97 protein-coding genes (1 of these 97 running past the window's edge) are annotated in these 114,419 nt (G+C 68.8%); 36 read left to right on the top strand and 61 right to left on the bottom strand.

The window, feature by feature from the left end:
- Positions 1–59: 59 nt before the first annotated feature.
- The 3 genes from LQ772_RS08325 to LQ772_RS08335 form a co-directional block, all read right to left on the bottom strand.
- Positions 60–1,253: an alginate export family protein gene (locus LQ772_RS08325; RefSeq protein ID WP_231325685.1), complete on the bottom strand. Its 1,194-nt coding sequence runs from the start codon at positions 1,251–1,253 to the stop codon at positions 60–62.
- Between the two features lie 218 nt (positions 1,254–1,471).
- The gene (nirK, locus tag LQ772_RS08330) at positions 1,472–3,007 is read right to left on the bottom strand and encodes a copper-containing nitrite reductase (RefSeq protein WP_231325686.1); all 1,536 of its coding nucleotides are present in this window, start codon (positions 3,005–3,007) and stop codon (positions 1,472–1,474) included.
- A 160-nt stretch (positions 3,008–3,167) separates the two neighbouring features.
- Positions 3,168–4,466, bottom strand: coding sequence for a tyrosinase family protein (locus tag LQ772_RS08335; protein WP_231325687.1), 1,299 nt, complete (start codon positions 4,464–4,466; stop codon positions 3,168–3,170).
- 730 nt (positions 4,467–5,196) lie between these two features.
- Here LQ772_RS08335 and LQ772_RS08340 point away from each other — a divergent pair.
- From LQ772_RS08340 to LQ772_RS08350, 3 genes are read left to right on the top strand one after another with little or no spacing between them, the layout of a single operon-like run.
- Positions 5,197–6,138, top strand: a complete 942-nt coding sequence (locus LQ772_RS08340; protein ID WP_231325688.1) for an efflux RND transporter periplasmic adaptor subunit — start codon at positions 5,197–5,199, stop codon at positions 6,136–6,138.
- Positions 6,135–7,382 carry an ABC transporter permease gene (locus LQ772_RS08345; protein ID WP_231325689.1) on the top strand — a complete coding sequence of 416 codons (1,248 nt, stop codon included), beginning with the start codon at positions 6,135–6,137 and terminating at the stop codon, positions 7,380–7,382. Before LQ772_RS08340 ends, LQ772_RS08345 begins: the two co-directional genes overlap by 4 nt.
- Complete coding sequence (locus tag LQ772_RS08350) at positions 7,382–8,056, top strand: ABC transporter ATP-binding protein (RefSeq protein ID WP_231325690.1); 675 nt, start codon at positions 7,382–7,384, stop codon at positions 8,054–8,056. The genes LQ772_RS08345 and LQ772_RS08350 overlap by 1 nt, the downstream gene beginning before the upstream one ends.
- 112 nt (positions 8,057–8,168) lie before the next feature.
- On the opposite strand, the gene LQ772_RS08355 is transcribed toward LQ772_RS08350, so the two are convergent.
- From LQ772_RS08355 to LQ772_RS08390, 8 genes are all read right to left on the bottom strand, one after another.
- Positions 8,169–9,536, bottom strand: coding sequence for a phosphoribosyltransferase family protein (locus LQ772_RS08355; RefSeq protein ID WP_231325691.1), 1,368 nt, complete (start codon positions 9,534–9,536; stop codon positions 8,169–8,171).
- A gap of 53 nt (positions 9,537–9,589) precedes the next feature.
- On the bottom strand, positions 9,590–9,793 hold the full coding sequence (locus tag LQ772_RS08360) for a dodecin family protein (RefSeq protein ID WP_231325692.1): 204 nt from the start codon (positions 9,791–9,793) through the stop codon (positions 9,590–9,592).
- Between the two features lie 93 nt (positions 9,794–9,886).
- Positions 9,887–10,366, bottom strand: coding sequence for an OsmC family protein (locus LQ772_RS08365; protein ID WP_231325693.1), 480 nt, complete (start codon positions 10,364–10,366; stop codon positions 9,887–9,889).
- Positions 10,363–13,593: an efflux RND transporter permease subunit gene (locus tag LQ772_RS08370; protein WP_231325695.1), complete on the bottom strand. Its 3,231-nt coding sequence runs from the start codon at positions 13,591–13,593 to the stop codon at positions 10,363–10,365. Before LQ772_RS08370 ends, LQ772_RS08365 begins: the two co-directional genes overlap by 4 nt.
- Entirely contained in the window at positions 13,590–14,666 is a 1,077-nt protein-coding gene (locus LQ772_RS08375) for an efflux RND transporter periplasmic adaptor subunit (protein WP_231325697.1), read from the bottom strand. Before LQ772_RS08375 ends, LQ772_RS08370 begins: the two co-directional genes overlap by 4 nt.
- The gene (locus tag LQ772_RS08380) at positions 14,666–15,049 is read right to left on the bottom strand and encodes a DUF302 domain-containing protein (RefSeq protein WP_231325698.1); all 384 of its coding nucleotides are present in this window, start codon (positions 15,047–15,049) and stop codon (positions 14,666–14,668) included. The genes LQ772_RS08375 and LQ772_RS08380 overlap by 1 nt, the downstream gene beginning before the upstream one ends.
- Positions 15,050–15,069: 20 nt before the next feature.
- Entirely contained in the window at positions 15,070–15,276 is a 207-nt protein-coding gene (locus LQ772_RS08385; protein ID WP_231325700.1) for a YgaP family membrane protein, read from the bottom strand.
- Complete coding sequence (locus LQ772_RS08390) at positions 15,273–16,574, bottom strand: NAD(P)/FAD-dependent oxidoreductase (RefSeq protein WP_231325701.1); 1,302 nt, start codon at positions 16,572–16,574, stop codon at positions 15,273–15,275. The genes LQ772_RS08385 and LQ772_RS08390 overlap by 4 nt, the downstream gene beginning before the upstream one ends.
- 140 nt (positions 16,575–16,714) lie before the next feature.
- On the opposite strand from LQ772_RS08390, the gene LQ772_RS08395 reads away from it, so the two are divergent.
- The gene (locus LQ772_RS08395; protein ID WP_231325703.1) at positions 16,715–17,059 is read left to right on the top strand and encodes an ArsR/SmtB family transcription factor; all 345 of its coding nucleotides are present in this window, start codon (positions 16,715–16,717) and stop codon (positions 17,057–17,059) included.
- A gap of 105 nt (positions 17,060–17,164) precedes the next feature.
- On the top strand, positions 17,165–17,956 hold the full coding sequence (locus tag LQ772_RS08400; protein ID WP_231325704.1) for a universal stress protein: 792 nt from the start codon (positions 17,165–17,167) through the stop codon (positions 17,954–17,956).
- A gap of 32 nt (positions 17,957–17,988) precedes the next feature.
- On the opposite strand, the gene LQ772_RS08405 is transcribed toward LQ772_RS08400, so the two are convergent.
- Genes LQ772_RS08405 through LQ772_RS08415 form a run of 3 tightly spaced genes read right to left on the bottom strand, consistent with a single transcriptional unit; the run spans position 17,989 to position 20,870 of the window.
- Positions 17,989–18,882 carry a ribose-phosphate diphosphokinase gene (locus LQ772_RS08405; RefSeq protein ID WP_231325706.1) on the bottom strand — a complete coding sequence of 298 codons (894 nt, stop codon included), beginning with the start codon at positions 18,880–18,882 and terminating at the stop codon, positions 17,989–17,991.
- Positions 18,879–20,414, bottom strand: coding sequence for a thymidine phosphorylase family protein (locus tag LQ772_RS08410; RefSeq protein WP_231325708.1), 1,536 nt, complete (start codon positions 20,412–20,414; stop codon positions 18,879–18,881). Before LQ772_RS08410 ends, LQ772_RS08405 begins: the two co-directional genes overlap by 4 nt.
- A gap of 9 nt (positions 20,415–20,423) precedes the next feature.
- A complete protein-coding gene (locus LQ772_RS08415) occupies positions 20,424–20,870 on the bottom strand; it encodes a CBS domain-containing protein (RefSeq protein WP_231325710.1) in 447 nt (148 codons plus the stop codon).
- 168 nt (positions 20,871–21,038) lie between these two features.
- Here LQ772_RS08415 and LQ772_RS08420 point away from each other — a divergent pair, with 168 nt between their 5' ends.
- Positions 21,039–21,461: a host attachment protein gene (locus LQ772_RS08420; RefSeq protein ID WP_231325711.1), complete on the top strand. Its 423-nt coding sequence runs from the start codon at positions 21,039–21,041 to the stop codon at positions 21,459–21,461.
- Between the two features lie 100 nt (positions 21,462–21,561).
- On the opposite strand, the gene LQ772_RS08425 is transcribed toward LQ772_RS08420, so the two are convergent.
- Positions 21,562–22,353: a universal stress protein gene (locus tag LQ772_RS08425; RefSeq protein ID WP_231325713.1), complete on the bottom strand. Its 792-nt coding sequence runs from the start codon at positions 22,351–22,353 to the stop codon at positions 21,562–21,564.
- A gap of 224 nt (positions 22,354–22,577) precedes the next feature.
- Between LQ772_RS08425 and LQ772_RS08430 the strand changes: the two genes are divergently transcribed.
- Entirely contained in the window at positions 22,578–23,324 is a 747-nt protein-coding gene (locus LQ772_RS08430) for a response regulator (protein WP_231325715.1), read from the top strand.
- Positions 23,325–23,328: 4 nt separating this feature from the next.
- Positions 23,329–25,359: an ATP-binding protein gene (locus LQ772_RS08435; protein ID WP_231325717.1), complete on the top strand. Its 2,031-nt coding sequence runs from the start codon at positions 23,329–23,331 to the stop codon at positions 25,357–25,359.
- A 5-nt stretch (positions 25,360–25,364) separates the two neighbouring features.
- Here LQ772_RS08435 and LQ772_RS08440 read toward each other — a convergent pair whose 3' ends face one another.
- From LQ772_RS08440 to LQ772_RS08450, 3 genes are all read right to left on the bottom strand, one after another.
- Positions 25,365–26,087, bottom strand: a complete 723-nt coding sequence (locus tag LQ772_RS08440; RefSeq protein ID WP_231325718.1) for a Crp/Fnr family transcriptional regulator — start codon at positions 26,085–26,087, stop codon at positions 25,365–25,367.
- A gap of 110 nt (positions 26,088–26,197) precedes the next feature.
- Positions 26,198–27,181, bottom strand: coding sequence for a zinc-dependent alcohol dehydrogenase family protein (locus LQ772_RS08445; protein ID WP_231325719.1), 984 nt, complete (start codon positions 27,179–27,181; stop codon positions 26,198–26,200).
- 9 nt (positions 27,182–27,190) lie between these two features.
- Positions 27,191–28,018 (bottom strand): universal stress protein, encoded by an 828-nt coding sequence (locus tag LQ772_RS08450; RefSeq protein ID WP_231325720.1) that lies wholly within the window; start codon positions 28,016–28,018, stop codon positions 27,191–27,193.
- Positions 28,019–28,217: 199 nt separating this feature from the next.
- Between LQ772_RS08450 and LQ772_RS08455 the strand changes: the two genes are divergently transcribed.
- Complete coding sequence (locus LQ772_RS08455) at positions 28,218–29,021, top strand: universal stress protein (protein WP_231325721.1); 804 nt, start codon at positions 28,218–28,220, stop codon at positions 29,019–29,021.
- A 108-nt stretch (positions 29,022–29,129) separates the two neighbouring features.
- On the opposite strand, the gene LQ772_RS08460 is transcribed toward LQ772_RS08455, so the two are convergent.
- The 4 genes from LQ772_RS08460 to LQ772_RS08475 all read right to left on the bottom strand — a co-directional run bounded on the left by LQ772_RS08460 (position 29,130) and on the right by LQ772_RS08475 (position 31,810).
- Positions 29,130–29,690 (bottom strand): cytochrome b, encoded by a 561-nt coding sequence (locus LQ772_RS08460; protein WP_231325722.1) that lies wholly within the window; start codon positions 29,688–29,690, stop codon positions 29,130–29,132.
- A 76-nt stretch (positions 29,691–29,766) separates the two neighbouring features.
- A complete protein-coding gene (locus tag LQ772_RS08465; RefSeq protein ID WP_231325723.1) occupies positions 29,767–30,657 on the bottom strand; it encodes a universal stress protein in 891 nt (296 codons plus the stop codon).
- A gap of 10 nt (positions 30,658–30,667) precedes the next feature.
- Positions 30,668–31,240 (bottom strand): GNAT family N-acetyltransferase, encoded by a 573-nt coding sequence (locus LQ772_RS08470; protein WP_231325724.1) that lies wholly within the window; start codon positions 31,238–31,240, stop codon positions 30,668–30,670.
- Positions 31,241–31,372: 132 nt separating this feature from the next.
- A complete protein-coding gene (locus LQ772_RS08475) occupies positions 31,373–31,810 on the bottom strand; it encodes a universal stress protein (RefSeq protein ID WP_231325725.1) in 438 nt (145 codons plus the stop codon).
- 283 nt (positions 31,811–32,093) lie between these two features.
- Here LQ772_RS08475 and LQ772_RS08480 point away from each other — a divergent pair, with 283 nt between their 5' ends.
- The 3 genes from LQ772_RS08480 (at position 32,094) to LQ772_RS08490 (ending at position 36,615) form a co-directional block, all read left to right on the top strand.
- Positions 32,094–32,897 (top strand): universal stress protein, encoded by an 804-nt coding sequence (locus tag LQ772_RS08480; RefSeq protein WP_231325726.1) that lies wholly within the window; start codon positions 32,094–32,096, stop codon positions 32,895–32,897.
- 77 nt (positions 32,898–32,974) lie between these two features.
- A complete protein-coding gene (locus LQ772_RS08485) occupies positions 32,975–35,356 on the top strand; it encodes a phosphoketolase family protein (protein ID WP_231325728.1) in 2,382 nt (793 codons plus the stop codon).
- Entirely contained in the window at positions 35,329–36,615 is a 1,287-nt protein-coding gene (locus tag LQ772_RS08490; protein ID WP_231325977.1) for an acetate/propionate family kinase, read from the top strand. The genes LQ772_RS08485 and LQ772_RS08490 overlap by 28 nt, the downstream gene beginning before the upstream one ends.
- Here the strand turns inward: LQ772_RS08490 and LQ772_RS08495 are convergent.
- From LQ772_RS08495 to LQ772_RS08505, 3 genes are all read right to left on the bottom strand, one after another.
- On the bottom strand, positions 36,534–37,229 hold the full coding sequence (locus tag LQ772_RS08495) for a murein L,D-transpeptidase catalytic domain family protein (RefSeq protein WP_231325729.1): 696 nt from the start codon (positions 37,227–37,229) through the stop codon (positions 36,534–36,536). The two genes, LQ772_RS08490 and LQ772_RS08495, sit on opposite strands and share 82 nt — an antisense overlap.
- 53 nt (positions 37,230–37,282) lie before the next feature.
- Positions 37,283–38,233, bottom strand: a complete 951-nt coding sequence (locus LQ772_RS08500; protein WP_231325731.1) for a L,D-transpeptidase family protein — start codon at positions 38,231–38,233, stop codon at positions 37,283–37,285.
- 189 nt (positions 38,234–38,422) lie between these two features.
- Positions 38,423–39,073, bottom strand: coding sequence for a trimeric intracellular cation channel family protein (locus LQ772_RS08505; protein WP_231325732.1), 651 nt, complete (start codon positions 39,071–39,073; stop codon positions 38,423–38,425).
- 147 nt (positions 39,074–39,220) lie between these two features.
- On the opposite strand from LQ772_RS08505, the gene LQ772_RS08510 reads away from it, so the two are divergent.
- From LQ772_RS08510 to LQ772_RS08560, 11 genes are all read left to right on the top strand, one after another.
- Positions 39,221–39,550, top strand: coding sequence for a four-helix bundle copper-binding protein (locus tag LQ772_RS08510; protein WP_231325733.1), 330 nt, complete (start codon positions 39,221–39,223; stop codon positions 39,548–39,550).
- A gap of 97 nt (positions 39,551–39,647) precedes the next feature.
- Positions 39,648–39,998 carry a hypothetical protein gene (locus tag LQ772_RS08515; protein WP_231325734.1) on the top strand — a complete coding sequence of 117 codons (351 nt, stop codon included), beginning with the start codon at positions 39,648–39,650 and terminating at the stop codon, positions 39,996–39,998.
- Positions 39,999–40,057: 59 nt separating this feature from the next.
- On the top strand, positions 40,058–40,462 hold the full coding sequence (locus tag LQ772_RS08520; RefSeq protein WP_231325735.1) for a hypothetical protein: 405 nt from the start codon (positions 40,058–40,060) through the stop codon (positions 40,460–40,462).
- A gap of 98 nt (positions 40,463–40,560) precedes the next feature.
- Positions 40,561–42,294, top strand: coding sequence for a copper resistance system multicopper oxidase (locus LQ772_RS08525; protein WP_231325736.1), 1,734 nt, complete (start codon positions 40,561–40,563; stop codon positions 42,292–42,294).
- The gene (locus LQ772_RS08530; protein ID WP_231325738.1) at positions 42,291–43,493 is read left to right on the top strand and encodes a copper resistance protein B; all 1,203 of its coding nucleotides are present in this window, start codon (positions 42,291–42,293) and stop codon (positions 43,491–43,493) included. The genes LQ772_RS08525 and LQ772_RS08530 overlap by 4 nt, the downstream gene beginning before the upstream one ends.
- A 9-nt stretch (positions 43,494–43,502) precedes the next feature.
- Positions 43,503–44,564 (top strand): c-type cytochrome, encoded by a 1,062-nt coding sequence (locus tag LQ772_RS08535; protein WP_231325740.1) that lies wholly within the window; start codon positions 43,503–43,505, stop codon positions 44,562–44,564.
- The gene (locus LQ772_RS08540) at positions 44,561–45,016 is read left to right on the top strand and encodes a DUF411 domain-containing protein (RefSeq protein ID WP_231325742.1); all 456 of its coding nucleotides are present in this window, start codon (positions 44,561–44,563) and stop codon (positions 45,014–45,016) included. The genes LQ772_RS08535 and LQ772_RS08540 overlap by 4 nt, the downstream gene beginning before the upstream one ends.
- Before the next feature lie 201 nt (positions 45,017–45,217).
- On the top strand, positions 45,218–46,057 hold the full coding sequence (locus LQ772_RS08545) for a class I SAM-dependent methyltransferase (RefSeq protein ID WP_231325744.1): 840 nt from the start codon (positions 45,218–45,220) through the stop codon (positions 46,055–46,057).
- Between the two features lie 92 nt (positions 46,058–46,149).
- A complete protein-coding gene (gene dapB / locus LQ772_RS08550; protein ID WP_231325745.1) occupies positions 46,150–46,950 on the top strand; it encodes a 4-hydroxy-tetrahydrodipicolinate reductase in 801 nt (266 codons plus the stop codon).
- Between the two features lie 128 nt (positions 46,951–47,078).
- Positions 47,079–47,351: a hypothetical protein gene (locus LQ772_RS08555; RefSeq protein ID WP_231325746.1), complete on the top strand. Its 273-nt coding sequence runs from the start codon at positions 47,079–47,081 to the stop codon at positions 47,349–47,351.
- Positions 47,352–47,616: 265 nt separating this feature from the next.
- Positions 47,617–49,032 carry a cryptochrome/photolyase family protein gene (locus LQ772_RS08560; RefSeq protein WP_231325747.1) on the top strand — a complete coding sequence of 472 codons (1,416 nt, stop codon included), beginning with the start codon at positions 47,617–47,619 and terminating at the stop codon, positions 49,030–49,032.
- Between the two features lie 10 nt (positions 49,033–49,042).
- Here LQ772_RS08560 and LQ772_RS08565 read toward each other — a convergent pair whose 3' ends face one another.
- Positions 49,043–49,540, bottom strand: a complete 498-nt coding sequence (locus LQ772_RS08565) for a TspO/MBR family protein (protein WP_231325748.1) — start codon at positions 49,538–49,540, stop codon at positions 49,043–49,045.
- A gap of 233 nt (positions 49,541–49,773) precedes the next feature.
- Here LQ772_RS08565 and LQ772_RS08570 point away from each other — a divergent pair, with 233 nt between their 5' ends.
- Complete coding sequence (locus LQ772_RS08570) at positions 49,774–50,352, top strand: lipocalin family protein (RefSeq protein WP_231325749.1); 579 nt, start codon at positions 49,774–49,776, stop codon at positions 50,350–50,352.
- 106 nt (positions 50,353–50,458) lie between these two features.
- On the opposite strand, the gene LQ772_RS08575 is transcribed toward LQ772_RS08570, so the two are convergent.
- From LQ772_RS08575 to LQ772_RS08620, 10 genes are all read right to left on the bottom strand, one after another.
- Positions 50,459–51,118 (bottom strand): ChrR family anti-sigma-E factor, encoded by a 660-nt coding sequence (locus tag LQ772_RS08575; RefSeq protein ID WP_231325751.1) that lies wholly within the window; start codon positions 51,116–51,118, stop codon positions 50,459–50,461.
- Between the two features lie 5 nt (positions 51,119–51,123).
- Positions 51,124–51,750: a sigma-70 family RNA polymerase sigma factor gene (locus tag LQ772_RS08580; protein ID WP_425600842.1), complete on the bottom strand. Its 627-nt coding sequence runs from the start codon at positions 51,748–51,750 to the stop codon at positions 51,124–51,126.
- Positions 51,751–51,843: 93 nt separating this feature from the next.
- On the bottom strand, positions 51,844–54,525 hold the full coding sequence (gene treY / locus LQ772_RS08585; protein ID WP_231325754.1) for a malto-oligosyltrehalose synthase: 2,682 nt from the start codon (positions 54,523–54,525) through the stop codon (positions 51,844–51,846).
- A gap of 181 nt (positions 54,526–54,706) precedes the next feature.
- On the bottom strand, positions 54,707–56,803 hold the full coding sequence (malQ, locus tag LQ772_RS08590; RefSeq protein WP_231325755.1) for a 4-alpha-glucanotransferase: 2,097 nt from the start codon (positions 56,801–56,803) through the stop codon (positions 54,707–54,709).
- 148 nt (positions 56,804–56,951) lie between these two features.
- On the bottom strand, positions 56,952–58,721 hold the full coding sequence (gene treZ, locus LQ772_RS08595; RefSeq protein ID WP_231325756.1) for a malto-oligosyltrehalose trehalohydrolase: 1,770 nt from the start codon (positions 58,719–58,721) through the stop codon (positions 56,952–56,954).
- Positions 58,718–60,901 carry a glycogen debranching protein GlgX gene (gene glgX / locus LQ772_RS08600; protein WP_231325757.1) on the bottom strand — a complete coding sequence of 728 codons (2,184 nt, stop codon included), beginning with the start codon at positions 60,899–60,901 and terminating at the stop codon, positions 58,718–58,720. The genes treZ and glgX overlap by 4 nt, the downstream gene beginning before the upstream one ends.
- Positions 60,902–61,034: 133 nt before the next feature.
- On the bottom strand, positions 61,035–63,212 hold the full coding sequence (glgB, locus tag LQ772_RS08605) for a 1,4-alpha-glucan branching protein GlgB (RefSeq protein WP_231325758.1): 2,178 nt from the start codon (positions 63,210–63,212) through the stop codon (positions 61,035–61,037).
- Positions 63,209–66,511, bottom strand: a complete 3,303-nt coding sequence (gene treS, locus LQ772_RS08610; protein WP_231325759.1) for a maltose alpha-D-glucosyltransferase — start codon at positions 66,509–66,511, stop codon at positions 63,209–63,211. The genes glgB and treS overlap by 4 nt, the downstream gene beginning before the upstream one ends.
- A gap of 169 nt (positions 66,512–66,680) precedes the next feature.
- Complete coding sequence (locus tag LQ772_RS08615; RefSeq protein WP_231325760.1) at positions 66,681–69,809, bottom strand: maltotransferase domain-containing protein; 3,129 nt, start codon at positions 69,807–69,809, stop codon at positions 66,681–66,683.
- A gap of 113 nt (positions 69,810–69,922) precedes the next feature.
- Complete coding sequence (locus LQ772_RS08620) at positions 69,923–70,138, bottom strand: DUF3606 domain-containing protein (protein ID WP_209618091.1); 216 nt, start codon at positions 70,136–70,138, stop codon at positions 69,923–69,925.
- 212 nt (positions 70,139–70,350) lie between these two features.
- Between LQ772_RS08620 and LQ772_RS08625 the strand changes: the two genes are divergently transcribed.
- Positions 70,351–71,160, top strand: a complete 810-nt coding sequence (locus LQ772_RS08625) for an NAD-dependent protein deacetylase (protein ID WP_231325761.1) — start codon at positions 70,351–70,353, stop codon at positions 71,158–71,160.
- Between the two features lie 86 nt (positions 71,161–71,246).
- On the opposite strand, the gene tadA is transcribed toward LQ772_RS08625, so the two are convergent.
- The 4 genes from tadA to folD form a co-directional block, all read right to left on the bottom strand.
- Positions 71,247–71,729 carry a tRNA adenosine(34) deaminase TadA gene (tadA, locus tag LQ772_RS08630; protein WP_231325762.1) on the bottom strand — a complete coding sequence of 161 codons (483 nt, stop codon included), beginning with the start codon at positions 71,727–71,729 and terminating at the stop codon, positions 71,247–71,249.
- Positions 71,730–71,751: 22 nt separating this feature from the next.
- Positions 71,752–73,332, bottom strand: a complete 1,581-nt coding sequence (gene guaA, locus LQ772_RS08635; RefSeq protein WP_231325763.1) for a glutamine-hydrolyzing GMP synthase — start codon at positions 73,330–73,332, stop codon at positions 71,752–71,754.
- A 147-nt stretch (positions 73,333–73,479) separates the two neighbouring features.
- Positions 73,480–74,937, bottom strand: a complete 1,458-nt coding sequence (guaB, locus tag LQ772_RS08640; RefSeq protein ID WP_231325764.1) for an IMP dehydrogenase — start codon at positions 74,935–74,937, stop codon at positions 73,480–73,482.
- 160 nt (positions 74,938–75,097) lie between these two features.
- Complete coding sequence (gene folD, locus LQ772_RS08645) at positions 75,098–75,949, bottom strand: bifunctional methylenetetrahydrofolate dehydrogenase/methenyltetrahydrofolate cyclohydrolase FolD (RefSeq protein ID WP_231325765.1); 852 nt, start codon at positions 75,947–75,949, stop codon at positions 75,098–75,100.
- A gap of 159 nt (positions 75,950–76,108) precedes the next feature.
- On the opposite strand from folD, the gene LQ772_RS08650 reads away from it, so the two are divergent.
- The gene (locus LQ772_RS08650; protein WP_231325766.1) at positions 76,109–76,684 is read left to right on the top strand and encodes a GNAT family N-acetyltransferase; all 576 of its coding nucleotides are present in this window, start codon (positions 76,109–76,111) and stop codon (positions 76,682–76,684) included.
- A gap of 33 nt (positions 76,685–76,717) precedes the next feature.
- On the opposite strand, the gene der is transcribed toward LQ772_RS08650, so the two are convergent.
- The 7 genes from der to ndk form a co-directional block, all read right to left on the bottom strand.
- Entirely contained in the window at positions 76,718–78,118 is a 1,401-nt protein-coding gene (der, locus tag LQ772_RS08655) for a ribosome biogenesis GTPase Der (RefSeq protein ID WP_231325767.1), read from the bottom strand.
- Between the two features lie 25 nt (positions 78,119–78,143).
- Entirely contained in the window at positions 78,144–79,343 is a 1,200-nt protein-coding gene (bamB, locus tag LQ772_RS08660) for an outer membrane protein assembly factor BamB (RefSeq protein WP_425600831.1), read from the bottom strand.
- Positions 79,344–79,354: 11 nt separating this feature from the next.
- Positions 79,355–80,005: a YfgM family protein gene (locus LQ772_RS08665; RefSeq protein ID WP_231325769.1), complete on the bottom strand. Its 651-nt coding sequence runs from the start codon at positions 80,003–80,005 to the stop codon at positions 79,355–79,357.
- Between the two features lie 223 nt (positions 80,006–80,228).
- Positions 80,229–81,209, bottom strand: coding sequence for a helix-turn-helix domain-containing protein (locus LQ772_RS08670; RefSeq protein ID WP_231325770.1), 981 nt, complete (start codon positions 81,207–81,209; stop codon positions 80,229–80,231).
- Positions 81,206–81,991, bottom strand: coding sequence for a type IV pilus biogenesis/stability protein PilW (pilW, locus tag LQ772_RS08675; protein ID WP_231325771.1), 786 nt, complete (start codon positions 81,989–81,991; stop codon positions 81,206–81,208). Before pilW ends, LQ772_RS08670 begins: the two co-directional genes overlap by 4 nt.
- Positions 81,981–83,147 carry a dual-specificity RNA methyltransferase RlmN gene (gene rlmN, locus LQ772_RS08680; protein ID WP_231325772.1) on the bottom strand — a complete coding sequence of 389 codons (1,167 nt, stop codon included), beginning with the start codon at positions 83,145–83,147 and terminating at the stop codon, positions 81,981–81,983. Before rlmN ends, pilW begins: the two co-directional genes overlap by 11 nt.
- 8 nt (positions 83,148–83,155) lie before the next feature.
- A complete protein-coding gene (ndk, locus tag LQ772_RS08685; RefSeq protein WP_231325773.1) occupies positions 83,156–83,581 on the bottom strand; it encodes a nucleoside-diphosphate kinase in 426 nt (141 codons plus the stop codon).
- 227 nt (positions 83,582–83,808) lie between these two features.
- Between ndk and LQ772_RS08690 the strand changes: the two genes are divergently transcribed.
- From LQ772_RS08690 to LQ772_RS08700, 3 genes are all read left to right on the top strand, one after another.
- The gene (locus LQ772_RS08690) at positions 83,809–84,423 is read left to right on the top strand and encodes a TetR/AcrR family transcriptional regulator (RefSeq protein WP_231325774.1); all 615 of its coding nucleotides are present in this window, start codon (positions 83,809–83,811) and stop codon (positions 84,421–84,423) included.
- Positions 84,424–84,504: 81 nt separating this feature from the next.
- Entirely contained in the window at positions 84,505–86,874 is a 2,370-nt protein-coding gene (locus LQ772_RS08695) for a 3-hydroxyacyl-CoA dehydrogenase/enoyl-CoA hydratase family protein (RefSeq protein ID WP_231325775.1), read from the top strand.
- 76 nt (positions 86,875–86,950) lie between these two features.
- Positions 86,951–88,156, top strand: a complete 1,206-nt coding sequence (locus tag LQ772_RS08700) for an acetyl-CoA C-acyltransferase (protein ID WP_231325776.1) — start codon at positions 86,951–86,953, stop codon at positions 88,154–88,156.
- A gap of 182 nt (positions 88,157–88,338) precedes the next feature.
- Here the strand turns inward: LQ772_RS08700 and LQ772_RS08705 are convergent, their stop codons facing one another.
- From LQ772_RS08705 to LQ772_RS08715, 3 genes are all read right to left on the bottom strand, one after another.
- Positions 88,339–88,707 carry a carboxypeptidase-like regulatory domain-containing protein gene (locus LQ772_RS08705; RefSeq protein WP_231325777.1) on the bottom strand — a complete coding sequence of 123 codons (369 nt, stop codon included), beginning with the start codon at positions 88,705–88,707 and terminating at the stop codon, positions 88,339–88,341.
- Between the two features lie 400 nt (positions 88,708–89,107).
- Positions 89,108–89,491 carry a carboxypeptidase-like regulatory domain-containing protein gene (locus LQ772_RS08710; protein ID WP_231325778.1) on the bottom strand — a complete coding sequence of 128 codons (384 nt, stop codon included), beginning with the start codon at positions 89,489–89,491 and terminating at the stop codon, positions 89,108–89,110.
- 346 nt (positions 89,492–89,837) lie between these two features.
- A complete protein-coding gene (locus tag LQ772_RS08715; RefSeq protein ID WP_231325779.1) occupies positions 89,838–92,483 on the bottom strand; it encodes a M1 family metallopeptidase in 2,646 nt (881 codons plus the stop codon).
- A gap of 210 nt (positions 92,484–92,693) precedes the next feature.
- Between LQ772_RS08715 and LQ772_RS08720 the strand changes: the two genes are divergently transcribed.
- Positions 92,694–93,122 carry an Sbal_3080 family lipoprotein gene (locus LQ772_RS08720; RefSeq protein WP_231325780.1) on the top strand — a complete coding sequence of 143 codons (429 nt, stop codon included), beginning with the start codon at positions 92,694–92,696 and terminating at the stop codon, positions 93,120–93,122.
- Between the two features lie 183 nt (positions 93,123–93,305).
- Positions 93,306–93,728: a hypothetical protein gene (locus tag LQ772_RS08725; protein ID WP_231325781.1), complete on the top strand. Its 423-nt coding sequence runs from the start codon at positions 93,306–93,308 to the stop codon at positions 93,726–93,728.
- Between the two features lie 194 nt (positions 93,729–93,922).
- Here the strand turns inward: LQ772_RS08725 and LQ772_RS08730 are convergent, their stop codons facing one another.
- On the bottom strand, positions 93,923–94,924 hold the full coding sequence (locus LQ772_RS08730) for a sensor histidine kinase (protein WP_231325782.1): 1,002 nt from the start codon (positions 94,922–94,924) through the stop codon (positions 93,923–93,925).
- A gap of 344 nt (positions 94,925–95,268) precedes the next feature.
- Here LQ772_RS08730 and scpC point away from each other — a divergent pair, with 344 nt between their 5' ends.
- A complete protein-coding gene (gene scpC, locus LQ772_RS08735; RefSeq protein WP_231325979.1) occupies positions 95,269–96,738 on the top strand; it encodes a succinyl-CoA:acetate CoA-transferase ScpC in 1,470 nt (489 codons plus the stop codon).
- A 106-nt stretch (positions 96,739–96,844) separates the two neighbouring features.
- On the opposite strand, the gene LQ772_RS08740 is transcribed toward scpC, so the two are convergent.
- Together LQ772_RS08740 and LQ772_RS08745 are read right to left on the bottom strand one after the other, a co-directional pair.
- Positions 96,845–98,878 (bottom strand): hybrid sensor histidine kinase/response regulator, encoded by a 2,034-nt coding sequence (locus LQ772_RS08740; protein WP_231325783.1) that lies wholly within the window; start codon positions 98,876–98,878, stop codon positions 96,845–96,847.
- Complete coding sequence (locus LQ772_RS08745; protein WP_231325981.1) at positions 98,875–100,365, bottom strand: ATPase domain-containing protein; 1,491 nt, start codon at positions 100,363–100,365, stop codon at positions 98,875–98,877. The genes LQ772_RS08740 and LQ772_RS08745 overlap by 4 nt, the downstream gene beginning before the upstream one ends.
- Before the next feature lie 219 nt (positions 100,366–100,584).
- On the opposite strand from LQ772_RS08745, the gene LQ772_RS08750 reads away from it, so the two are divergent.
- Positions 100,585–101,619, top strand: coding sequence for an NADP-dependent oxidoreductase (locus LQ772_RS08750; RefSeq protein WP_231325785.1), 1,035 nt, complete (start codon positions 100,585–100,587; stop codon positions 101,617–101,619).
- A gap of 10 nt (positions 101,620–101,629) precedes the next feature.
- Here the strand turns inward: LQ772_RS08750 and LQ772_RS08755 are convergent, their stop codons facing one another.
- Complete coding sequence (locus tag LQ772_RS08755; RefSeq protein ID WP_231325787.1) at positions 101,630–102,403, bottom strand: CPBP family intramembrane glutamic endopeptidase; 774 nt, start codon at positions 102,401–102,403, stop codon at positions 101,630–101,632.
- A 136-nt stretch (positions 102,404–102,539) separates the two neighbouring features.
- Between LQ772_RS08755 and LQ772_RS08760 the strand changes: the two genes are divergently transcribed.
- On the top strand, positions 102,540–103,340 hold the full coding sequence (locus LQ772_RS08760) for a glucose 1-dehydrogenase (protein ID WP_231325789.1): 801 nt from the start codon (positions 102,540–102,542) through the stop codon (positions 103,338–103,340).
- A gap of 90 nt (positions 103,341–103,430) precedes the next feature.
- On the opposite strand, the gene LQ772_RS08765 is transcribed toward LQ772_RS08760, so the two are convergent.
- Entirely contained in the window at positions 103,431–104,768 is a 1,338-nt protein-coding gene (locus LQ772_RS08765) for a tyrosinase family protein (protein ID WP_231325791.1), read from the bottom strand.
- Positions 104,769–105,258: 490 nt separating this feature from the next.
- On the opposite strand from LQ772_RS08765, the gene LQ772_RS08770 reads away from it, so the two are divergent.
- Both LQ772_RS08770 and LQ772_RS08775 read left to right on the top strand, forming a co-directional pair.
- Positions 105,259–106,665: an RAD55 family ATPase gene (locus tag LQ772_RS08770; RefSeq protein WP_231325792.1), complete on the top strand. Its 1,407-nt coding sequence runs from the start codon at positions 105,259–105,261 to the stop codon at positions 106,663–106,665.
- Position 106,666: 1 nt separating this feature from the next.
- Entirely contained in the window at positions 106,667–107,026 is a 360-nt protein-coding gene (locus tag LQ772_RS08775) for a response regulator (protein ID WP_231325794.1), read from the top strand.
- A 7-nt stretch (positions 107,027–107,033) separates the two neighbouring features.
- Here LQ772_RS08775 and LQ772_RS08780 read toward each other — a convergent pair whose 3' ends face one another.
- The 6 genes from LQ772_RS08780 to LQ772_RS08805 form a co-directional block, all read right to left on the bottom strand.
- Complete coding sequence (locus LQ772_RS08780) at positions 107,034–107,447, bottom strand: VOC family protein (RefSeq protein WP_231325796.1); 414 nt, start codon at positions 107,445–107,447, stop codon at positions 107,034–107,036.
- A 242-nt stretch (positions 107,448–107,689) separates the two neighbouring features.
- Entirely contained in the window at positions 107,690–109,378 is a 1,689-nt protein-coding gene (asnB, locus tag LQ772_RS08785) for an asparagine synthase B (RefSeq protein ID WP_231325797.1), read from the bottom strand.
- A gap of 262 nt (positions 109,379–109,640) precedes the next feature.
- Positions 109,641–110,024 carry a SpoIIAA family protein gene (locus LQ772_RS08790; protein ID WP_231325798.1) on the bottom strand — a complete coding sequence of 128 codons (384 nt, stop codon included), beginning with the start codon at positions 110,022–110,024 and terminating at the stop codon, positions 109,641–109,643.
- 177 nt (positions 110,025–110,201) lie between these two features.
- Positions 110,202–111,986: a DHH family phosphoesterase gene (locus tag LQ772_RS08795; RefSeq protein WP_231325799.1), complete on the bottom strand. Its 1,785-nt coding sequence runs from the start codon at positions 111,984–111,986 to the stop codon at positions 110,202–110,204.
- On the bottom strand, positions 111,983–112,918 hold the full coding sequence (locus LQ772_RS08800) for a phosphoglycerate mutase (RefSeq protein ID WP_231325800.1): 936 nt from the start codon (positions 112,916–112,918) through the stop codon (positions 111,983–111,985). The genes LQ772_RS08795 and LQ772_RS08800 overlap by 4 nt, the downstream gene beginning before the upstream one ends.
- Positions 112,915–114,419: the 3' portion of an ABC-F family ATP-binding cassette domain-containing protein gene (locus tag LQ772_RS08805; RefSeq protein ID WP_231325801.1), read on the bottom strand. It continues 544 nt past the right edge of the window; the window shows 1,505 of its 2,049 coding nt (coding positions 545–2,049); its start codon lies off the right edge, out of view — the gene reads right to left on this strand; its stop codon occupies positions 112,915–112,917. The genes LQ772_RS08800 and LQ772_RS08805 overlap by 4 nt, the downstream gene beginning before the upstream one ends.

The raw sequence follows: 114,419 nt of genomic DNA on the forward strand, positions 1-114,419 counted from the left end.
TCGACGGGAGCCCGTGGCCTTCCAGCCCCTCCCTTGAGCCAAGGCCCGGAGCCGCAGCTTCAGCGCAACGCCTGCACGCCCTTCCACTCCAGCTGCAGCCACAGCTTCGTGTCGTCTCGACCGAAACCGTCGGCCTGATAGCGGGCGAGCTTGAGCAGTCCATTCACCGCCGGGCTGAAGGCATACCCCAGCGAGCCATCCCATTCACGGCCGTAGCGTCCGCCACGGTCGGCACGGTAGTCGTGCCAGGCGAGCACCCAGCCGAGGCGGGCCTGCGGGCCGAAGGCGCCGTTGACCGCGGCGTAGCGATCTTCCAGGCCGCCGGTTGGCGTCACCGTGAACTGGTCGTCCCAGCCATTGAACGCGTGCAGTGTGGCCAGCGGTGTCTGCAACGCGTGGCGGCCGTTGCCGCCGAGGTGCTCCCAACCGAGCTTGCCGGTGATGCCGTGCAACGTCCACGCGGGTTCGGCCAGCCAGTAGGCGTGCGAGAAGCGGTCGGGATTGTTGGCGTAGTCGGCCTGATGCGCCGCCTCCAGCGTCCAGCCGAAGCCGTCGGCCGCGGGTTTGCCGCTCCAGCGCGCACCGTAGGTGGCGCTGGATGAGGTGGCGACGTCGCGGTCCTCGTGCAGGTAGGCGTAGCCGCTCCACTGCTGCGTCCCGCGCTTGAAGGCGGCATTGAGCAGGTGCGTGTCGAGCTTGCGCTCGCGCGCGATGGGCACAAGCGCATCGCGGCCGGCGACCCGGTGCACGCGGTCGAGCCAGGCGTAGCGCAAGGTCAAGTCGGCGGCGGGCTGCCACTGCAGCGCCACGGCGTCGAAGGTCTGCTCGTGCTGGCGCCACCCCACGTTGCCGATCCAGCGCTGGTTGTCGAACAGCAGGCGCTGGCGTCCGGCGATCACGCCGACGCTGCCGCCCTGCCAGCCGAGGTACGCCTGGTTGAGCTCAGTGCCCTTCGGATCGGTGATCGCGGGGTATTGCGTGTGACCGTTGGCGCCGCTGTTGTAGTGGCCACCGGCAGCCGCCACGCCTGCGCCCTCGAGATAGCCGCCGAAGCCACCGCCGAACTGCGCGCGCAGGCCCAGCCGCAGGCGCGAGGTATCGGCGCGGGCGTCGCGCGCGAACGCGTCGTTGTCGACCTGTTCGTGGCGGACACGCGCATCCCATTCCAGTTGCAGCGGGGCGGGCGTGTCGGCGGGCCAGGCCGGGGCGCTGGCGAGGGCCAGCAGGCAGGCAGTGGCGAGGCGCGTATACATGGGTGTCGCTCCTTGGGGAATGCGCGCAGTGTCGGGAGCGCGAAGGCGCGGGGGATTGACGGGCGTCAAGCGGCAGGGGCGGTGCGGCAACCCGCCGCGGACGTCCAGCCGTCCGTTCGATCTGCGCAAAAAAAGAGGCGGGCCACCGGGCCCACCTCCAAAACCGGCCGGTGACAGGTTGTCTGCCACCGGCCGGATCAGGCGACGCGATACGCCGCTCAGTGCTCCGCGGTCGGCGCCGGAGCGGGCTGCGCACGGACCTTGGCCACCTCTTCCTTGGTCACCTGCCCGCCCGGGTTGTCCCAGCTGTTGAGCACGTAGGTGAGCAGGTTGGCCACCTCGTCGTCGGTCAGCTGCGTCATCGGCGGCATCACCGAGTCGTATTCCTTGCCGTTGACCGTGACCTTGCCGGTCAGGCCGTGCAGCGGGATCGCGATCAGCTTGTCCTTGTCTTCCTTCACCAGCTTCGCCACGAGGTCGGACTTGGCCAGCGGCGGGAACACACCTGGCAGGCCTTCGCCGTTGGCCTGGTGGCAGACCGAGCAGGTGCCGGTGAACAGCTGCTTGCCGGCGGCAACCTGGTCGCCCTTGCTGAGCGTGCCGGCGGCGTTGGCCTTGGCCGCGGTGCTCACCGCATGCAGGTTCGGTTCGGCGCGGTCGCCCAGGTAGACCGAGTCGACCTCCTTGCCCGAGTAGATCGCCTTGTTCTCCGGACCATCCACTTTCAGGATGCCCAACGCGCCCTTGTTGAACGCGCGGAAGATCGAGTGATCGACCAGCACGTAGCTGCCCGGCACGTCGGTGTGGAACTCCACGATGGCCGCGCCGCCGGAGGGGATCAGCGTGGTCTGCACGTTCTCCTGCGGATGCAGGCCGCCTTCCTGCTGCACGCGGTCGAAGATCTCGCCGATCACGTGGAAGCTGGAGACCAGGTTCGGGCCGCCGTTGCCCACGAACAGGCGCACCGATTCGCCGACCTTCGCGGTCAGCGCCTTGTCGCCGGTGAGCGCGCCCTCGTGGCCGTTGAACAGCACGTAGGTCGGCCGCTCGTCGATCGCCTTGTCCATGTCGAACGGCTGGTGGCCTTTCTCGCGGTACTTGCCGGTGGTGTAGAAGTCGCCCTGCATCACGTAGTACTCGTGGTCGACCTTGGGCAGGCCCTGCGGCGGCTCGACCAGGATCAGGCCGTACATGCCGTTGGCAATGTGCATGCCCACCGGCGCGGTGGCGCAGTGGTAGACATAGATGCCGGCGTTGAGCGCCTTGAAGGTGAACTGCGACTCGTGCCCCGGCGCGGTGAAGCTCGACGCGGCGCCACCGCCCGGACCGGTCACGCCGTGCAGGTCGATGTTGTGCGGCATCTTGCTGGTCGGCGAATTCTTCAGGTGGAACTCGACCGTGTCGCCCTGGCGCACGCGGATGAAGCTGCCCGGCACCGTGCCGCCGAAGGTCCAGTAGGTGTAGGTGACGCCCTCGGAGATCGGCATCTCCTTCTCGATCACTTCCAGCTCGACGATGACCTTCGCCGGGTAGTTGCGGTGGATCGGCGGCGGCACGTGCGGCGGGCTGGTCAGCACCGCGTGGATCGGCTCGCCCTGCGGCGGGCCGAAGTCGGTCGGCGCGGGCAGCGGCGCGGGCGCCGCGTAGGCGGCCGGGCTGGCGGACAAGGCCGCTTCGGCAGCCTGCTTTCCGGAGCAGGCGGCGAGGGCCAGCATGCTGGCGGCCGCGAGCACGGTGGACAGCATTCGTGACATGGGGTGTCTCCTGTGGTGTCGACGCCAGCGTAGGTTCGGGCCTTCACCCGCGCTTGACTTGCGTCAGGCGCGCCACAGGAAAGCGGCCGCTGCGTCAGCCTGCCACACCGGCCGCTCCCGCCGGGCGCATGCGTCCCGGCGGGACTTTGACCGGGGGCACTCAGTCGGCTTCCACCCAGAGGCGGTCGATCAGCAACGCATCGCCCGCCGGCGCGCCAGCCGCATTGACGCGCACGAAGCTGAGCGTCAGTGCATCGAGCGGCGCGGGCCAGATCCGGGCGAGCACGTCCTGCGCTGGAAGCACGATCTTCACCGGCGCGTGCATGGCGGCCATGCCGCCACCGGCCATCATCCGTGCGTGGCGTGCGACGCTGACCTCGAAGGGCCCGAGCGTACCGACCAGGTAGGTCTGTTCCGGTTGTGCCAGGCCTTCGGCAGGCAGGTTCAACAGGATCTTGTAGAAATAGCCGCCCTGCGTGCCCGTCCCGGTGAGGGCGACGCCATCGAGCACGATCCGCACCGCCTTGCCGGGCGACGTCGCGCCCTGCCCCTGCGAGGTAGCCAGGCTGCGCAACCGATTGCGCCCGTCCGTGGTCAGGGGAATCCGCACGCGCGTGGACTGTGGCCCCAGCGCCAGCCCGCCCATGCCGCCCAGCGAGGCACCCTGCACCGGCAGCGGGGAGGCAAAGGCGTCCTGGATCGCGTGCAGCGGCGCGGCGTAACCGCTCGGCTGGCCCGCCGGCAGGGTCGAATCGTCGTACCGATAGCCGAGGATGCTCGGCGCGTAGGTGTCCACCCGCTTCATGCCCGACACCGCGGCGCCATAGGAAAACGATCCGGACCAGTAGCTGGCCGTCTTGGCGGGCATGTGCCGTCCGTCACCGGCCAGCACCCAGGCATCCCACAGGCGGTCGATGTTCGCGTGGTGCACCCAGAAGATCGGGTCGCGCGGCGACACCGCGATGTTGTCCATGGTCCCGCCAATCAGGTTGTGCACGCCGTTGTGGGGCGCGGTCTCCACCGCCGGCTCGAAGGCGTAGGGTTTGCCCTGCTGGAAGTTGGTCAGGCCAGGATCGAAGGCGCCCAGGGTGCACGCGCCGGAAACGTCCGTACCGGTGCGGTTGCGCAGGTAGAGCGGTGAGCTGGGGTCCTGGAATTCCGCAGGCATGACCGGGTACTCGTAGTAGTTCCAGTAGGGCAGCGCCAGCGCGCTGTTGCCCGAGACCTTGCGCAGTCGCGCCTCGAAGCGCGCCAGGAAACCGCGATGCCAGGCAAGGAAATACGGCTTGCCGTGCGGACAGAAGTTGGCGTGCACGTTCGTCCAGTAGGCCCAGCTGCCAGGCTTCGTGGAGTCCAGGTTGGCGCGCATCTTGGCGATCGCGTCAAGGAAGGCCTGATACAGAGGGCCGTCGCGGAACTGCGGCCACGAGGGCCGCGTACGCAAGCTGGTCGCCGCCATGGCCCCGCGAGGGAGCATGGGGACCAGTGCCAGTGATGCCGACGCCTGCAGGAATTGTCTCCGGTTGATCATTGTGTCCTCCATTCCGGTGCGTGGCTGGCGGCCCAGCATCGCCGCAGCCCTCGGTCTTGCCGCGCGCATCGGCGCGCAACCGGAACCTAGGGCGATGGCGAGGGCCGGCGTTGATGCACGTCAACCGGTCACGCGGTGGTGGGCGCGGGATAGTGAAGGGACTCGACCGCAAAGGCGCGCGGCGCGGGAACCGCCCTGGAGCTTTAACCGCCCGGGCGGCAGCGCCGCCCCGCCCGCCATAGCGTTCGCTTATCGCCATCAGCCCTGGAGACGATGAGCCGGACATTGACCTTCGGCCACGTCATCTGTTTTGCGATGGCGCGGCAGAGCCCCGCTCCGCCGCGCCTCCGGAGGGGATCCGATCGGCATCCAACCCGAACGCCCCATGCGCCCTCGTCCGGCACGCGGCACTGCCCTTGACGTGCATCAAAGCCGCCGGACGACGCCGACCTATGCTCCGAGCGAACGGTTCGGCGCGCTCTGCAAGGCCCCGCACCGGCTCGCAGGAGCCAGCCGAATGCCAAACGATGCACCCCACGCCCCACCGGCAACGACCGCCCACGCCGTGTCGCCGCGCCCGGCGCGACGCCGCCATGGGGTGGCATGGGTCGCAGTTGTTGCGCTCGTCCTGGTGATCGGCGCGGTCGCGACCTGGCGAATGCTTCCCCCGCGGGTGGCCGTGGTGCATGCGCACCGCGGCACCGCGATCGAGGCGGTCTATGCGACCGGCACGGTGGAGCCGACCATCATGCTGCCGATTGCCGCGCGCATCACCGCGCGCCTGGTCGAACTGGACGCCGACGAGGGCGATCGCGTGCGCGCCGGCCAGCAGTTGGCCAGGCTCGAGGACACCGACCTGGCCAGCAACCTCGCCCAGCTGCGTTCGCAGGAAGCTTTCGCGCACGACGAATACCGCCGCTACGCCGCGCTGCTGCCGCGCGGCGTCATCGCGCGCACGCAGTACGACAAGGCGCGCTCGGACTGGCTGTCGGCCCGCTCCGCCGCCAGCCGCGCCGCCGCCGAGTTGCGCTACGCCCGGCTGCTGGCGCCGACGGCGGGCACCGTGATCCGTCGCGACGGCGAGATCGGCCAGTTGATGACGCCGGGGAGCACCGTGTTCTGGCTGGCGGTCGATTCGCCACCGCGGGTGACCGCCGACGTCGACGAGGAGGACATTGCGCGGGTGGCGTCCGGTCAGGCGGTGCTGATCCGCGCCGACGCCTTTCCGGGAAAGGTATTCCAGGGCCGCGTGCACGGCATCACGCCGAAGGGCGATCCGACCGGCCGCAGCTACCGCGTGCGCATCGCGTTCGAAGGGCGCACGCCGTTGCAGGTGGGCATGACTGCGGACGTCAACATCATCGTGCGCCGCCACGAGCGCGCGCTGCTGCTGCCCGATGACGCGCTGGTCGGCGATCGGGTGTGGGTCGTACGCAATGGACGGCTGCAGTCGCGGCGGGTCGGTGTCGGGATCCGCGGCGAGCGGCAGGTCGAGATCACGACAGGCCTGTCCGCTGACGATGCCGTCGTGGCGATGCCGGCGGGAGACTTTCGCGCGAACGCAAAGGTGCGTGCGGTGGCTATGGGAGCCGGCCCATGATCCGCCTGCTCGTGGACGTCGCCGCACGGCACCTGCTGGCGCGCCGGCGGCAGAGCATCGTCTCGTTGCTGGGCGTGGTGCTGGGCGTGTCCTTCTTCCTGTCGATCTCCGCGATGATGCGCGGCTCGGAGCAGGACATCATCCACCGCCTGGTGGACAACGCGCCGCACATCACCATCGAGGACGAATACCGCAATCCCACCCTGCAGCCGGTAAGCCAGCTGTTCCCGGACGCCGCCGTGCAACTGCATCACCTGGTGCCGCAGACCGAGACGCGTGGCATCCGCGGCTACCCGCAGATACTGGACTACCTGCGGCGCACGCCGGGCCTGCGCGCATCGGCGGTACTGAGCGGCCAGGCGCTGGCGAGCTTCGCCGGCAAGGACCGCGCGATCGGCCTGTACGGCATCGTCGCCAGCGAGTACGCACAGGTCTCGACGATCCGCCGCTACATGGTGCAGGGCTCGCTGGACGAACTGGAGGCCAATCCGAACGGCATCGTCATCGGCGACGAACTGGCGCGGCGGATGAGCCTGGGCATGGGCAACAACCTGCGCGTGGCCAGCACCACCGGCCAGGTGCGCACGTTCAAGATCATCGGCCTGTTCCACACGGGGCGATCGGACTTCGATGCCGGGCAGGCCTTCGTCGCGCTCAAGCGCGTGCAGTCGATGCTCGACCGCCCCAACCGCATCAACACCATCGTGATCAGGCTCGCCGACCCCAACGCCGCGCGCACCGAGGCGGCGCGCATCGAGGAGCGCGTGCGCTACAAGACGGTGTCCTGGCAGGAGCGCTCGGAGGACCTGATGAGCGCGCTGGCGATCCGCAGCGTGATCATGTACGCGGTGGTCGGCGCGGTGCTCGTGGTGGCCGCGTTCGGCATCTACAACGTGATCTCCACGGTGGTGCTGGAGAAGCAGCGCGACATCGCCATCCTGCGCGCGATGGGCTTCCAGGCGCGCGACATCGAAAGCATGTTCCTCGCCCAGGGCGCGCTGATCGGCGCTGTCGGCAACGTGTTCGGCATCGGGCTGGGCTGCGGGTTGATGGCCGGGCTGATGCGCATCCACTTCCGCGTCCCCGGCAGCACCGACGTCAACTACCTGGCGATTGACTGGAGCCCGTTCCAGTTCGTCCTGGCCGGCGGGGTGGCCATGCTCGCGGCGATGATCGCGGCCTACCTGCCGGCGCGGCGCGCGGCCAAGGTCGAGCCGGTCGACGTGCTGCGCGGTGGCACCTGATGGCCGAGGCGATCCGCCTGGAGCATGTGACGCGACGCCTCGGGGGCGAGGTGCCGGTGATGCTGGTGGATGACGCCAGCCTGCGCATCGACGGTGGCGAGTGCGTGGCGATCACCGGCCCGTCCGGGTCGGGAAAATCCTCCCTGCTCTATCTGATGGGCCTGCTCGACCTGCCCAGCGCGGGACGCATCTGGCTGGGCGGCGCGGACACGGCCGACTATGGCGAGGCCGAGCGCTCCGGGGCACGGTTGCAGGCGATCGGCTTCGTGTTCCAGTCGCACTTCCTGCTGCCGGAGTTCAGCGCCTGCGAGAACGTGATGCTGCCCATGCGCCGCCTTGGTGCCTACGACGAGGCGACGATCCGCGAGCGGGCGTGCGCCCTCCTCTCCGGGCTGGACCTCGGCTCGCAGCTGGACAAGGCGCCGCGCCAGCTGTCCGGCGGCCAGAGCCAGCGCGTGGCGATCGCCCGCGCGCTCGCCAACGACCCGATGCTGGTGCTGGCCGACGAGCCGACCGGCAACCTGGACAGCGTGGCCAGCCGCAACGTCCAGCGCACCATCCTCGCGCTGGCGCACGAGCAGGGACGCGCGGTGGCGGTGGTGACGCACGATCCGGAGTTCGCCGCCCAGGCGGACCGGCGCATCCGCATCGTCGACGGACGCATCCAGCCATAGCGGCAGCCGGCTGAAGACGCGTCCCGTGCAGCGGCCTTCGGAGCGCGACAGCGAACCACGAGCCATGCATTGCCCGCACGCCTGCGAAGAACGGCGCCGGGCTTGCCCGCCTCTAACCGGCGAGGCGGTGCGTGTCCCGTCCGTCCGTCGGCCTCCGGCGCGGTGGACGGACGCGGGCGCCCAGCCAGCGGGCGAACCAGTCGCGGGCGAGCTTCGAGGCGGCCTCGAGGGTGCCGGGCTCCTTGAACAGGTGGGTCGCTCCCGGCACCACGGCCAGTTCGTTCTTGCCGGGGATGCGGCGCTGCGCGGCGCGATTGAGCGAGAGCACCTGCCGGTCTTCGCCGGCGACGACCAGCAGGGTCGGTGCGGTCACGCGGGCCAGCGTGCCCGCGCCGGCGAGGTCGGGTCGCCCGCTGCGCAGGACCACCGCGACGATGTCGCGCGGTCGCTCCGCCGCGACCACCAACGCCGCAGCAGCGCCGGTACCGGCGCCGAACAATCCCAGCGGCAGCTGGCCGAGTACCGGATCGAGCCGCACCTTCGCCACCACCGAGGCGAGCCGGCCGGCGAGCGTCGCGATGTCGAAGACCGCGGCGCGCGAAAGCTCCTCTTCCGGCGTCAGCAGGTTGAACAGCAACGTGCCCATCCCCGCTTGCTGAAGGAACTGCGCGAGGCGGTCGCGCGGGCTATCCCGGTCGGCGCCGCTGCCGTGGGCAAAGATCACCAGCCCGCGCGCATGGGGCGGCATCGCCAGGTCGCCGGGCAGGCACGCGTCCGGCAGGTCAAACGTGACCGGTTCGGCCACCGGCAGCACGGCGGCGGCCCGGGACGGGGCCGACAGCAGCCGCAGCACCTCCGTGTCGTCGACCGGATGGAAGTCCTCGTAGAACGCCCCGACCGCCCGGAAGTGCGCCGGCGCGTGCAGGCACACGACATCGTCGGCCAGGTCCTCCAGGCTCTGCAGGCTGTCCGGTGCCGCCACGGGCACGGCTGCCACCAGCGCGGCCGGATGCTGCTGGCGCAGGGCGTGCAGCGCGGCGCGCATGGTCGCGCCGGTCGCCAGTCCGTCATCGACCACGATCACCACGCGACCGGTGGGATCGACCGGATGCGCATTCGGGCTGTAGCAGGCGCGGCGCTTGCGGATCACCGCCAGCTGCCGGGCCGCCTCGGCGCGCACGTAGTTCATGCCCGCGCCGACCATTTCGGAGCGGGCCGTGAGCTGGACGCGCCCCTGCTCGTCGACGGCGCCGATGGCAACCTCGCAGTTGATCGGCGAACCGAGCTTGCGCACCAGGATCACGTCGAGGTCGCCGTCCAGCGCATCGGCAACGATGCGTCCGATCGGCACGCCACCGCGCGGGATGGCCAGTACCAGCGGACGCTGGCCGCGGTAGCTGTCCAATGCCCGGGCCAATTGGCGGCCGGCGTCGCCGCGGTCGGCATAGCGCCGGGTCCTCGATGGAAGCATGCCCTTCATGACGGTTGCTCCAGCCGCAACTGGACGTGCGGCGACTTGCGATTTCGCAGCGTTCAGCCGATCACGAAGCTGACCCGCATGCACACGCGCCAGGCCGTGATCTTGCCGTCGGGTCCGGTGACGACCTTGGTCTCGCTGATCCAGGCGCCCTTGATCCCGTCCAGCGTCTGGGCGGCCCGCTCCAGGCCCTGCCGCACGGCATCTTCCACGCTGTCGGGTGATTCGGAAATGATCTCGATGACCTTGGCGACGCTCATGGCGCATCCTCCCGGTTGGCTGGCCGTCCGGACCGGTCGGTCGCCGGACACGTCCAACCCTAGGCCCCCGGGCGCAGGCGTCGTTGATCGGGATCAACTCGCCAGCGGAGATGCCGCGCGCAAGGGCAAGGCCGCCCCGGCCGGATCGAGCACCCGCACATCGACCTCGACGCCCTGGCGCACGCTGCCGGTGACCACGCAGAAGTCCTCGAACTGCGCCAGCACGCGGTCCAGGTGCTCGAGCGACGCGGTCGCGTCGGCCAATTGCAGGTCGACCTCGATGCGCGGCACGCGCCAGCGTCCGCCCGCGTTGCGCGCGATGGTCGCGCGGGCCTTGGCCGTGATCGGCGCCGGCGTGTTGCCGAACTTGCGCAACGCGAACAGCAGGCTCGCCGCCAGGCAATTGGCTACCGCCGTGGCCAGCAGGCGCGACGGGTTGGGACCGTGGCCCTGCCCCAGTGGCGCCGTCTCGTCGGTGGCCAGGTTGGCGATCGCGGTGCCGTCGAAGCGCACGTTGAACTCGTATTCGCCCACCTGGGTCAGGCTGATTTCGACCGTCTGCGCCTCGCTCACGTCACGTCTCCTTCGATGTGCGGCGCCCGGTGCGCCAGCCATGCGTAGTAAAGCAGCGGAATCACCACCAGCGTGAGCACCGTGGACACAAGGATGCCAAAGATCAGCGATACCGCCAGGCCCTGGAAGATCGGATCGTCGATGATGAAGAAGCCGCCCACCATCGCGGCCACGCCGGTGAGCACGATCGGCTTGGCGCGCACCGCGGCCGCCTCGACCACCGCCTCGCCCAGCGGCCGCCCGGCGGCCAGCGCGTGGTTGATGAAGTCGATCAGCAGGATCGAGTTGCGCACGATGATGCCGGCCAGCGCGATCATGCCGATCATCGAGGTGGCGGTGTACTGCGCGCCGACCAGCGCATGGCCCGGCATCACGCCGATCACGGTCAGCGGGATCGGCGCCATGATGATCAGCGGCACCAGGTAGCTCTTGAACTGGCCGACGACCAGCAGGTAGATCAGCAGCAGGCCCACTGAGTAGGCCAGGCCCATGTCGCGGAAGGTCTCGTAGGTGATCTGCCACTCGCCGTCCCACTTCACCGAGGGCGCGCTGGTGTCTTCCGGCTGCGCGATGTAGTGCTGGCCCAGCCGCGCGCCGGCGACGTCATGGTCGCGCAGATCGCCGACCAGGCTGAACATGCCATACAGCGGGCTGTCGGTGGCGCCGGCATCGTCGCCGGTGACGAAAGCGTAGGGCAGCAGGTCCTTGTGGTAGATCGCCTGCTCCCAGCTGGCCGGGCGCACGCTCACCACTTCGGACAGCGGTACCAGCGCACCGTTCTGCGCGCGCACTTCCAGCGCGAGCAACTGCGCCAGCGAGGCCTGGTCGCCGGCCGGCAGGCGCAGGCGCACCGGCACGGCGTAGCGGGCGTGGCCGTCCATCAGCCAGGTGGCGTCCTCGCCGGATAGCGCGGTGCGCAGGGCCTGCGCGATGCCGGCCTGGTCCAGGCCCAGCCGTGTGGCGCGCTCGCGGTCGACCACCATCACCTCGCGCGGCGCGGCGTCCTCGACGCTGGAGTCGACGTCGACCACGTCCGTATTGGCCTTGAAGCGTTTCTCCAGCGCCAGCGCCGTGCGCCGCACCGTGTCGTAGTCCGGCCCATAGACCTCGGCGACGATCGGTGCCAGCACCGGCGGACCGGGCGGCACCTCGACGATCTTCACCGACGCGCCGTAGCGGGCGCCGATCTTCGCCAGCGCCGGGCGGATCGCCAACGCGATGGCGTGGCTCTGGCGGTCGCGCAGCGACTTGTCGACCAGGTTCACCTGCAGGTCGCCGACGTTGGCGCCGCTGCGCAGGTAGTACTGGCGCACCAGCCCGTTGAAGGTGATCGGCGCGGCGGTGCCGGCGTAGCCCTGCCAGTTGGCGACCTCCGGCACCGTGGCCACGGCCCGGGCCAGTTCGCCCAGCACCCGGTTGGTGTGCTGAAGCGTGCTGCCCTCGGGCATGTCCAGCACCACCTGGAACTCGGACTTGTTGTCGAACGGCAGCATCTTGAGGACCACCGCCTTGACCACCACCAGCCCGACCGCGGCCAGCACCAGCACGCCCATCGCGGCGAACAGCAGGCGCCGGCGACGGCGCGCCTTCTCGCCGACGATGAACGGCGTCATCACCCGCTCGAACAGGCGGTGCAGGCGACTGTCGGACGGCGCGTGGTCGCCTTCGCCTTCGCCGCCGTGCCGATGGTGGCCCAGCAGCTTGAGTGCCAGCCACGGCGTGACGATCAGCGCCACCGCCAGCGACAGCACCATGCCGGCCGAGGCGTTGATCGGGATCGGCCGCATATACGGCCCCATCAGCCCCGACACGAAGGCCATCGGCAGCAGCGCGGCGATCACCGTGAAGGTCGCCAGGATCGTCGGCCCGCCGACCTCGCTCACCGCCTCGGGGATCGCCTCGCGCAGGGTGCGCCCGCCCAGCGCCATGTGCCGGTGGATGTTTTCCACCACCACGATCGCATCGTCGACCAGGATGCCGATCGAGAAGATCAGCGCGAACAGCGATACGCGGTTGAGCGTGAAGCCCATCGCCCACGAGGCGAACAGGGTGAGCATCAGTGTGATGACCACCGCGCTCCCGACCACGATCGCCTCGCGCCAGCCCAGCGCGAACAGCACCAGCAGCACCACCGAGCCGGTCGCGAAGATGAGCTTGTGGATCAGCTTGTCCGCCTTGTCGGTGGCGGTCTGTCCGTAGTCGCGGGTCACCGTGACGTGCACGTCGGCCGGGATGGTCACGTTGCGCAGCGCGGCCAGCCGCGCGGCGATGGCAGTGGTGATGTCGGCGGCATTGGCGCCCGGCTTCTTGGCCACCGCGAGGGTGACGGCCGGTGCGTTGCCGGCCGGCCCACCGTTGCCCGCCGGCGCGCCGAACCAGACGTAGCGGCTCGGCAGGTCCGCGCCGGCATGGATGCGCGCCACGTCGGAGAGGAACACCGGCTGGCCGTGCTTGAGGCCGATCACCAGGTGGGCCACGTCCCCGGCGCTGGCCAGGAAAGTGCCGGCAGTGACTGGCACGTCGCGGTCACCGGCTACCCGGTCGCCGGCCTGGGCAACCACGTTCGCCGCCTTGAGCGCGCCGGCGAGGTCGCCGACCGCCATGCCGTAGGCGGCCAGCCGCGCGGCATCCAGTTCCACCACCACCGCGCGCGTCGGCGCGCCCAGCGTGTAGACGTCGCGCGTGCCGGACACGCGCTTCAGATCGGTCTCCAGCGTGTGCGCCACCTCGGCCAGCCGCGTGGGGTTCTGCGCCGGCGCATCGCTCCACAGCGTGATCGCCATCACTGGCACGTCGTCGATGCCCATCGGCCGGATCAGCGGCGGACCGACGCCCAGCCCGGGCGGCACGAAGTCCTGGTTCTGGAAGACCTGGTTGTACAGCCGCACGATCGCGCTCTGGCGCGGCACACCCACCTGGAACTCGACCGTCAGCACGGCCACGCCGGGCTGGCTCACCGAATAGACGTGCTTGACGCCCTCGATCTCGGAAAGCTTCTGCTCCAGCGGGAACGCCACCAGGTTTTCTACGTCGCGCACGTCGGCGCCGGGGAACGGCACCATCACATTGGCCATCGTCACGTCGATCTGCGGCTCTTCCTCGCGCGGCGTGATCGCCGCCGCGGCCAGTCCCAGCAGGAGCGCGGCCAGCGCCAGGATCGGGGTGAGCGGGGAGGCCTGGAAGGCGCGTGCGATGCGTCCGGAGAAGCCGAGCTTCGGCTCGCTCATGGCGCGGACTCGTTGCGATGCGCGCTGACCCATCGGGCGGCCGCTGCCGGGTCGAGCGCGATGCGCTCGCCGTCGTCCAGGCCCGCCAGCACCTCGACCGCGTCGCCGTAGCGCGCGCCGGTGCGCAGCTGGCGCAACTGCGGCGCGCCCTGCCCCAACACGTAGACGCCCTGCAGCTCGCCCCGCTGCACCAGTGCCGATGCCGGCACCAGCAACCGGCGCTCGCGTCCGACCGCGAAGGCGACCTTCACCGTCATGCCCGGATACAATCCGGTGTCGTCACCGGGCAGTTCCAGCCGCACGCTGAAGGTGTGCGTGTCCGGGTCGGCATAGGGAAAGACCGTCAGCTTCGTGGCGATCACGCGGCGCGCGCCATCGGCCAGCAGCACCTCGGCATGATTGAGCCGGCGGATGGCATCGACCGCGCTCTGCGGCACCTGCACGGTGACGCGAAGATCCTTCAGCGAGACCCCGGCCATCAGCGGCTGGCCCGGCTGCACCGATTCGCCCAGCTGCACGAACCGGCGCGTGACGATGCCGGCGTACGGCGCACGCACCACGGTGTAGTCCAGCTGCTGGCCGACCTCGCGCCATTGTGCCTGCGCCGCCTGCAACGCGGCCCTCGCCGCATCACGCCTCGCGCGTTCCTGGTCCAGCTGCTGGCGTGCGACGAGGCCGCGCTCGGCAATGGCCGCGACCCGCTTATACGACGCCTCGGCCTCGTCATAGGACGCCTGTGCGGCGGCGATCTGCGCCTGCGCGCGGTTGTGCGCGGATTTCTGCTCGACGTCGGTGAAGCGCACGATCACCGCGCCCTCGGGCACGGTGTCGTTGACGTCGTAGGGCAACTCGACCACGCGGCCGGCGGTCTGCGCCGACACGGTGGCCTGGTTGACGGCCTCGACCACGCCGTCCCAGGCCTGCTCGCGCGGCGCCTCCTGCAAGTGAACTACGCGGCTGGCCAGGTCCACCGGCGCGGATGACTCGCGGTGCGTCGGCGCCTCGCCGCTGCGGCACCCGGCCAGCAGCGCGATGGCGAGGGCCAGCGCGGTCAGTGGCCGGGACTGGCGCATCAGCGGGCCTCGTCGATCATCCGGCGCATCTGCGTTCCCACTTCGTTCGCGATGGACGTGAGCGCGGGATCGTCCGACAGCATGCCCAGCAGATGGTCTGGTTCGATCATGCCGATGCGGGTTTGGCCGCCTTCGGTATAGACCGAGATCCGGCACGGAAGCGCCATGTTCAACCGCATGTCCGTGGACATCACGTTTGCCGCCTGTTGCGGGTTGCATACCTCGAACACTTTGCACTCGCGCTGGAAAGGCAGCCCCTTGCCGCGCAGCGTGGCGCCGATGTCGTGCACATGGAGCACGCCAAAGCCATGGCGGCGAACGGCGGCATCCAGGTCCTCGGAGGCCTGGGCGAAAGGCTTGGGGGTTTCGGCGATGTAGTACACGACGGATGCCTCGATGGTGGTCAGCGGGAAAAGGCGGAGCCGGGCTTCAATCCGAATCCCTTGAGGATCATCGCCAGCGGACAGAAACCGGTGAACGAGGACTGCAACAGGTTGGCGCCGACGAATACGGCCAGCCACAGCCACGCCGGCGACATCCACCAGCCCAGCGCAACGGACAGCAACACCATGCTGCCGGCAAAGCCGAGCACGACGCGATCGATGTTCATGGAAGGTCTCCTTGCGAATGTTTGACAGGCGGCCGGAGCCGCTCGATGCCCAGCAGCTTGAGCACGTACTTCTCGTAGACCGGCTCGGTGTTGCCGGTGCGGATCTTGTGCAGGTAGTACTTCTCGAACGCGAGCTTGGCCAGGTGCACCCACTTGCCCTGCTTCGCCCAGGTGACGTTGCGTGGCGGAATCTGCGGCAATGCCACGAAGGCCGCGCCGGTGTCGCCCATGTCGGCCAGGCACACCGCGTTCCAGGTTGCGCGCGCATCGGGCTGGCGGCCGGCGATCTCCTCGCGCAGGTTGTGCGCAATGGCGGTGACCATCGACTCGATCATGAAGCCGGTCTTGGGCGCGCCGGTCGGCACCGGCGTGGCTTCCACCGGCGGGATCGCCACGCATACGCCGGCGGCGAAAATATTGCGGAAGCGCGGGTTGCGCTGGTGCTCGTCGATCAGGATGAAGCCGCGCGGGTTGGTTAACCCCTCGATGCCGCGCACCGCGTCCACGCCGGTGAAGGCCGGCAGCAGCATGGCGTAGGCGAACGGCAGCTCGCTCTCGCCCACCGCCACGCCCTTGGCATCGACCTCCTGCAGCCGGAGCTTGCCCGCCTCGACGCCGAGCACCTTTGCGCTGGTGATCCATCGGATCTCGCGCTGGCGCAGCTCGTGCTCCAGCAGGCCCTTCGAATCGCCTACGCCGCCCAGGCCCATGTGGCCGATGTACGGCTCCGGCGTGACGTAGGTGATCGGCACGCGCTCGCGCAGTTTGCGTTTGCGCAGGTCGGCGTCCAGCAACAATGCGAACTCGTAGGCCGGGCCGAAGCAACTGGCGCCTGCCGCCGCGCCGACCACCACCGGGCCCGGCGCGTCCAGGAATGTCTGGTAGGCCTCCCACGCTCGCTGGGCATGGTCGGCGGTGCAGACCGACTGCGTATGGCCGTCCGGGCCCAGCCCGGGCACCTCGTCGAACGCCAGCCGCGGGCCGGTGGCGATCACCAGGTAGTCGTAGTCCAGCACCTGCCCGTCGCGCAGCCGCACGCGGCTTTCGGCCGCCAGCACCTTCTCGGCGGGCACCTCGACGAAGCGGATGTCGTGGTGCGACATCGGCGCTGCGATGGGGAATCCGATGTCTTCGCGTTTGCGCGAGCCGAGCGCCAGCCACGGGTTGGACGGGGTGAAGCTGAAGCGCGGCCCGTCGCCGACCAGCGTCACGGTGTGCTCCCTGCCGAGCACGGCACGGATCTCGTAGGCCGCGGCAGTGCCGCCCAGCCCGGCGCCCAGAACGATAATGTTGGCCATGTCGATCGCTCCTGATGGTTGCCGTGGCAGGGTCGCCCCCGCCTGTCCGGTGCCGTTTGACCGGCATCAACCCTGCTGAATATTAGTTATTACTAATGTTAGAGAACACTAATATTCAGATCTGCTAAAGTCAAGCCGCCATGTCCGCCGATCCGTCACTCGATCTTTCCGCCATGCACGCCCGTGCCGACGAGGCCGCGCGCCTGCTCAAGGCATTGGGCAACCCGCAACGACTGCGCGTGCTGTGCCTCCTGGTCGATGGCGAGCTTTCGGTGGGCCAGATCCACAAGGCGCTGCCGGACCTGAGCCAGTCGGCCCTGTCGCAGCACCTGGCGCGGCTGCGCGAGGAAGGCCTGGTGAGCACGCGCCGCGAGGCGCAGTCGATCCACTACGCGCTCGAGCCCGGCCCTGCGCAGGCGGTGATCGAAACCCTGTACGGCGCCTATTGCGCGCCTTCGGCCCGGCGCAGAACCGGCCGGCGCTAGCCCCGCCGCGCGTCGCACCTGGCGACGGCCCGGGTTGATCCCGGTCAACAGCACTATTGCGCCGCCCGCGCATGCTCTGCGCACACGTCTGCGCGAGCCAGGCCAATGACCGAGCTGATCGTTACCGTGGGCGAACCCGAACGCGAGGCGCCCTTGCTGGATTACGCGTTCTCGCTGGCCCGCCAGTGGCACGCCTGGGTCACCGGGCTGTGCGTGATCCCGATCGATGCGGTGGTGATGGCGCTGCCCGATGCGGCGGGCCTGCTGGCTGCCGAGGAACGGGACGCGCTGGCCGACGAAGCCTGGTGGCAAGGGCGCTGCAAGGCGGCGGGCGTCGGCGGCGGCTGGGAGGTGGCCCGCGGCGTCTATCGCAAGGTGGTGGCCGAGCGCGCGAGCCTGGCCGATCTGGTCGTCGGGCGCCTGCCGGGTCGGCCCGCCAGCCTGCAGGATGCCTCGCGCCGGCTGGCCGAAACGCTGGTGCACGGTGGTTGCCCGATCGTCCTCGTTCCGGACGACTGGGTCGCGCGGCCGGCGATCGGCCATGTGCTGCTCGCCTGGAACGGCAGCGCGCCGGCCGCGCGCGCGGCGCGTGCGGCGCTGCCCCTGCTGCGGATGGCCGCTCGGGTGACCGTGCTCGATGGCACGCACGGCCTCGGTGGCAAAACCGGGGCGCCGTTGCGTGAGTGGCTCGCCCGTCAGAGCGTTTCGTGCGACTGGCTGCCGTTCCAGCCCCGGGGCGACGTGGGTGAGGCCATCCGCGCCGAAGCAGGCCGCCTCTGTGTCGATCTGCTGGTGCAAGGCGCCTGGGGTCGCCGGCGGACCAGCGAGCGGTTGCTCGGCGGCGCGACGCGCCATTCGCTGCGCCACAGCCGCGTGCCGCTGCTGCTCGCGCCTTGAGGGACAAAGGACGAGGCGCGGCGGATCGTCCCCTAGCCTGCCTCGACGCCGAGGGTCGCCAGGGCCTGCGCGACGCGGGCGCTGACGTCGATCGCCGCCAGTTCGCCCGGCACGGTATTGGTGGTCACCAGGCGGGCGATGCCGGCGCCGCGCAATGCCTCCCGCGAGCGACGCCCCAGCAGCCCATGCACCACCACCGCGACCGGCGCGGCCTGCGGCAGTTGCTCGCGTACGCCCCGGGCGGTGTCGATGAGCGTGTGTCCGGAGGCGGCAATGTCGTCCAGCAGCACCGGCGTGTGCCCGCGCCAGCGGGCCAGTGACGGCAGCCGCACGCTGACGTCGCGGTCTCCGCGGCGCTGCTTGCGCGCCACCACGCAGGGCGCGCCGAGCCGGTCCGCCACCGCCTGCACCCATTGCGCGCTCTCGCCATCCGGCCCGACCAGCAGCGGCGAGCGCACGTTCGCCCTGATCCACGCGGCCAGCTCCGGCGCTGCCTGGACGACCGTCGTGCGGCAGGCGAATACCTCGGCGAGGTCGTGGATGCGATGCAGGTGCGGGTCGACCGTCACGACCCAGTCGAACGCGCTGCCAAGCAGGTTGCCGATGACCCGCGCCGAGATCGCCTCGCCCGGCCGGAAGCGCGCGTCCTGGCGCATGTAGGCCAGGTAGGGTGCGACCAGGCCGACCTGCGTCGCCCCGAGTTCGCGTGCGGTCGCCGCCGCGGCTATCAGCGCGAACAGCTTGGCATCCGGCCGCTGCAGCGAGCAGGCCAGTGCCACGACGCCGCGCGGCGGCGTGGCGAGCCGCAGCAGCGATTCGCCATCGGGGAACCGGTGCAGCTCCAGCTGGCCTCGCTGCCAGCCCGTGTGGCGACACAGCGCGCGGGCAAACGCGGCGTTGCCCGGCAACGCGTACAGGAGGCTCATGGGCCGGTTCCGAGGCGGACGATGTCGGGGTGACGCGAGACGTACTCCATGGCGTAGGCAAGTTCGCCCGGGCTCTGCGCATGCAGGGTGAAGAGTGGCTGGCCGGCGGTGACCGGATCGCCCACGCGCACGTCGATCACGAGCCCGGCCAGTGGCGAGAGCGGCGCACCGGCGAGCTTGGCGGCCTGCGCGAGGCGACGATTGTCGATCGCATCGACACGGCCATCCCTCCCGGCCCCCACCGGGTGCCGGTAGGACGCGACGCCGGGAGCGCGCATGCCACCCTGGGCTTCGCAGATCGCCTGGAACTGGCGCCACGCGCGGCCGGAGTCCAGGCATTCGCGCGCCAACGCGAGCGCGTCCGTTCCCACCGCCAGGCCGCCCACCTCGATCACCGCGGCCGCGAGCGCCAGCGCGCGCTCGCGAAGATCCCGCGGCTGCACCGGCCGATCCTGCAGCACGGCCAGTACGTCGTGGGCTTCCAGTGCCGGCCCCACACCGCGACCGACCGGCTGCAGCCCGTCGGTGCGCAGCACCGTCAGTTCCAGGCCGAAGCGACCGGCCACCGCGCGCAGCATCCGCTCCAGCGTGCGCGCATGGCGCGGCTCGCGCACCTTGGCGGTCGGGCCGACCGGCACGTCGATCACCACGCGGTTGGAGCCGGCGGCGATCTTCTTGGAAAGGATCGAGGCGACCAACTGCCCGGGACTGTCGATGTCCAGCGCCCGCTCGATGCGGATCAGCGTGTCGTCCACCGGCGCCAGGTTGATCGCCCCGCCCCACACGATGCAGCCGCCGGTGCGCTCGACGGTGCGGCGCATCCGCGCGAGATCCAGATCCACGGGCGCGAGCATTGCCATGGTGTCGGCGGTGCCTGCCGGGGAGGTGATCGCGCGCGAGGAGGTCTTGGGCATGACCAGTCCCAGCGCGGTGCAGATCGCGACCACGATCGGCGTCGTGCGGTTGCCCGGCAGCCCGCCGACGCAATGCTTGTCCACGATGACCGCGCCCGGCCAGTGCAGCCGCGCGCCACTGTCGACCATCGCGCCGGTCAGCGCGACCACCTCGTCCAGGGCCAGGTGGTCATTGCTGCAGGCGGCAATGAAGGTCGCCAGTTCGAGATTCGAATAGCGCTGCGCGGCGATGTCCATGACGATCGCCCGTATCTCGGCATCGGCGAGAGTGCGGCCGTAGAGCTTCGCGCGAACGCTTGAGAGCGACTCGACGCTCGGCGGATGCGCCAGCGCCACGTGCTCGTGCGCGGCCGGTTGCAGACGCAGCCAGGCCGATTCGGACAGCCCCACCTCGTCCGGCGCCAGCGCGTCGCCGTGCACGATCGCCAGCGTCGCCATCAATCCGCGGCTGCCGACGCTCACCTGCAGCCGCGAGTGTGGCCCGAAACCCTCGCCATGGCAGGCGGACGAACCCAGCGGCAGGTAGGCCACGTGCTCGCCGCCGGTGTCGATGCCGATACGGCGCGGGCGCAGGCGTTCGCCCGAGAACGGCAGCTCCGGCAAGGGGGCGGCAGGCACGCATGGCTCCTAGAGATAGGCCCGGTCGAGCATCGGCTGGGCGTTGAGTGTCTGGTTGACCCGGTCGGCCAGCTCGGCGAGCGCCGCCAGTACGTCGTCGGTGCTCACGATGCCCACGAGCGTGCCGGCGGTATCGATCAGCGGCAGCCGGCGCACGCCGCGCTGCTGCATGGTGTCGACGATCTCGTCGATCGGCGCGTCCGGGCGGCAGCACAGCAGCGGCGCGGACATCACGCACTCCAGCGGGGTCGTGGCTGGATCGAAATGCGCGGCGATGCAGCGCGTGACCAGGTCGCGGTCGGTGACGATGCCGACCGATTCCACCCGGTCGTCCTGCTCGCGCGTCACCACCAGGCAGCCGGCCTGCTGCCTGCGCATGATGCCGGCAGCCTCGGCGACCGTTGCCGAGGCGCCGGCCTGGATGACACGCCGGGTGCCGATGTCGATTGCGCGCATGAAGGTTTCCTCGGCCACCGCGGATGGCACAGGATGACGGTTCGCACGCCCACCCGGTTGACCAGGATCAACTGGCGCGGCAGTGGCTTTGTTGACCGGCATCAATTGGCCTTCCGGCGGCCTCGCTACCCTGGCCTTGCATGTCCCTGCCCGGTCGGAGAAAGAGCCATGAACAAGACGTGGGTGCTGGTGGCCGACAGCGAGAAGGCGCGGCTCTTCGAGTACGAACGCTGCCGCGGGCCATGGTCGGAGACGGCCTGCTTCGTCAACGCCGACACCACGCAAGGGCCGCTTCCCGAGCGCCCGCCGCGGGTGCAGGAAAGCGTGGGCGGGGCACGGCACGCGATCGAACCGCGTACCGATCCGAAGGACAAGGCCGCCACGCGCTTCGCCTCGACGCTCGCCGCCGCGTTGCGCAGCGCTCACGACGAGCAGCGCTTCACCTCGCTCGTGATCGCCGCGTCCCCGCGCTTCCTGGGCACCTTGCACGGCAAACTGGACAAGTCGCTGCAGCACTGCGTGAGCCGCGAGATCGGGCGAAACCTGACCGCCCTGGACAGCGACGGCATCCGCAACTACCTGCTCGACTGATCCGTCATCCGACCGCCCCGAACCCACCGGACCCGCCCGGGGCGATGCGGCTGCCCGCTGGTGCACCAGGAGCATCGCCGCGGGCCGCGCGGCGCCCGGCTCAATGCGAGAGCAGGATCGGCCGGTCGATGTGGCTGAGCAGCGTCCGGGTCATCTGGCTGCGCCCGAAGGCGCTGGCCCAGTGGTGGCCGTAGGCGCCCATCACCAGCAGGTCCGCGCCCATGCGACGGGCGACGTCGGCGATGGACAGTTCGCGCTGGCGCGAAGGGTCGAGCGATTCCCACTGCGCCTGGATGCCGTGCCGGCTCATCCACGCCTGCAGCGGCAAGGGCGAAGGGGAGATGCCCGGCAGGCAAGCCTGCTCGCCGTCGAGCACGCAGATGTCGGTGGCCCTGGCCAGCAGCGGCATCGCGGCGCGGATGGCATTGGCCGCCTCGGCCGAACCGTTCCACGCCACCAGCACGCGCGTGGCCGTCGGCCCGTTCCAGACGGAGGGCAGCAGGAGCAACGGACCGGCGGTCTGCACCAGCGCGCGGTCGGGTTCGGGCGAGAGCACGTCACGCGCACCGCCTGCCACGGAGACTTCCAGGCAGACCAGGTCGGCCAGCCGCGAGCGCTTGGCGATGGCCGGGCCGACCTCGCCGCGCAGGACTTCCCACTCGCCTTCGACGCCCGCCTGCGTGCACTGCGCCAGCCACCAGTCGCGCCGCGCCCGCGCGCTCTGCGCTTCGGCCTCCAGCAAGGCCGTTTCGAAGGACAACGCCACGGGCGGTTGCAGCGGCAATACCTGGAAGCCGCACGCGAAGGCTTCCACGCGACTGGCCAGTGAGAGCGCCGTCGCCAGGAAGGGCCCTCCCGCATGGGGGCCGGCGTCCACAAGCATCTCGAACATGGCGGCATTCCTCGGTCGGAGCCGACACCAGCATCGCGCGAGGCGCGCCCGCCCGGTTTGACGAGGATCAACCACGTCCGTCGGGCGTTTCGACGCACCCTGGAGGCCTTCGCGCGGACTGGACCTTATCTGGTATATAGCCGGGGGTTGCGCCATGTAGCGGGTCCGCGGGCCCGCGCGGCTTCTGGCGAATGCCACGCACACCAGCATGCGATGGGGCTCTCGTGTCGGCTCAGGACCATGACAAGACCGCGTTGCTCCGGCAGGCCCACCTGCTGGTCGTCGACGACGACGTCGATGTCGCGACGCTGCTCAAGCGCTACCTCGCGGCCCAGGGTTTCCAGGTGAGCACGGTCGGCAACGGCCAGGACATGCTCGCGCTGCTGGCCACCGATTCGATCGACCTGGTGCTGCTCGACCTCGGCCTGCCCGGCGAGGACGGCCTGGAGCTGACGCGCCACCTGCACGAGCACTGGCGCGGGCCGGTGATCATCGTCACCGGACGCGGCGACTCCGTCGATCGCATCGTGGGACTCGAAGTGGGTGCCGACGACTACGTGACCAAACCGTTCGAGCTGCGCGAACTGCTGGCGCGCATCCGCAGCGTGCTGCGCCGCACCGGCGAGCGTCCGCGCCAGGCGATGTCGCGACCGGTGGTCTACCGCTTCGCCGGCTTTCGCCTGGAGTTGGACAGTCGCACCCTGGTTTCGCCCTCGGGCGAAACCGTACCGCTCACCAGCGGGGAGTTCGGGCTGCTGCGCGTGCTGGTCACCCACGCCAACCGGGTGCTTTCGCGCGACGAACTCATGAACCATCTGTACGGAAGGGATTCGGGTCCCTTCGACCGCGCGGTGGACGTGCAGGTCGGCCGCCTGCGGCGAAAGATCGAGCCCGACCCGGCCTCGCCGGTGCTCATCAAGTCGGTGCGGGGGGCCGGCTACATTTTCAGCGACACGGCACGCCCGGAGTAGCGTCATGCCATCCCCAGCCACCGGCGACGAAAGCCTGTTCCGCACGCTCTTCGAAACCGCGCCGGACGCGATGGTGGTGGTCGACGCGGCGGGCGATATCGTGCTGGCCAATCCGCAGGCGCACCGGCTGTTCGGCTACGCCCCCGGCGCGCTGGTCGGCCTGCGGGTGGAGAACCTGATGCCCGAAGCCGCGCGGGCCGCGCATGTCGTCCATCGCGCGGGCTACATGGCCCATCCCCGGGTGCGCCCGATGGGTGCGGGCTATGAACTGATCGGCGTGCGCAGCGACGGCGCCACCTTCCCCATGGAAATCGCGCTGAGCCCGGCAGGCAGCGGACGATATTCCGCCTCCATCCGCGACATTTCCGAAGCACACCGCACACGACAGGCCCTGCGGCGTGCGCAGCGCGACGGCTACCTGGCCGAGTTGGGCCGACTGATGCTCGAGGCCGGCAACGATGGTTCCCTGCGCGTGTCGGTGTCCGATCTGATCGCCCGGGCGTTGGGCGTCGACGCCGTCGCCGTGGCGGTGGGCTTGGCCGGTGGCAAGGCGCTGCCGATCCGCTCGGCGGCCGGCCTTCCGATCGATGCGCTCGACGCCCTGGGCGATGCTTTCGCGCGCGACGGTCTCGCGGCGCGGCTTGGCGAAAGGCAGCCGCCGGGCGTGTGGATGCTGTCGGACGGCCCCGCCGAAGCATTGCCTGCGCTGCGTGCCGCGCTCGCCGTGCATGGGTTCGCCGACGCGGCAATCGTGCCGCTGCTGGACCGTCACGAAGCCACCGGTGCGTTGCTCGCGCTCGTCCGGAAGCCAGGCGAGTGGGATGGCGATCAACTGGGTTTCCTGCAATTGGCGGCCAACATGCTGGCTGCGGCCGTCCTGCGCGGCCGCAGCCAGGAACAGCTCGCTCACGCCCAACGGCTCGATGCTTTGGGCCAGCTGACCGGCGGCATCGCGCACGACTTCAACAACCTGCTGACCGTGGTCTCGGGCAACCTGCAGATCCTTGACGCCGAGTACGGCGAGGTGGCCGATGCGCGCGAGCTGATCGACGGTGCTTCGCGCGCGGTCGACCGCTGCATCAACCTGACCCGCAAGCTGCTGGGCTTCTCGCGCCGCCGCTCCTTGACGCCGCGAGGCGTGCGGCCGCATCAGATCTTCGACGAGCTGGGCGAGATGCTGGCGCGCACGCTGGGCGCGCGCATCCACATAGCTCTGGACTGTCCCGCCCACGTCCCGGCCGTGTATGCCGATCCGGGCGAACTGGAGACGGCGCTGGTCAACCTCGCGATCAATGCGCGCGATGCGATGCCCGAGGGTGGTTCGCTGCGCATCAGCGCCCGCGCGCGCGCGATCGGGCCGAACGAGGCGGGCGCCCTTCGTCCGGGCCGGTACGTCGTGTTCCTGGTCGAAGACAGCGGCAGCGGCATGACGCAAGACGTGCTCGACCATGCGCTGGAACCGTTCTTTACCACCAAGGAGGCCGGCAAGGGCAGCGGCCTGGGGCTGAGCATGGTCTACGGCTTCGTCAAGCAATCGGGCGGACGCGTGACCATCGGTAGCCAGCCCGGTCGCGGCACGCGCGTGGAAATCCTGCTGCCGACTGCGCCGGCGGAAGACGAGACCGGCGAGGCCCGCACGCCCGGCAGCGTCAATCCCGGGCACGCACGGGTGCTGGTGGTCGAGGACGAGCCGGGCGTGCGCAAGGTCGCCGTCCGTTTCCTGCATGCGCTCGGCTACGACACGCTGGAGGCCGGGAACGCGGAGCAGGCGCTGGCGCTGCTGCGCATCGACCGCGGTATCCAGTTGCTGTTCTCGGACGTGGCGCTGGGCAACGGCACCAACGGTTTCGAGCTGGTGCGCGAGGCCCGCCGTCTGCGCCCCGCACTGCCGGCACTGCTGACTTCCGGGTACGAGCGTTCCACCGAGGGCGCCGACGAGGCGCTGCAGAGCGGCGTAGGCCTGTTGCGAAAGCCCTACCGCCGGGAACAATTGGGAGAGGCGCTGGCGCAGGCGCTGGAAGGGCGCTCGGGCTGACTGCCTCAGTGGATAGTCGCACCCTGCCCGGCCATGCGGCGCAGGCCGTCCGTATCGAGCAGCCGGATCTCGCGTCGCTGCACGTCGATGCACTGCAGCCGGTCGAGCCTGGACAGCGCGCGGGTCACCGTCTCGTGCTTGATCCCCAGGAAACTGGCGATGTCGGCGCGGCCCATGCGCAGCAGGAAATGGCGCGGGCTGAAGCCCAGCCGCATGTGGCGCTCGGCCATGTCCAGCAGGAAGGCGGCCACGCGCTGCTCGGCGGTGAGCGTGCCCAGGGCCAGCATCCACGCGCGGTCGTTGCGGATCTCCCCGGCCAGTGCCGCGGTCAGCCGGATCTGCAGCTCGGGCATCTGCAGGCAGGCGTGCAGCACCGGCGGGTACGGCAGCTCCCAGATCTCGCTGTCGTCCAGCGCCACCACGTCGCAGGCGTAGTGCGCCAGGCCGATGGACTCGACGCCGACCAGGTCGCCGCGCATGCGGAAGCTGGTCACCCGCTCGCGGCCATCCTCGGAAAGCTCGCAGGTCTTGAGGAAGCCCGCGTGCACCAGGTAGATCGCATGGAACGGTTGCCCGGCCCGGTAGACATGCTGGCCGGGTGCGAGCTTGCGGCGCAGCACCTGCACGTGGCGCGAGAGCTGTTCGACGTCGATGGGCCCGGCCGCAGCCATTCCTTGCTGCACGGGCACAGGAGCGGGCATCGGGATATGGGTGGCAAGGGCGTTCATGGCGGTCTTCCCGGATCTGGCGACGGGTCCACGTTAGCCATCCATTGCCACAAGACGACGTCGGTCGCGCAACCCTGTGTAACGGTCCGTAACGGTCTTGCCGGCGACAGTTACGGCACCAGGACGGCGGCGCCGTCGAGCCTGCCGTGGCGCAGGTCGTCGAGCGCCTCGTTCGCCGCTTCGAGCGGGTAGCGCCTCGTCGTGGCGCACACCCCTGCCCTGGCGGCTTCGGCGAAGAAGGCAGGGGCGTCCGCGCGGGTCAGGTTAGCCACTGAAACCAGCTCGCGTTCCTCCCACAACAGCCGGTAGGGAAACCCCGGGATGTCGGACATGTGGATGCCGCCGCACACCACCCGGCCGCCCTTGCGCACCGCCTTCAACGCGACCGGCACCAGCTCGCCGGCAGGAGCGAAGATGATCGCCGCATCCAGCGGCTCCGGCGCAGTCGCGTCGGCGTCGCCCGCCCATGCCACGCCCTGCGAGCGGGCGAAGGCCTGCGCCGCCAGGTCCCCGTTCCGGGTGAACGCGTACACCCGCCGCCCCTGGTGTCGCGCGACCTGCGCCAGCAGGTGGGCGGCTGCGCCGAAACCGTAGATGCCCAGGACGCGCGCCTGTCCCGTCCGGCAGAGCGCGCGCCAGCCGATCAGCCCCGCGCACAGCAACGGCGCGGTCGCGACCGGATCGGCGTCCTCCGCGAGCGGAATGCAGAACTCGGCACGCGCGACGAGGTGGCTGGCGAATCCGCCGGGCCGGGTGTAACCGGTGAAGCCCGGCGTATCGCACAGGTTCTCGCGTCCGCAAAGGCAGTACTCGCAAGTGCCGCAGGTCGAGCCCAGCCAGGGCACGCCCACGCGCTGGCCAGGGCCGAGCTGGTGCACGCCCTTCCCGATCCGGTCGATCCGGCCGACCACTTCGTGTCCGGGTACGACCGGCGTGGCTATCGCAGGCAGCTCGCCATCCACCACGTGCAGATCGGTGCGGCATACGCCGCAGGCTTCCACGCGCAAGCGAATCTCGCCGGAGCCCGGCTCCGGGTCGGCCGCCTGCCGCAGCACGAGCGGCTCCCCCACGGCTTCGAGCACCATCGCGCGCATGGACGAGACTCAGTGGCGGAACAGCACCGGCAACCGCGCATGCCACAACACATGCCGCGTAGCGCCACCGAGCGCCCACTCACTGAACCGGCTACGGCCATAGGCGCCCATCACCAAAAGATCAGCGTGGAAGCGATCCGCCTGTTCGAGCAGCGCCTCGCCGGCGTCGTGCTCGTTGGTGAGCAGGTCCTGCGAACGGGCGCGGATGCCGTGGCGCTGAAGATAGGCGTCGATGTCGAACGGCGGCTTCCAGGTCACGTCGTGGAACGTTTCCTTGGGCGCGCCGCGCAGCAACACCACCTCGTCCGCCCGCTGCAGCAACGGCAAGGCCGAATGCACGGCGCGGATCGCCTCGGGCGCGCCATTCCATGCGATGGCCACGCGCGACAAACCGACGCCACGCACCGGCTGGGGCGGCACCACGATGCACGGCAGGCCCACCGCGAGGATCAGCGCGGCCAGGTCGGTGGGCGATGCCCAGGTCCGCATCGGATCGCGTTCGAGCACCAGCAGGTCATGCCAGCAGGCGATCTGCACCAGCGCGTCGGACAGGATGCCCTGCCCCACTACCCACGCGGCGTGCTCGATGCCCATGGCGCTGGCCCAGCTCACGAATGGACGCTCGGCCGCCAGCGCGCTGGCCTCCAGCGTGCGTGCCGTCTCCAACACCGCCTCGATCAGTTCGGGCGTGCTGAAGCTCGGCGTGGCATAGAGCGGCGAGGGGTAGATGTATGCGCCTGTGACCGACGCCTGCATCAGGGTCGCCAGCTGCGTGCCGTACTGGACGCCTCGGGACCAATCCTCGTAGTTGAGCGAGTTGATCAGGATGTCGTACATGTCGGTGGCTCCGTGTCGCGCCGCGGGGGGGTAGCGGTTGGCATTGCGGCGACACTAGGCCAGCGGCCGCGGCGCGAGGTGATGCAGGTCAACTGCACGCGTGTCGCTTGCTTCGCGCGGTGCTGACCTGGATCAAATTCGTCCTCGGGCGTTGGCGCACGCTTCGCCAGCGGGTCGGCCCGCGATCGAGGAGTCTGCCGTGCGCGATATCGTGGTCCATAGCCCGGGATACCGGACCTGGCATGGCAGCGTGCGTTACGCGGCGCAACTGGCCGTCTCGATGCACGCCACGCTGACCGGCCTCTTCATCGCACCGCGCAGCGGTACGGTGCCCGGGCCAGCGCAGCTCGCCGCGGAGATGGCCGCCTATGCGCAGGACGACCTGCACCAGGCGATGCTCGCCGGGCGCGATTTCGCGGCATGGGCGGGCCAGTTGGGGGTCACCGATACGTACTGGCAGGTCGCGATCGGTCAGGCGCCCGACGCCCTGGCGACAATCGGCGACTGGCACGATCTGCTGGTGTTGCAGGGTAATGCGTCACCGGGATTCCCGGACGAGCGGTTGGTCGCCGAGGCCTTGCTTTCCGGTGCCACCTGCATCGCCGTGCCCGACGCCAACCACGCACCCGGCCCCGTGGTACATGCGATGGTGGCGTGGAACGGCTCGACTTCATCCAGCCGTGCACTGCACGCCGCGCTGCCCCTTCTGCGCGGCGCAAAGGTCGTCTCCCTGCTGCAACAGGCTGCCGTTCGCGACGGCGGCAGACTGCCGGATGCGCTCGCACACCTGCGCGCGCATGGCGTCCCCGTCGCCGCGGTCGAAACCGTCACCGGCACGGACGAGGACGCCAGCGACCAGGTACTGGCCTACGCCAGCGATACGCGGGCAGACCTGATCGTCATGGGCGCCAGCGGACGCCCCCGTCCGGGCGAACGTCCCCTCGGCTCCACCACCGGCGCCGTGCTGGCGCGCAGCCGCCTGCCGGTATTGCTGAAGCACTGAAGCAGTCTTTTCGCGTGCACGGCTCCTGCAGGCACGCGGCGATGTGCGACCGCACCGGCACGATGATGCCGCGCGATCGCGCACAGGATGCGCTCCTGCGGTTGCATTTCACTCGTGGCCGTGGCGCGGCAGCATGCGCAGCAGCGTGTTGTCCCGCATGAAGTAGTGATGGAACAACGCGGCGGCGGCGTGCAGGCCGATCAGGTAGTAGCCGGCGGTGCCGATGGTTTCGTGGATCTCTTCCAGGCTGTGGCTGAGCGCACGGTCCGGCGCGGCCAGGGGCGGCAGTTGCATGCCGAAGAACGGCACCGGTTCGTTTTCCGTGCTCAGGATGAGCCAGCCGAGCAGCGGCATCGCCACGAGGAAGGCATACAAGGCCAGGTGCACCAGGCCAGCCAGCCGTTGCTGCCAGCGCGGCGGCGGCGGCTGGATCGGTGGCGTGCGCCCGGCCAGGCGGAACGCCAGACGCAGGAAGACCAGTGCGAACGTGGCCAGTCCGAGCATGTAATGCCAGGTCGCCAGCGCCTGGCGGGTGTCGCTGCCACGGGGAAATAACTCGCGCAGTTCGATACAGGCGTAGACGCCCACCAGCAGCGCCAGCGTCAGCCAGTGCACGCCGATCGACAGGCCGGTGTAGCGCTCACCGGCGGGTTTGCCCTGTTTGCTCATGTGAAGTTTCCTGTTCGTGTTGATCTGTCGCCTCGTGCGATGCGCCGCTTCCATGTGCACCGGCGATGGGATGGCCTCAGTGCTGGAGGAAGATCGGGATCTGCGCGTGTTCCAGCACGTAGCGCGTCGCGCAGCCGATCGCCCGTTCGCGCATGCGCGAATGGGCGAAGGCGCCCATCACGATCAGGTCGGCACCGACCTGATCGGCTTTCTTCAGCAGGGCCGCGCCCGCGGTGCGCGCCGGTACGCCCACGCACATCGGGTCCGCTTCGATGCCATGGCGGGCCATGTACACGAAAGGCTCGAAGTGCGGGAGATAGCACTCGCCCTCCGGGCTGTGCGGGCGGCCGCCATCGAGCAGCACCACACGCCGCGCGCCCTGGAGGAAAGGCAGGGCCGCATGGATGGCCCGGGTGGCCTCGGTGCTGCCGTCCCATGCCACCAGCACGCGCTGGAATGGTTTTTCGCGGCTCCAGCCGGGGGGCAGGATCAGGCTTGGCAACCGGCAGGTCAGCAGCACTTCGCCGAGCAGCTCGGTCAGGGCTTCGGCCTCGACGAGGTCGCGTTCCAGCACGGCCAGGCTGTGCCACGCGCCCAGTTCGCGCAGGACGCGCGCAAGCCCGGTGTGCGCCACCACCCACGAGGCGTGCGGCACGCCGCAGGATCGCGCGAAGGCGCGGAAGGCGTCCCCTTCCTCGAAGTCCTGCACGGAGGTGTCCAGCAGCAGGCCCATCACGGACGGCTCGCTTTCCGGACCGCGCAGCATCCGCAGCGACTCGTCCACGAAACAGCCCGTGAGCAGGCTGTGCCAGCGTGCGGCCAGCGTCGCGGCCACCTGCACGGCGGGATTCCAAGGAGAGGTCGTCGTGGCGATCGCCACGATGTCCGACGGTTGGTTAGCCACCGGCAGCGTGGGCCTGGCGGCACCATCGGGCACGCGGTTCTGGGCATGGACTACCGCATTCATGGCGCGCTCCTCACAAGGCCAGCGTATGGATGACCTGGGTGGAGTCGCTCGGATCGAGCGCGCGCTCGAACCCCAGGTAGGCGGCGAGCTCCTGCATCGCCCGGTTGTCCGCCGAGTCGACCGAATACATCGTCTTGAATCCGTGCTGGCGGGCCATGTCGATCAGGTGGCGCATCAGCGTCACGGCCAGCCCGCGGTGGCGCCAGTGTTCGGCCACGGTGACGGCGCATTCGCAGCGCGTGCGGTCCCCGTTGGTGCTGTAGCGGCTGATGCCGACCTCGCGCAACGTGCCGTCCTCGTGCGCCAGCGCGACGAAAGCCATGCGGTTGTCGTAATCGACGTCCATCAGCTGGTCGACCAGCGCCGGGCTCGCTTCGCGGAAGCTGCACATGAAGCGCAGGCGCTTGGCGTCCGGCGACATCGCGCGCAGGAAGTCTTCCTCGCGTTCGCGGTCATCCGGGCGCAGCGGCCGGATCAGCACCACGGTGCCGTCGCGCAGGTGGTCGATCCAGTGCGTTCCCTCCAGCAGCACGGGTGGGCTGGCGTTGGCGGGGGAAGGAATCCCGGTGGGTAGCGTGGCCATGGGCGAACCTCGTCGCGTGTGATACCCCTGTGCGTTCATTGGCGCATGCCGTCAACCGGGCCGGATTGATCCTCGTCAATTCCCGGCGCGGTCAGGTGGCACCCACGTGGCGGCCCGCACCGGGCACGGAACTCAACGGCAGACCAGTACCGGCAACTGGCTGCGCACGAGCACCTTCTGCGTTTCGCTGCCCAGCAACAGCTTGGTGAAGCCGTGCCAGCCGTGCGAGCCCATCACGATCAGGTCGCACTCGCGCTTCTTCGCGGTGTCCAGGATCGCGTCGCAGGGATGCTTGTCGAACACGTAGTCGCTGTCGCAGGGCACGCCGGCGCGCATGGCCTTGTCGCGCACTTCGCCGAGATAGCGTTCGGCCCAGCGCACCGACTCCTCGGTGTAGCTGGTCTCGCTCTCGGGAATGATCTGCGTCATGTAGGAAAGCGCCTGGAACGGCAGGATCACGTGCAGTGCATACACGCGAGCCTTCAGCGCCTGGGCCAGTTCCAGGCCCATGTCGACCGCCCGCCTGGACACTTCGGAACCGTCGGTCGGCAACAGGATGTGCTTGTACATGCGCTTCTCCTTCGGCGGTGGCAGCCGCGGCTGTGGGCGGTGACTGCAGGGCAGCCTAGGCCGCCGTCGCCGTCGCGACTTGATTTCGGTCAACGCGGGAGTGGTTCGGGCGAAGCGTCGCCGCCGCGATTTTTCAGGGCCGCGAGGACGGCGTGGGGCCACGCCCACCCGGCGGGCGATGGCGCGCGACGCAGCCGGCCCGGCACCCCGCGCGCGGTTGATCCTGATCAAGCGCGACGCCTGCGTCCCGCCCGAGGATGAAGCCCCCGCCGGGAGAAACGCCATGTACGAAATGATCATCGACGTCGACCAGATGCGCGAGGATCTGCCCGCCATCCGGCTCGGCCTTGCCGTCGCGCGGCAGCAGCAGGCGTTCGTGTCGGGCGTCCATATCGTCGCGCAGATGCCCTCGGTGACGGCGATCCCCGATGCGCTGGCGATCCTCGAAGCGGAGGAGGAATCGGCGCGTCGGCGCGCGCCCTGGTGGCAGGAGTTGTGCCATCGCGCGAACGTGGAAGGCAGCTGGGAGGTCTTCCGCGGCGTGTACGTCCCGGTGCTGGCGACCCTCTCGCGGATGGCCGACCTGCTCGTGTGCAGCTCACCGGCGGGCCACCGGGATCTGCCAGTCGGCTGGGACAACGTCACGCGCACCCTCTTCGCCGGCGGCGTGCCGGTGCTGCTGGCGCCTGATGACTATGAAGTGCGCGGCGCGCCCGAGCGCGTGCTGGTGGCCTGGAACGGCTCGGGCGAATCCACCGAGGCGATCCGTGCCGCGCTGCCGCTACTGCGCAAGGCGTCGGAGGTCCACCTGCTCGATGGGTGGCACGAGACCCTGCCCGGCTTCGGTCCGCCCACCCTCGCCGTGGGCGAATGGCTGGCGCGCCAGGGCGTGACCGTGCGGCAGCGACGCTCGTTCCATCCCGGCGAGGACGCCGGCGTGCACCTGCTGCGCGAGGCCGAGGCCATGCGCGCGGACCTGCTGGTCATGGGCGCATGGGGACGCTCGCGGATCAGCGAACTGGTGCTCGGCGGGACCACCCATCACGTGCTCTCGCACGCGCAGTTGCCGCTGCTGCTCGCGCACTGAGCGCCAGGCGTTCACCCCATCCACGCGGAGCCGGAGCCATGTTCACCGACGACCCAGCGCGAGTCCCGGAGCCTGCCATGCCCATGCCGCTGTCCGACGAGCTGCTCGGCCGCATGGACGCCTATTGGCGCGCGGCCAACTACCTCACGGTCGGCCAGATCTACCTGCAGGACAACCCGCTGCTGGAGGTGCCGCTGGAGCGCCGGCACATCAAGCCGCGCCTGCTCGGGCACTGGGGCACCACCACCGGGCTCAACTTCATCTACGTGCACCTGAACCGGCTGATCAAGGCGCACGACCTGTCCATGATCTACGTGATCGGCCCGGGGCACGGCGGTCCCGGCCTGGTCGCGCAGTCGTATCTGGAAGGCACCTACACCGAGACGTACCCGGACATCGAACGCGACAGCAACGGCATGCGACGGCTGTTCCGCCAGTTCTCCTGGCCCTACGGCGTGCCCAGCCACGTGGCGCCGGAAACGCCGGGCTCGATCCACGAAGGCGGCGAGCTCGGCTACTCGCTGGCGCACGCCTACGGCGCCGCGTTCGACAACCCCGACCTGATCGTCGCGTGCATCGTGGGCGACGGGGAGGCCGAGACCGGCGCGCTGGCGACCAGCTGGCACTCGAACAAATTCCTCGACCCGGTGCGCGACGGCGCGGTGCTGCCGATCCTGCATCTGAACGGCTACAAGATCGCCAACCCGACGCTGCTGGCGCGCATCACCCCCGAGGAACTGGACGCGCTTTTCCGCGGTTACGGCTACGAGCCGCTGCTGGTCGAGGGCGACGATCCGGCCACGGTGCACCGGCAGCTCGCCGCCGCGCTGGACCTCGCACTCGCGCGAATCGGCGAGATCCAGCGCAACGCCCGGGCGGCGACGGACGGCCACCCGCCGGAACGGCCGCGCTGGCCGATGATCGTGTTCCGCACGCCCAAGGGCTGGACCGGTCCGAAAGTGGTCGATGGCCTGCCGGTGGAAGGCACCTGGCGCGCGCACCAGGTGCCGCTGAAAGACTTCGACAAGCCCGGGCACGTGAAGCTGCTCGAGGACTGGCTGCTGAGCTACCGCCCGCGCGAACTGTTCGACGCCGAGGGCCGCCTAAGGCCGGAACTGGCCGAACTTGCGCCGACCGGGCGCCGGCGCATGGGCGCGAATCCACACGCCAACGGCGGCATGCTGCTGCAGCCGCTCACCCTGCCCCCGTTCCGCGACCACGCCGTCGCCGTGCCCTCACCGGGCGCGGTGGAAATGGAATCCACCCGCGCGCTTGGCCGCTACCTGCGCGAGGTGATGCGACTGAACGCGGACGCATGCAACTTCCGCCTGTTCGGTCCCGACGAGACCGCCTCCAACCGGCTGCAGGACGTCTTCGAGGCCACCTCCAAGGCATGGATGGCGGCGATCGAACCGGTGGACGTGAACCTCGCGCCGGAGGGGCGCGTGATGGAGGTGCTGAGCGAGCACCTGTGCCAAGGCTGGCTGGAGGGCTATCTGCTGACCGGCCGGCACGGGTTGTTCTCCTGCTACGAGGCGTTCATCCACATCATCGATTCGATGTTCAACCAGCACGCCAAGTGGCTCAAGACCACGCGGCAGATTCCCTGGCGCGCCCCGATCGCCTCGCTCAACTACCTGCTCAGCTCGCACGTGTGGCGACAGGACCACAACGGCTTCTCGCACCAGGACCCGGGCTTCCTCGACCACGTCGCAAACAAGAAGGCCGACGTGGTTCGCATCTACCTGCCGCCCGATGCCAACTGCCTGCTGTCGGTGGCCGACCACTGCCTGCGCAGCCGCAACTACGTCAACGTGATCGTGGCGGGGAAGCAGCCCGCTCCGCAGTGGCTGGACATCGACGCGGCCGCCCGCCACTGCAGCGTCGGCGCGGGCATCTGGACATGGGCCGGCAACGCCGGCGACGCCGAACCCGACGTGGTGATGGCGTGCGCCGGCGACGTGCCGACGCTGGAAACGCTCGCCGCCGTCACGCTGTTGCGCGACTACGCGCCGGACCTGCGCGTGCGCGTGGTCAACGTGGTCGACCTGATGGTGCTGCAGCCGCCGGGCGAGCATCCGCACGCATTGAGCGATCACGACTTCGATGCGCTGTTCACCCGCGACAAGCCGGTGATCTTCGCGTTCCACGGCTACCCCGGCCTGATCCATCGCCTCGCCTACCGCCGCCACAACCACGACAACCTGCACGTGCGCGGCTACAAGGAAGAAGGCACCACCACCACGCCGTTCGACATGACGGTGATGAACAACCTGGACCGCTACCAGCTCGCACTGGACGCGATCCTGCGCGTGCCGCGCCTCGCGCACCTCGCCTCGGACGCGACCGACCGCTACTGGACCACGATGGAGCGCCACCGCCTGTACATCAGCGAGCACGGCGAGGACCTGCCTGAAGTGGCCACGTGGCAATGGACGCCCGGGACGCCTTCGACGTGAACCCCGGTGGCTTCCACGTACTGGCGCTCAACTGCGGCTCGTCCTCGCTGAAGTTCGGGCTGTTCGGCGCGCGCGGGTGCGAGATGCATCCGCGCGTCACCGGCGAGGCGCAGGCGATCGGCAGCTCGGCGGGCCTTTTGCGCGTGCGCGACGGCCGCGGCGGCACCACCCTGCACGAGGAAACCGTCGCGATCGCCGACAGCGTGCAGGCCTTCACGCGCATCGCCCGGCTGCTGGCCGGCCTGGACGTGCCGGCGCCCGATGCGATCGGACACCGGATCGTGCACGGAGGGCCGCAGTTGCGCACGCATGCGCGCATCGATGCGGCGGTGATGGCGCAGTTGGAGGCGGCCAGCATCTTCGCGCCGTTGCACGTGCCCACGGCGCTGGCGGTGGTCCGCGCCGCGCAGGCACGCTATCCCTCGCTGCCGCAGGTGGCCTGCCTCGACACCGCATTCCATGCCGGCCTCCCCGAAGCGGCACGTACGTTGCCCATCGACCGCGCGCTGCAGGCCGATGGCGTGCAGCGCTACGGCTTCCACGGGCTGTCCTGCGCCTCAATCCTGGCGCATTGGCCGGAGGCGCCGCCGCGGCTGGTGATCGCCCACCTTGGGAGCGGCGCCAGTGTCACCGCGGTACGCGATGGCCGCTCCGTCGACACCAGCATGGGCATGACGCCCAACGGCGGCGTGATGATGGCCACGCGCAGCGGCGACCTGGACCCGGGCGTGCTGGCCTGGCTGGTCCGCGAGAAAGGCATGGACGCGCGCGGCCTCGAACGCCTGATCGATCATCGCTCCGGCCTGCTCGGCGTGTCGGGGATCAGCGGCGACCTGCGCCGGCTGCGCCAGCTGGAACGCAAGGAACCGGTCGCGAAGCTGGCGATCGACATGTTCGTGCTCTCGGTGCGCAAGCAGATCGCCGCGATGGCGGCGGTGCTGCACGGCATCGACGCACTGGTGTTCACCGGCGGGATCGGCGAACACGACGCGCAGGCACGCGCGGACATCTGCGAAGGGCTGGGGTGGGCGGGGATCCGGCTGGACGAATCACGCAACCGGGGCGGCGCACTGCGCATCGGCACGCGCGACGCCGCCTGCGAGGTGCGCGTCATGCCTTCGGAAGAGGAGCGCCAGATCTGCCGCCACGTGCACGTTTTGCTGGCCGGCGCGGGCGATCAGCGCGAGGACAGCGCCTCGTCGCCACCGCTGCAGTCGCCGAGCAGTTTCGACGCCTGCAACCAGGCCGGATCCGGGTAGTAGGCGAACACCACCGAGTGGTCGGCGATCGCGTCGATCAGCTTGTGCGCGACGCCCGCGCGCACCGCCGGGCATCCCCAGCTGCGGCCCAACCGGCCCTGGCTCCGGGCGAAGGCTTCGCTCACGTAGCTGGCGCCATGGATCACGATCGCGCGTTCCTCCGCGCGGTCGTTGAAGCGTCCGTCGACACCCTTCAGCCGCAGCGAATAGCCGTTGTGCCCGGTGTAGGTGCCGTCGGTGACGAAGGTGCCCAGGCTCGACATCAGGCTGCCCGGCTGGTTGGAAAAACGCGTCGCCATGTTGTCGCCGCTGTTGCGCCCGTGCGCGACACGCTCCTGGAACAACAGGCGCGGCTGCTGGCCAAGCTGGAACACCCACAACCGGGGCGTGGTGGAGGGAAGCGAATAGTCGATCACACTCAGCGTGTTCGCCGGCCTGCTGCGTTGCACGCAGGTCAGCGCCCGGGACGCCAGCGCCAGCACTTTCGGATTGGCCTCGGGGGCCGCCTGGCTCAGGGCCCGGGCCAGGTTGTCGGCGGCGGCGGGAGATGCGCCGGCTGCCAGGGGGGCGAGCAAGAGCGCGGCGGCGGCAAGGCGTCGGGCGAAGGCAGGCATGTCGTGTGTGGCACTGAAAAACGCAGCTTGCCGCGTCCTGCCTTAATAAAGCGCTAGGGATGGCCGGGTCCCGCCTTGGGAACCGCCTCCCGCGCCTCCAGCAGCGTGCCGTAGGGCACCGGCTGGCCGCCGCGCGCCGGCAGGTCGGTGACCAGCACCGTGGTTCCGGTCGCGATGCGCTCGCGCAACCGGGCGCCGAACGCGTCGGGCACCTTGAGCTCGCGTGCCAAGGCCCGCGGCGCGGGCGCCGGCCCCTCGCCCAGCACGCGATAGGCCGACCACAGTCCGCCGTTCTGTTCGGCCAGGCCGACGGCTTCCGCACGCCGGACATACAGCAGCATGCCGCCGACGGTAAAACCCTCCGGCACGCTCAGGGGCGTGCTCGCGATCAACCGGCCCGACTGCAGCACGTAGAGCGCCCGGTCGTGGGTGCTCGCCACCACGCTGACCGGTCCGCCGTCGTCCGCCGGCCAGGGCTCGCCGTCCGCGCCCGCCGGCGCGGGTTCGGCGCCGCCCAGCCCGAGCGGGGCGATCGCCGCGGGATGATTGATCTGCGGGGGCGCCACACGCTGGTCGGTCACCACCACCACCGTGCCGCGCGGACTGATCTCGAACAGGCTCTCGGCAAAGCTATCCGGCAGGCGGATGCACCCGTGCGAGGCGGGATGGCCTGGCAGCGTGCCGGCGTGGAGCGCCAGCCCGTCCCAGGTCAGGCGCTGCATGAAGGGCATCGGCGCGTTGTCGTAAAGGTTGGAACGGTGCTCGCGTTCCTTCTGCAGGATGGTGTAGACGCCGGTCGGCGTTTCGTGGCCGCTGCGTCCGGAGCTGATGCGGCTTGCGCCGATCGCCACGCCGTTTCGATAGACATACATGCGCTGTTCGTCGAGGCTGACCAGCATCACCATCGGCCCCACCGGGGCCAGTTCGGGGCGCCAGAACGGCTTGTCCGCGACACGGCCCGCAGCCGGCCACGCCAGGAGCGCCATGACGCTCCACAGGAACATGAGCAAGCCGGGGCGAACCGCGCGGCGCGGTCCCGTCGCTCGCTCGAACTCGTCGAAACGTTCCACAGGCATCTCGCGTTGGGCCGGACGCATCCTCGTCAATGGAAGGCCGGATCCGGTTGACCAGGATCAACAGGGGACCGCGACAGTCGCCGGGGGTTCAGCCCGTTCGGCATGCACGCGACCGGATCAGCCGTGCCGGTCCGCATCCGGCGGCCGGGCGACCGGCAGCCGCCAGCCGTAACGGATGGCCATGAAACGCAGGCCGAAACACAGGCCGGCGCCGGTCAGCGTGGTCGCCGTGGGCGGCATGTGCAGCAGATCGCCCAACACCACCACGCCGGCGCCCGCCAGCGCGGCCACCGCGTAGAGCTCGGCACGCAGCACCGCGGGGATGTCCGACACCAGCACGTCGCGCAGCATGCCGCCGCCGATGCCGGTGAGCATGCCCAGCAGCGCGGCCATGCCCGGCGGAAGATCGTAGGCGAGCGCCTTCTGCGCCCCGGCCACCGCGAAAAGGGCGAGCCCGGCCGCGTCCGACAGCTGCATCGGATTGCGCATGCGTTCGATGTCGGCATAACGGAAGAAGGTCAGCAGGCCGGCCAGCAGCGATACGCCGAGGTAGCGCCAGTCCTCGATGGCCGCCGGCGGCGTGGCGCCGATCAGCAGGTCTCGGGTGATGCCGCCGGCACTGCTCGCGGCGAAGGAGAGCACCAGTACGCCGAACAGGTCCAGGCCGCGCCGCACGGCGACCAGCGCGCCGCTGAGCGCAAACACGAACGTGCCGAACAGGTCCAGGACCAGAAGCAGCGTGTGGAGCGCCCGCGTCGTGTCGATCATTTGTTGCCCTGCCCCGTTCCATGCGTTCGCCCGCTGCAGCTTAAAGCAGGTGCGCGGGTCCGTCTTTCATGTGGCCGGCTGGTCACGGGACGCGGACGACACCCTTGCGACCATCGACGCAACTTTTCTCGATCGAAGGAGCCGTCCATGACGATGTCCGCTTCCGCCCAGAGCTGCATCCAGGATTGCCTGCGCTGCTACCAGTCCTGTCAGTCGAACGCGGCAGGCATGTGCCTGGAACAGGGCGGCGCGCACGTGGCGCCGGAACACATGCGCTTGATGTTGAGCTGCGCGGAGGTCTGCCGTACCGCGGCGGCGGTGATGCTCGACCAGTCGCCCCAGCATCCTGCGATGTGTCGCGCCTGCGCCGAATTCTGCGCCGCCTGCGCGGAGAGTTGCGCCAAGGTCGGTGGCATGGACGAGTGCGTGCAGGCGTGCCGGACCTGCGCGGAAAGTTGCCGCAAGATGGCTGCATGAAGCCACCGTCAAGGTGTGCATGCCGCGGTACGCCTTCCGATCCCCTGCACATGCGCCGCCGCATGCTTCGATCCTGTTCCGACCAAAGGAGGTCACCATGAAAACGCTTGCGCATCATCCGCTGACCGGAGTGCTCGCCGGCCTGCTTCTCGCGCTGGCAAGCGGGGGCGTGGCGCTGGCCCAGAACACCATGCCGACCGACAGTGCCCATGATCCGGACACCATGGGCACCATGCACGGCGGGCACGACCAGATGAAGAGCATGCACATGAACATGATGGGCATGCATGCGATGCCCGCGACGGTGAATTCGGTGGACAAACAGACCGGCCTGGTGGACGTCGATGCCGAGGGCATGTCGCTGAAGGTGCATTTCCCGCCCGCGGCGGTGGCGAACCTCGCCGCCGGCGACAAGATCACGGTGCATATGGGTTACAGCAAGCCGTAAGGCCGCATGGAGCATCCTCCAGGGTTGAGGGGGTGGGATCGTGTCGGTACGCTGGCGGCATGTCCCCGTCGCTGCGCCTGATCGCACGTTCCCGTGGCCTTCGCGCCCTGGGCCTGCTGGCGTGGCTGATGCTGGTGTTGAGCTCGCTGACCGGCGCGCCCTTCGGCATGGTGCAGGCCCACGTGGCGACGGGTTCCCACGCGAGAGCAATGGTTGCCCAGCCCACTCATCCGGGCGTGGCGCACCTGCTGTCGCAGGATGACTGCCACCACGCGCACGACCGCTTCTGCGGCGGCGCCCTCGGGCACGCGTGCGGCTGCGCCGGCCTGTGCGCCAGCGCCGTGCCGGCGATGCCCGCCAGCGCGATGACCGCCCTGCCCGCCACGCGAGCCTACGCTCCGCCCTTGCAGGTGCGCGCACCTTCGACGCCGAGGGTGCCGCCGCTGCGACCACCGTTGGCCTGACTCTCCGTCTTCCCTGCCTTGCGCGGTCGCAACGCCTGTTGCTGCCCGCACCGTGATGTGTCGCGCCGGCAATGCCGGCGCCTCCGGAGAGTTTCCCCATGAAGTGGTTTCACCCATCCCCGACGGCCGACCTGTCGCGCCGGCGTTTTGTCCAGGGCGTGGCCGTCGGCGGTGCGGTCGCCGGCTTCGGGCTGCTGCGCCCGTCCAGCGCCCGGGCGTTGGCCAGCCCAGGCCAGCCCACCGTGCTCCGTGGCACCGACTTCCACCTGGAGGTCGCGGAAACGCCGGTCAACTACACCGGCGTGGTGCGTCCAGCCACCACCGTCAACGGCAGCGTGCCGGGTCCGACCCTGCGCTGGAAGGAAGGCACCACCGTCGCCCTGCGCGTGACCAACCGGTTGCGCGCCCCCACCTCGATCCACTGGCACGGCATCCTGCTGCCCTTCCAGATGGACGGCGTGCCCGGCCTGGCTTTCGATGGCATCGCGCCGGGCGAGACCTTCGTCTACCGCTTCGAGGTGCGCCAGTCGGGCACCTACTGGTACCACTCGCACTCGGGTTTCCAGGAGCAGACCGGATTGTTCGGGCCGCTGGTGATCGAACCGGCCGGACCGGAGCGCTACCCCACCGACCGCGACTACGTGGTCATGCTCAACGACTGGACCGACGAGGATCCCGAACGCATCTTCGCCAGGCTCAAGAAGCGCAGCGACTACTACAACTTCCACCAGCCGGCCGTGCCGGACTTCTTCCGCGATGCGCGGGAGCACGGACTGAGCCAGGCGCTGGCCATGCGCCGGATGTGGAACCGGATGCGCATGAATCCCACCGACCTGTCCGATGTCGGCGGCTACACCTACACCTACCTCATGAACGGCGCGGCGCCGGCCGGCAACTGGACGGGGCTTTTCAGGCCCGGCGAGAAAATCCGCCTGCGCTTCATCAACGGCTCGTCCTCGACGATCTTCGACGTCCGCATCCCGGGGCTGAAGATGACAGTGATCTCGGCCGACGGGCAGGACATCCACCCGGTGCCGGTGGACGAGTTCCGCATCTCGGTCGCCGAGACCTACGACGTGATCGTCGAGCCGCAGGACGAGCGCGCCTACACCGTGTTCGCCCAGTCGATCGACCGCAGCGGCTATGCCCGCGGCACGCTGGCGCCACGCGAAGGAATGGAAGCCGACGTGCCCGCCATGGACCCGCGCGTGTGGCTGGGCATGCGCGACATGATGGGTGCCATGCCGATGGAAGCCGCGGGCGACCATCACGGAACGACGCACGCGCCTGGCATGGCGATGGCCCAGTCCCCTGCGGTCCATCACGCGCGCAGCGAATACGGCGCCGGCGTGGACATGCGCGTGGACACGCCGCGCACCAACCTGGACGACCCCGGCATCGGCCTGCGCGACAACGGCCGCCGGGCGCTGACCTATGCCGACCTGCGCTCGCTGGATGGGCCGATCGACCCGCGCGAACCCGAGCGCGAGATCGAGCTGCACCTGACCGGCAACATGGAACGCTTCATGTGGTCGTTCGACGGCCTGGAGTTCGCGCGGGCCAGGCCGATGCACTTCAACTTCGGCGAGCGCCTGCGCATCGTGCTGGTCAACGACACGATGATGAATCACCCGATCCACCTGCACGGCATGTTCAGCGAACTGGAGGATCCGGACGGGCGATTCCTGGCCCGCAAACACACCATCAACGTGCAGCCGGCGCAGCGGGTCTCCTACCGCGTCAGCGCCGACGCCCCCGGGCGCTGGGCCTACCACTGCCACCTGATGTACCACATGGAAGCGGGCATGTTCCGCGAGGTGGTGGTGTCATGAGTCGCCGCATCCTTCCCTTGCGCGCACTCGCGCTGGCGCTCGGCGGCGCCCCGCTGTCGCTGGCTCCGTTCATGGCATTTGCGCAGACGGCACCGGCACCCGCCAGTAGCGCGGCAGGCGCGGAACAGGAACGCGACATGCCCGCATCGGCGGCCACCGCCCCCGCGCCGGTCATGCCGACCGCGGCGTCTCCTTCGCGACCCGAAACCGCTGTCCCTGCGATGAACCCATCGGGGAACGTGGACCACGACTCCATGGAAGGCATCGACCACGACTCCATGGAGGGCATGGACCACGACTCCATGGAGGGCATGGACCACGACTCCATGGAGGGCATGGACCACGGCTCCATGAAGGGCATGGACCACGGCTCCATGAAGGGCATGGACCACGGCTCAATAAAGGGCATGGACCACGGCTCCATGAAGGGCTTGGACCATGGCTCGATGCAGGGCATGAAACATGGCGCCATGCAGCGCGGCAGTCCGCCATCTGGCGCCCGCAGTCCGGACTACTCCGATGGCATCGCCTACGGCCCCACCCACGGCATGGGCATGGCGATGGAAGGCGACGCCCGCTACGGCATGCTGCTGTTCGATCAGCTGGAAGCGTTCCACGGCCGGGACGGCAACGGCCAGCAGTGGGATATCGAAGGTTGGTACGGCACCGACTACGACAAGCTGTGGCTGCGCACCGAGGGCGAGCGGCGCAGTGGCCGGCTGGAGGACGCCAGTAGCGAACTGCTGTGGATCCACGCGGTCGCCGCCTTCTGGAACACCCAGCTCGGTGTGCGCACGGACGCCGGCGAAGGACCGGACCGATCATGGGCCGCCTTCGGCCTGCAGGGCCTCGCGCCCTACTGGTTCGAACTGGAGGCCACCGGCTACGTGGGGCCGGCGGGTCGCACAGCGGCACGCTTCCGCGCCGAGTACGAACTGCTGTTCACCCAGCGCCTGATCCTGCAGCCGGAATTCGAAGCCAACGCGTACGGCAGGTCGGACCCGGCGCGGGGGCTGGGCAGCGGTGTCTCCGACATGTCGCTGGGTTTGCGCCTACGCTATGAGTTCCACCGGCAGTTCGCGCCCTACGTGGGCGTCGTCTGGTCCCGCCGCTTCGGCGGCACGGCGGACCTGGCCCGCCAGCACGGGCAAGACCGGTTCGACCGGCAGTGGGTGGCCGGCGTCCGCATCTGGTTCTGAGGGATCACCATGAAACGAGGCATCACGCAGTACGGCATCGGCGCCGCGGTCCTGCTCGTCATCCTGGTCGCGGGCGGCGCGGTCTTCGTCTACTCGGGGCTCTACAACGTCGGCGCGGACAATCATCACGCGCGCCCCGTGTTCGCCCTCATGCAGACCCTGCGCGAGCGCTCGATCGCCGTGCGGGCGCGCGACATCGCCGTGCCCGATCTCCGGGACCCGCAACGGATCCTCAAGGGCGCCGGCCAGTACGCCGCGATGTGCACGGACTGCCACCTCAAGCCCGGCATGGACGACTCGGAGATACGCCCTGGCCTCTACCCGCAACCGCCCAACCTGTCGCAGGTGCGGGTCGACCCGCGGGCGGCGTTCTGGACCATCAAGCACGGCATCAAGATGAGCGCCATGCCGGCCTGGGGCACGACGCACGACGACCCGACCATCTGGAGCATGGTCGCCTTCCTGCAGAAGCTGCCCGACATGTCCGCACAGGAATACGAGGCCATGGTCGCCAGGGCGCCGCCGGACGAGGACATGGACATGGGCGACAAGGACGGCCCTCGACATCCGGGTGACGAGGCCGGGCACGTGCATCACCAGGGCGGGCCCGGCAGCATGGCCGACGCCCCCGCACGCCCCTCGCCCATGCATGCGGATGCAGCGCTCTCGCTCGACGGCCTCGCGCCGCGCGCAGCGCCGGATGCGGAAGCGACCGCGCAGGCCTTCCACGGTGCGCTGGAACACGGCGACCGCGCGGTGGTCCTGGGCATCCTGGCGCCGGAGGCGACCATCACCGAAGCCGGCCAGACCCAGTCGCGCGAGGCCTACGCGGCACACCATCTGGGCGAAGACCTGGCCTTCATGAAACACGCCAAGGTCATGCCGCTCTGGATGGGATCGATGTCCATGGGCGAGGCGGCCACCGTCGGCAGCACGATGCGCATCGTCATCACCGACGCGGGCAAACCGCGAACCCTGCGTGGCAAGGAACGGCTCACCCTGAAGAAGCTCGGCTCGGCCTGGAAGATCATCGCCGTGCAATGGCAGACCACCCCGGAGACCCAACCATGAACACCCGCACCACCTTGCTGCGCCGCCTGGCGTTCGCCCTGGCGCTGGCACTGCCGCTCGCCGCGGTCGCCGCGCCCGTCGCGGAGGTCTACCGCGATCCCTCCTGCGGTTGCTGCAAGGCGTGGATCGCCTACCTGCGCGACCACGGCTACACCGTGGTCGACCATGAGGAACCCGCCATGGCCACGCTCAAGCAGCGCCTGGGCGTCCCGGGCGAGGCGGCCTCGTGCCACACGGCGCGGATCGGCGGCTACGTCATCGAAGGCCACGTCCCGGTGGAGGACATCCGCAAGCTGCTCGCCGAGCATCCGCACGCCCGCGGCCTGGCTGCGCCGGGCATGCCGATGGGTTCGCCCGGGATGGAGATGGGAACGGCCCAGCGCTATCCGGTACTGCTGATCGGAACCGATGGCAGCACGCGGGTATTCGCCATGCACGGGCCGGACGCCTGAAGCCGTTGGCCGCCAGCCTTCGCTTCCACGGACCTGCCGACGCCTCGCCCGATCAGCCTTGCAGCTTCACGCATGTCTTGAGGGCCGCTGGCGCCGGTCCATCCTGCACGAGTGGCATCGGGCCGGGGCCGGTCTGGGCGATGGCAGCGCGCAACGGCGTTTCCATTGGATGATGTAGCCCCGCGACCGACGTGAGCCCGCATGAATCGATCCACCGCGACTGGACTGCTCGGCGACACCGCGGCCCGCGACTACGTGGGCAAGCTGCGCCGGTTCAACGCGTTCGCCGCGCCGGAGCTTCGCCAGGCCATCGCGAGCCTCGCACTGCGGCCAGGCATGCGGGTGCTGGATGCCGGTTGCGGCAGCGGCGAGGCACTGGCCTGGTTGTCTTCCGAGGCCGGACCCGAGGGCATGGTCGTGGGCATCGACCTGGCACTGGCCCATGCCAGGGCGGCGCGAGCGATCGCGCCACCGGGCGCGTCGGTCGTCCAGGCGAACCTCGCGCACTTGCCGCTGGCGTGCGGCAGTGTGGACCTGGTCTGGTCGGTCAACACCCTCAACCACCTGCGCGACCCGGTCGACGCACTGCATACCCTGGCCACTTTGCTCCGCCCCGGCGGGCGTATCGCGCTGGGCCAGAGCTCGCTGCTGCCGGACATGTATTTCGCCTGGGACGCGCGGCTGGAACGGGTAGTCAACGAAGCGGTGCGCCAGTACTACCGCGACCGGTATCAGGTGAGCGAACGCGAACTGGCCGACGTGCGCGCCCTGGTCGGCCGCCTGCGCCGCGCGGGGCTGCGCAACGTTACGGCGCGTACCTTCATGATCGAGCGCGTGGCGCCGCTGGACCCGGCGAGCGCGGACTACCTGCTGGAGACGATCTTCGGCGGCACCTGGGGCGAGCGGCTGCAGCCGTACCTCGACGCGGACGACTACGCGGCGCTGGTGCGGTTGTGCGATCCACGGCACGCGGATTTCGCGCTGCGCCGGCCGGACTTCCATTTCCTGCAGAGCTTCACCCTGGCGGTCGGCCAGGCCTGACGCGTCGAGTCTTGATCATGCCCCGGTGACGCCGCCGGTATGCTTGTCCGGACGCGCCACCCGCGCCTGCCGACAGGTATGGAGGATCGACGATGAACCTTGAAGTCTGCCTTGCCGGTGCGACGGGCTGGGCCGGATCGGAACTGGCCCGGGCGATGGCGCAGGCGCACGACCTTGCACTCGTGGCAGCGGTATCGCGCCGCCACGCCGGGCAAGACCTGGGCGAGGCGCTCGGCGATGGACCGTTCGGATGCCCGGTCTTCGCGAGCGCCAACGAGGCGCTCGCGCAACGCTGTGACGTGTTCGTCGAGTACACCGGTGTGGCGGCCGCCAAGGCCAACGTCCTTGCCGCGCTCGAACATGGCGCGCATGTCGTCGTCGGCTCCTCCGGCCTAAGTGACGAGGACTACGCCCAGATCGACGCGCTCGCCCGATCGAAGGGCCTGGGCGTGCTCGCCTGCGGCAACTTCGCGCTGACGGTGGTGCTGTTGCAGAAGTTCGCCGAGATGGCTGCCCGCTACATCCCGCAGTGGGAAATCATCGACTACGCGCACGACGGCAAGCGCGATGCGCCCAGCGGCACCGCGCGCGAGTTGGCCAGCCGGCTTGGTCGCGTGCAGGCGCCGCAGCCGACGGTGCCGCTGGAGCAGACCGCCGGCGTGCGCGAGGCGCGGGGCGCGACCTTGGCCGGATCGCAGGTGCACTCGATCCGGCTGCCGGGCTTCGTGATCAGTGCGGAAGTCATCTTCGGCATGCCCGACCAGAAGCTGACCCTGCGGCACGACGCCGGCGGCAGCGCCCTGCCCTACGTGGACGGCGCATTGCTGGCGGTACGCAAGGTGCCGACGCTGGTCGGGTTGCACCGCGGGCTGGACCGGGTGCTCGATCTCTGAACCGAAGCCTGCCGCCAGGGAGCCCGGCCGGCTCGTTAAAACGTCCCTAGCCTTCCTTTCGCATCGCGTAGACAGGGGCGACCAGAAACTACATCCAGTTGTTTTGGAACGTGTTTCGACCGATGACCATGAACGCCTGCAGCCCCTCGACCCTCCGCCGCCACCCCGGTTTCAGCCGCGACCACGACTGGACCATCAATGGCCCGGCGGTCGGCCCCGAGCAGACACCCCGCTGGCCGACCGACCAGGACGCGCCGCTCGATCGTCGCCACAGCGACATCGAATGGCCGACCGAAGATCGCCGTACCCCGCGCATGCCGGTGCCCACGCCGGAACCGGACGAAGACGACCAGTTCCCCTGGATCTCGCCCACGCAGCCGGCCACCTGCTGGTTGATCTGACAGGCGAGCGCCAAATCCTTATCCCTCAAGGGCGCGTTTCAGGAACGCGCCCTTTCGCTTGCCCGATGGGCGGTGACCGGACAGCGATGCGTTGCGTGCTATCCGCGGCCATCGAGTCAAGCCCGTTTGGCAGGCAAAGGCTCCACGCGGGCAGAGGCCATGCAGGTCGTGCACCTGGTCATTGAGCGGAACCCCACGCAACGCTAGGCTGCGCCATGCCTTTGTCCGCACCGGGTGGTGCCTGCCGCCCCTTCCCCTGCCTGCCATGACGACCGCGCTGGTGCTCTTCCGGCGCGACCTTCGCGTTGCCGACAATCCGGCCCTGAGCGCGGCCTGCGCATCGCACGCGCGCGTGCTACCGGTCTACATCCACGCGCCCGCCGAGGACGGCGATTCCGCTCCCGGGGCCGCTAGCCGGTGGTGGTTGCACCATTCGCTGGACGCCCTGGAGCGGGACCTGCGCGAACGTCAGGCCGGGCTGCACCTTGCGCAGGGGCCGACACTGGACACCCTGCTCGACCTGGTCGCCCGCAGCGGCGCGCGCACGGTGCACTGGAATCGTCGTTACGAACCGGGCGCCATCGCACAGGACACCCGCCTGAAGACCGCATTGCAGGAACGCGGCATCGAGGTGCATAGCCACAACGCCGCGCTGTGGTGCGAGCCCTGGTCCATCGCTACCCAGGCCGGCGATCCGTACCGCGTATTCACCCCCTACTGGCGCAACCTGCGCACGCAACTGGCCGTGCAGGAACCCTTGCCAGTGCCGGTCTTTCGCGAATGGACGGCGCTGCCGGGCGCGCAGCCGCTGGCTGCGCTGGATCTGTTGCCGGCAATAGCCTGGTACGGCGGCATGGCAGCCACGTGGCGACCTGGCGAGGCCGGCGCGCACGAATGGCTCGAGGTCTTCGCGGACGACGCGCTGGCGAACTATGCCGAGGCGCGCGACCTGCCTGCGCGCCACGGCACCTCGCGGCTGTCGCCCCACCTGCACTTCGGCGAGATCTCGCCGCGGCAGATCCACCACGAGCTGGAACGGCGCAACGCACGCGTCGACGTACGACGGCGGGCGGACCTCGAACCCTACCTGCGCGAGCTCGGGTGGCGCGAGTTCGCGCACCACCTGTTGTTCCACTTTCCCGACACGCCCGGTCGCAACTTCAACCCGCGTTTCGACGACCGGTTGTGGGAGCCGCCGGACGAGCCAGCGCTGGAGCGCTGGCGACGCGGCCGCACCGGCATACCACTGGTGGACGCAGGCATGCGCGAGCTGTGGCACACCGGCTGGATGCACAATCGCGTGCGCATGATCGTCGCCAGCTTCCTGACCAAGAACCTGCGCCAGCACTGGCACCACGGGGCGCGCTGGTTCTGGGACACGCTGGTGGATGCCGACCTGGCCAACAACACGATGGGTTGGCAATGGGTGGCCGGTTGCGGCGCGGACGCGGCACCCTACTTTCGCGTGTTCAATCCCGTCACGCAGGCGCAGCGCTTCGACCCGCAAGGCGCCTACCTCTCCCGCTGGCTACCGGAGCTGGCGGACGTGCCGCCGGCGCTGATGCACGAACCGTGGAAAGACCCGGCGCTGCTTCGACGCAGCGGGTATCCGGCGCCGATGGTGGACCTGGGCCAGTCGCGCCAGCGCGCGCTCCATGCCTACCAGCGCCTGAAGGGCTGAGCGGGCCGGTTCATCCCAGGGCCACTGGATTGAGCTGCCACACGGCCCAGTTCAGCGCGGCGGCGAAGCTTACCCAGGCGAGGTAAGGCAGCAGCAACGCGCCGGCGATCGCGTGCACGCGCCAGAACGCGACGACCGTGGCCGCCAGCAACAACCACAGCGCCACGATGTCGGCGAAAGCCCATCCACCCAGGTGCCAGCCGAAGAACAGCCAGCTCCATGCCGCGTTGAGGACCAGTTGCACCAGGAACAGGACCAGCGCCCGTTGTCGTCCCGGACGGCCAACCCTGCGCCAGACGCACCATGCGGCGAGGCCCATCAGCGCGTACAGCACGGTCCACACGGGCCCGAAAACCGACGATGGCGGGGCCCACAACGGTTGCACGAGCTGGCCGTAAAACGCCGCGGCCTGGATCGAGGCGAGCGCGCCGATGGCTGCCGCGGCAAAGCTCAGCAGCCACCAGCCTGCCAGGCCGAGCCAGGGGTGGGATGGTCTCGTCGATGGCATGGGCGAACTCCTGCGAAGGGTCGATGGAAATTACCGCGGCGCACGTCCTGCGGGGGCGACGACGCGCGTGGATGACGGGCCGTACTCACGGGCGCCCCGGTTACGTGTACGGCAAGCACGGTCGAACGGATCACCGGCACCGGGTGCTGCATCCGTCGGCGGCAACGCGCACGTACAACGGCGGCTCCGTCCGGCCCGGCCGGTCGTCCTCACCTTCCAGCAAGGGACCCGCGATGAAGTCACCCATGCTGTATTGCCTGCTGGCGGCCATCGGCCTGCCCGGGTGCACCCGGGCCGACCAGCCGCCGATCGCGCCGGTCGCCCACGTCGACGTGCCGCGTTACATGGGCCGCTGGTACGTGATCGCCGCGATTCCCACCCGCCCTGAACGGAACAGCCACAACGCCGTCGAGCTCTACCAGCTCACGCCCGACGGAGAGATATGTACCCGCTACGTCCACCGCCAAGGCGGCTTCGAGGGGCCGATCGACACCATCGGTTCGGTCGCCACGGTGGACGCCGATCCCAGCCGGGCGCGCTGGCACGTCCACTTCGCCTGGTTCTTCAAGACCCAGTACCTCGTCGCCTGGCTCGCGCCGGATTACGGACAGGTCATCGTCGCCCGCGACAAGCGCGACTACCTCTGGTACATGGCGCGCACGCCGCAGGTGCCTGCGGCCGACTACCAGGCGATGCTCACGCGGGTGGCGGCACTGGGCTATGACCCCGCGCAGGTGGTCAAGGTGCCACAGCGATGGCCGGACACCGGCGTGGCGCAGGCCATCGACGGTGCAATCGCCGATTGCCGATAGCCGGGCAATCGCCTGGCTCGCGGCGCACCAGCGCGAGCCTCCACCGGATCCGTCATGTCAACGCGCGCGCTGCGGAAGCTCGTGCCTGCCCGGAGAACGGCCGCGCCTAGAGCCCGAACAGCGGCTGCAGCGTCCGCGCGAACCAACCGTCGAAGCGCAGCGTGCCATCCAGCGCGGCCACGCAGATGCATGCCCCGCCAGGTGCGGTAACCGGCTGGTGCTGGATCTCGTCATCCAGGTCCGCCATGTCGCCAGGGGCGAAAAGCCCCAGGTGGTCGTTGTAGGCGCCCTGGAGAATCTGCGTCAGTTCGCTTCCGTGGTGGCCGTGCACCGGCATGCTCTTCCCCGGGCCGATGCGCAGCATGAACAGGTTGCCCTCGTCGACCTTGGCCCGGACCAGGTGGACGCCTGGCGCCAGCCAGCGCCAGCGCAGCCCGCTCAGCGACGGGCCGAAGTACGGATGCAGCGGTGCCGGCAGCGCGTCGGGATCATCCGCCAGGCTGGCCGGCGGCAAGAGAGAGGCACCCGCGGGCGCGGGCGTGTCGTCGAGCCTGGCGAGCATGGCCTGCCGCGCCTGTTCCGGCGAGGGCCGGTCGTGCTGCATCTCGATCAGGCCGCCGCCGATGCGTTCGGCCAGGCGCAACTGCTGACGGCATTCGGCGCAGACGCTCAGGTGCGCCGCGGCGACCACTCCCAACGCGGTAGGCAGCGCACCGGCGGCGTAGCTGAGCAGCGTCGCTTCACCCAGGTGATGGCGTGGATTCATCGGTCTCATCGGAGCTCGTTCTGCAGCTTGAGGAAAGCCCGGCGCAAATGGGACTTGACGGTCCCCAAGGGCATGCCGAGCTCGTCGGCGATGACCTGATGGCTCTTGGCTTCGAAGTAGGACATGCGGATCAATCTCGCCTGCACCGCGGGCAGCTGGCCGATGGCGCGTCGTATGTTGGCCTCCTCAGTGAGCGCCTCGGTGCCGGGCGGCTCGTCTTCGCCACCGGGGCCATCGAGCACGCCCATGTCTTCGAGATACTCCTGTGTCTGGCTCCACACCGGTTCCTTGCGGGTGCGGTCGATGAACAGGTTGCGGGCGATGCGGAACAGCCAGGTGCTCAGGCTGCTGCGCGTGGGGTCGTACTGCGCCGCCCGCTGCCACAGGCGCAGCAACGCTTCCTGGGAGAGTTCCTCGGCCACTCCCTCGTCGCCGCCCAGGCCCAGCAGGTAGCGGCGCAGCCGCGGCGCGAAGTAGTCGTAGATGTGCAGGAAGCTGTTGCGGTCGCGACGACGCGCCACCGCCTCCACCAGCACGGCCCAGTCGTGTCGTGCGGCGGATGGGGGTCTTTGCAAGGGTCTCGCAGCCTCGAAACGCGCCACCGTCTTGGTGGGGTAATCCAGGTCCATCATAGCCATGGTCGCCGGGGTGGTCGGCAACCTTTACGCAGCCTCGGGACGAATGGATGCAGGCAGGCGCTATCGGCGCTGCGCACCGGCGCTGGATCAGGAGGCCAGCGGTTCCAGCACGGCCATCGGCAGCGGCGACAGCCAGTGCGCGGGCGACAGCGCGAGGGCAACCGTTCCCTCGTGCCCGCCGAGCAGGTTGCGGTATCTGCCTGGAGCGACGCCCTGCAGACGTACTTCCCCCGGGATCAGCGCGGACGTCGCCGCGGCGTCCCAGCGCGGTTCGCGCGCGTCCAGCAGCACGCCGGCCGTGTGCCGCAACGCCAGCACGACGATCGCATGCCCGTCGAGCTTGCGCTGGAACGCCAGCAACCGATCCTCGGCGGCGCCCCCGGGTTTCTCCACCGTCAACTGGCGGTAGCAGCCCTGCGCGAACAGGGACGGATGGCGGGCCCGCAACTGAAGCAGTTCCTGGAGCACGCGCTGCTTGAGCGCACCATCGCGCCATCGGTCGATCAGCCCCTCCCACGGAGCGTCGCTGGCCAGCGCCGCACGGCGCGCGTCGAAGTTGACCGGGTGGCGGTTGTCCGGATCGACCAGGCTGAAATCCCAGAACTCGGTGCCCTGGTAGGTGTCCGGCACGCCAGGCGTGGTCAGCCGCAGCGTCGCCTGCACCAGGCTGTTGGCGGCGCCCGCGGCCTCGATGCGCTGCACGAAGGCGTGCAGTTCCGTGGCGAATCCGTTGGCAGGCTCCAGCAGCGCGGCAAGGAAAGCCTCGCAGGCATCCTCGTAGGGCTCGTTGGGAAGGCTCCAGCGGGAACGGCGCTTGGCTTCGCGCAACGCCTTGCGCTGCCACTGGGCGATGCGCTCGCCGAAGGCAGCCAGGCCTTCCCGATCATCCGGTGCGAGTGTCGGCGGCCAGGCGCCGACCAGGCTCTGGTAGAGCATGTACTCATCGGCCGCGGACGGCGCCTTGCCGCCATCGATCGCCACGCGCAGGCCGGCATGGCGGTCGCGCCAGCGCTCCACCGTGCCGGCCCAGTGCGGCGCCACGGCGGCCTGCGAGAGCACCGCCAGGCGGGCGCGTGCATCCTCGCCGCGCTTGTGGTCGTGAGTGGCGGTGGCGAGGAGGTTGTGCGGATAGTCGCGTGCGCGCTCGGCGCACAACGCGTGGAAGGTGGGGATGTCCAGCGCCAGGTGACCCGGATCGGCGCCGACCTCGTTGCGCGAAAGCAGGCGGCCGTAGCGGTAGCAGGCGGTGTCCTCCACCGCCTTGGCGGCCATCGGTGAGGTGGCCTGCTGGAAGATCCGCATCGCACGTTCGCGCGCGTGCCGCACGCGGCCCGGCGGCAGGCCGCGCGGTGCCTGCCCACCCAGCCATGCGGCCACCTCGGCCAGCAGCTCGCGGTCCTCGATGCGCACGTGGTGGCGCGCGTGTGCGTAGGCCTGCTGGAACACGCCCTCGTCGACGGCATCGCGGCCCAGGCCGCCGGCGTAAGTGCGGTACACCGGGAAATGCACCAGCAGTTCGACCAGCACACGGCGGATCGCCGGCAGACTGACGTCACGGGTGGAGATGTCGGCGCGGGCGGCGTCGAACAGGGCCCGCGCGGTGCGGTCCAGTTCCGCTTCGAAGCTGTCGACCAGGATCTGCCGCCGCGCGGTGCGCGCCACCGTGGCGAAGTCGGCGCGCTCGCCGCTGATCGCCTGCCACAGTTCGGTCAGCATCGCCTCGCCGGCGCCGTCGTGCAGCAACGCGCCGACCTGGTCCATGAACTCGTAGCCGGTGGTGCCGTCCATGCGCCAGTCCGGGCGAAGGCGCTCGCCCTCGGCCAGGATTTTTTCCACCGCGAGGTAGGCCGGCCCGCGTGGCGCGCCGGCCGGACGCTGGCGCTGCAGGCGACGCAGGCGATGGCGAAGCTGGCGGCAATAGCGGTGCGGATCGGCCAGGCCATCGATGTGGTCCACGCGCAGGCCGTCGATCAGTCCTTCGGCGTAGAGCCGGAAAACCAGCGCATGGCTGTCCTCGAACACCCGCGTGCGATCCATGCGCAGGCCGACCAGTTCGTTGATGTCGAAGAAGCGCCGGTAGTCGACCATGTCGTTGGCGAGCTTCCACAGCGCGAGGCGGTAATGCTGCCGCTCCAGCAGGGCGTGCAGCCGGTGGAAGCCGGCCTCCTGCCTGCCGTCGTGCGCGGCCAGCACGGCCGAGAACTCCCCTGCCCCGCGCAGTGTGTCGAGCGTGGATGGCGAGAGCGGCAAGGGATGGTCGTGAACGCGCAATGCGTAGTCCTGGCCCTCGCGGTCCAGGCGCACGTCGCCGTCGCGCAGCGCCTGCGCGTAGGGCTTGCCGAGAATGGGCAGCAGCACGAGCCCGCGCACCAGCGGGTCCGGGCTGCGCCAGTCGATGTCGAAGTAGCCCGCATGCGGGCTGGCGCGGCCGTGGCGCAGCACGTCCATCCACCAGGCGTTGCCCGGGCCGGCGAACATGTGGTTCGGCACGATGTCCAGCACCAGGCCCATGCCGCGCGTGCGCAGTTTGCGCACCAGCCGATGCAGCGCCGGCTCGCCGCCCAGTTCGGGGTTGACGTGGTGGTAGTCCACGACGTCGTAGCCGTGCGTCGAGCCGCGACGCGCGGTGAACAGCGGCGAGGCATAGAGGTGGCTCACGCCCAGGTCGGCGTAGTAGTCGACCTGGGCGGCGGCATCGTCCAGCGTGAAGCCGGCATGGAGTTGCAGGCGCGCGAGCGCACGCGGCGGGACGGGCGCCGGGTCGCTCACGGCGAGGCCCTTCGGCTTCGCTTCGCGACACTCAAGCCAAGCCTTATCGCGCGTGTCTTGACCCCAAACCTCCTCCCTTCCTGGAAAAGGGCTTGGGGGAGCGACCGGGCTGGCGGCACATCTCGCGGCATGAGCCGTGCCTTTTCTTCCTGTGCGGCGTGCGCAACGAACACGTGCCCGCTCACGATGCGTCACGCGCTGCAACAACAGCGCCACAGCACGCCTGCGCAACCGCGCCGTCGAACAGCAGCGCGGCCGACTCGGGCAGTCGGCGACGCCAGTTCGGATGCAGCGCGTCGGTGGGTCCTGGCAGGTTGGGTTGCTCCGGCAACGCCAGCAGGTCCTCGGCCGGAATCACCACCAGCGGTGCCGGCGCGCGTGCCACGTGGCCGGCCGCGGCGATGGCCACCGGCGTCACATCCTCCGGCGAGGGCGGTCGATCCTCGTCCGGCAAGCCACCGGCGGCCTGCGCCGCGCCCGAAGCACACAGCGCACGCCACAGCCGGCTGCGGTCGAGCGCGCGCTCGGCGATCTCGTCCACGCCCGGCTCGGCAAGGCCGGCCCGCGCGCGCCATTCGATGTCGCGTCCGCTCCACCAGCCCGCGACCGTCGGCACGTCGTGGGTCGAGGTGGTCGCCATCGCGTCGGGTGACCAGTGCTTCGGTGCGATGAAGCCGCAGTCGGCCGCACGCTCGAACCACAGCACGCGGATGCCGAGCACGCCGGCCTCGCCGACGCGCCGGCGGAAGTCGGCCGGCACCGTGCCCAGATCCTCGCCGATCACCACCGCACGGTTGCGGTGCGACTCGATCGCCAGCAGCCGCAGCATGTCCTCGAAGGGGTACCGCACGTAGGCACCCTCGGTGGCGCCGTGCCCATGCGGCACCAGCCACAGGCGCTTCAAGCCCAGCACGTGGTCGATGCGCACGCCACCGGCATGCGCCAGCGCTGCACGCAGCATGGCGAGGTAGCCGGCGTAGCCGCTGCGCTTCAATCCCGAAGGCGAGAACGTGGTCAGCCCCCAGTCCTGCCCGTTGCGGTTGAGCAGGTCCGGCGGCGCGCCGACCGACAGGCCGTGCAGCAATTCGCCCTGGTGGCTCCAGGCCTGGCTGCCCCCGGAGTCGGTGCCGACCGCAAGGTCCGAGATCAGCCCGATCGCCATGCCCGAGGCGCGCGCCGCGTGCTGCGCATCCTCCAGGCCGCGCATCGCCATCCATTGCAGGAATGCGTGGAATGCCACCTCGCGGCTGTGCTCGCGCGCGAAGGTTGCGACCGCGGGGCTGGCCGGGTCGTGGTACTCCGAAGGCCAGGCCTGCCAGCCACCGGGCGTATCGTGCGCGCGGAAGTGCACCTGCAGTGCCTCGAAACGCGCGTGGCGTTCGAGCGCTTCGCCTTGTTCGCGGCGGAAGGCGCACAGCGCCTGGGTCAGTTTGGAGTCGGCGGTGGACCATTCGAACAGCGTGCGCAGCAGGGTCATGCGCGCACGCGCCGCGCGCGGCCAGTCGATCAGGTCCAGCCATTCCAGCTCGGCCAACTCCTGGCGCAGGTTGTGCGCATCGGTCACGGTGCGCAGCGCCGACGCGCCGCCCACGCGACCCGGGTCGACGTAGAGCGGATTGAGGAACAGTCGGCTGGAAGGCGCATACGGGCTGTAGCGCTCGGGCGCCGCGGCGAACAGCGCGTGCACGGGACTGATCGCCAGCGCATCGGCGCCGCGCGCGGCCGCGGCGCGGGCGCATTGCTCCAGCGCGGTGAAGTCGCCGATGCCGCCGTCACCCGGCCGGCGCAGGCTGGACAGCTGCACGGCCACGCCCCAGGGACGGCGAAGGGCGCCAGCGATGTCGCCCACGCCGAACGCGCGTGGCGGGGCGGCGGCGAGCGTGCATTCGTCCTCGCCGATCAACAGGCGGTAGTAGCCCCAGGACGCCGGCGCCCGCAGCATGCGTTCGTCCGCGGTGACGGTGCCTTCGTCGACCGCATTGCCCTGTTCGTCCTCGATGCGGTAACGGCGCGGTGCATTGGCCGACGGCAGCGGGAAGGAGTTGCCGGCGTCGGCGACCACCAGGCGCGGCAGTTGCGTGCCTTCGCGTTCGCGGCGCAACCGTTCGAGGCTGGCGTCGATGTCGGCTTCGTTCGCGCATGGCAGGCCGAGCGCGTCGAGCACCGCGCGCAGGGTGGGCGGGGCGACCTGTTGCGGACGGTCGTTGGCATCGCGCCACTGCACGTCCACCCCGGCCTGCCCGGCGAGCTCGGCGAGACGGGTGTCGAGGTCGCTCACGACCACGCTCGTGGGAATCTGCGCGAGCGCGCGCCGCGCCAGCAATCCTTGCAGGACGGGCAACGAAGACTGTGCCACGCGGTCGCGCTGCCACGCAGGTCGCGCGCTGGGTGTGCTCCTGTCGGGGCGCGGGGGATGACGCTGAAGCTCATGCCGAAGGTTCCAGGAAAACCAGGGTACGGGCGGGATCGAGGCGGCCTTCGGCCAAGGCGGCGATCGCCGACGCCTCGCCGTGCAACCATCGCGCAGCGGGTGTTGGCTTGGCGTCGACGTGTGCTGCGCGTTCGCCCAGGTTGCAGTAGACGTGCAGCCGCGCATCGCCCAATTGCCAATGTGCCTGCAACGCGCGCTCGCCGATGGCACGCGCGCCCAACGGTCGCGCCTGCTCCAGCCATGGCGCCAGGTGCTCGCGGCGCTGCGCCAGGAGCAGGCGGACCAGGGTCAGGCGTGCGACGCCCTCCGCGCTGGCGGCTTCGGTCGGATCCAGCGTGGATTCTTCGAAGGTGGCGGGCGCGTTCGGGTCGGGCACGTCGCCCGCGCCGTGGCCTTCGAACTCGGCGAATTCCTTGCGCCGGCCCTCGCGCACGGCGGTGCGCAGTTGTTCGCTCTGGTGGTCGGTGAAGTACAGGAACGGCCGGCGGCTGCCCCACTCCTCGCCCATGAACAGCATCGGCACCGACGGCGTCAGCAGCAACAGCGCATACGCCGCCTCGAGCTTGTCCGCATCGGTCAGGGCGGTGAGGCGTTCGCCCCGCGCGCGATTGCCGATCTGGTCGTGGTTCTGCAGGAAGTCGACGAAGCACAGGGGAGCCAGATGGGCGCTCGGTTCGCCGCGTGGCTTGCCGCGCATCGGTTCGCCCTGCCAGGCGAAGCCCTCGGCCAGGCAGCGCACGAGCTTGTCCAGCGGATCGTCGGCGTAGGCGCCGTAGTAGCCGGCGCGCTCGCCGGTGAGCAGGACGTGCACCGCGTTGTGGAAGTCGTCGTTCCATTGCGCGTCGAAACGATCCGGGCCAAGCAGGTGCGCCAGGTTGGCTTCGTTTTCCAGGATCAGGTGCACCTGTCGCCCGTCCGTCGCCGCGCGCACGCGGGCGGCGAGCGAGAGCAGCCATGCCGGGTTGTGCAGCGCATGCACCGCGTCCAGGCGCAGGCCGTCGAAGCGGTACTCCTGGAGCCAGTACAACGCGTTGTGCACGAAGAAGTCGCCCACTGGCGGCAGCGCCACGTCGATCGCCGCGCCCCATGGCGTCGGCGGGCCTTCGCTGCGGAAGAACGGCGAGGCGTAGGCACCCAGGTAATTCCCGTCCGGGCCGAAGTGGTTGTAGACCACGTCCAGGATCATCGTGAGGCCCAACCCGTGCGCCGCATCGACCAACGCCTTGAGCTCGTCGGGCGAGCCGTAGGCCGCCGCCGGCGCGAACGGCAGCACGCCGTCATAGCCCCAGTTGCGGTCGCCGGGGAACTGCGCAATGGGCATCAGCTCGATCGCGGTGACGCCCAGCGCCTGCAGGCGCGGAAGCATGGCCTGCACGCCGCGGAAGCCGCCGCAGGCGCCCACGTGCAGTTCGTACACCACGGCCTCGCGCCACGGTCGCCCGCACCAGTCGGCGTGTCGCCAGTCGAACGTGACCGGATCGACCACGACGCTGGCGCCGTGTACGTCGCCCGCCTCCTGCAGCCGCGAGGCGGGGTCGGGAACGCGCAGGTCCTTGCCGACGTGGAAGCGATAGCGGGTGCCGGCAGGCGCCTCGCGGATGCACTCGTGCCAGCCATCGTCCAGTGCGCGCATCGGCTGGGTGGCTATCGATCCGAGTTCCAGCTGCACTTGCGCCACATCGGGCGCCCATAACCGGAAGCGCGTGCGTCCGTCGCCATGCAGTTCGGCGCCGTAGGGCATGGCGTGGTGGAAGCGCGCGCTCATGCACCGTCCTGCCGCGGCGCGGCGGAAAGCAGCATGACGCTCAGTCCCTTGAGTTCGAGCGTGGGCTCCTCGACGTTGCGCTCGGGCGCTTCGGGGTTGCCGGTGTCGATGCGCAGGCGCCAGGGCAACTTCGGCTCGGGAAGCGCGAAGGCGTGGGGCTCGCCGGTGCCGTTGATCAACAACAGGGTCACGTCGAGGTGGCGCTTCCCCTTGGGCAGCGCGCGGCGGAGCATCAGCAGGCGGCCCTGGGCATCGTTCCAGTCGCTCTGCTTCATGGCGCTGGCGCGTTCGTTGTACCAGGACACCGGCGCCAGGCCCGGCAGGAGGTCGGCGCCGCCGTGCATGAAACAGTCCGCGCGCAGGGTCGGGTGCTGCTCGCGCAGGCGGATCAGCCGCGCGACGAAGTCGATGAGCGCACGGCCGCCGTCGGATTGCGCCAGCTTCCAGTCGAGCCAGGAGATCTCGTTGTCCTGGCAGTAGGCGTTGTTGTTGCCGCCTTGGCTTCGGCCGAACTCGTCGCCGCCCAGCAGCATGGGTGTGCCATGCGAGAACAGCAGCGTGGCCAGCATGGCGCGTTTGGCGCGGCCGCGCGCGTCGAGGATGGCGGCGTCCTCGGTCGGGCCCTCGGCGCCGTGGTTGTTGCTCTCGTTGTCGTTGGCGCCGTCGCGGTTGTCCTCGCCGTTGGCCTCGTTGTGCTTCTGTTCGTAGCTGACCAGGTCCTGCAGGGTGTAGCCGTCGTGCGCGGTGACGAAGTTGACCGAAGCCCATGGACGCCGGTGCTGGTGGTCGAACAGGTCGGCCGAGCCCTGCAACCGGCCGGCGAGCGCGCCGCGCAGTCCATCGTCGCCTTTCCAGAAGCGACGCACGTCGTCGCGGAACTGGCCGTTCCACTCGCCGAAGCCGGGCGGATGGTTGCCCAGCTGGTAGCCACCGGGACCGACGTCCCACGGCTCGGAAATCAGCTTCACGCCGTTGAGCACCGGGTCCTGGCGCATGGCGTCGAACAGGCCACAGTTCGGATCGAAGCCGTTCGCCTCGCGGCCCAGCGTGACGCCGAGGTCGAAGCGGAACCCGTCGATGTGGAAGTTCTGTACCCAGTAGCGCAGCGAGTCCATCACCAGTTGCAGCACGCGCGGATGCGCGGTGTTGACGGTGTTGCCGGTACCGGTATCGTTGATGCAGTGGCGCGGATCGTCCGGCAGCAGGCGGTAGTAGCTGGCGTTGTCCAGTCCACGGAAGCTCAGCGTGGGGCCCAGTTCGCTGCCCTCCCCGGTGTGGTTGTAGACGACGTCGAGGATCACCTCGATGCCTGCCACGTGCAGCGCCTGTACCGCGGCGCGCAACTCGTTGAGCGCGCCCTCCGCCATGTACGAGGGTTCGGGCGCGAAGAACGCCAGCGTGTTGTAGCCCCAGTAGTTGCGCAGCTTCATTTCGGTCAGGCGCCGGTCCTGCACGAAGGCGTGGATCGGCAGCAGCTCGATCGCGGTGACGCCCAGGTGCACCAGGTGGTCGATCACGTAGGGATCGGCCAGCGCCAGGAAGGTGCCGCGCTCGTGCGGGCGGATGCGCTTGAGCGTGCGGGTCAGGCCCTTGACGTGCGCCTCGTAGACGATGGTTTTCGACCAGGGCGTGCGCGGGCGGTGCGTGCGCCCTTCCCAGTGCATCGGCTCATCGACCACTACCGCCTTGGGCATCGCCGCGGCGCTGTCGCGGCGGTCGAAGGACAAGTCCGCGCGCGGCGAGGACACGCGGTAGCCGTGCAACACGTCCGACCAGCGCAACTGCCCGGCGAGCTGGCGCGCGTAAGGATCGAGCAGCAGCTTGTTCGGGTTGAAGCGGTGGCCCTGCTCCGGCTCGTACGGACCGTAGGCGCGGTAGCCGTAGAGCTGCCCGCCGCGCAGGCGCGGCAGATAGCCGTGCCAGATCTCGTCGGTGCACTCGGGCAGTACGTAGCGGGCGATCTCGCGCCGGCCGGAGGGATCGAACAGGCACAGCTCGATGCGCTCGGCGTGGGCCGAGAACACCGCGAAGTTGGTGCCGATGCCGTCGCAGTGCGCGCCCAGGGGATAGGGCGCGCCGGGCTGCATGCGTTCGGGGAGGGTGGGCATCAGCGTGTCTTCCGTGTCGGCGAATTCGCAGGAACGCAATCCGTGTGCGACCGCGCGGTTACGGCGTGGCATGGCGGCCGCGCACCTGGTGCGCTCCCACGAAGCCCAGGCAAGTCGGTGCAGGAGCGCCCCTGGGCGCGACCGCGCGGTGCCGATGAGGCTCGACGGTCGCGCCCGAGGGCGCTCCTGCAAACGTTCAGGTAGCTCATGGCTGGCCGGCCAGATAGATCACCGTGGCCAGCGGCGGCAGCGTCAAAGCGAGCGAATGCGACTGCCCGTGGATCGGCGCCGGCTCGGCGTGCGCCTCGCCCTGCCCCATGCCGGAACCGCCGTAGGCGGCATCGTCGCTGTTGATCGCCAGTTCCCAGCGCCCTTCGCGCGGCACGCCGATGCGGTAATCATGCAGCGGCGCCGGCGTGAGATTGCTCACCACCAGCGCCGGGCGCGCGCCCTCGGCGAAGCGCAGCCAGGCGAACACGCTGTTGCCGGCATCGTCGCCGATCGCCCAGCGGAACCCGCGCGGGTCGCTGTCCCAGGCATGCAGCGCCGGCTCGCGCGCGAGCAAGTGATTCAAGTCGCGCAACAGCTGCTGTACCCCGCGGTGGCGTGGATCGTCCAGCAACTCCCACGGCAGCTGCGCATCGTGGTTCCACTCCGTCGGCTGTCCCAGTTCGCCGCCAGCGAACAGCAGCTTCTTGCCCGGATGCGCCCACATGAAGCCGTAGTAGGCGCGCAGGTTGGCGAAGCGTTGCCAGTCGTCGCCCGGCATGCGGCCGAGCAGCGAGCGCTTGCCATGCACCACCTCGTCGTGGGACAGCGGCAGCACGTAGTGCTCCGAATAGGCGTAGACCATCGAGAAGGTCATCTCGTGGTGATGCCAGCGCCGATGGATCGGATCGCGCGACATGTACTCGAGCGTGTCGTGCATCCAGCCCATGTTCCATTTGTAGTCGAAGCCCAGGCCGCCCTCGGTCGGCGCGCGGGTGACACCGGGCCACGCGGTCGATTCCTCGGCGATGGTGAGCACGCCGGGATGGTGCTGGTGCACGACCGTGTTGAAGCGCTTGAGGAAGGCGATCGACTCGAGGTTCTCGCGACCGCCGTGGATGTTGGGCACCCATTCGTCGTGCTTGCGGCTGTAGTCGCGGTAGAGCATGGAAGCGACCGCGTCCACGCGCAGGCCGTCGATGTGGAAGCGCTCCAGCCAGGCCAGGGCGCTGCCGATCAGGAAGCCTGAGACCTCGTTGCGGCCCAGGTTGTAGATCAGCGTGTTCCAATCCTGGTGGAAGCCTTCGCGGGGGTCGGCGTGTTCGTACAGCGCGGTGCCGTCGAAGTGCGCCAGCCCGTGCGCGTCGGTCGGGAAGTGCGCGGGCACCCAGTCGACGATCACGCCCAGCCCCGCCTCGTGGCAGCGGTCGACGAAGCGGGCGAAGGCCTCGGGCGGGCCGAAGCGCGCGGTCGGCGCGTACTGGCCCAGCGGCTGGTAGCCCCAGGAGCCGCCGAACGGGTGCTCGGCGATCGGAAGCAGTTCGAGGTGGGTGAAGCCCATCCCGATGAGATAGGGAATCAAACGCTCGGCCAGCGCATCCCAGCCGGGCGACTCGCCCCGGTCGTCGCGCCACCAGGAGCCGGCGTGCAGTTCGTAGATGGACAAGGGGGCGTCCAGGCGCTGGCGTGCCGTGCGATCGGCCATCCAGGCATGGTCGGTCCAGCGAAACGGTGCGTCGGCGGCAACCACCGACGCGGTGGCCGGCGGCGCCTCGGCGGCCAGCGCCACCGGATCGGCCTTCTGCTGGACCGAAAAGTCCGCACCGAGGATCTCGTACTTGTAGCGAGCGCCGGCCCGAAGACCCGGTACGAACAGTTCCCACACGCCGTGCGGCAAGCGCAGGCGCATCGGGTGGCGGCGGCCGTCCCAGTGGTTGAAGTCGCCGACCACGCTGACCCGCCGCGCATTGGGTGCCCACACGGCGAAGCGGACGCCCACCACGCCGTCGCGTTCGACCGGGTGCGCGCCGAGCTGGCGCCAGAGTTCCGGATGCTGGCCCTGGGCGATCAGGTGCAGGTCGTGCTCGGCCAGCAACGCGCCGAAGGCGTAGGGATCGTCCAGCTCCTGCACCGCCGTCGGCCAATGCACGCGCAGGCGATAGGCGCCCTCGCCCGGCACCGCGCCGGCGAAGAGTCCATCGGCAACCGTCTCCAGCGAAGCGAGTACCCGGCCCTGTCCGTCGATCGCCTCGACGGCCTGCGCGCCGGGCTGCAGCGTACGCACCAGGCGCTGGCCCTCGACGCGGTGCGGCCCGAGTACGGCGAACGGATCGGCGTGGCGTGCCCGTAGCAGCGCACCCACCGCGCCGGGATCGAGTTGGCCCCGGCCGTTCACGGGGCCGCCTCGCCGATGGCGGCCTCGTCGGTCAGCCGCAGCAGGCCCTGCAACGGCACGCCGAGCCAGCCCGGCCGGTTCGCGGCTTCGTACGCGATTTCGTAGGCGGCCTTGTCGAGCAGGAACAGCTCGAGCATCGGCGCCAGCGCTTTGGCGCTGATCCAACGCACCGCCGCGCGCTCGAGCACCGCGACATAGGCGCCCAGGAACACCTCCGATGCGCGCAAACGGAAGCGTTCCAGGAACGGCGCGAACAATGGATCCTCGATCGGCGCCACGCCTTCCTCGCCGCGCTGCGCCACCGCGGCGACATAGTCCAGCGAGCGCAGGAAGCCGGCCACGTCACGCAGCGGCGTGGTCTTGATGCGCCGGTCTTCCAGCGGACGCGCCGGTTCCCCTTCGAAGTCGATCAACCAGGCGTCACCCTGCACCACCAGCACTTGGCCCAGGTGGAAGTCGCCATGCACGCGCGTGCGCAGCGCACCTGCGCCGTGTCGCGCCAGCGTATCGATGCGCTGGCACAGGGCCTCGCGGCGCGCGAACAAGCGATCGCGCTGCGCGCGCAGGCCACCGTCCTCCGGGTCGAGGCTTTCCAGGGCATCCAGCGCGCGCTGGAGTTGCGCGCGGGCGTCCGCGGCCCAGCCATCCAGGTGGGTGGCGTCGGCGGTTTCGGGCCGGAAGGCGTCGTCCTCGCTCGGCTGCGCGAGTACGGCGTGCAGTTCGCCCAGGCGCGTGCCCACCGCGGCGGCAAAGCTGTCGTAGTCCGCCAGGATCTCCGCGCGCGCCGCATCGTCCTCGGCGTGGCTGAACTCGTCCCAGGTGCGCTGCAGGTAATCCAGCGTCCATCGCCAGGCGTCGCCCTGGTTGCGCACGAAACCCTGCAGCACCGCCAGCGCAGACGGAATGCCGTCGGCCCCGACGTGCAGTACTTCACCCAGCAGCGGTGGCGTATTGGCGTACCCCACGCGGGTCAGGTGGCGGCCCATCTCCAGTTCCGGGTTGATGCCGTGCGCGATGTGCCGGTAGAGCTTGAGCATGCCGCGTTCGTGCACGATCACGGAGCTGTTGGACTGCTCGGCCGACAGCCAGCGGTTCTCCGCATCGGGCGGAAACTCCAGCGCATCGAACGCGGCCGTCGCGGTGAACTGGATCACCCCGCCGCGCTTGAGCGGCAGCTCCTGGCGATTGCGCAGCCCGCGCAGCAGGCCCGAGACGAAGGCATCGAGCACGAAGCCATCGGTGAGGTAGCCCACGCGCCGCCCGCGGCGTACGCGCGCCAGCGCCAGTTGCTGGGCGCGGGCGGGCGGGTTCTCGTCCTCCCAGATGATGCCCAGTGGCAGGCAGTAGCGTTCGATGCCGCCGTCGTTGAGGGTGGCGATGATCTCGGTGATCACCAGGTCTTCGCCACGGTCCGGCCAGGGCTGGCCGTACATCACGCTGATCGAGGCGATGCCGCGGTCCTTGGCGCCGAACCAGCGCCGCCGGCCCAGATAGGTGGGCAGCACGTCACGCTCCAGCGCGCCGCGGTGGTGCGCCATGACCGGGCCTTCCACCAGCGGGCCGCGCAGCACCAGCGTTTCGAAGTCCGGCATCGGCTCGGCCGGCGGCTGGTGCCACGCCGGCATCTGCGCGTTGGCGCAGAGCTGGAAGGCATAGAAGCCGAACGGCGGGAGGGTAAGCAGGTACGGCAGGCGCCCGATCGGCGGGAAGGAGGTGCCGCCGAGGATCTCCACCGGCACGCGGCCATCGAACACGCCCAGGTCGAGCTCCACCGCCTGCAGCGTGCGCGACATGTTGGCCACGCACAGCACCTGCTCGTCCTCGTACTCGCGCAGATAGGCGAGGATCTTGCGGTTGCCCGGGAACAGGAACCGGATGCTGCCGCGCCCGAACGCCCGGTAACGCTTGCGCACGGCCAGCACGCGGCGGGTCCAGTTGAGCAGCGAATGCGGATCGCGCGCCTGCGCCTCGGCGTTGACGGCCTGGTAGCCGTACAGCGGATCCATGATCGGCGGCAGCACCAGCTTGGCCGGATCGGCCTTGGAGAAACCGCCGTTACGGTCCATCGACCATTGCATGGGCGTGCGCACGCCGTCGCGGTCGCCCAGGTGAATGTTGTCGCCCATGCCCAGCTCGTCGCCGTAGTACAGCACCGGCGTGCCGGGCATGGTGATGACCAGCGAGTTCATCAGCTCGATGCGTCGGCGGTCGCGCTCCAGCAGCGGCGACAGGCGACGGCGGATGCCCAGGTTGATGCGCGCGCGGCGGTCGGCCGCGTAGGTCTCCCACAGGTAGTCGCGCTCGGCGTCGGTGACCATTTCGAGCGTCAGCTCATCATGGTTGCGCAGGAAGATCGCCCACTGGCAGTTCTCCGGAATCGCCGGGGTCTGCCGCATGATGTCGGTGATCGGGAAGCGGTCCTCGCGCGCGATCGCCATGTACATGCGCGGCATCAGCGGAAAGTGGAACGCCATGTGGCATTCGTCGCCGTCGCCGAAATAGTCCTGGGTGTCTTCCGGCCACTGGTTGGCCTCGGCCAGCAGCATGCGATCGGGATAGTGCTCGTCGATCTCCTTGCGGATCAGTTTGAGGATGTCGTGCGTCTCGGGGAGGTTCTCGTTGTTGGTGCCCTCGCGTTCGATCAGGTACGGCACGGCGTCCAGCCGCAGGCCGTCGACGCCGATGTCCAGCCAGAAGCGCATCACGCCGAGCACGGCCTTGAGCACCGCCGGGTTGTCGAAGTTGAGATCCGGCTGGTGCGAGAAGAAGCGATGCCAGAAGTACTGGCCGGCGACCGCGTCCCAGGTCCAGTTCGACTTCTCGGTGTCGAGGAAGATGATGCGGGTGCCCGAATAGGCCTGGTCCGTGTCCGACCACACGTAGAAGTTGCGCGCGGCCGAACCGGGCTTGGCCAGTCGGGCGCGCTGGAACCACGGGTGCTGGTCGGAGGTGTGGTTGATGACCAGCTCGGTGATCACGCGCAAGCCGCGCGCATGCGCGGCGGCGATGAAGCGCTTGGCGTCGCCGAGCCGCCCGTAGTCCGGATGGACGTCCTTGTATTCGGAGATGTCGTAGCCGTCGTCGCGCCGCGGGCTGGGATAGAACGGCAGCAGCCAGAGCGTGTTGACGCCGAGCTCCGCGATGTAGTCGAGCTTGTCGATCAGGCCCTGGAAGTCACCCACGCCGTCGTCGTTGGAGTCGAAGAACGACTTGACGTGCACCTGGTAGATGATCGCGTCCTTGTACCAGAGCGGGTCGCTGGTGAAGCTGCGCTTGGGGGTTCTGGGATGGGCGCTCATGCGGGGTTCCTTCCGGTTCGCTGCCACCGGCTCCCGCGCTCAGGCAGCGCTGGTTCCCGAGACCGGCCGCCGGTGCAGGAGCGCCCTTGGGCGCGACTGCGGGGCACCGGCGTGGCGTGGCAGTCGCGTCCAAGGGCGCTCCTGCATGTGGCGGCGGGCTGACGGGCGTTCATGCCTCCACCCGCCAGATCGCATAGGGCATGCCCTGCCCCAGCCAAACCTGCTGCCGACCGCCGCGCCAGGTCAGCGTCGCGTCGTGGATCAGGTCCTCGACGGTTATCGGCGTGTCCTCGCCCACGCCCCAGTCGGCCAGCGGCAGGTGCAAATCGGTCGCCTGCGCGTGGTGCGGGTCGAGGTTGATCGCCACCAGCACGCGATCGCGTCCGCGTGCCGTCTTTTCGAAGAACAGCACATGGTCGTTGTCGGCGCGCAGGAAGCGCACGCCCAGGTGGCTCTGCAGCGCGGGCTGCTCGCGGCGGATCATGTTGAGCCGGGTGATCTCGGCAATGATGTTGCCGGGGGCTTCCCAGTCGCGTGGCTTGATCTCGTACTTCTCCGAGTCGAAGTATTCCTCCTTGCCCGGAACCGGGATCGACTCGCACAGCTCGAAACCCGAGTACATGCCCCACAGGCCCGACAGCGTGGTCGCCAGCGCCGCGCGGATCAGGAAACCGCTGCGGCCGGAATGCTGCAGGAAGTGGGGATTGATGTCCGGCGTGTTGACGAAGAAGTTGGGACGGAAGAAATCGCGCGGCGGACCCTGGGCCAGTTCGGTCAGGTACTCGGTGAATTCCTGCTTGGTGTGGCGCCAGGTGAAGTAGGTATAGGACTGGCTGAAGCCGAGCTTGGCCAGCCGGTACATCGGCTTGGGCCGGGTGAATGCCTCGGACAGGAACAGCGTGTCCGGGTACTGGCTGCGCACGCGGCCGATCATCCACTCCCAGAACGGGAACGGCTTGGTGTGCGGGTTGTCCACGCGGAAGACGCGCACGCCCTCGCCCGCCCAGTAAAGCACCACGTCACACAGCGCCTGCCACAGCGACGGGATCGCGCCCTCTTCGTAGAAGTCGACGTTGACGATGTCCTGGTATTTCTTCGGCGGGTTTTCGGCGTAGCGCAGGCTGCCGTCCGGGCGCCAGTCGAACCATTCGGGGTGTTCCGTGAGCCACGGATGATCGGGCGAGCACTGGATGGCGAAGTCGAGCGCCAGCTCCAGCCCGTGCTGTAGCGCGGCGTCCCGCAACGCGCGGAAATCCTCGATGGTGCCCAGTTCGGGATGGATGTCCGTATGCCCGCCTTCGGCCGAGCCGATGGCGTACGGGCTGCCCGGGTCGTGCTCGCCCGGCGTCAGCGTGTTGTTGCGGCCCTTGCGGAAGGCGCGTCCGATCGGATGGATCGGCGGGAAGTACAGCACGTCGAAACCCATCGCCTGGATCGCTGGCAATCGCCCGATGACGTCGCGGAAGGTGCCGTGGCGCGCGGGATCGTCGGTAATGGAACGCGGGAAGAGTTCGTACCAGCTGGCGAACTGCGCCGCGCGGCGATCGACTTCCAGCCGCAGCGGCGGATGTTCTGCGGCGAACGCGCGCAGGTCGCCGTCGGTCATCGCCCGGGCGGTGTCCTGCGCGATCATCAGCCGATAACGCGCCTCGTCGTCTTCGGCCTTGGCCAGGGCGGCGGCCAGGGCGCGCAGGGCTTTTCGTTTCGCCGGTGCGGTGCCGGCTGCGGTCTGCTCGACCAGGTGCTGGCCTTCGCGCATTTCCAGCGCGATCGGCACGCCGGCGTCGTGCTTGGCGACGATCTCGTGGCGATAGCTCGCGTATGCGTCGCGCCACGCCTGCACGGTGTACTCGTGGCGACCCATGCGGGTGGGTACGAAGTGGCCGCGGTAGCGGTCGTTGCCCAATGGCTCCATGCGTTGCTCGTGCCACTGCTTCTCGTCCAGCGCGCGCCAGCGCAGCGCCACGGCGAGCTTGTCGTGGCCGTCCATGAAGACGTCCGCCTCGACCTCGACGACGTCGCCGACCACGCGCTTGACCGCGAAGCGGCCGTCGTCCACGCAAGGGTTGATGGCTTCGATGGCGATGCGCGGCGCCTGCGTGGCCGCGGCGATGGCCTGCTTGTACGCGGCGGCGCTGCCGCGGATGGCGACCGGCTGCGTGCGCGTGCCCTCGAGGAGGCGCGCCTCGCCAGGGCCCAGCATGATCGGCCCGGCCATGGGCGCGCCATCGGGAGCCGTCCAGTCGCCATAGTCACTGGCCGCACCGCCGGCGATGGCGCCCAGGTCTACCGGCGTCGCGGCATCCAGCCGCGCGTTGAAGAGCGACAGCCACGCGCGTTCGTCCTGGCGCCGCAGCACGCCGACCCAGGCATCGTCGATGTGGATCGCCGCCGGCTCGCGCGCCTGCTCGCCGAGGTCCCGCAACCAGTCGTTGATGGCGCGGATCTCGCCCGTCACATCCAGTGCCTGTTGCTCGTCGCGCGCGAAGCCGGCCGGCATCAGCCAGCCGGTGGCGCAGGCCGCGGCAAACCAGGCAGCGCGGCGGCGATGGTGATCGGCATGGTCGCGCTCGCCGAAGCCCCGGTCGGCGTCGGGATCGCCAAAGGGCGCCGCGGCACAGGCCAGCGGTGGCGCCACCTCGGCCACGCGACGCAATTCGCGACCGAGCCAGCCGGCGCGGAAATCCCACCACTCGGCCGAGCAGAAGGCGTAGTCGAAGGCGACGTCGGTGAGGCCGGCGAGCTCGGCGGGCGCCAGGCCCTGTGTCCAACCCAGAAACCGCGCCTCGGGCGCCTTTCCGCGCAAACCATCGATCAGGTGCGCCCACCACGCGGCAGGCGCCGCGTCGAGCGACAGCAGCCGCAGTCCCGCCGCTCCGGCATGCAGTGCCTCGCGCAGGCGCTCGCACCACCAGGCCAGCGCCTCCGGCGCCACCGCATCGTCGTGGAAGCGCCAACGCACGCCGGCCTCCGCCGCGGGGCGGCGCGGGTCGGGCAGCACCGACGGATCGGGCAGCGCGTGGAACCAGTCCGGATGTTCGGCTCGCAGCGGTGCATCGGCCGGCATCGGTCGCGCCACGTCCACGTCGAGCAGCAAACCCAGCCCGTGGTCCCGGCAGATGCGGGCCAGGGTGCCGATCGCGCTGGCGCCTTCGTCGAGCAGGGTCACGGGCGCGAGCACATGGTTGAAGCCGAGCTCGGCGGCATGCGTCAGCCAGCGCGTGCGCGCGCCGCTGTCGGCGGCGAACCCGGCGGGAAGACTGAAGATGCAAGGCGGCGCGGCCGCGTGTGCCGACATGGTGGCTCCCGGATTCGAGGATGGGCCTGCCGCGGCGGTTGCCGGGCGGCGCTTGCGCTGACCGCGGGCGCCGGACTGGACGGGCACGTCCGCTGTCCCCTGGCGCCGGGCCATCAGTCGCCGCGTCGGCGGCTGGCGCCGCGCGGCCTGTCCGCATGGCTGGCCTGCGGCCGGTTGGTGTACTGGCGCACCGCCTGGGTGTTGGTGCCGACCACGGCGATCGCCTCGCGCAGGTCGCGCTCGGAAATACGCAGCTGCTTGGACCAGTACCGCATCGCGAACGGATCTCTGTCGTTGATCGTGCTCAGGGTCCGGTCGGACTGGCTCATGATTCACCCGTGGCCGCGCGGTGCTGCGGCAGCGCTTGCATCTTGGTCGTCGCGCATTGAAGGCGCCGTCACGGAAAGATGAGGCAGTCGTAAAGCGTTCCGTGAAACCTCGCGTGGGCGCGCCCTGCGCGCCACCGCGAGGCAAGGCCGTAGCGCGCGGTTGCACACCAGTGCGCTCCTGCAAACAGCCGTGCGGCGGCATACTTGCCGGCATGCACCCTGCCCCGCTCGCCGGTTTCATCGACACCCATCCTCGCCTTTTCGTGCTGACCGGCGCCGGCTGCAGCACGGACTCGGGGATCCCCGACTATCGCGACAGCGACGGTGCCTGGAAGCGCAGCCCACCGGTGACCTACCAGGCCTTCATGGGCGAGGAATGCACGCGCAAGCGGTACTGGGCGCGCAGCCTGGTCGGCTGGCGCCACTTCGGCCGCGCCCAGCCCAACGGCACCCACCACGCACTGCAGCGGCTGGAGGCGCAGGGGCGGCTCGAACTGCTGGTCACGCAGAACGTGGACGGACTGCACCAGCGTGCCGGCCAGCGCCAGGTGGTCGACCTGCACGGACGGCTGGATGAGGTGCGCTGCATGGGTTGCGCGTGGCGCCAGTCGCGCGAGGCGTTCCAGCAGGAACTCGACCATCTCAACCCGGGCTGGGCCGAGCTCGATGCCGTCGAAGCGCCGGACGGCGATGCCGACCTGGAAGCGGCGCACTTCGGCGATTTCGTGATACCGCCGTGCCCGGCCTGCGGCGGCGTGCTCAAGCCGGACGTGGTGTTCTTCGGCGAGAACGTGCCGCGCGAGCGGGTGGTGCAGGCGATGCAGGCGCTGGAAGTCGCCGACGCGGTGCTGGTCGTCGGTTCCTCGCTGATGGTGTTCTCCGGCTACCGCTTCGTGCATGCGGCGGCGCGCGCCGGCAAGCCGGTGGCGGCGGTGAATCTCGGAAGGACGCGCGCCGACCCGTTGCTGAGCCTGAAAGTGGAGCAGCCGTGCGCGGAGGCGTTGGCGTTCCTGCTGGCCTGAGCCTGGCAGGCTTGCAGGGTGGGCTTCGGCCTGCCGTTCCGGCACCGCGGCGGTCGGCTAAACCCACTTTACGGTCGCGTTTGAACTTATCGCCGCGAGCGGAAGAATTCGCGCAACATCGCGCCCGACTCGGCCGCCAGCAAGCCGCCCTGCACCAGCACGCGATGGTTGTGCCGATCGGACACCAGCGTGTCGAACACGCTGCCGGCGGCGCCGGTCTTGGGATCGGTCGCCGCATAGATCACGCGTCCGATCCGCGCATGCACCAGCGCCATGGCGCACATCGCACACGGCTCCAGCGTGACGTAAAGCGTGGCGCCGATGATGCGGTGGTTGGCCAATTTCTCGCCCGCCGCGCGCAAGGCCATGATCTCCGCGTGCGCGGTCGGATCATGCAGGGTGATGTTGCGGTTCCAGCCCAGTCCGACGATCTGGCCTTCGTGCACCAGCACGGCGCCTACCGGCACTTCGTTCTCCGCATCGCGCGCGTGCGCTGCCAGCTGCAGCGCGCGGCGCATGTGCTGGGTGTCCTCGTCGGTGAAGGACACGGACGGTAGTTCGCTGTTCATCCGGACCGGAGGCGCTGCCGCCTCACTCCCACTCGATGGTGGCCGGCGGCTTGCCGCTGATGTCGTAGACCACGCGCGAGACGCCGCGCAGTTCGTTGATGATGCGGTTGGACACCTTGCCGAGGAACTCGTACGGCAGGTGCGCCCAGTGCGCCGTCATGAAGTCGATGGTTTCCACGGCGCGTAGCGCGATCACCCATTCGTAGGCGCGAGCATCGCCCACCACGCCCACCGACTTCACCGGAAGGAACACGGCGAAGGCCTGGCTCGTCTTGTCGTAGAGGTCCGCCTTGCGCAGCTCTTCGATGAAGATCGCATCGGCGCGGGCGAGCAGTTCGGCGTACTCGCGCTTCACCTCACCCAGGATGCGGACGCCCAGGCCGGGCCCCGGGAACGGGTGGCGGTAGACCATCTCGCGCGGCAGGCCGAGCGCCACGCCGATGCGGCGCACCTCGTCCTTGAACAGCTCGCGCAGCGGCTCGATGAGGCCGAGCTTCATGTCCTCCGGCAGGCCGCCGACATTGTGATGACTCTTGATGACGTGCGCCTTGCCGGTCTTGCTGCCGGCCGATTCGATCACGTCCGGGTAGATGGTGCCCTGTGCCAGCCACTTGACCTGGCCGTGGCCGGCTTCGGTGACCTTGGCCGACTCCTCGTCGAAGATCTCCACGAACAGGCGACCGATGATCTTGCGCTTGGCCTCGGGATCGGCCACGCCCTCGAGCGACTTGAAGTAGCGGTCGGCGGCATCGACGCGGATCACCTTGACGCCCATGTGCTGCGCCATCGTGGCCATCACCTGGTCGCCTTCCTTGAAGCGCAGCAGGCCGGTGTCCACGAACACGCAGGTGAGCTGGTCGCCGATCGCCTTGTGCAGCAGTGCGGCGACGACCGACGAATCCACGCCTCCGGAGAGGCCCAGCAGCACGTAGTCGCTACCGACCTTCGCGCGCACGCGCTCGATCTGGTCCTCGATGATGTTGTCGGCGGTCCACAGCGTGGCGCAGTCGCAGATGTCGACCACGAAGCGCCGGAGCAGCGCGCTGCCCTGCTTCGTATGGGTGACTTCGGGATGGAACTGCACGCCGTACCAGCGCTTGTCCTCGTTCTCCATCACGGCGACCGGGATGCGATCGGTGGTGCCGGTGATGGCGAAGCCCGGCGGCGCCTTGCTGACGTGGTCGCCGTGACTCATCCACACGTCGAGCTTGTGCGCGCCGGCATGGTCGGTGAGGCCATCGAACAGCCGGCTGCCGCCGGCGATGTCCACCTGGGCGTGGCCGAATTCGCGCTGGTCGGCCGCCTCGGTGGCGCCGCCGAGCTGCGCGGCCAGCGTCTGCATGCCGTAGCAGATGCCCAGGATCGGCAGGCCCGAATCGAACACCTCCTGTGGCGCCGCGGGCGCGCCCGGCAGCGTCGTGGACTCGGGGCCGCCGGACAGGATGATGCCCTTGGCGCCGAAGCCGGCGATCTGCGAGGGGTCGTGATCCCACGCCCAGATCTCGCAGTAGACGCCGAGCTCGCGCACGCGGCGCGCGATCAGCTGGGTGTACTGCGCGCCGAAGTCGAGGATGAGGATCTTGTCGGAATGGATGTTCTGCATCGGACCGGACTCTTTGGGCTGTCGCCAGAAACGGGCCGGCGCCATTCCCGGGAGCGCGGGAATCCCCTACCGGGACGGAGTGGATTCCACCGCTGCGGAAACGGCGCCATGAAAAATCCGGGGCCCGATGCCGGGCCCCGTGTCATGTCACGAATTCAGCCGGTAATTCGGCGCTTCCTTGGTGATCTGGATGTCATGCGGGTGCGCCTCGGTCACGCCGGCGGAAGTCACCTTCACGAATTGCGCGTTCTGGCGCACGTCCTCGACCGTGGCGGCGCCAAGGTAGCCCATCGACGCGCGCAGGCCGCCGATCAGCTGGTGGATGATGTTGCGCAGCGGGCCGCGATACGGCACGCGGCCTTCGATGCCTTCGGGCACCAGCTTGTCCGCGTCGGCCTCTTCCTGGAAGTAGCGGTCCTTGGAGCCCAGCGCCATCGCCCCGAGCGAGCCCATGCCGCGATAGCTCTTGTAGGAGCGTCCCTGGAACAGTTCCACCTCGCCCGGCGATTCCTCGGTGCCGGCGAACATCGAGCCGAGCATCACGGTGGACGCACCGGCGGCCAGCGCCTTGGGAATGTCGCCCGAGTAGCGGATGCCGCCGTCGGCGATCAGCGGGATCTCGTCCTTGAGCGCGCTGGCGACCAGGTCGATCGCGGTGATCTGCGGCACACCGACGCCGGCGACCACGCGGGTGGTGCAGATGGAGCCGGGACCGACGCCCACCTTGACCGCGTCCACGCCGGCATCGAGCAGCGCGCGCGCCGCTTCGCCGGTGACGATGTTGCCGGCGATCACCTGCACCTGCGGGTAGCGCTTCTTGACCCACCCGGCGCGCTCGATCACGCCCTGCGAATGGCCGTGCGCGGTGTCGACCACCAGCACGTCCACGCCGGCGTCGACCAGCGCTTCGATGCGCTGCTCGGTGTCGCCGCCCACGCCGACCGCGGCGCCAACCACCAGGCGCTCGTGCGCATCCTTGGCGGCATGCGGGTTGTCGCGGGCCTTCTGGATGTCCTTGACGGTGATCAGACCGCGCAGCTGGAAGTCGTCGTTGACCACCAGAACCTTCTCGATGCGGAACTTGTGCAGCAGCTGCAGCACTTCGTCCTGGCTCGCGCCCTCGCGCACGGTCACGAGCTTGTCCTGGCGCGTCATGATGTTGCGCACCGGGTCTTCCAGCTTGCGCTCGAAGCGCAGGTCGCGGCTGGTGACGATGCCGATGAGCTTCTCGCCATCGACCACCGGCACGCCCGAGATGTTGTGCGCGCGAGTGAGCTGCAGCACTTCGCGGATGGAAGTGTTGGGGCCGACGCTGATCGGACTGCGGATCACGCCGGCCTCGAACTTCTTCACCAGGCGCACTTCGGCGGCCTGCTGCGCGGCGGTCATGTTCTTGTGGATGATGCCGATGCCGCCCTGCTGGGCCATCGTGATGGCCAGCCGCGCCTCGGTCACGGTGTCCATGGCGGCGGACACGATGGGGATGTTCAGGCGCAGGTTGCGGGTCAACCGCGTGGAGGTGTCGACGTCGCGTGGCAGGACGGCCGAATGGGCCGGAACGAGGTACACGTCGTCGTAGGTCAGAGCCTCGGCGAGGATGCGCATGCGGGTGGGTCTCGCTGCAAAGATGGGATTATACGCGCGTGGGTGTGGTGCTCGCCAGATGCGTCAATCCTGAAACCAGCAGGCGCCCTCTTGTAACCGATGTTCTTTGTTCGATACCGATCGGAGCCGGCCGTCGCCCACAAGTGGGCTGCTGCACGAGCTATGCGCGGGCTTCGGCCGCTTCGAGGGTGTTCTCGATCAGCGTGGCGACGGTCATGGGCCCCACGCCGCCGGGCACCGGCGTGATCCAGCTGGCGCGTTCGGCCGCGGGAGCGAACTCGACGTCGCCTACGAGGCGGCCGTCATCGAGCCGATTGATGCCCACATCGATGACTACCGCGCCTGGCTTGATCCACTCGCCCCTGACCAGGCCCGGCCGACCCACCGCGACGATCACGATGTCGGCCTGGCGCACGAACGATTCCAGGTCGCGGGTGAAGCGGTGGCAGCAGGTGGTCGTGCAGCCGGCGATCAGCAGTTCCAGCGCGAGCGGTCGTCCGACGTGGTTGGACACGCCCACGACCACCGCATGCTGGCCGCGTACCGGGCGGTCGGTGTGCCCGAGCAGCGTCATCACGCCCTTGGGCGTGCACGGCCGCAGGCCGAAACGGCGCAATGCCAGGCGACCCACGTTCACCGCCTGGAAACCATCCACGTCCTTGTTTGCATCGATGCGGTCGACCAGCGCCTCCTCGTCGATGTGCGGCGGCAGGGGCGATTGCACCAGGATGCCGTGCACGGCCGGGTCGGCGTTGAGCTTGTCGATCAGCGCGAACAGTTCCGCCTCCGTGGTGCTGGCAGGCAAGTCGTAATCGAAGGAACGGAACCCGACCTGGTGGCAGGCTTTGCGCTTGTTGCGCACGTACACAGACGACGCCGCATCCTCGCCCACCAGCACCACTGCCAGGCCCGGTTCGGGCAGGCCCTGCGCCCTGCGATCGGACACGCGCCGCCCTACCCGCTCCAGCAGTTCCTGCGCGATGCGTTTGCCGTCGAGGATGCGTGCGGTCATGGGGCTGCCTGCTCTGCAAAGGCGCCTATTATCCCGTCGCCACCGACCGTGCACAAACACGCCGGGCATCGTAGGGTGGGCTTCGGCCCCTCCTCGTTGGTCGTACCTGGCGTGGCGCGGCTGAAGCCCGCCCTACACAGCAAACACAAAGGAGGCGCCGTGGCTTTGCACGCCGACATGGAACTTGCCGAGGGCCCGTTGCTCTTGCGCGCGTGGCGAACGGATGACGCACCGGCGCTGCACATGGCAGTCCAGGAGTCGCTGGAAACCGTCGGCCGCTGGCTTCCCTGGTGCCACGCCGGCTACGACCTCGACGAGGCACAGGCGTGGATAGGTCACTGCCGCGAGGGCTGGGCAAAGGAAGAGCACTTCGCGTTCGGCGTGTTCGAACGGGCCAGCGGAACTTTGCTGGGCAGCGTCGGGCTGAACCAGCGCAATCGCATGCATCGCAGCGCGGCGCTGGGCTACTGGGTCCGCCAGTCGCGCCAGGGCGAGGGGATCGCGCGTCGGGCGGCCAAGCTTGCGGCAGGTTTCGGCTTCGAGACGCTTGGCCTGGTGCGCATCGAAATCGTCGCCCTAGTCGACAACCAGGCGAGCCGGCGGACCGCCGAGCAGGCCGGAGCACGGTTCGAATGCATCGCGCGACACCGACTGTGGATGCGCGACAAGGCCTGCGATGCGGCGGTGTACGCGCTGGTGCCTGGGGATCTGGTCGACAGCCAGGCCGTGGGCTGACTTCGATCCTAGCTACGGACGGAACCGAAGCGGCTACTTCTTGCGCTTCTTCATCTCGCGGATCATCCGCTGGCGCTTGCGCTGCTGGCCTTCGGTGAGGACGTTCTTGCGCCCGGCAAACGGGTTGTCGCCATCGCGGAAGTCGATTCGGATCGGCGTGCCTTCCAGCTTGTAGCGCTTGCGGAAGAAGTTCTCGAGGTAACGGCGGTAGGCCGGGGCGATGTGCTTGGTGCGGCTGCCGTGGATGACAATGGTCGGCGGGTTGGACCCGCCCGGATGCGCGAACCGGAGCTTGGGCGCGTGGCCGCGCACCAGCGGCGGCTGGTAGGCCTCGTAGGCCTTTTCCAGCGTGCGGGTGAGGTCGGAGGACCCCAGTTCATGGGTGGCCGAGGTGTGCGCGCGGACGACCGCGCGCATCAGCTCGCGCAGGCCCGAACCGTGCAACGCCGAAATGAAGACCGTCTTAGCCCAGTCGACGAAGACCAGCTTGCGCTCGAGCGTGCGCTGGCATTGCTCGCGCTGGTACGCGTCCATGCCGTCCCACTTGTTGACGGCGATCACCAGCGCGCGGCCTTCTTCGACCGCGTGGCCGATCAGGGTGAGGTCTTGGTCGGCCAGGTTCTCGCGGGCGTCGATCATCAGCACGACGACCTGGCTCGCGGCCATCGACTGCAGCGTCTTGATGACGCTGAACTTCTCCACGGCTTCTTCCACGCGCGCTCTGCGGCGCACGCCAGCGGTGTCGATCAGCGTGTAACTCTTGCCGTCACGCTCCAGCGGCACGCGGATGGGATCGCGCGTGGTGCCGGCGACGTCGGAGACGATCAGCCGGTTCTCGCCGAGCAGACGGTTGATCAGGGTGGACTTGCCGGCATTCGGGCGGCCGACGATGGCGACGCGGATGCTGTCGTCCTCGACGTGCGACTCGGATTCGTCCTCGTCCGGCGGCAACAACGGCAATGCCGCGGCGATCAACTCCTCGATGCCACGGTTGTGTGCGGCCGACAGCGGCAGCATCGCGGCAATGCCGAAACGGGCGAATTCGCCAAGGGCGTCCTGCTCTTCCAGGCCGTCGGTCTTGTTCACCGCCAGCAGGATAGGCTTGCCGCTGCGGCGCAGCTCGCCGAGGATGCCCTGGTCCTGCGGCAGCAGTCCGTCGCGCGCGTCGACCACGAACACCAGAACCTGCGCCTCATCGATCGCCAGGCGCACCTGCTGCGCGGTGAGTGCATCGAGGCCTTCCTCGACGCCGGACAGGCCGCCGGTGTCGACCACCACGAACGAGCGCGGACCGAGATGACACACGCCGTAGTGGCGATCGCGGGTGACGCCCGGCATGTCGGCCACCAGGGCGTCGCGGCTGCGCGTCATGGCATTGAAGAGGGTCGATTTACCGACGTTGGGGCGACCGACCAGGGCGACGACGGGCAGCATGATTCAGCATCTTCCTTGCGGGCGATCAGCGCGCGCCGCCGAGACGGTAGGCGCCGATGCGGCCCTCCACGTCTTCGACGTACACGACATCACCGACCACCAGCGGTTGGGCGCGGATGGCGTGCTTGGACAGCCGCTCGCGCGCGGCCAGCGCACCGTCTCCGGTCTGCAGCCAGTGCACGTAGCCTTCGATGTCCCCGACCACCACATAGTCGCCCTGCACCTCCGGCCCGGTCAGCCAGCGGTACTTGAGCTTGTCGTTCTTCCACATCTCGGCGCCGGAGCTCTTGTCGAACGCCCACGCCTGCGAGTCCTCATCCACCGCGTAGAGCGCGTTGCCCTTGGTCGCCAGCGAGGTGTAGGTGGAGAACGGATGCGCCCAGATCGGCCGGCCGGTGGGGCCGTCGATGGACACGAGGTTCCCGTGGTAGGCGCCGCCGTAGAGCGTGCGGCCATCGAGCAGGATCGAGCCGTCGGCGTCGTCCAGGCGCTCGATCTCGGTGCGGCCTTCGCCGCTGGCAAGATTCTGTTCCCACAGCTTCTCGCCGTTGTCCAGCCGCAGCGCGACCAGCTTGCCGCCGTCGCTGCCGAAGAACACGACGCCATTGGCCACCAGCAGCGGACCGTTGCCGCGCAGGCTGAGCAGCGGCACCTCACTCTGGTCGTAGACCCAGCGGCGCTCGCCCGTGGCGGCATCCAGGCCATAGACGCGCCCGTCGCCGGTGCGCACCACCACCAGGTTGCCCACGATCACCGGGGAGGCCAGCACCTCGGACTTGAGCGTCGCTTCCCAGCGCGGGCTGCCGTCTTTCGCGTTGACGCCGTAGACGTGGCCATCGAGCGTCCCGACGGCAAGCAGGTCGCCGCTGACCGCCGGGCCGCCGGCGTAGAAAGCGTCCTTGCGCTTCTTGTCGCCCCAGCCGAACCAACCGTGGGTGCGCGAACTCTTGGACCAGATCGTCTTGCCGGTATTGGCATCGAGCGCGACCAGCTTGCCGTCGGCGCTGTCGGCATAGAGCACGCCATCGACCACCGTCGGACGCAGGCGCACGCCGGTGTCCTTGGCGCCGTCGCCGATGGTCTCGTGCCACAGGCGGGTGACCTGCACCGTGGGCTTGAAGTCCTTGGACAGCGGCGTCGGCGGCTGGACGTTTTCCTTCTTGGCGTTATGGCAACCGGCCAACGCGACCAGGCCGACCAGCGCCACCATTACCGCCCGCTTCATGCCAATCACCTTCATGCGCCCTGCTTCCCGGCCACGGCCAGATCGTCGAGTTTGAGTTGCAAGGCAGCGCGCTGTGGCGCGTCTTCAGCCATGGCGGCCAGCGCCGCCTGGTAGGCCTTGCGCGCTTCGTCCGCGCGACCAAGCTTGACCAGCGCATCGCCGCGTAGTTCCTGGCGCAGCGCCTCGTAACCCTTCGCGGTGACCGCGTCGAGGGTGGCCAGCGCGTCCTTGGCCTTGTCGGCGGCCATCTGCACCTTGGCGGTGCGCAGTTCCACCAGCGGCTTGAGCGCGTTGTCGCCGACGTGGCTGCGCGCCCACTGGAGCGAGGCAAGCGCCTTGTCCAGCTGCTTGGCCTCGACCAGCCGCTGCGCCTGGTCGCTGGCGGCGAACACGGCATATGTGGACTTGGCGTAGTCCTTCTCCAGGCGATCGACCAGCTTGTCAGCCTCGCCGGTGTTGCCGGAGGCCAGCGCGGTCTGCAGTTGCTGGTAGAGGTTGGACGCCTCCATCTCGCGCGTGGCCTGGTGGTTGCGCCACTGCTGCCAGCCGAAGATCGCGACCAGGCCGATGACGATGCCGATGACGATGGACAGGCCGTTCTGGCGCAGCCATTGCTGTACGCGTTCGCCTTGCTCGTAATCGTCGTATGCGTCGAATGCCATGCATTTGTCCGTCAAAAGCGCGCGCCGCGACGGCATAAGCCGACCCGGCGCTGGGAAAAAGAAGATTGGAATGCCATGACCGCGGGTGCATCGCGGTCAATGGACAAGCATAACCGAAGCGCCGCGGGGACGGGCAAAATCCACAGGTCTTCATATGGAAACGCACCCGGCCCGACCGCCATGGCGTTCGCGCGCGGGTGCGCTCCTGCAACCGACGGCTGGATCAGGCGCCGCTGGGCGCGGGCTTGCCGTCCTGGACGCGGAAGTGCGCCACGTTGGCGCGGCGATAGGCATCCAGCGGCAGCGGCTGGCCGTCGATGCTGACCTGTGCGCCACCGGCGTTGCCGATGCGCACGTCCAGCGGTTGCGCGCTGTTCCAGGTCTTGCTGACGCCGGCCGGCAGCAGGCCGTATTCCAGGCGGGAACCGTCGGCGGCAACCACTTCGACCCAACTGGCTTCGTCCAGCGTCAGGCTAACGCTGTGCCCGCCAGGGCTGGCGACTACGGGGGCCGGCGCGGTGGTCGCGGCTTCAGGCTTGGCGACGCTCAGGCTGCCGCTGTCCAGACCCGGAAACGGTGCCATCGAGGCCAGCAACGGTTGCTCCTCGGCCGGCGCAGTGGCAGCCGCCTTGCGAGCAGGTGCCGCCACCGTGGTCTGGGCATTGTTGCTGGCGACGTGCGCCGGGGCGTCTTGTTGGGCAACCGGTGTGGCGTCCAGCGGCGCCAGGTGGCTCAGATCGCGGTCGAGCGTGCCGCGCACGCCCAGCCATACCATCGGCACCACGATCACCGCGGTCAGCACTACGTACGTCGCGGCGGTGGCATAGCGCTCGAGCAGGTAGCGCGAGTGCGACATGCCGCCCGTGGCCACCAACGTGGGCTCGGCGCGCTTGAGGCTCGCGAGTTCCGCCTGGATGGCGTCCTCGTCCACGCCCAGATGGCGCGCGTACTTGCTGATGTAGCTGGCCAGGTACACGGCGTAGTCGATGCCCTCGCGCTGGTTGCTCTCCAGCTGGCGCAACACGCGCGCCGGAAGCTTGAGGGCATGTGCGCAGGCGTCGATGTCGAGGCTGCGCGCTTCGCGGGCGGCGCGCAAACGGCTGCCGAAACTGGGGGACTGATCGTTCGACGGGCCATCCGTGATCGCCGCGACGGCGAACAGATCAATCGCACGATGGCCGGGATTGGACTGCTGGAAGGTCATGGGCTAGCGGGTGCGTCGAGGGCGCGGGCCTGATCCGAATCCGGGAACTGGCTCTGCAGTCGCCTGCGGTAGTTTTGGGCAGCGTCCGTGTTACCCAGGCGGGTTTCGATGTCGTGGCCGAGCTTGAGGGCGTCGGCGCTAGGCTGTCCCAGCGCGTCGAAGCGCTGGATGAACGCACGCGCGCGGAACGCGTCGTTGTTCAGGTACAGGGCTTTGGCCAAATGCAACAGGGCATCGCCGTTCTGCGGGTTGGCATCCAGCGCCTTGCGCAAAGTACCTTCGGCACCAGCCACGTCGTTCATGCGCAGCTGGCAGATGCCCTTGTTGGTCAGCGCGATGTCCGGGGTCTGGTAGAACGGGTCTTTCAGCGCGGTATCGAAGTACCTGAGCGCCTCGGCGCCCTTGCCGACGCGGCAGAGGAACGTGCCGAGGTTGTTGTTCGGCATGCCCTTGTCCGGCTCCAGCTGGACCGCGCGGCGGTAATGCTGCTCAGCCTGCTCCGGGCGATTGATGCGCTCGTCGAGGACGGCAATGACGGTGTGCGCCGGCGCATAGTCCTCGTCGAACTGCAGCGCCTTGTTGAGCTTGTCCAGCGCCGTCTTGAGGTCGCCGTTGGCCATGTACTGCTGGCCGAGCTCGGTATGGACGCGCGCGGCATCCTGTGCCTCCTGGCTCTGGCTCGAATGCGGCACCTTGCCGAGACTGCCTTCCTCGGTGGTCGTGGTGACGCACCCCGCGAGCACCAGCGCCAGCGCTGCCCCCATCCAGCGTTCAAGACGCATGCACGACTCCTTGTCCCTGATCAAGGCGTTTGCGGAACTCGGCCTGCCGGCGCGTGCGGTCCAGCACCTGGCCCTTCAACTGGCCACAGGCGGCATCGATGTCGTCGCCGCGCGTGCGGCGCAGCATGGTAAGGACGTTCGCGTTGAGCAGCTGCGTCTGGAACGCGCGGATGACCTCGGCGTCCGAGCGCTCGAAGCGCGTGCCCGGGAAGGGGTTGAACGGGATCAGGTTCACCTTCGCGCTGCCGGTGGGCAGCTTGCGCATCAGCTTGATCAGCTGCTTCGCATGCTCGGGCTGGTCGTTCACACCCTTCATCAGTGTGTATTCGAAGGTGATCGAAGTGCGCGGACGGCGCTCGATCCAACGCAGGCAGGCGCCCAGCAGTTCGGCGATCGGGTAGCGCTTGTTGAGCGGCACCAGTTCCGTGCGCAGCTCGTCGTTGGCCGCGTGCAGCGACACCGCCAGCGAGACGTCGATCGTTTCGGACAGCTTGTCGATCATCGGCACCAGGCCGGCGGTCGAGAGCGTCACGCGCTTGGACGCCAGGCCGAAGCCCAGGTCATCGCGCATCAGGCTCATCGCGGTGACCACGTTGTCGAAGTTCAGCAGCGGCTCGCCCATGCCCATCATCACCACGTTGGTGATGCGACGGTTCTGGTGCGTGACGTTGCCCAGGTGCTTGGCCGCCACCCACATCTGCCCGATGACTTCGGATGCAGCCAGGTTGCGGTTGAAGCCCTGCGTCGCGGTCGAGCAGAACTGGCAATTCAAGCCGCAGCCGACCTGCGAGGACACGCACAGCGTGCCGCGGGTCGGCTCGGGAATGTAGACCGCCTCGATGGCGTTGCCGCCATCCATGCCAAGCAGCCACTTGTGCGTGCCGTCGGCTGCAGCCTTGTCGAACAGCGTCTTCGGGGGACCGACGTAGCACGTGGCCTCGAGCTTGGCGCGCAGCGCCTTGCCCACGTCGGTCATCCTGCCGAAGTCGTCTTCCAGGCGGTGGTAGATCCACTTCATCACCTGCTCGGCGCGATAAGGCTTCTCGCCGAGCTGCGCCAAGAAATCACGCAGCCCCTGGCGATCGAAATCGAGCAGGTTGACCTTGTCGCTTGTGGCTTTCGGGTCGATGGAAGGGATGGCTACAACCTGGTTCACAACTTATCTCACCGCGGGGAGACTTCCGTCTCCGCAAAGAAGTAGGCAATTTCGACCTTGGCGGTCTCGGCGGCATCGGAGCCGTGCACCGCGTTGGCGTCGATCGAATCGGCGAAGTCGGCGCGGATCGTGCCCGGCGCAGCGTCCTTCGGGTTGGTGGCGCCCATCAGATCGCGATGCTTCAGCACGGCGTTCTCGCCCTGCAGCACCTGGATCATCACCGGACCGGAGATCATGAACTCCACCAGCGCGTTGAAGAACGGGCGCTCCTTGTGCACTGCATAGAAGCCCTCGGCTTCCTTGCGGGACAGCTGCTTCATCTTCGCGGCGATGACCTTCAGGCCGGCCTGCTCGAAACGGGAGTAGATCTGGCCGATCACGTTCTTGGCGACGGCGTCGGGCTTGATGATGGAAAGGGTGCGCTCCAGCGCCATGGGTCTGCTCCGGGAAAACTGGTATCTGAGTGGGCTATCGGCTGTCTTGCCGATCAATGTAGGGCTAAATCCGACACGAAATGCGGATTTAGCTCACGAAAGTTTGACAGATTCTAGCCTGATCGCAAGCGGACACGGCGTGAACCAAACGGCCGTTTGACGGGCCCGAAGCGCCCCGCGTATGCTCAAACGATCGTTTGATTCCTTCCCTGCGAGCGAGCCCAAGCGTGAACAGTTCCGCCTCGACCAAGGAACGCATCCTCTGTGCCGCCGAGGTGCTGTTCGCCCAGCGCGGCTTCGATGGCGCGTCGTTGCGACAGTTGACGGCCGCCGCCGGAGTCAACCTGGCCGCAGTGAACTACCACTTCGGATCCAAAGACAAGCTCGTCGAGGAGGTGTTCCGCCGCCGCCTCGATACGCTGAACGCACACCGACTGGGAGCCCTCTCGAAGGTCGCCGGCCAGCCCGGCACGACGCTCGAGGCCGTGCTCGACGCCTTCATCCGCCCTGCCCTGGCGCTCTCCGGCGACGGCAGCGGCTCGCTGTTCATGCGCGTGCTGGCACGCGCATTCGCGGAGCACGACGACCATTTGCGCCAGTTCATGTCCGAGAACTACGGCCATGTCATGCGCCAGTTCACCGCCGAGTTCGCCCGACTGCTGCCCGGGCTCAGCCGCGAGGAACTTTACTGGCGCATCGACCTGGTGACCGGTGCGCTGACCCATGCCATGTCCGGCTTCGGCATGATCCAGCGCAAGGGCGGCGTCAGCGAGGCCGCCCACCGCGAGCAGACGATCGCGCACCTAATCCGCTTCGCCAGCGCCGGCCTCAGCCACCCCTGAGCCCTTCCGAACTCACCGGCCAGCCACGGCTGGCTGCCTAGCCTCATTTCGTTTCGCTGTCCGCATCCCCTGGAGAAGCCAATGCCCGCAACACTCCGCATCCGCAAGGCCGCCGTGCTGGGCGCCGGCGTCATGGGCGCGCAGATCGCCGCGCACCTGACCAACGCCGGTGTCGAAACCGTGCTGTTCGACCTTCCCGCCAAGGAAGGTCCCAAGAGCGGCATCGCGATCAAGGCGATCGCCAACCTCGCCAAGCTCTCGCCTGCTCCACTGGCGGACAAGAATCTCGCCGCCGCGATCATCCCGGCCAACTACGACGAGGACCTCGATCATCTTAAGGAGGTCGACCTGGTCATCGAGGCGATCGCCGAGCGGATGGACTGGAAGCTCGATCTCTACAGGAAGATCGCCACGCACCTGTCGAAAACCGCGGTCATCGCGTCCAACACCTCCGGCCTGTCGATCAACACGCTGGCCGAAGCGCTCCCCGAAGAAATGCGCCACCGCTTCTGCGGCGTGCACTTCTTCAATCCCCCGCGTTACATGCACCTGGTCGAGCTGATCCCCACGCGCCTCACCGATGCCAGCGTGATCGAAGGCCTGGAAGCCTTCCTCGCCACCACGGTCGGCAAGGGCGTGGTGATCGCCAAGGACACCCCGAACTTCATCGGCAACCGCATCGGTGTGTTCTCGATGCTCGCGACCATGCACCACACGGAGCAGTTCAAGCTCGGCTTCGACACGGTCGACGCGCTGACCGGGCCTGCGATCGGCCGCCCCAAGAGCGCCACCTACCGCACCGCGGACGTGGTCGGCCTGGACACCATGGCGCACGTGATCAAGACCATGGGCGACACCTTGGCCGATGATCCGTGGCACAGGTATTTCAAGACACCGGCGGTGCTGCAGGGCCTGATCGACGCCGGCGCACTCGGCCAGAAGACCGGCGCCGGCTTCTACAAGAAGGTCGGCAAGGACATCCTTGTCCTGGACCCGGCCAGGCGCGACTACGTGCCTTCCGAACAGAAGGCGTCCGATGAAGTCGCCGCCATCCTCGCGATCAAGGACCCGGCCGAAAAGTTCACGAAACTGCGCGCGTCCAGCGATCCGCAGGCGCAGTTCCTGTGGGCGATCTTCCGCGACCTGTTCCACTACACCGCCTACCACCTGGCCGACATCGCCGACACCGCGCGCGACGTCGACTTCGCCATCCGCTGGGGCTACGGCTGGAAGCTCGGTCCCTTCGAAACCTGGCAGGCCGCCGGCTGGCAGCAAGTGGCGAACTGGATCGCCGAGGACATCAAGGCCGGCAAGGCGATGAGCGATGCGCCGCTGCCCGCCTGGGTCACCGACGGCCGCAACGGCGTGCACGGCAAGGCGGGCTCCTACTCGGCCGCGTCGAACACCGACAAGCCGCGCTCCACCCACGCCGTCTACGCGCGCCAGCTCTTCCCTGACGCGATCCTCGGCGAGAAGTTCGACCAGGGCACCACCGTGTGGGAGAACGAGGGCGTCCGCCTGTGGACGCTGGGCGACGACGGCGTCGGCATCCTCTCGTTCAAGACCAAGATGAACACGGTCAACGACCACGTGCTCGACGGCATCCAGCACGCCATCGGGGTGGCGGAGGAGAAGCTCAAGGCGGTGGTGATCTGGCAGACCGGCGAACCGTTCTCCGCCGGCGCGGACCTGAAGGGTGCGCTCGGCCTGCTGAAGGACGGCAAGTTCGACGCCTTCGAGTCGATGGTGGAAAACTTCCAGCGCACGAACATGCGCATCAAGCACTCGCTGGTGCCGGTCGTCGCCGCCGTGCGCGGCCTGTGCCTGGGTGGCGGCTGCGAATTCCAGATGCATTCGGCGCGCACCGTGGCCGCGCTGGAAAGCTACATCGGTCTCGTCGAAGCAGGCGTCGGCCTGTTGCCGGCCGGTGGCGGCCTGAAGGAGCTGGCGGTGCGTGCGGCGAACGCGAACCCGGCCGATCCGTTCGAATCGCTCAAGAAGGTGTTCGAGACGGTGGCCATGGCCAAGGTTTCCGCCAGCGCGTTCGAAGCGGAGCAGCTGGGCCTGCTGCGCGAGTCCGACGTCGTGGTGTTCAACGCCTACGAGTTGCTCTACGTGGCCAGGGAGGTCGCCTCGGCGCTTGCCGAGAGCGGCTGGCGCCCGCCCCTGCCCGCCCGCGCGATCCCGGTCGCCGGCGACACCGGCACGGCGACCTTCAAGGCGTCGCTGGTCAACCTGCAGGCCGGCTACTTCGCCTCCGAGCACGACGTGGCGATCGCCAGCCGCATCGCGGACACGCTGTGCGGCGGTGGCATCGAGCGCGGCTCGCTGGTCGATGAGGCCTGGCTGCTCAAGCTCGAGCGCAAGCACTTCGTGGAACTGGCCAAGACCGAGAAGACCCAGGCCCGCATCGCGCACACCATGACCACCGGCAAGCCGCTGCGCAACTGATCCGCGCGACAGGCCCACGAACGCAAACCACAACGCGTCGGCGCTTCAGACAAGCGCGACGCGACGGAGCAAAACGATGACCAAGCAAATCCAGGACGCCTACATCGTCGCCGCCACGCGCACGCCGGTCGGCAAGGCGCCGCGCGGCGTCTTCAGGAACACCCGCCCGGACGACATGCTCGCCCACGTGATCCGCGCCGTGATGGCGCAGGCGCCGGGCATCGACCCGCACCGCATCGGCGACGCCGTGATCGGCTGCGCCATGCCCGAGGCCGAGCAAGGCATGAACGTGGCGCGCATCGGCGTGCTGCTCGCCGGCCTGCCGCACACCGTGCCCGGCGTCACCATCAACCGCTTCTGCTCCTCGGGCCTGCAGGCCGTGGCCTACGCGGCGGACGCGATCCGCCTGGGCGAGGCCGACCTGATGCTCGCCGGCGGTACCGAGAGCATGAGCATGGTGCCGATGATGGGCCACAAGGTCGCGATGAACCCGGCGATCTTCGACAACGAGCACATCGGCATCGCCTACGGCATGGGCATCACCGCCGAGAACGTCGCCAAGCAATGGAAGGTCAGCCGCGAGGAGCAGGACGCCTTCGCCGCGCGCAGCCACGAGCGCGCGCTGGCCGCGCAGGCCGCCGGTGAGTTCAAGGACGAGATCACCCCGTTCCAGCTCGACGACCATTATCCAGACCTGGCCAATGACACGATCGTCACCGACAGCCGCGTCATCAGCCAGGACGAAGGCCCCCGCCCGGGCAGCACGCCCGACGTGCTGGCCAAGCTCAAGCCGGTCTTCCGCAACGGCCAGTTCGGTGGCAGCGTCACCGCGGGCAATTCCAGCCAGATGTCCGATGGCGCCGGCGCCGTGCTGATCGCCAGCGAGAAGGCCATCAAGGAATACAACCTGCAGCCGCTGGCCCGCTTCGTCGGCTTCGCCGTCGCCGGCGTGCCGCCGGAGGTGATGGGCATCGGTCCCAAGGAAGCGATCCCGCTGGCGCTCAAGCGCACCGGCATCAGTCGTGAGCAGCTCGACTGGATCGAGCTCAACGAAGCCTTCGCCGCCCAGGCGCTGGCCGTGATGAAGGATCTCGAGCTTGACCCGGCCAAGGTCAACCCGCTGGGCGGCGCCATCGCGCTCGGTCACCCGCTCGGTGCCACGGGTGCCGTGCGCGTGGCGACGCTGGTGCACGGCCTGCGCCGGCACAAGCAGAAGTACGGGATGGTCACCATGTGCATCGGCACCGGCATGGGCGCGGCGGGCATCTTCGAAGCGCTCTGACGGACTTCCCTCGCCGGGAGGAGCCGCCACCGTTGTAGGAGCGCTTGGCCGCGACCGCGGTTCGGGTGATCGCCACCTCGGACACTTGGTTCGCGCCCAAGGGCGCTTCTGACAAAAAAAGCCAGCGCCTTGCGGCGCTGGCTTTTCGTTTCGCCGGACGCCTGGACGCCCGGCTCGACGCCTTACTGCTGGCCGGTGGCCGACGCCTGACCGTCGAAGTCCACCTTGATGCCGCGACCCACCACCACCGGCACGTTGACGTGCTTGGCGACCGGCTGGCCGTTCTCCGACAGCGTCACCGTGTAGACGCCGATCGGCAGCGCACGGATCGCGTAGCGGCCCTTCTCGTCAGCCTGGACCTCGCGCTGGGTGCCGGTGGTCGTGCTCTTGGCCAGGACAGTGCTGCCGGCCGGCGCGTTGCCGAACACTTCGCCGGCCGTGGCCTGCGCGTGGACCGCGGCGGAACCCGCCATGCCGAACAATGCGACGGCGGCGGCCGCCACGAAGCCACGACGGATCGAACCCGTTTTGATCGAGTGGAGCTTGCTCATGGGTTTTTCCTTCTTTTCGTTATCGATGTGGGGAGAACCGCGGGCCGCCAGGGGTTTGGCGGTGTGCCCGCGGATCGTGCGGATGGCTTCGGCCGGCGCTCGACGAGCCACCAACCACACCCTCCGCAGCCGCGCACCAGGCATGCGCCTCCGTGCGGCGTGCGCAGCGTACTCGATTGCCGGGAGCGGCCGAAGGGTAAGAAGTCACCCCGGCGGAAGAAGATCCACCACAGGCTTGCACCGGCGCAGCCGTAGTGGACGGTGGCGTTCCCGCCCATTCCCGTGGAAAGAGCAGGCCAGGTCCATGCCGACGCCCGGTCGCATAAAAAAGCGCCCGGCGTTTCCGCGCCGGGCGCCAGATGCCTTGCGTATCGTCGACGCCCTTGCCGGGGCCCCTTCGTTAGTTCGCCGCGACCTCCGAGCACCGTCCATGGACACAACCAAAATCCACCCTGGAACCGGTGTCCACGAGCACCTGCACATTCGGGTGCATGACCGTAGGCTGGCCGTTGTCGAGCACCGTGACCGAATAGATGCCTACCGGCACCCAGCCCATCCGATAGAGGCCCCGGTCATTTGCGCGGATCGTGCGATGGATGCCGATCTCGGGACTGCTGACCAGCACGGTGGCACCCGCGGGCGCCCTGCCGAATACCCTGCCCGTCGTGATCTCGTTGGCCGAAACCGTAGCGGAGCCCAGTGCACCGAAGACGCCAACGACCGCCAGCGCCAAGGCCCCCGCCGCAAGGCGGCGGTGTATGCGGATTGCAGAGCATGCGTTCATGGGGATACCTGCTTCTCATCGACGTGGGGGACCCATGAGCGGCCAGGGGTTTGGCTTATCGCTCATGAGGTTTCGGACGGTCCGCCTGCCACACGCACGGATGATCGCCTGCCACAGGCACCGCCCACGGCCGTCCCATTGATGAAGGAGCCATCCATCAGACGGCGCGATCAGCGTATGCCGACCATGGCGATCGGATAGGGCCAGAGGTCATGCCGTGGAAGGGATTTTCGTCAAGGTCCGATCAAGGCAGCCGATCACCCGCCAGCGTGGCTGGGGTCCCCGCGGCACGCAAAGAAAAAGGCCCCGCCATGCGGGGCCTTCCTCTCTCACCGACCCGGCAGGATCAGCCGGCGTGCTTGTCCAGCCACGCATCGATTTCCGACAGGCGATCCTTGCGGATCATCATGCGGTACTTGATGTTCGCGACCACCTGCTCGGCCACGCGGCGCGAGGTCGGCGCGATGTATTTCTGCGCGTAGTCCTGGATCTTCTGGATCATCTCCGGCTTGGTCGAGCTCGCGCCCAGCACCGGGTAGTAGCGGCTGCTGGAGGTCGAATCGACCAGCTTGTTGACCTGCTCGCGGTGGGCCACGGCGAAGTCGAACGCCATCTCCGGATGGTAGAAGCCCACCGCACGGATCATGCCCGCGCTGTTGGTCGCACCCGGCTCGTCGGTGAGTGCCAGGTCGAGCGCACGCTGGGCCAGCGCATCGTTCTCGGGGATCGAGAGCATGCTGTAGAGCTGGTCCTTGATCAGCGGCGTGGTCTCGGACTTCGCCTGGGCGTGCAGCTGGTCCCAGGTCGACTGGTCCGCCTTCTGCGCGACGATCGCGGTGATGGTCTTGCGCAGCGCCACCGGCACGGCGTTCGGATCGGTCTTCTGCGCGGCGAAGCGGCGGCGGGCCTCGTTGATCACCTGCTCATCGCCCAGGTCCGCCATCACGCCGATCAGCGTCTGGCGCAGGTTGGCGGTCGGCGCGCTCTCGTCCGGCTTGGCCTCCCAGCCGATCTTGGCGAACACCGGCTGCAGCTGGCCCAGTGCAAACGTGCGCAGGCGCTGCTGGCGGGCCTGGTCGCCGCGGTAGTAGTTGTCCAGCGCCGAGAGGTAACCGGCCACCTCGGACCACACCTGCGGGTCGGCGTCGGCCGGGGTCGCGGTGATCAGCGCCAGCACGTTGGACACCGGCTCGTTGCCGGCCATGCCCAGCGCCCAGGTGTCGCCCAGCAGGCCGAGCTGGTCGATCGGCGCCAGCTTGGCAAACTGACCCTTCAAGGCGTCGAAGTTGTTCTGCGCGTAGAGCGTGCGGTAGTAGCCGGTCTGGCCGGCGTTGACCAGCACCGGGCCACATCCCGGCACAGTCATCGTGGCCTTGCCGTCGACAACCATGCGCACCGGCTCGCCGCCGACCGTCTGGGCGATCACCGGCACGTGCCAGCGAAGCGGCTTCTTCTCCGGCCGGTCACGGGTGAACTCGCCCTGGCGCAGCGCAATGCTGGTCTTGCCATTGGTGCACGCGGCCGCGCGCACCTCGAGCATCGGAATACCCGGCTGCAGCGTGAAGTCGTGCGCGATCTGCGTGATCGGCTTGCCGGCCGCGGCCTGCACCGACTTCCACAGGTCGTCCGACACCGTGTTGCCGTGCTCGTGCGCCTTGATGTAGTTGCGGACGCCGGTGCGCCAGGCCTCTTCGCCCACGTAGCCTTCCAGCATGTGGATCACCGCCTCGCCCTTGGAATAGGTGATCGCGTCGAACGCCTGGCTGGCCTGCTCCACCGTCTCCACGTGCTGCACCACCGGATGCGTGGTGACGACCGAATCCTGGCTCATCGCGCCTTCGCGCACGCCGACCGCGTCCAGCTCGGTGTGCCATTCCGGGTGCAGCTTCTGGGTGGTACGCGCCGCCATCCACGAGGCGAAGCCCTCGTTGAGCCACAGGTCGTCCCACCAGCTCATCGTCACCAGGTCGCCGAACCACTGGTGCGCCATCTCGTGCGCGGCGACATTGAACACGCGTTCCTTGTCCCGCTGCGTGGAGATATGCGGGTTCATCAGCAGCGAATACTCGAAGGTGAAGATCGCGCCCCAGTTCTCCATCGCCGAGAAGAACTGGCTCTGGCCCGGCGCCGCGATGTTGTCCAGCTTCGGCAGCGGGTACGGCACGCCGAAGTAGTCGTTGTATTCCTTCAGCACCAGCTTGGACGAATCCAGCGCGAACTGCGCCTGGTCGATCATGCCCTTCTGCGTGATCACGCCGATCTCGGTGCCTTCGGCGTCGAGCGTCGCGCGCTCGAAATCACCCAGGCCGAAGAACAGCAGGTACGTCGACATCTTGGGCGACTGGCCGAAGTGCACCTCGGTCATACCGTTGCCGAGGTCCTTCTTCGAAGCGATCGGCAGGTTGCTGACCGCCATCTCGCCGGTCGGCACGGTGGCAGTCAGGGTGAAGGTGGCCTTGTAGTTCGGCTCGTCCCACGACGGGATGAAGCGGCGCGCGTCGGAGTTCTCGAACTGCGTGTACAGCGCACGCTTCTTGCCGGCCTTGGTGTCGTAGTCCAGCGCGAACAGGCCGTTGGCCTGGGTGCCGATCTTGCCGGCGTAGGTCATCGCCAGGCGATAGGTGCCCGCGGGGATCGGATGGTCGAAGGTGAAGGTCGCGGTCTGCGCCTTCCCGTCCACCGCGATCTTCGGCGCGGCAAACGCCATCTTGCCCTTCTCCGCCGTCAGCGACGCCTTGGAGAAGGTCAGGTCCGCTGCATTGAGCGTGATCGAACTGGTCGGCTTGACCACCGTCAGGGTGATCGTCACCTGGCCATCGAACGTCATCTTCTCCGCATGCGGCGTCACCGCCACGTCGTAGTGCGACGGCACCACCCCTCGCGGCAACTGCGTCGTCGCCTCCCTCACCTCGGCCGCCGAAGCGACCCCCAACGGAGCCATGGAAAGCCCGGCCAGGGCCAGGCAGATTGCGGTGGAGAGGTGACGGCGCATAGGGGTCCTTGTGGGATGAGCGGAGCGACGGGGCGTACGAACGACACCCCAGGGGTGACGAACGGCACAGAGCCGCGCGAGTGTTGCCCGAGTGGGCGGCGGCGGGACACGGCCGGAAGTCATGGGGTGCGCCCTCGACCAGTTTCCCTGGGCCACTTTGCGGGGCGCTATGCTCGCCAGGCATTCAACCAAAGGACCAGGGGGTCAGGAATGAAGCTCATCTTCCCGGCAATTGCCGTACTCGTGCTTGGCGCATGTACCAGCGTCAAGGTCAAGCCAGTCGATAGTCATGCGGCAATGGATCACGTGTGCATCAGCAACAATCCGGCGGTCAAAGTGGACGACTTCGTCTTGGTGATGCAGGACGGATTTCAGCGGCATGGGGTCGCTGCCGAGGTCTTTCTGAATGACCCGCCCTCTTCGTGCGAATACATCGTGGACTACACCGCTTTGCGGTCGTGGGATTTCAAGCCGTATCTCTCCCATGCAGAGATCCGCATCACCCAGCACGGCCGCCTCGTCGCCTCGGCGACGTATCACCTGAACGGGAAAGGTGGGTTCGACATGGGCAAGTGGCGAGGAACCAAAGCAAAGATCGACCCGGTCATGGACGAGCTGCTCGCCGGATTCCACTCGTGAGCGCAGAGCTTGAAGCGCTGCAGAAAACCCTGCGCGCGTTCGCTAGGGAGCGCGACTGAGACCAGTTCCACTCGCCCAAGAATCTTGCCGCAGCCCTCTCCGTCGAGGCCGCAGGGCTGCTGGAACACTTCCAATGGACGAGCGAAGAACAAAGCCGGGCGCCGGGCGACCGATGGTGAACTGGTGTATGCAGCCGACCGCGTCTATCAATCGGATAAAGGATGCGCCACGGATATGCTTCGACGTTGGCTGACCGGTCTTGTGGCGGCTTCCCTTTCGCTGTCAGCTTCGGCGCAGTTCTGGCACGACCGCTCGGGCAAACCCATTCCGGAGACGGAGGCGATGAAGTCGCGTGACGGTCTGGGCGCGGCGCTTCTGATCACGCCCGACAAGGACTGGCAGGCCAAGTGGAACACGGCGCCCGAGACCACACCTCACTTCGATCAGACGCGGGAGGTACGGCCGGGCGGTGCACTGTTCATCCTTACGTTCGTGTCCAACGTGAAAGTGGATCCGGCCTCGGGGATGACCGACATCACCTGCGACTTTGCCGTGGTGCGGCCCGACGGAACGGATTCGGTCCGGCAGCAGGATCTGCCTGCCTGAAGATCCGACCCGGCGATCCTGGCAACGTCTATCTGTCGAACGCGTCGATGACGTACACGGATGATCCGGGTGACCCGCGCGGGGTCTGGCAGGTCACCGTCACGGTGAAAGATCACGTCCGCAACATATCCATTCCCCTGCACAGTTCTTTTGTCGTGCACTAGCCGATCGGCGGCCAGCGTCGCCTGCAAGGATCAACCGTCGGTACTGACGGCCGTGAGCACTACCGCGGCAGGCTTGATCGGCAGCAACACCTTGACGCCATGTCCGTACTCGCGGGGCATCGCCTGGACCGTTCCGCCCAGGTGCGAGGCGAGTAGTTGCACGAGCCGTGTGCCCAGGCCGTCCTTCTTTGAAGGCGGGACGCCCACGCCATCGTCTTCCACACTCAGGACAACGCCTGCGGCGGTCAATTCCAACGTGATCTGCACGGTGCCGCCCTGCCCGTCCGGAAAGGCGTACTTGAAGGCGTTGGTGACAAGCTCGTTGGCGATCAGGCCGATGGACACGGCCACCGGCGCATCCACGAACATGGGAGTGGCCAGGACGCGCACGCGGATCGGGCGCACGTCGCGCAGAAGTTCGGCCAGGCCGTGGCCGAGCGCCCGCAGGTAGGCGGCCACTTCCACCTCGCCGTGCTTGCCGGATTTGCGCAGGCGCTCCTGGGCTTCGGCGATCACGCGCACGCGCGCCACCGCTGACTCGAGCGCCTCACGCGCATGCGCGTCGGTCTGGCGCATCGCCTGCAGGTTGAGCACCGAGGAGATCATCATCAGGTCGTTGCGGGTGCGGTGCGCCAGTTCGTCCAGCAGCAGCGAGGTTTCCGCCTCCGCGTCGAGCAGCTTGCAGACGGCCGAGCGCAGCGCTTCGATCAGCCACGCGGTGGCGCAGCCGACCGAGACGTACAGGACGATGAAAAGCATCTCCGTCGGCTGCGGCGCGGATCCATCCCGCAGCAGGTCTATGACGTCGTCGCCAAGGGCGGCGCTAAGGAGCGTCGCGAAGAGCCCGGCGGGACGTCCGAAAAACAGCGCCGACACGAACACGACCGGCAGGAACGGCAGGTAGCGGTGCAGCGCGGGGCGATACATGTACTCGAACAGCAGGACCGCGAACACCAGCCCGAGCGTCACGACGTAGCCCACGGCGGCCGGAGGCCGCTTGCGGGACAGTACCCTGACGATCAGGTTTTCCATGCGCCGCCACCTACGTCACGACGCAAGGTATGTGACTTCAACGTTAGCCGTCCGCGCAGGATTCGTTAATAAATCGATAAAGCTCTTGGGGGGCCTTGCTACAGGCGGCAAGGTAGCGCGGGGTCCCGGTCGCTGCCGTTCCGGTACCGCGCCAGTGTCGGGCCCAGGAGGATCCGAACGCGTGCAAGATGTTCGTCACGCTCGCGGCGGACCATCGAATCCAGCGCACACATATCCGCCGCAGCGACGGGCGTAGCGTGCCCCTTCGCCTCAACAGCAGTTGCGAGGAGACGACGGTGAACGACGGACAGCGGATCCAGTATGCGCGTCTGCGTGGGAAGGTGATGGGCGCCGACCAGGCGGCACGCTTCATCGCGCCGGGCAGCGCGGTGGGGATGAGCGGTTTCACCGGTTCGGGCTATCCCAAGGCGGTGCCGATGGCGCTGGCGGCGCGCATCGAGGCCGAGCATGCGGCCGGGCGGCCGTTCCGCGTCCGGGTGTGGACCGGAGCGTCGACCGGGCCGGAACTGGACGGCGCGCTGGCGCGGGCCGAAGGCATCGAGTTCCGCCTGCCCTACAACTCCGATCCGCTGGTGCGCGAGCAGATTAATTCCGGACGCATGGAGTATTTCGACCTGCACCTGAGCCAGGTCGCGCCAATGGCTTGGCAGGGATTCCTGGGACCGCTGGACACGGCGGTGATCGAGGTCAGCGGCATCACGGCGGACGGGGCGCTGGTGCCCTCGTCCTCGGTGGGCAACAACAAGACCTGGATCGACCAGGCGCGCCAGGTGATCGTGGAGGTCAACCGCTGGCAGAGCGCGGCGCTCGATGGCATGCACGACATCTACTACGGGACCGCGCTGCCGCCCAACCGCGTACCCATTCCGATCGTCCGGCCGGGCGACCGCATCGGCGAGCCGTATCTGCGATGCGATCCGGACAAGGTGGTCGCCGTGGTGGAAACCGATGCGCCGGATCGCAACCTGCCCTTTCGGGCGCCGGACGCGGCTGCCCGCGCGATTGCCGGCCACCTGCTCGAATTCCTGCGCCACGAGGTGAAGGTCGGGCGGCTGCCTCCCGCGCTGCTGCCGATCCAGTCGGGCGTGGGCAACATTCCCAACGCGGTGCTGGGAGGCCTGCTCGAGAGCCCGTTCGAGCGCATGAATGCCTATACCGAGGTGATCCAGGACGGCATGCTCGACCTGCTGGCGGCCGGCCGGCTGGGCGTGATCTCGGCAACCGGTTTCTCGCTCAGCCCGGAGGCGGCGGCCAGCTTCAACGCGAACGTGGCCCGCTATCGCGACCACATCCTGCTGCGGCCGCAGGAGATCAGCAATCACCCGGAGGTGATCCGCCGGCTCGGTTGCCTGGCGATGAACGGGCTGATCGAGGCGGACATCTACGGCGCGGTCAACTCCACCCACGTGATGGGCTCGCGCATCCAGAACGGCATCGGCGGCTCGGGCGATTTCGCACGCAACGCCTACATCTCGATCTTCATGACGCCTTCGACCGCCAAGGATGGGCGCATCTCCGCGATCGTGCCGCAGGCCAGCCACGTCGACCACATCCCGCAGGACGTGCAGGTGATCGTCACCGAGCAGGGGTTGGCCGACCTGCGCGGCCTCTCGCCCAAGCAGCGTGCGCGCTTGATCATCGACCGCTGTGCGCACCCCGACTATCGCCCCGCGCTGGCCGATTACTTCGAGCGCGCACGGGCGCATGCCTATGGACAGCAGTCACCCTCGCTGCTGACCGAGGCACTGTCCTGGCATCAGCGCTACCTGGACACCGGCAGCATGCGGGCCTAGCGCCAGCGCCCGCGAGGCCAGCGCTCCGGCGCGCGTATCACATACCGGTGGGGTGGTCGCAGCGTAATGTCCTCGACTACCCAGAGGAGGCCTGCCGTCGGAAGGATCACCCCTCCAGCGTGCCCACAGTGATGGCGGCGGAGGCGGACGGCATAAGCTCCTCCAGCGCGGCCGCGATGTCGGCCTGGCGGAAAGGCTTGGCCAGGCGCGACAGCCCGCGGGTGTCGTCCGCATGACCGCTGTAGCCGGTGATGAGCAGGACGGGCAAGGCCGGTTGCACGCGGCGCAGTCGGCGCGCGAGTTCCGCGCCATCCATGCGCGGCATCTTGTAGTCGGTCACGACCACGTCGATCTGCAGGCCATCCTGGAGTTTTTCGAGAGCTTCGCCTGCGCCGCCGACCTCCACCACGCGGTGGCCGAGTTCACGCAGCATCGCAGCCGTGCCATCGCGCACCAGCTGTTCGTCGTCGACGAGGAGCACATTGAGGGCACGAGTAGGCGTACGGAGTCGTTCCGGCTGCGTCTCGCGCCTGATCGATGCCGTGGCTCCGGATGCCTTGGGCAGCCACAACTCCACGCGAGTGCCCTTGCCGGGCGTACTGGAGATGGCAAAGTGCCCACCGAGCTGACCGGCCAGCCCGTGCACCATCGACAGGCCCAGGCCGGTGCCGCGGCCGGTTTCCTTGGTCGAGAAGAACGGCTCGATGGCACGCGCCAGGGTCTGCTGGTCCATGCCGGTGCCCGTATCGGTCACGGACACGCGCACGTATTCACGCTGGGGCAGTTCCGACTGTTCCGGGCCCGGCGCCACCACATCGGCCGCAATGGTGAGCGTGCCGCCCTTGGGCATGGCGTCGCGCGCGTTGACGCAGAGGTTGAGCAGCGCCAGCTCCAACTGGTTGGGATCGGCCACGGCCTGTGGCAGGTGGGACGGGCAGACCGTGTGCAATTCGATGGTCGATCCGACCGAACTCCTGATCAGGTCGTGCATGCCCTCCAGCAGCCTCTCCAGATCGACGGCCTGCGTCTGCAGGGTCTGGCGCCGCGCAAAACCCAGCAGCCGCTGCACCAGGGTCTTCGCACGCTCGGCCGATTGCAGGGCGCCGTCGATCAACCGGCCGGCACGAGCGTCCGCATCGGCGAAGCGCCGCTGCAGCAGGTCCAGCGCGCCGGTGATCGGCATCAAGAGATTGTTGAAGTCGTGCGCGACGCCGCCGGTGAGCTGGCCGATGGTTTCCAGCTTCTGCGCTTCGTGCAGCTTGACCAGCGCTTCCTGGCGGGCGGCGGTTTCTTCGCGCACGCGCTGCTCGAGTGTCGCGGTGAGCTCGCGAAGGGAGTGCTCCGTCGCCCGCTGCTCGGTCACGTCGGTATGCACGCCGACCCATTCGTGGATCACGCCTTCGCGGTCGAATGTCGGGATCGCCCTTACGCTGAATGTCCGCCAGTCTCCATTGCGCACGCGCACGCGCTGTTCGCAACGGTAGGCCCGCTTTTCGGCGACCGCAGCCGCCCAGGCGCCGAGCGTCGGATGCACGTCGTCCGGGTGCAGGGCCGCGGCCCATCCGTTGCCGACATAATCGACCAACGTCTGCCCGGTCAACGCGCTCCATCCTGGCTGGTCGCCCACCATCTCGCCTTGCGCATTGGTGGTCCACAGCACTCCCTGCACCGCCTGGATCGCCGCGCGGAAGCGTTGCTCGCTCTCGTACAGGGCGGTCAGGCGCTCCCGCGCCTCGTACTGCCGGCGCCGGCCCCGCAGGGCGGCCTGCGCAAGGCTGACCAGCGTGGTCGGGTGGAACGGCCGCTCCAGGAACGTGACGTTACCCAGCACGGTAAGCAGGCGGCCGGCCGCCGGGTTGCGCTCGATTCCGCCGCGGCTGGTCACCAGGATGAAAGGGAAATCGGACCATTGCGGCTGCGCCTCGAGCCACGCGGAGAGCGCATGCAGGTCGCCTTCGAGCAGGCTCTCCTCGGTCACCAGCGCGGTGCCGGCACCCGCGGCCATGCCCTCCACCAGCGTCTTTAGCGACGCGCAGGAAAGCCAGCGCAACCCGGCTTCGGCCAGGATGGCTCCGGCGACCTGTGCGTCGCGTCCCCGCGGCGCCAGGATCAGGATGCGTTCGGAAAGGTGCGGGATCACGACGGGTCCGGCATCAGCCGCCGCTCGGGCTCGGCGCCGGTCATGCTCGGCACGCCGCGCAACACGCCCTGGAACTGGGTCAACGGTTCGCCCAGCTGGAGGCCGCCAGGTCCGAGGCGGTATTCACGGATGGTGTCCTCGTGCGCGCTCGCGCGCTTCTTCACCACCGAGATTGCGCGGCGCACTCGTCCGGCGGCCTCGAAATAGCGCAGCAGCACGACCGTATCGGCCAGGTAGGTGACGTCCACGGGGGACTTCATGTCGCCGACCAGTCCGTGCTGGGCCACGGTGAGGTACGCCGTGGCCCCGCGCCGGTTGAGGTATTGCAGAAGCTCGTGGACGTGAAGCACCAGCGCCTGCTCTTGCGGCATCGCGGCCTGGTAGCCGTTGAGGCTGTCGATGGCCACGGTGCGCACGCCGGCATCCACGTGGTGGCGCACGCGCGCGGAGAACTCGCCCGGCGTCATCTGCGCCGCGTCCACCTGCTCGACCACCAGTTGGCCGGCATCGATCATGCGCTGCATGTCTATCCCCAGGCCGAGCGCCCGCTGGACCAGCAAGGGCCGTTCCTCGTCGAAGATGAACATGGCGGCGCGCTCGCCCCGCTCGACGGCTCCGACAAGGAGGGTCAGCGTAAGCAGCGACTTTCCGGTTCCCGCCGGCCCCAGCACCAGCACGCTCGATCCGCGCTCGATGCCGCCCCCGAGCAGCGCGTTGAGCCCGGGCACCGGGGAAGGCACCACGTCTCGAGAAAAACCTTCACCGTGTTCGCTGGAGACTAGCCGCGGATAGACCTGCACGCCGCCGGAACGGATCACGAAATCGTGGTGACCGCCGCGGAACTGGCGGCCCCGGTACTTGAGGACACGCAAGCGACGGCGCTCGGCACCGTAGTCCGGCGAAAGCTCTTCCAGGCGCAGGACGCCGTGCGCGACGCTGTGTACCGTCTTGTCGTTGCTCTCGCTGGTGAGGTCGTCCAGCATCAGCACGGTGGCCTTGGCCTGGGCGAAGTAATGCTTGAGCGTCAGTATCTGGCGCCGATAGCGCAGCGAGCCCTGCGCAAGCAGGCGGATTTCCGAGAGGCTGTCGATCACCACCCGGTCCGGATTGATCCGTTCGAACACTTCGAAGATCCGGCTGGTGGTTTCGCCAAGCTCCAGGTCGGAGGAATACAGCAGGCTTTGCTGCTGTGCTTCGTCCAGAAGGTTTTCCGGCGGCACGAGTTCGAAGACGTCCACGCCGTCGATCGACCATCCGTGCGACTTGGCGGTGGCGCGCAACTCGTCCTCGGTTTCGGACATGGTCACGTAGAGCACCCGCTCCCCGGCATCCCTGCCCGCCAGCAGGAACTGGAGACCGATGGTGGTCTTGCCCGTACCCGGGCTGCCCTCGAGCAGGAACAGCCGGCCTCTCGAGAGGCCGCCATTCAAGACATCGTCGAGGCCCGTTACTCCCACGGATAACTGTTCTGTCAAACGACCCTCCAGGACGTAAACCCGAAAAAGAAACCAAAGTCATACCACAGGCAGGCTGCAGGTGAAGCAAAGGCGCCGCACGCCTGCTGGGGCCCGTGTCCGATGGCTCGAAACGTTGCCAGCGACCGGCCTGTCTTCCACGCGGAGGCCACGGCGCATGGCCCATGGTTGCCCGCGAACCGCGATTTTCACACACGCTTCCGGCACGACAAGCCGTGACAAGGCATCCCCATGGCTACCCTTTCCAGCGCCAATCGCCAGATCACCCTCGCCTCCCGCCCGGTCGGCGCGCCGACCGCCAGCGATTTCGGACTGATTGAGCAGCCGGTGAGCGCTCCCGGCGACGGCCAGGTGCTGTTACGCAATCTTTACCTCTCGCTTGATCCCTACATGCGCGGGCGCATGAGCGATGCGGAGTCGTACGCCGCGCCGTTGGCGGTGGGCGATGTGATGGTCGGCGGCACCGTCGCGCGGGTGGCGTCCTCCCGGCATCCGGACTGGCGGGCTGGCGACCTCGTGCTGGCCTACGGCGGCTGGCAGGACTACGCGCTGTCGGACGGCCGGGACTTGAATCGGCTGGACCCGGGCATGGCGCATCCCTCGCTGGCGCTGGGCGTGCTGGGCATGCCGGGGTTCACCGCGTACATGGGGTTGCTGGACATCGGCCAGCCCAAGCCCGGCGAGACGGTGGTGGTGGCCGCAGCCAGCGGTGCGGTGGGCTCCGTGGTGGGGCAGATCGCAAAACTCAAGGGTTGCCATGTCGTAGGTATCGCCGGCGGCAACGAGAAGTGCGGCTACGTGGTGGACGAGCTGGGCTTCGACGCCTGCGCCGACCACCACGCCGAGGGTTTCCCACAGCAGCTGGAGGCCGCCTGCCGCCAGGGTATCGACGTCTATTTCGAAAGCGTGGGCGGCGCGGTGTTCGACGCGGTGCTGCCGCTGCTCAACACCAAGGCGCGCGTGCCGCTGTGCGGGCTGATCGCGCACTACAACGATACCGAGCTGCCTCCCGGCCCCGACCGGCTGGGTCTGCTCATGCGCACGCTGCTGACCAAGCGCATCAGGATGCAGGGCTTCATCATCTTCGACGACTACGGGTCACGCTTCGGCGAGTTCCTGGCGGCCATGGGCGAATGGGTCCGGCAGGGGAAGATCAAGTACCGCGAGGATGTGGTCGAAGGCCTGGAGAACGCGCCGCGTGCCTTCATCGGCATGCTCGAGGGGCGGAACTTCGGCAAGCTGGTGGTACGCATCGCCGAGGAATAAGCGTGGGCGGTCAGCGCGTGGTTGGCTGCGTCCCGGCACGTCGCACCGCCAGCATCACCAGCGGGAACATCAGCGCGGTGATTGCCATGGCGGCGTAGTCGAACCGCGCGCCTTCGATGACATGCTCCAGCCGGGGTACGCCCCGGCCGTCGAAACCCGACATGAAGCGGTAGCAGACATTGCTGCCCCAATGGATGCCGATGCTCATCCACAGCGTGCCGGTCTTGAGCACGGTCCAGGCGAGCGAGAGGCCGAGGATGGCCGAGAACAGCAGGTTGCCCGGGTCGATGCCCTCGTTCCAGCTGTCGTCCAGCGCATAGACCAGCACGGTGAGCGGTACGTACCAGCGCATGAACCCGAAACGACGGCAGAAGGCCAGGCCGTAACCGCGGATCATCAGGTCGTTGATCGCCGAAGCGAAGAACATGGCGAACAGGGCCTGGCCCAACAGCGGCAGCGCGAAGCCGATATCGCGCCAGCCCACCACCTCGAATTTGCCCATGGCGAGGAGGACCAGGTTCTTCAGCGCCCAGATGCCGAAGCCGATGGCGAAACCGGTCCACAGCCAGCGCGACCAACCGCCCGGCCGGCCCAGGCCCAGCGGCTCGGCACGGGTGATTCCCAGCCCATGGCGGCACACGATGAAGACGAGCACGAAGAAGCCCGCGACGTACGCCAGCCACACCGGCACCGCCACGCCGACCAGCCGGCGCACGAGGTTGACGTACAGGTCCAGCGCAACGAAACCCAGCAACCAGGCAAGGATGGCGAGGGGTTGTCTCATCGGGGTATCCGCAGCGGCATGCCGCTCACTCGCGGCGGCGCATGGTAATACGCCGACGGGCGCAAGCGACGCCCGCATCACGAGTGCGGATACAGGCTCGGGCCTTCGCTCATCCGCTGATCTGCAGGGATTCCTCATGACCCAGGCCCCCGCCATCCACGACCACGACGCACGGCCGCTCAGCGAACGCGTGGTGCTGGTCACCGGCGGCGCCCAAGGCATCGGGCGCGGCATCGCCCAGGCGGTGCTGGGCGCGGGCGGGCGGGTGATGATCGGTGACCTGGACAAGGAGGCCGGCCTCGCCTGCCTGGCCGAATGGGACGTCGGCGCGCGCGCTGCCTTCACGTTGCTGGACGTGGCGCGCGAGGCCAGCGTGCAGCGCTGGGTGCAGGCGGCGCTCTCGCGGTTCGGACGCATCGACGGCCTGGTCAACAATGCCGGCATCGCCGATCCGCATCGCGCGCCGCTCGCATCGCTGTCGCTGGCGGACTGGAACCGCTACCTCGCCACCAACCTCACTGGCACCTTCCTCTGCAGCAAGCACGCCCTGCCCGCGCTGGCCGAAGCCACCGGCGCGATCGTCAACATCGCCTCGACCCGCGCGCTGCAATCCGAACCGGACACCGAGGCCTACGCCGCGAGCAAGGGCGGCATGCTGGCCTTCACCCATGCGCTGGCGGTCAGCGCCGGGCCATCGGTACGGGTGAACGCGATCCTGCCGGGGTGGATCGCCACGGACGCGTGGCAGAAGCCCGCCGAGCGCCACGCGCCGAGGCTCAGCCGCAAGGACCATACGCAGCACCCTGCCGGCCGCGTGGGCACGCCGAGGGATATCGGCGCGCTGGCGGTCTACCTGTTGTCCGCGCAATCGGCGTTTGTCACCGGCCAGCACTTCGTGATCGACGGTGGCATGACGATCAAGATGCAGTACGCCTGACGTGCGCGACGGGCGCCGCACCTGGCGGCGTCCGTCGCGAGCAGCTCTCGTGGTCCGGATTGCGCGCCGGGCCACCGGCGCGCCACGCGGTCACATCGAGGGGTCGGCCTCGACACGGAACCCGTCGACCTTCATCACCACGCCTTTCGTCGGGTGCCGGCTGCCATCGACACGCACGAAGGACACGCTGAGCTTGTCCAGGTTGTCCGGCCAGATCCTCTGCAGCACCTCGGTCGCCGGGAAGACCAGCCGCACGCCGTGGCCGTGCGATGTCGCCGTGCCAGCCATGTCCGACATGCCATGCATGCCCTTCATGCTCGCCTTCATCTGCGCCACGCTGATCTCGAAAGCGCCCACCGAACCCAGCAGATAGGCGCCGGCGGCCTGGCCGGTACCAGGCTGCGCGGGCAGGTTGAGATAGACGTTGTAGAAGTAACCGCCCTTGTGGCCAAGGCCGGTCAGGTGCACACCATCGAGGACCACGCGCACCGGGCCGTTCTCCGTGGAACCGGCGGTCGGCCGCAGCATGAGCGAACGCACGCGGGCGGCATCGGTCGCACCAAGCGCCACGTCGACATTCAGGGACTGCTCGTCGAGCGACAGCGCGCGCGACTTGCCGAACGGCACGCTCACGCGGGTGGCAGGACGCAGCGGCGCGCCACTGGTGGCCATCGCACTGGCGGCCATCACGGAGCTGCTGGACTGGCTGGGCATGGTTTCGTTGTCATATTGGTAACCGAGGTAGCTGGTGGTATCCGCGGTCCACACCCGCGGCATCCCGTCCACGGCCGGCCCGTAATAGAGGTCGCCCGACCAGTAGGTATTGGTCGTCAGGGGCTCCTTGCGCCCGCCGCCGGCCTTGAGCCAGGCGACCCAGAGGCGATCGATGTTCGCGTGGTGGACCCAGAACACCGGATCCCTGGGCGAGATCCTGATCGAGGCCATCGAGCCGCCGATCAGGTTGTGGACCAGGTTGTGCGGGCGCGACTCCACGATGGTCTCGAACGCGTGCGACTTGCCCCGCTGGAAGCGGATGACGGTATCGGCGAAGGCGTCGTAACTGAGCGCACCGGTGACGTCGGTGCCGGTGCGGTCGCTGCGGTACAGCGGCGAGGAAGGATCCAGGAACTCCGGCGGGATGCTCGGCGAGTCGTAGTAATTCCAGTACGGCAGCACCAGGCTGGGATCTCCGGAAATCTCCTTCAGCTTCGCTTCGAAGCGATGGAGGAAACCGCGATGCCACGCCAGGAAGTACGACACGCCGTGGGGGCAATTGGCACGATGCGTCTCGACCCAATACGCCCAGCTGTTCGGGTTGGTGCTGTCCTTGACGACCTTCATCGCGGCGACCGCGTTGTAGAAGGACTGCAGCTGGGGAGTGAGGCAGAACACCGGCCAGCTGGGCCGCACGCTCAAGGTGGTGGACATGGCCACGCGTGGCAACAGCGGGACCAGTGCCAGCGAAAGCGAAGACTGAAGAAAACGCCTTCTGGAAATCATGATCTTCTCCGTGGAGACCTAAGGACCTCGCGCCCGGCCGGCGCAACATCCAGGTCGGCCGAACGGTCGTGGGACGAGGCCCATGACACGCAATCAACGTCTGTGCTTCGGGCGTGAGGCACGCAAAAACGGCAGCCGGGCATCTGCGCCGCACACTGCCGTTTCCTCATCGCCCGGGCTCCTGCCTTTGGGGGCCCGCGCAGTGAATAGCTGGACGCGTCAATGGGCAGTCAACGGGACTGCCGAACCCGCCCGGCGCGGGATCAGCACGGCATGCGGGCACGGCCGGAATGCCGCGATCCGAGCGCGGCCGGAGCGGTGCTTGCCCAAGAAACCTTGCCTGCGGCTACCATGCACAGTTCGTCTACGCCGGTACGCCGCGTACGGTTCCCCGGGCAGGCACATAGTGGAGCGGATAGTGATCGAAAAATTCTCGACCGGCATCGAGGGGCTGGACCAGCTGACCGATGGCGGTTTTCTCCGCGGCTCGGCCTATATCGTCCAGGGGCCGCCCGGAGCGGGCAAAACGATCCTGGCCAACCAGTTCTGCTACGCCCACGTGCGCGCAGGCGGACGTGCGCTCTACATGACGCTGCTGGCCGAATCGAGCTCGCGGATGCTCGCCTACGTCAGCCAGATGGACTTTTTCGAGGGCAGCGCGCTGCCCGACGCGATGCAGTACATCAGCGGATATGGCGTGCTCGAGCGCGAAGGCCTGCCCGGACTGCTCAAGCTGGTCCAGCACGAGCTCAAGCGACACCGCGCCACCGCGATGGTGCTCGATGGCACGTTCGTGGCCCAGTCGGTCGCCTCGGAACAGGAGTTCCGCGCGTTCATCCATGCATTGCAGGGCGTGGCGGGAATGGCCGACGCCGTGCTGGTCATGCTCACCCACCAGAACCGCGATTCCAGCTGTCCCGAACACACCATGGTGGACGGCTGGATCGAGCTGAGCGACGAGACGCAAGGTTTTCGCGCCTACCGCACGATCCAGGTCAGGAAACACCGCGGCGCGGCAATTCTCCCGGGCAAGCACCGCGTGCGCATCACAGGGGAAGGCGTGGCGGTGTTCCCGCGCGTCGAAAGCGCACTGGAAGCGGCGCCCGCCGCCCGTGCCGAGGCCCATCGCGTGACCTCCGGGCACGAAGGGCTGGACACGCTCCTGCAAGGTGGCCTGCCGGCCGGTTCGGCCACGTTGCTGGTGGGACCCACGGGTGCGGGCAAGACCACGCTCGGCTTGCACTACCTCTCGTTGTCCAGTGCGCAGGAGCCGGGGCTGATGTTCGGCTTTTACGAAACGCCCGCGCACCTGCTCCAGAAGGCGCGCAGCATCGGCCTGGACCTGGACACGCCGCTCGACGACGGAACGCTGGAAATTTCATGGCTGCCGCCGGCGGAGAACATCGTCGACGAACTGGTGCGCGACATCGTCAGCCGCGCCCGCGCGCGCAAGGCCAAGCGCGTCTTCGTCGACGGCCTGGTGGCGATCCGAGACAGCCTGGTGATTCCCGAGCGCATGCCCTACGTGATCAACGCGCTGAGCATGCAACTGGGCGCGATCGGCGCGAGCGTCGTCTACACCTCGGAGATCCCGGAGCTGCAACTGGACCAGGCGATGATGCCCAGCGACGAGTTGTCGGCGATGGTCGACAACGTGCTCCTGCTCAACACCGGGCGGCGCGGGCATGCGTTCCGGCGCTACCTGTCGGTGATCAAGCTGCGCGACAGCGATTTCGACCCGCGCACGCACGAGTTCCACGTCAATGCCCGCGGCATCGCCTTCGGACCGGACCCCAGGGTTGCCGAGTCCCGGGAAGCAGGCTGACATGCTGCGCGTACTTCTGGTCGAGGACGAACCCGACGTCTCCCTGGTAGCCGCCACCGTGCTGGAGGAGGCGGGCTACCACGTGACCGTCGCCTCCGACGGGTGCGAGGGCCTGGAGATCGCGCTGCAGGAACTGCCCGAGCTCGTCGTCACCGACTTCATGATGCCGTGCCTGAGCGGTTTGGAGATGATCGAGCGCCTGCGCGGGGCCGGCTACGAGCATCCGATCATCCTCACCACGGCCATCCCTGAAGAGCATCTTCCCCGCCAACCGGGCTACGACGCCTACCTGGCCAAGCCCTATGGCACGCGCGCGCTGCTGACGCTGGTCGAAGCCTTCCGCGTGCAGCTGGGCCGCTAGCGGTCCGCTAGTCGCAATTGACCATCCAGGCGATGCCGTAGCGATCGGTGAGCATGCCGAAGCGGGCCGCGAAGAAGGTCGGCCCGATCGGCATCTCGATGCGCCCGCCTTCGGCCAGTTCGGCGAACACGCGCTCGGCCTCTTCCACCGTCGGCGCAGCGAAAGCGAGCGAGAACCCGCGCGGCGCTTCGCTGGGCATGTCCGGCATGCCGTCGGAGGCCAGCATCAGCGGTTGGCCTTCGCTGCCAAGGCTGGCGTGCATGATCTTCTGGTCCCAGCCCGCGGGTGCGTTGGCCGCCATCGGCGACCCGGCGAAGCGGTGCAACTCGAGAAACCCGACGCCGCCGCCGAGGCAGGCGGCGTAGAAGGACAGCGCTTCCTCGCAACTGCCGTTGAAGTAGATGTAGGGGAGCAATGCCATGTTCCTGGCCTCAGGCGGAAAGGCAAAGCGTAAGCCGGGCGCGCGCCGTCGAGCCAGTGCATCGATCTCAGCAGTGCGCCCTGTATGCGACTCTTTCGCGGGTCTGGCATGGCGTCGCGCACGAATGCGCTCCTGCAAGGGTCGATGGGACAGTCGGCGATCCAGTGCATCCAGATTGAGGAGCGCACCGGTTCGCGGCCGCTGAGCCCAGACCCGCATGGCGCTCGCGCACGGGCGCGCTGCTACGAGGTGGCGAGGGGAAGGGGCGACAAGGATTGGGTGTGTATGCCGTGCACGGCACGTCCGGACGGGTCGGCGCTGCCGGCGAAGGCCGGGTCCCACGCCAGCGCCGCCGGCGAGGAACAGGCGATCGACTTGCCGCCGGGAACGGTTGCCGCGCAGGCCTCGCCCGGGAAGAACTTCTCGAACAAGGCGCGGTAGAGATAGGCTTCCTTGGTTGCCGGCGTGTTGTGCGGCCAGCGTGCGGCCGCGGCGGCCAATTCGCGGTCGCTCACCGCTTGTTCGGCGTACGCCTTGAGCCCGTCGATCCAGCCATAGCCGACGCCGTCGCTGAACTGCTCCTTCTGGCGCCAGAGGATGGCGTCGGGCAGTACGCCGACGAAGGCTTCGCGCAGCACCGCCTTCTCGATGCGACCGTGTCCGGCCATCTTGTGGCGTGCATCGAAGGCCATGGCCGATTCGACGAAGGCCAGGTCCAGGAACGGCACGCGCGCCTCCACGCCCCAGGCCATCATCGCCTTGTTCGCCCGCAGGCAGTCGTAGCGGTGCAGCGCGTCGAGCTTGCGCACGGTTTCCTCGTGGAAGGCTTGCGCCGAAGGCGCCTTGTGGAAGTAGAGATAGCCGCCGAACAGTTCGTCGGAGCCCTCGCCCGAGAGCACCATCTTCACGCCCATCGCCTTGATGCGCCGGGCCAGCAGGAACATCGGCGTGGAGGCACGCACGGTGGTCACGTCGTAGCTCTCGATGTGGCGGATCGTTTCCGGCAATGCGTCCAGTCCTTCCCAGAAGGTGTAGACGAAACCGTGATGCACGGTACCCAGCGCTTCGGCGGCCAATTGCGCGGCGGCGAGGTCCGGCGAGCCCTCCAGCCCGATCGCGAAGGAGTGCAGGCGCGGCCACCAGGCTTCGCTCTGGCCGCCGTCCTCGACGCGTTCGCGGGCGAAGCGCGCGGCGCAGGCGGCGACCAGCGAGGAATCCAGCCCGCCGGAGAGCAGCACGCCGTAAGGCACGTCGGACATGAGCTGGCGCTGCACCGCCTGTTCCAGCGCCACGCGCAGATCGCCCGGCGCCCTGCCCTGCGTCGCCGCGTACTCGCGCCACGGGCGCTGGTAATAGCGGCGCAGCTCACCGCTGGCGCTGTCGTAGACATGTCCGGGCGGGAACATGGTCACATCGGCGCACACGCCCGCCAGCGCCTTCATCTCGGAGGCCACGCACAGCCGGCCGGCCGCATCATGGCCCCAGTAGAGCGGGCACACGCCGAGCGGATCGCGTGCGACGAGGTAGCGTTGCGCGACGCCGTCCCACAGCGCGAAGGCGAAGATGCCGTTGAGGCCGGCGATCCACTCGGCCGGGTCCGCGCCATCACGGTAGAGCGCGTTGATCACCTCGCAATCCGAACCCGTGGTGAAGTCATAGCCACTGCCCAGGCGCAACTCGCCGTGGTTGTAGATCTCGCCGTTGACCGCCAGCGCCAGCGCGCCATCGCGCGAACGCAGCGGTTGCGCGCCGCTGGCCGGATCGACGATCGCCAGGCGCTCGTGCACCAGGATCGCCCCGGCATCGATGAACACGCCGGACCAGTCCGGCCCGCGGTGGCGCTGGCGCTGCGAAAGCTCCAGCGCCTGCCGGCGCAGCGCGGCCAGGTCGTCACCCGGTGCAAGATCGAACATCCCGAAGATGGCGCACATGATTTGTCTCCCTCGCGTTTTCCATGACCCGAAAACGACGAAGGCCCGCACGGGGCGGGCCTTCGTCGCGTAGTTGTTGCTCGAACTTGCGGCTACGCGCCGGCCCCCTTGTGCAGGCGACGATTATTGTTCGAGCGGTTGTCCAGGGCCGGCCGCACGCGTGCCGCGCAGGGCGCGGTGGCGAAGACGGAATGCGTGGTCGGCATGGACATGGCGCGAGTGGAGCAGGATTTCACAAGGCGCGCAAGCGGGTGTCTGCCGTTCAGGCGTGGTGTTCGCGGAACGATTCGCTGATCCAGGCCTTGGCTTCCATCAACTGGTCGTTGCGGTACAGGCGGAACTCGCCCGGCACGGTGAAACCCATGGTGCGTGCCACCAGCCGCAGCCAGTTGACGTCGGTGACCAGCGCGATGCGCTCCCAGCCGCTCCAGTGGCGAAAGCCCAGTTTGGTGTCGTCCCACATGGCGCCGGGCTCGAAGCCGGTGAAGTCGGGACCGACGTGGTAGAGCAGGCGCAATTTGCGGTTGAGCGCGAAGGCGGCCTCCACGTCCGGCACGAACACGTTCTCGTAGTCGGCCGCGGTCACCTTGCCGCGCGCGGTGAAGCCCAGCGCGCCGGCGGGGAGGTCGGTCATCTGCTCGATCATGGGGTGTCTCCGCGTGGTCGGAACTCCATCCAAGCGCGGCGGGCGCGGCTATGCAAGCTTGGGTGCGTGAAAGCCCGGTTCGGCGGCAACGCTGCAATGGCCCGCTTGCGGGCGATGTTCCTGGCGGAAGATAAAAGACCGACGCCGCAACCGGGCCTCTGCGAAAAGCCGGCTGCGTCAGGCGGGTTCGACGTGGCGCACCAGCAGACGCGCGCTTTCCCTGCCCTGCCATTCGTTGATCGTCAGCTCGTATACCGCGCGCAGCCGCGGCGGTGGCGCGGCTGCGCGCACGTTGAACATCACCGCCTCGTGTACGGCGCCATCGCGCGGATCGCGCAGGCTCAGCCGCCAGTGCCGCTCGCCCATCAGGCGCCACTGCGCGCACTCGAACAGGTTGTCGAACAGCGGTTCCGGGAAGCCCTGCCCCCACGGCCCGCCGTCACGCAGCTGGCGCGCAAGGTCGAGGGTGAAGGTACCGGGCGGCAGTTCGCCGTCGGTGTAGAGCACCGCCTGCAGGCGTTCCTCGTCCAGCCATTCGCGCGCGATCGCGTCGAAGGCGTCGGCGAAGCGGGGGTAGTCGGCGGTCTTCAGGCTCAGCCCGGCCGCCATGGCGTGGCCACCGAAGCGCTCGATCAGGCCGGGCAGGCGTGCGTCGATCGCCGCCAGCGCGTCGCGCACGTGGAAGCCGGCGATGGAGCGCGCGGAACCCCGCAGTTCCTCGGGCCGGTCCTCGTCGGCCGGCGCAAAGGCGATCACCGGGCGGTGCAACCGTTCCTTGAGCTTGGACGCCACCAGTCCGACCACGCCCGCGTGCCAGGTGGGTTCGTACAGGCTCACGCCGGTGCGCTCGCCCAGGCCTTCCAGTCCGAGCGCGCCGATCATCGCCTCGGCCTCGGCGACCATCGCCTCCTGAAGCTCGCGGCGTTCCTGGTTGATCGCGCTGAGCCGCTCGGCCAGCGCGCGCGCCTGTACCGGGTCGTCGGTGAGCAGGCATTCGACGCCCAGGCGCATGTCTTCCAACCGGCCCGCGGCGTTGAGGCGCGGGCCGACGGCATAACCAAGATCGCTGGCGCAGACGCCGGACAGGCTGCGCTTGCCAGCCTCCACCAGCGCGGTGATGCCCGGGCAGGCGCGACCGCTGCGGATGCGGCCGATACCCGCCTCGACCAGCACGCGGTTGTTGAAATCCAGCGGTACCAGGTCGGCTACCGTGCCGAGCGCGACCAGGTCGAGCAGGTTGCCCAGGTCCGGCTCCTCGCGCCCGGCGAAAGCCCCGCGCCCGCGCAACTCCGCACGCACGGCCAGCAGCAGGTAGAACATCACGCCGACGCCCGCCAGCGCGCGACTGGCGAAAGCCTGGTTCATCCGCGCATCGCCGGTGCATGACTCGCAGGCGGGCTCGCCATGCCCGCATGCACGCACCTCGAGCACGTTGGGATTGACCAGCGCGTCGGCGGCCGGCAACTGATCGCCCGGCAAGTGGTGGTCGGTGACGATCACTCGGATACCGCGCGCCTTCGCCGCGGCCACGCCGGCGATGCTGGCCACGCCGTTGTCGACGGTGACGATCAGCTGCGGCGCGGGTTCGAGCGAGGCGACCAGCGCCGGACTCAAGCCGTAGCCGTGCGCGAAGCGGTTGGGAATCACGTAATCCACGCGCCGCGCGCCGAGCAGGCGCAGGCCGCGCACGGCCAGGGCAGTGCCGGTGGCGCCGTCGCAGTCGTAGTCGCCGGCGATGACGATCGACCAGTCGCCGGTGATCGCCTCGATCAGCAGCGCGACGGCACGATCGAGCCCACCCAGTGCCTGCGGCGCCAGCAAATGGCGCAAGCGATGCTCGGCCTGCGCCGGATGCAGGACGCCGCGCGCGGCGTAAACCTGGCGCAGCACCGGGTGCACCCCATCGCTCCAGCCCTCGGGCGCGCCCGACACCAGCCGGCGGCGCAACGTCGGTGCGCTCATGCGCGCATCCCGCGCCAGAAACGCCAGCGATGCCAGGGACGCAGATCCCGGCGCTCGCCACTGGCGAAGGTCAGGCGCAGGGGCCGCTGGCGGGCGAGCGTGTCGATCATGGGCCACCATTGGTCGGCAATGATCTGGGCCGGCAGGTCCTGCAGGTCGATCAGCCAATGAGCGGCGAGTTCGCCCGCCGCCGTCGGCGCTGCGGAAGTGGCCTGGGTCTCGCGGGCCGGTGTCCGCAAGCGATGCGCAATACCCGACCGCGCCGCCAGCCCCCGCAGCAACGGATCGTCGCTGACCACGCCGCGAAGCGAGGTCGCCACGGTCTCGGGCAACGTGCCTGCCCCCCACAGCCACAGATTGTTGACCGGGGGTTGACCGGCGGCGCGACGCTGCGCGTTCAGCGGGTGCTGATGCAGCAACACCTGGATGTCGTTTTGCAGGATTCGCCAGCGGCGCCCATCGGCACCCTGCGGCAGATGCTGCAGCAGGTTTTCGCCGAGCGCCTGCTCGGGCGCGGGGAACGTGGGCACGGCCGTGCCCGGCGGCAGGCGCAGGTGCCAGCGATCGGACGAGGTCAGTTCCAGCCGCATGCCCTGCTCTTCGAACAGCGGCGCGAGCGGCTCGGCCAGCGCGGCGGCATCGCCTGCGGTCAATTGCATCTGCCCGCAGGCAAGCAGGCGCGCACCGTTCATGTCCGGCTCGACCCAGGCCGGATCGGCGCTCATCCACAAGGCGTCATCGGCATCGCCGGCCGCCAGCTGCCGGGTGAGCGCACCGGCGGGCAGCGGTTGCGGGACATCGAACCAGGTGGCCAACCCGGCCAGGTATCCCCTTGGGCCATCTTCGAGGCGATCGGCGCGCACCAACAGGCGGCGCAGCGGATGCGCGGGCTCGAAGCGCACGAGCGCGGGCAGCCACAGTTCCACGCTCATGCGCTGGCGGCCTCCAGTTGCTCGTACAGCTCCAGCCATTCGGCCTCGAGCGTTTCCTTCTCGCGACGCAGGTCGGCCTGGCGCTGGCCCAGCTTCATGAGCTCGGCGGTGGAACCGTTGTAGGTTGCCGGGTCGGCCAGCTTCGCCTCGAGGGCAACCAGGTCCGCATCGATCGCCGCGACGCGCGCTTCGATCTTCCTGACCCGGGCCTTCGCGGTCTTGTCCTGTTCGCGCTGTGCGGCGGCGGCGCGGCGGCGGTCGGCGGCGGATTCGGCGGATGCGGCCGGCTCGTTGGCCTTCCTTACGGCCGCACCACGCGAGCGCAGCCAGCGTGCGTAGTCGTCCAGGTCGCCGTCGAACGATTCCACCGCGCCGTCCGCGACGCGCCAGAAGCTGTCGCAGACCAGACCGAGCAGGTGGCGATCGTGCGACACCAGCACCAGTGCGCCATCGAAGTCCGCCAGCGCATCGGCCAGCGCCTCGCGCATATCGAGGTCCAGGTGGTTGGTCGGCTCGTCGAGCAGCAGCAGGTTGGGCTTGTCCCAGGCGATGAGCGCCAGCGCCAGGCGCGCCCGCTCGCCACCGGAGAAACCATCGACCGACTCGAACGCGCGGTCGCCGGCGAAGTTCCAGCCGCCGAGGAAGTCCCGCAGCACCTGCGCCGCCACGCCCGGCGCCTTGTCCTGCAGGTGGTCGAACGGGCTGGCGCCCTCGCGCAGGCTTTCGACCGTGTGCTGGGCGAAATAGCCGATTTTCAGGTCCTTGTGGGCCTTGCGCTCACCGGCCAGCGGCGGCAGCTCGCCGACCAGCGTCTTGACCAGGGTCGACTTGCCGGCGCCGTTGGGGCCGAGCAGGCCGATGCGTTCGCCGGCTTCCAACCGAAAGCGGACATCCGTAAGGACGACCGCTGCCTTTGAACGATAACTCTCGTCCGCAAGGGCGACGTCCGCTCCCTCTCCCCCCGGGGGAGAAGGTTGGGATGAGGCGCCAAGGCTTGCCCCGAACTCCACCAAATGCGCCGAACCAACATCCCCGCGAGCCCCGCCGCTCACCCCAGCGGGGAGAGGGGGCAGAGCCGAGTAGCCCGCCGACACCTCTTCCAGCTGCAGCATCGAATCGGGCAGCCGATCCGGCACCGCGAACTGGAACCGGAACGGCCGCTCGGCGCGGACCGCTTCGGTGCCAGCCAGCTTTTCCAGCCGCTTCATGCGCGACTGCGCCTGCTTGGCCTTGCTCGCCTTCGCCTTGAAGCGATCGACGAACGACTGCAGGTGCGCGCGCTCGGCCTGCTCGCGCTCGTGCGTGATCTGCTGCTGGCGCAGCTGCTCGGCGCGCAGGCGTTCGAAGGCGGTGTAGTTGCCCGTGTACAGCCGCGCGCCACCGTCGTGCAGATGCAGTGTGTGCGAGGTAACCGCGTCGAGAAACTCGCGGTCGTGCGAGATGACCAGCAACGTGCCCTGGTAGCGGCGCAGCCACTCCTCCAGCCACAGCACGGCATCCA

Source organism: Frateuria edaphi (genome assembly GCF_021117405.1).
Lineage (GTDB): Bacteria > Pseudomonadota > Gammaproteobacteria > Xanthomonadales > Rhodanobacteraceae > Frateuria_A > Frateuria_A edaphi.

Excerpts from the sequence above, each read along its gene's own strand:
- LQ772_RS08345 (WP_231325689.1), top strand. The coding sequence starts at position 6,135 with ATGATCCGCCTGCTCGTGGACGTCGCCGCACGGCACCTGCTGGCGCGC.
- LQ772_RS08520 (WP_231325735.1), top strand. The coding sequence starts at position 40,058 with ATGTCCCCGTCGCTGCGCCTGATCGCACGTTCCCGTGGCCTTCGCGCC.
- LQ772_RS08480 (WP_231325726.1), top strand. The coding sequence starts at position 32,094 with ATGTACGAAATGATCATCGACGTCGACCAGATGCGCGAGGATCTGCCC.
- LQ772_RS08450 (WP_231325720.1), bottom strand. The coding sequence starts at position 28,018 with ATGTACGACATCCTGATCAACTCGCTCAACTACGAGGATTGGTCCCGA.
- LQ772_RS08695 (WP_231325775.1), top strand. The coding sequence starts at position 84,505 with ATGCCCGCAACACTCCGCATCCGCAAGGCCGCCGTGCTGGGCGCCGGC.
- LQ772_RS08560 (WP_231325747.1), top strand. The coding sequence starts at position 47,617 with ATGACGACCGCGCTGGTGCTCTTCCGGCGCGACCTTCGCGTTGCCGAC.
- LQ772_RS08505 (WP_231325732.1), bottom strand. The coding sequence starts at position 39,073 with ATGATCGACACGACGCGGGCGCTCCACACGCTGCTTCTGGTCCTGGAC.
- LQ772_RS08720 (WP_231325780.1), top strand. The coding sequence starts at position 92,694 with ATGAAGCTCATCTTCCCGGCAATTGCCGTACTCGTGCTTGGCGCATGT.
- LQ772_RS08435 (WP_231325717.1), top strand. The coding sequence starts at position 23,329 with ATGCCATCCCCAGCCACCGGCGACGAAAGCCTGTTCCGCACGCTCTTC.
- LQ772_RS08760 (WP_231325789.1), top strand. The coding sequence starts at position 102,540 with ATGACCCAGGCCCCCGCCATCCACGACCACGACGCACGGCCGCTCAGC.
- LQ772_RS08475 (WP_231325725.1), bottom strand. The coding sequence starts at position 31,810 with ATGTACAAGCACATCCTGTTGCCGACCGACGGTTCCGAAGTGTCCAGG.
- LQ772_RS08755 (WP_231325787.1), bottom strand. The coding sequence starts at position 102,403 with ATGAGACAACCCCTCGCCATCCTTGCCTGGTTGCTGGGTTTCGTTGCG.
- LQ772_RS08370 (WP_231325695.1), bottom strand. The coding sequence starts at position 13,593 with ATGAGCGAGCCGAAGCTCGGCTTCTCCGGACGCATCGCACGCGCCTTC.
- LQ772_RS08780 (WP_231325796.1), bottom strand. The coding sequence starts at position 107,447 with ATGGCATTGCTCCCCTACATCTACTTCAACGGCAGTTGCGAGGAAGCG.
- LQ772_RS08510 (WP_231325733.1), top strand. The coding sequence starts at position 39,221 with ATGACGATGTCCGCTTCCGCCCAGAGCTGCATCCAGGATTGCCTGCGC.
- LQ772_RS08465 (WP_231325723.1), bottom strand. The coding sequence starts at position 30,657 with ATGAATGCGGTAGTCCATGCCCAGAACCGCGTGCCCGATGGTGCCGCC.
- LQ772_RS08665 (WP_231325769.1), bottom strand. The coding sequence starts at position 80,005 with ATGGCATTCGACGCATACGACGATTACGAGCAAGGCGAACGCGTACAG.
- LQ772_RS08540 (WP_231325742.1), top strand. The coding sequence starts at position 44,561 with ATGAACACCCGCACCACCTTGCTGCGCCGCCTGGCGTTCGCCCTGGCG.
- tadA (WP_231325762.1), bottom strand. The coding sequence starts at position 71,729 with ATGAACAGCGAACTACCGTCCGTGTCCTTCACCGACGAGGACACCCAG.
- LQ772_RS08525 (WP_231325736.1), top strand. The coding sequence starts at position 40,561 with ATGAAGTGGTTTCACCCATCCCCGACGGCCGACCTGTCGCGCCGGCGT.
- LQ772_RS08340 (WP_231325688.1), top strand. The coding sequence starts at position 5,197 with ATGCTTCCCCCGCGGGTGGCCGTGGTGCATGCGCACCGCGGCACCGCG.
- bamB (WP_425600831.1), bottom strand. The coding sequence starts at position 79,343 with ATGAAGCGGGCGGTAATGGTGGCGCTGGTCGGCCTGGTCGCGTTGGCC.
- LQ772_RS08700 (WP_231325776.1), top strand. The coding sequence starts at position 86,951 with ATGACCAAGCAAATCCAGGACGCCTACATCGTCGCCGCCACGCGCACG.
- LQ772_RS08420 (WP_231325711.1), top strand. The coding sequence starts at position 21,039 with ATGAACAAGACGTGGGTGCTGGTGGCCGACAGCGAGAAGGCGCGGCTC.
- LQ772_RS08565 (WP_231325748.1), bottom strand. The coding sequence starts at position 49,540 with ATGCCATCGACGAGACCATCCCACCCCTGGCTCGGCCTGGCAGGCTGG.
- LQ772_RS08460 (WP_231325722.1), bottom strand. The coding sequence starts at position 29,690 with ATGAGCAAACAGGGCAAACCCGCCGGTGAGCGCTACACCGGCCTGTCG.
- LQ772_RS08670 (WP_231325770.1), bottom strand. The coding sequence starts at position 81,209 with ATGACCTTCCAGCAGTCCAATCCCGGCCATCGTGCGATTGATCTGTTC.
- LQ772_RS08360 (WP_231325692.1), bottom strand. The coding sequence starts at position 9,793 with ATGAGCGTCGCCAAGGTCATCGAGATCATTTCCGAATCACCCGACAGC.
- LQ772_RS08575 (WP_231325751.1), bottom strand. The coding sequence starts at position 51,118 with ATGAATCCACGCCATCACCTGGGTGAAGCGACGCTGCTCAGCTACGCC.
- LQ772_RS08500 (WP_231325731.1), bottom strand. The coding sequence starts at position 38,233 with ATGTTCCTGTGGAGCGTCATGGCGCTCCTGGCGTGGCCGGCTGCGGGC.
- LQ772_RS08485 (WP_231325728.1), top strand. The coding sequence starts at position 32,975 with ATGCCCATGCCGCTGTCCGACGAGCTGCTCGGCCGCATGGACGCCTAT.
- LQ772_RS08750 (WP_231325785.1), top strand. The coding sequence starts at position 100,585 with ATGGCTACCCTTTCCAGCGCCAATCGCCAGATCACCCTCGCCTCCCGC.
- LQ772_RS08470 (WP_231325724.1), bottom strand. The coding sequence starts at position 31,240 with ATGGCCACGCTACCCACCGGGATTCCTTCCCCCGCCAACGCCAGCCCA.
- LQ772_RS08335 (WP_231325687.1), bottom strand. The coding sequence starts at position 4,466 with ATGGCGGCGACCAGCTTGCGTACGCGGCCCTCGTGGCCGCAGTTCCGC.
- LQ772_RS08620 (WP_209618091.1), bottom strand. The coding sequence starts at position 70,138 with ATGAGCCAGTCCGACCGGACCCTGAGCACGATCAACGACAGAGATCCG.
- LQ772_RS08625 (WP_231325761.1), top strand. The coding sequence starts at position 70,351 with ATGCACCCTGCCCCGCTCGCCGGTTTCATCGACACCCATCCTCGCCTT.
- LQ772_RS08495 (WP_231325729.1), bottom strand. The coding sequence starts at position 37,229 with ATGCCTGCCTTCGCCCGACGCCTTGCCGCCGCCGCGCTCTTGCTCGCC.
- LQ772_RS08555 (WP_231325746.1), top strand. The coding sequence starts at position 47,079 with ATGAACGCCTGCAGCCCCTCGACCCTCCGCCGCCACCCCGGTTTCAGC.
- LQ772_RS08765 (WP_231325791.1), bottom strand. The coding sequence starts at position 104,768 with ATGTCCACCACCTTGAGCGTGCGGCCCAGCTGGCCGGTGTTCTGCCTC.
- LQ772_RS08490 (WP_231325977.1), top strand. The coding sequence starts at position 35,329 with ATGGACGCCCGGGACGCCTTCGACGTGAACCCCGGTGGCTTCCACGTA.
- LQ772_RS08715 (WP_231325779.1), bottom strand. The coding sequence starts at position 92,483 with ATGCGCCGTCACCTCTCCACCGCAATCTGCCTGGCCCTGGCCGGGCTT.
- LQ772_RS08530 (WP_231325738.1), top strand. The coding sequence starts at position 42,291 with ATGAGTCGCCGCATCCTTCCCTTGCGCGCACTCGCGCTGGCGCTCGGC.
- guaA (WP_231325763.1), bottom strand. The coding sequence starts at position 73,332 with ATGCAGAACATCCATTCCGACAAGATCCTCATCCTCGACTTCGGCGCG.
- LQ772_RS08730 (WP_231325782.1), bottom strand. The coding sequence starts at position 94,924 with ATGGAAAACCTGATCGTCAGGGTACTGTCCCGCAAGCGGCCTCCGGCC.
- guaB (WP_231325764.1), bottom strand. The coding sequence starts at position 74,937 with ATGCGCATCCTCGCCGAGGCTCTGACCTACGACGACGTGTACCTCGTT.
- LQ772_RS08795 (WP_231325799.1), bottom strand. The coding sequence starts at position 111,986 with ATGAGCGCACCGACGTTGCGCCGCCGGCTGGTGTCGGGCGCGCCCGAG.
- nirK (WP_231325686.1), bottom strand. The coding sequence starts at position 3,007 with ATGTCACGAATGCTGTCCACCGTGCTCGCGGCCGCCAGCATGCTGGCC.
- LQ772_RS08425 (WP_231325713.1), bottom strand. The coding sequence starts at position 22,353 with ATGTTCGAGATGCTTGTGGACGCCGGCCCCCATGCGGGAGGGCCCTTC.
- LQ772_RS08325 (WP_231325685.1), bottom strand. The coding sequence starts at position 1,253 with ATGTATACGCGCCTCGCCACTGCCTGCCTGCTGGCCCTCGCCAGCGCC.
- LQ772_RS08775 (WP_231325794.1), top strand. The coding sequence starts at position 106,667 with ATGCTGCGCGTACTTCTGGTCGAGGACGAACCCGACGTCTCCCTGGTA.
- treS (WP_231325759.1), bottom strand. The coding sequence starts at position 66,511 with ATGAGCGCCCATCCCAGAACCCCCAAGCGCAGCTTCACCAGCGACCCG.
- LQ772_RS08405 (WP_231325706.1), bottom strand. The coding sequence starts at position 18,882 with ATGAGCCTCCTGTACGCGTTGCCGGGCAACGCCGCGTTTGCCCGCGCG.
- LQ772_RS08790 (WP_231325798.1), bottom strand. The coding sequence starts at position 110,024 with ATGATCGAGCAGATGACCGACCTCCCCGCCGGCGCGCTGGGCTTCACC.
- LQ772_RS08515 (WP_231325734.1), top strand. The coding sequence starts at position 39,648 with ATGAAAACGCTTGCGCATCATCCGCTGACCGGAGTGCTCGCCGGCCTG.
- der (WP_231325767.1), bottom strand. The coding sequence starts at position 78,118 with ATGCTGCCCGTCGTCGCCCTGGTCGGTCGCCCCAACGTCGGTAAATCG.
- pilW (WP_231325771.1), bottom strand. The coding sequence starts at position 81,991 with ATGCGTCTTGAACGCTGGATGGGGGCAGCGCTGGCGCTGGTGCTCGCG.
- LQ772_RS08350 (WP_231325690.1), top strand. The coding sequence starts at position 7,382 with ATGGCCGAGGCGATCCGCCTGGAGCATGTGACGCGACGCCTCGGGGGC.
- LQ772_RS08800 (WP_231325800.1), bottom strand. The coding sequence starts at position 112,918 with ATGAGCGTGGAACTGTGGCTGCCCGCGCTCGTGCGCTTCGAGCCCGCG.
- LQ772_RS08705 (WP_231325777.1), bottom strand. The coding sequence starts at position 88,707 with ATGAGCAAGCTCCACTCGATCAAAACGGGTTCGATCCGTCGTGGCTTC.
- LQ772_RS08535 (WP_231325740.1), top strand. The coding sequence starts at position 43,503 with ATGAAACGAGGCATCACGCAGTACGGCATCGGCGCCGCGGTCCTGCTC.
- LQ772_RS08545 (WP_231325744.1), top strand. The coding sequence starts at position 45,218 with ATGAATCGATCCACCGCGACTGGACTGCTCGGCGACACCGCGGCCCGC.
- folD (WP_231325765.1), bottom strand. The coding sequence starts at position 75,949 with ATGACCGCACGCATCCTCGACGGCAAACGCATCGCGCAGGAACTGCTG.
- LQ772_RS08390 (WP_231325701.1), bottom strand. The coding sequence starts at position 16,574 with ATGGCCAACATTATCGTTCTGGGCGCCGGGCTGGGCGGCACTGCCGCG.
- LQ772_RS08615 (WP_231325760.1), bottom strand. The coding sequence starts at position 69,809 with ATGTCGGCACACGCGGCCGCGCCGCCTTGCATCTTCAGTCTTCCCGCC.
- LQ772_RS08710 (WP_231325778.1), bottom strand. The coding sequence starts at position 89,491 with ATGAACGCATGCTCTGCAATCCGCATACACCGCCGCCTTGCGGCGGGG.
- ndk (WP_231325773.1), bottom strand. The coding sequence starts at position 83,581 with ATGGCGCTGGAGCGCACCCTTTCCATCATCAAGCCCGACGCCGTCGCC.
- LQ772_RS08570 (WP_231325749.1), top strand. The coding sequence starts at position 49,774 with ATGAAGTCACCCATGCTGTATTGCCTGCTGGCGGCCATCGGCCTGCCC.
- LQ772_RS08395 (WP_231325703.1), top strand. The coding sequence starts at position 16,715 with ATGTCCGCCGATCCGTCACTCGATCTTTCCGCCATGCACGCCCGTGCC.
- LQ772_RS08375 (WP_231325697.1), bottom strand. The coding sequence starts at position 14,666 with ATGCGCCAGTCCCGGCCACTGACCGCGCTGGCCCTCGCCATCGCGCTG.
- LQ772_RS08445 (WP_231325719.1), bottom strand. The coding sequence starts at position 27,181 with ATGCGCGCGATGGTGCTCGAAGCCGTGGGGGAGCCGCTCGTGCTGCGG.
- scpC (WP_231325979.1), top strand. The coding sequence starts at position 95,269 with ATGGGCGCCGACCAGGCGGCACGCTTCATCGCGCCGGGCAGCGCGGTG.
- LQ772_RS08440 (WP_231325718.1), bottom strand. The coding sequence starts at position 26,087 with ATGAACGCCCTTGCCACCCATATCCCGATGCCCGCTCCTGTGCCCGTG.
- LQ772_RS08400 (WP_231325704.1), top strand. The coding sequence starts at position 17,165 with ATGACCGAGCTGATCGTTACCGTGGGCGAACCCGAACGCGAGGCGCCC.
- glgX (WP_231325757.1), bottom strand. The coding sequence starts at position 60,901 with ATGCCACGCCGTAACCGCGCGGTCGCACACGGATTGCGTTCCTGCGAA.
- treZ (WP_231325756.1), bottom strand. The coding sequence starts at position 58,721 with ATGAGCGCGCGCTTCCACCACGCCATGCCCTACGGCGCCGAACTGCAT.
- asnB (WP_231325797.1), bottom strand. The coding sequence starts at position 109,378 with ATGTGCGCCATCTTCGGGATGTTCGATCTTGCACCGGGTGACGACCTG.
- LQ772_RS08415 (WP_231325710.1), bottom strand. The coding sequence starts at position 20,870 with ATGCGCGCAATCGACATCGGCACCCGGCGTGTCATCCAGGCCGGCGCC.
- dapB (WP_231325745.1), top strand. The coding sequence starts at position 46,150 with ATGAACCTTGAAGTCTGCCTTGCCGGTGCGACGGGCTGGGCCGGATCG.
- LQ772_RS08355 (WP_231325691.1), bottom strand. The coding sequence starts at position 9,536 with ATGAAGGGCATGCTTCCATCGAGGACCCGGCGCTATGCCGACCGCGGC.
- LQ772_RS08580 (WP_425600842.1), bottom strand. The coding sequence starts at position 51,750 with ATGATGGACCTGGATTACCCCACCAAGACGGTGGCGCGTTTCGAGGCT.
- LQ772_RS08385 (WP_231325700.1), bottom strand. The coding sequence starts at position 15,276 with ATGAACATCGATCGCGTCGTGCTCGGCTTTGCCGGCAGCATGGTGTTG.